The organism is Paraburkholderia sp. DD10, assembly GCF_049177125.1.
Classification (GTDB): domain Bacteria; phylum Pseudomonadota; class Gammaproteobacteria; order Burkholderiales; family Burkholderiaceae; genus Paraburkholderia; species Paraburkholderia terricola.
Genome location: NZ_CP185393.1, coordinates 1,432,455 through 1,547,797 on the forward strand (window position 1 = coordinate 1,432,455; position 115,343 = coordinate 1,547,797).

Annotated in this window: 97 protein-coding genes and 3 pseudogenes (2 of these 100 cut by a window edge); 39 read left to right on the forward strand and 61 right to left on the reverse strand. The window is 63.2% G+C overall.

Annotated elements, in window-relative coordinates:
• Positions 1-636: the 5' portion of an 8-oxoguanine deaminase gene (locus ACOCG7_RS21810; protein WP_244744011.1), read on the reverse strand. 753 nt of this gene lie to the left of the window's left edge; 636 of the gene's 1,389 nt are visible here — the first part of the coding sequence; the start codon lies at positions 634-636; its stop codon lies beyond the left edge, outside the window.
• A 537-nt stretch (positions 637-1,173) separates the two neighbouring features.
• On the opposite strand from ACOCG7_RS21810, the gene uraH reads away from it, so the two are divergent.
• The 4 genes from uraH to ACOCG7_RS21830 all read left to right on the forward strand — a co-directional run bounded on the left by uraH (position 1,174) and on the right by ACOCG7_RS21830 (position 4,783).
• Entirely contained in the window at positions 1,174-1,527 is a 354-nt protein-coding gene (uraH, locus tag ACOCG7_RS21815; RefSeq protein WP_114162574.1) for a hydroxyisourate hydrolase, read from the forward strand.
• Positions 1,528-1,725: 198 nt separating this feature from the next.
• Complete coding sequence (locus tag ACOCG7_RS21820; protein ID WP_244744009.1) at positions 1,726-2,919, forward strand: urate hydroxylase PuuD; 1,194 nt, start codon at positions 1,726-1,728, stop codon at positions 2,917-2,919.
• A 245-nt stretch (positions 2,920-3,164) separates the two neighbouring features.
• Positions 3,165-3,431, forward strand: a complete 267-nt coding sequence (locus ACOCG7_RS21825; RefSeq protein ID WP_073428123.1) for a helix-turn-helix domain-containing protein — start codon at positions 3,165-3,167, stop codon at positions 3,429-3,431.
• Positions 3,428-4,783, forward strand: a complete 1,356-nt coding sequence (locus tag ACOCG7_RS21830; RefSeq protein ID WP_421379946.1) for a type II toxin-antitoxin system HipA family toxin — start codon at positions 3,428-3,430, stop codon at positions 4,781-4,783. The genes ACOCG7_RS21825 and ACOCG7_RS21830 overlap by 4 nt, the downstream gene beginning before the upstream one ends.
• A gap of 112 nt (positions 4,784-4,895) precedes the next feature.
• Here ACOCG7_RS21830 and ACOCG7_RS21835 read toward each other — a convergent pair whose 3' ends face one another.
• From ACOCG7_RS21835 to ACOCG7_RS21880, 10 genes are all read right to left on the reverse strand, one after another.
• Positions 4,896-5,408: an ureidoglycolate lyase gene (locus ACOCG7_RS21835; RefSeq protein WP_244744998.1), complete on the reverse strand. Its 513-nt coding sequence runs from the start codon at positions 5,406-5,408 to the stop codon at positions 4,896-4,898.
• Complete coding sequence (gene alc, locus ACOCG7_RS21840) at positions 5,408-6,418, reverse strand: allantoicase (RefSeq protein ID WP_244744007.1); 1,011 nt, start codon at positions 6,416-6,418, stop codon at positions 5,408-5,410. Before alc ends, ACOCG7_RS21835 begins: the two co-directional genes overlap by 1 nt.
• A 73-nt stretch (positions 6,419-6,491) precedes the next feature.
• The gene (gene uraD, locus ACOCG7_RS21845; protein WP_244744005.1) at positions 6,492-7,013 is read right to left on the reverse strand and encodes a 2-oxo-4-hydroxy-4-carboxy-5-ureidoimidazoline decarboxylase; all 522 of its coding nucleotides are present in this window, start codon (positions 7,011-7,013) and stop codon (positions 6,492-6,494) included.
• Positions 7,010-7,960: an allantoinase PuuE gene (puuE, locus tag ACOCG7_RS21850; RefSeq protein WP_244744979.1), complete on the reverse strand. Its 951-nt coding sequence runs from the start codon at positions 7,958-7,960 to the stop codon at positions 7,010-7,012. Before puuE ends, uraD begins: the two co-directional genes overlap by 4 nt.
• 207 nt (positions 7,961-8,167) lie before the next feature.
• On the reverse strand, positions 8,168-9,034 hold the full coding sequence (locus tag ACOCG7_RS21855; RefSeq protein ID WP_244744978.1) for an aspartate/glutamate racemase family protein: 867 nt from the start codon (positions 9,032-9,034) through the stop codon (positions 8,168-8,170).
• Positions 9,035-9,061: 27 nt separating this feature from the next.
• Positions 9,062-10,552 carry an NCS1 family nucleobase:cation symporter-1 gene (locus ACOCG7_RS21860; RefSeq protein ID WP_073428076.1) on the reverse strand — a complete coding sequence of 497 codons (1,491 nt, stop codon included), beginning with the start codon at positions 10,550-10,552 and terminating at the stop codon, positions 9,062-9,064.
• Between the two features lie 314 nt (positions 10,553-10,866).
• Positions 10,867-11,607 (reverse strand): GntR family transcriptional regulator, encoded by a 741-nt coding sequence (locus ACOCG7_RS21865; protein ID WP_073428075.1) that lies wholly within the window; start codon positions 11,605-11,607, stop codon positions 10,867-10,869.
• A gap of 242 nt (positions 11,608-11,849) precedes the next feature.
• Positions 11,850-12,776 carry a muramoyltetrapeptide carboxypeptidase gene (gene ldcA / locus ACOCG7_RS21870; protein ID WP_154873803.1) on the reverse strand — a complete coding sequence of 309 codons (927 nt, stop codon included), beginning with the start codon at positions 12,774-12,776 and terminating at the stop codon, positions 11,850-11,852.
• Positions 12,777-12,812: 36 nt separating this feature from the next.
• A complete protein-coding gene (tadA, locus tag ACOCG7_RS21875; protein ID WP_244744997.1) occupies positions 12,813-13,364 on the reverse strand; it encodes a tRNA adenosine(34) deaminase TadA in 552 nt (183 codons plus the stop codon).
• A 185-nt stretch (positions 13,365-13,549) separates the two neighbouring features.
• Positions 13,550-13,951 carry a DUF1992 domain-containing protein gene (locus tag ACOCG7_RS21880; RefSeq protein WP_083083787.1) on the reverse strand — a complete coding sequence of 134 codons (402 nt, stop codon included), beginning with the start codon at positions 13,949-13,951 and terminating at the stop codon, positions 13,550-13,552.
• A 207-nt stretch (positions 13,952-14,158) separates the two neighbouring features.
• On the opposite strand from ACOCG7_RS21880, the gene ACOCG7_RS21885 reads away from it, so the two are divergent.
• A complete protein-coding gene (locus ACOCG7_RS21885) occupies positions 14,159-14,407 on the forward strand; it encodes a hypothetical protein (RefSeq protein WP_244744977.1) in 249 nt (82 codons plus the stop codon).
• Between the two features lie 233 nt (positions 14,408-14,640).
• On the opposite strand, the gene ACOCG7_RS21890 is transcribed toward ACOCG7_RS21885, so the two are convergent.
• Positions 14,641-15,243, reverse strand: coding sequence for a 2'-5' RNA ligase family protein (locus ACOCG7_RS21890; protein ID WP_244744976.1), 603 nt, complete (start codon positions 15,241-15,243; stop codon positions 14,641-14,643).
• Positions 15,244-15,761: 518 nt separating this feature from the next.
• On the opposite strand from ACOCG7_RS21890, the gene sapR reads away from it, so the two are divergent.
• The 7 genes from sapR (at position 15,762) to ACOCG7_RS21925 (ending at position 22,743) form a co-directional block, all read left to right on the forward strand.
• Positions 15,762-16,721 (forward strand): sap1 transcriptional regulator SapR, encoded by a 960-nt coding sequence (gene sapR / locus ACOCG7_RS21895; protein WP_244744975.1) that lies wholly within the window; start codon positions 15,762-15,764, stop codon positions 16,719-16,721.
• Between the two features lie 17 nt (positions 16,722-16,738).
• Positions 16,739-17,302, forward strand: coding sequence for a D-alanyl-D-alanine dipeptidase (gene ddpX / locus ACOCG7_RS21900; RefSeq protein ID WP_244744974.1), 564 nt, complete (start codon positions 16,739-16,741; stop codon positions 17,300-17,302).
• A 61-nt stretch (positions 17,303-17,363) separates the two neighbouring features.
• Entirely contained in the window at positions 17,364-18,968 is a 1,605-nt protein-coding gene (locus tag ACOCG7_RS21905; protein WP_083083788.1) for an ABC transporter substrate-binding protein, read from the forward strand.
• A 62-nt stretch (positions 18,969-19,030) separates the two neighbouring features.
• On the forward strand, positions 19,031-20,110 hold the full coding sequence (locus ACOCG7_RS21910) for an ABC transporter permease (protein WP_244744973.1): 1,080 nt from the start codon (positions 19,031-19,033) through the stop codon (positions 20,108-20,110).
• A gap of 58 nt (positions 20,111-20,168) precedes the next feature.
• Complete coding sequence (gene nikC / locus ACOCG7_RS21915) at positions 20,169-21,083, forward strand: nickel transporter permease (RefSeq protein ID WP_244744971.1); 915 nt, start codon at positions 20,169-20,171, stop codon at positions 21,081-21,083.
• A 2-nt stretch (positions 21,084-21,085) separates the two neighbouring features.
• Positions 21,086-21,964 (forward strand): ABC transporter ATP-binding protein, encoded by an 879-nt coding sequence (locus tag ACOCG7_RS21920; RefSeq protein WP_244744969.1) that lies wholly within the window; start codon positions 21,086-21,088, stop codon positions 21,962-21,964.
• On the forward strand, positions 21,961-22,743 hold the full coding sequence (locus ACOCG7_RS21925; protein ID WP_244744968.1) for an ABC transporter ATP-binding protein: 783 nt from the start codon (positions 21,961-21,963) through the stop codon (positions 22,741-22,743). The genes ACOCG7_RS21920 and ACOCG7_RS21925 overlap by 4 nt, the downstream gene beginning before the upstream one ends.
• A gap of 54 nt (positions 22,744-22,797) precedes the next feature.
• Here the strand turns inward: ACOCG7_RS21925 and ACOCG7_RS21930 are convergent, their stop codons facing one another.
• From ACOCG7_RS21930 to ACOCG7_RS21985, 12 genes are all read right to left on the reverse strand, one after another.
• Entirely contained in the window at positions 22,798-23,598 is an 801-nt protein-coding gene (locus ACOCG7_RS21930) for a DUF2182 domain-containing protein (RefSeq protein WP_244744967.1), read from the reverse strand.
• Positions 23,591-24,193 carry a DUF1326 domain-containing protein gene (locus ACOCG7_RS21935; protein ID WP_073428063.1) on the reverse strand — a complete coding sequence of 201 codons (603 nt, stop codon included), beginning with the start codon at positions 24,191-24,193 and terminating at the stop codon, positions 23,591-23,593. Before ACOCG7_RS21935 ends, ACOCG7_RS21930 begins: the two co-directional genes overlap by 8 nt.
• Before the next feature lie 308 nt (positions 24,194-24,501).
• Positions 24,502-24,813, reverse strand: a complete 312-nt coding sequence (locus ACOCG7_RS21940; protein WP_244744966.1) for a hypothetical protein — start codon at positions 24,811-24,813, stop codon at positions 24,502-24,504.
• The gene (locus ACOCG7_RS21945; RefSeq protein WP_244744965.1) at positions 24,810-25,178 is read right to left on the reverse strand and encodes a hypothetical protein; all 369 of its coding nucleotides are present in this window, start codon (positions 25,176-25,178) and stop codon (positions 24,810-24,812) included. Before ACOCG7_RS21945 ends, ACOCG7_RS21940 begins: the two co-directional genes overlap by 4 nt.
• A complete protein-coding gene (locus ACOCG7_RS21950) occupies positions 25,175-26,395 on the reverse strand; it encodes an NRAMP family divalent metal transporter (RefSeq protein WP_083083790.1) in 1,221 nt (406 codons plus the stop codon). Before ACOCG7_RS21950 ends, ACOCG7_RS21945 begins: the two co-directional genes overlap by 4 nt.
• Positions 26,396-26,494: 99 nt before the next feature.
• Positions 26,495-27,772 (reverse strand): NAD(P)/FAD-dependent oxidoreductase, encoded by a 1,278-nt coding sequence (locus ACOCG7_RS21955; protein ID WP_083083791.1) that lies wholly within the window; start codon positions 27,770-27,772, stop codon positions 26,495-26,497.
• Positions 27,773-27,870: 98 nt separating this feature from the next.
• Entirely contained in the window at positions 27,871-29,442 is a 1,572-nt protein-coding gene (locus tag ACOCG7_RS21960; RefSeq protein WP_083083792.1) for an ABC transporter substrate-binding protein, read from the reverse strand.
• 201 nt (positions 29,443-29,643) lie between these two features.
• Positions 29,644-31,659: a hydantoinase B/oxoprolinase family protein gene (locus tag ACOCG7_RS21965; RefSeq protein WP_083083793.1), complete on the reverse strand. Its 2,016-nt coding sequence runs from the start codon at positions 31,657-31,659 to the stop codon at positions 29,644-29,646.
• 23 nt (positions 31,660-31,682) lie between these two features.
• Complete coding sequence (locus ACOCG7_RS21970; RefSeq protein WP_083083794.1) at positions 31,683-33,722, reverse strand: hydantoinase/oxoprolinase family protein; 2,040 nt, start codon at positions 33,720-33,722, stop codon at positions 31,683-31,685.
• A 43-nt stretch (positions 33,723-33,765) separates the two neighbouring features.
• Positions 33,766-35,100 (reverse strand): NAD(P)/FAD-dependent oxidoreductase, encoded by a 1,335-nt coding sequence (locus ACOCG7_RS21975; protein WP_083083795.1) that lies wholly within the window; start codon positions 35,098-35,100, stop codon positions 33,766-33,768.
• Positions 35,101-35,207: 107 nt separating this feature from the next.
• Positions 35,208-36,611 (reverse strand): aminotransferase, encoded by a 1,404-nt coding sequence (locus tag ACOCG7_RS21980; RefSeq protein ID WP_193615263.1) that lies wholly within the window; start codon positions 36,609-36,611, stop codon positions 35,208-35,210.
• A gap of 29 nt (positions 36,612-36,640) precedes the next feature.
• Positions 36,641-37,525, reverse strand: coding sequence for an aldo/keto reductase (locus ACOCG7_RS21985; protein WP_083083797.1), 885 nt, complete (start codon positions 37,523-37,525; stop codon positions 36,641-36,643).
• A gap of 161 nt (positions 37,526-37,686) precedes the next feature.
• On the opposite strand from ACOCG7_RS21985, the gene ACOCG7_RS21990 reads away from it, so the two are divergent.
• Positions 37,687-38,418: an IclR family transcriptional regulator gene (locus ACOCG7_RS21990; RefSeq protein ID WP_083083798.1), complete on the forward strand. Its 732-nt coding sequence runs from the start codon at positions 37,687-37,689 to the stop codon at positions 38,416-38,418.
• Positions 38,419-38,487: 69 nt separating this feature from the next.
• Here the strand turns inward: ACOCG7_RS21990 and ACOCG7_RS21995 are convergent, their stop codons facing one another.
• The 11 genes and pseudogenes from ACOCG7_RS21995 to ACOCG7_RS22045 all read right to left on the reverse strand — a co-directional run bounded on the left by ACOCG7_RS21995 (position 38,488) and on the right by ACOCG7_RS22045 (position 48,472).
• Positions 38,488-39,045 carry a cobalamin-dependent protein gene (locus ACOCG7_RS21995; RefSeq protein ID WP_421380521.1) on the reverse strand — a complete coding sequence of 186 codons (558 nt, stop codon included), beginning with the start codon at positions 39,043-39,045 and terminating at the stop codon, positions 38,488-38,490.
• A 6-nt stretch (positions 39,046-39,051) separates the two neighbouring features.
• A pseudogene (locus tag ACOCG7_RS22000) lies at positions 39,052-40,583 on the reverse strand (methylmalonyl-CoA mutase family protein); the annotation flags it as partial.
• The gene (locus ACOCG7_RS22005) at positions 40,580-41,404 is read right to left on the reverse strand and encodes a Pnap_2097 family protein (protein WP_083083800.1); all 825 of its coding nucleotides are present in this window, start codon (positions 41,402-41,404) and stop codon (positions 40,580-40,582) included. The gene ACOCG7_RS22005 and the pseudogene ACOCG7_RS22000, both read right to left, overlap by 4 nt.
• Before the next feature lie 13 nt (positions 41,405-41,417).
• Complete coding sequence (locus tag ACOCG7_RS22010; protein ID WP_083083801.1) at positions 41,418-42,722, reverse strand: MSMEG_0569 family flavin-dependent oxidoreductase; 1,305 nt, start codon at positions 42,720-42,722, stop codon at positions 41,418-41,420.
• Between the two features lie 76 nt (positions 42,723-42,798).
• Positions 42,799-43,083 (reverse strand): MSMEG_0570 family nitrogen starvation response protein, encoded by a 285-nt coding sequence (locus tag ACOCG7_RS22015; RefSeq protein ID WP_073428049.1) that lies wholly within the window; start codon positions 43,081-43,083, stop codon positions 42,799-42,801.
• Between the two features lie 25 nt (positions 43,084-43,108).
• The gene (locus ACOCG7_RS22020; protein ID WP_244744964.1) at positions 43,109-44,278 is read right to left on the reverse strand and encodes an MSMEG_0565 family glycosyltransferase; all 1,170 of its coding nucleotides are present in this window, start codon (positions 44,276-44,278) and stop codon (positions 43,109-43,111) included.
• Positions 44,275-45,261 carry a sll0787 family AIR synthase-like protein gene (locus ACOCG7_RS22025; RefSeq protein ID WP_083083803.1) on the reverse strand — a complete coding sequence of 329 codons (987 nt, stop codon included), beginning with the start codon at positions 45,259-45,261 and terminating at the stop codon, positions 44,275-44,277. The genes ACOCG7_RS22020 and ACOCG7_RS22025 overlap by 4 nt, the downstream gene beginning before the upstream one ends.
• Positions 45,258-45,821, reverse strand: a complete 564-nt coding sequence (locus ACOCG7_RS22030; RefSeq protein WP_083083804.1) for an MSMEG_0567/Sll0786 family nitrogen starvation N-acetyltransferase — start codon at positions 45,819-45,821, stop codon at positions 45,258-45,260. Before ACOCG7_RS22030 ends, ACOCG7_RS22025 begins: the two co-directional genes overlap by 4 nt.
• A 2-nt stretch (positions 45,822-45,823) precedes the next feature.
• Positions 45,824-46,978 (reverse strand): MSMEG_0568 family radical SAM protein, encoded by a 1,155-nt coding sequence (locus tag ACOCG7_RS22035; protein ID WP_416448073.1) that lies wholly within the window; start codon positions 46,976-46,978, stop codon positions 45,824-45,826.
• Positions 46,932-47,969, reverse strand: coding sequence for a Nit6803 family nitrilase (locus tag ACOCG7_RS22040; protein WP_073428119.1), 1,038 nt, complete (start codon positions 47,967-47,969; stop codon positions 46,932-46,934). Before ACOCG7_RS22040 ends, ACOCG7_RS22035 begins: the two co-directional genes overlap by 47 nt.
• Positions 47,970-47,989: 20 nt before the next feature.
• Positions 47,990-48,472, reverse strand: coding sequence for an MSMEG_0572/Sll0783 family nitrogen starvation response protein (locus ACOCG7_RS22045; protein ID WP_083083805.1), 483 nt, complete (start codon positions 48,470-48,472; stop codon positions 47,990-47,992).
• A 385-nt stretch (positions 48,473-48,857) separates the two neighbouring features.
• Here ACOCG7_RS22045 and ACOCG7_RS22050 point away from each other — a divergent pair, with 385 nt between their 5' ends.
• Positions 48,858-50,249, forward strand: coding sequence for a PLP-dependent aminotransferase family protein (locus tag ACOCG7_RS22050; RefSeq protein WP_083083806.1), 1,392 nt, complete (start codon positions 48,858-48,860; stop codon positions 50,247-50,249).
• A 70-nt stretch (positions 50,250-50,319) separates the two neighbouring features.
• On the opposite strand, the gene benD is transcribed toward ACOCG7_RS22050, so the two are convergent.
• The 5 genes from benD to catA all read right to left on the reverse strand — a co-directional run bounded on the left by benD (position 50,320) and on the right by catA (position 55,051).
• Entirely contained in the window at positions 50,320-51,096 is a 777-nt protein-coding gene (gene benD, locus ACOCG7_RS22055) for a benzoate diol dehydrogenase BenD (protein ID WP_083083807.1), read from the reverse strand.
• Positions 51,093-52,115: a benzoate 1,2-dioxygenase electron transfer component BenC gene (benC, locus tag ACOCG7_RS22060; protein ID WP_083083808.1), complete on the reverse strand. Its 1,023-nt coding sequence runs from the start codon at positions 52,113-52,115 to the stop codon at positions 51,093-51,095. Before benC ends, benD begins: the two co-directional genes overlap by 4 nt.
• Before the next feature lie 43 nt (positions 52,116-52,158).
• Positions 52,159-52,647: a benzoate 1,2-dioxygenase small subunit gene (gene benB / locus ACOCG7_RS22065; protein WP_083083809.1), complete on the reverse strand. Its 489-nt coding sequence runs from the start codon at positions 52,645-52,647 to the stop codon at positions 52,159-52,161.
• Positions 52,644-54,002 carry a Rieske 2Fe-2S domain-containing protein gene (locus ACOCG7_RS22070; RefSeq protein WP_083083810.1) on the reverse strand — a complete coding sequence of 453 codons (1,359 nt, stop codon included), beginning with the start codon at positions 54,000-54,002 and terminating at the stop codon, positions 52,644-52,646. The genes benB and ACOCG7_RS22070 overlap by 4 nt, the downstream gene beginning before the upstream one ends.
• Before the next feature lie 113 nt (positions 54,003-54,115).
• Positions 54,116-55,051: a catechol 1,2-dioxygenase gene (gene catA, locus ACOCG7_RS22075; protein ID WP_244744962.1), complete on the reverse strand. Its 936-nt coding sequence runs from the start codon at positions 55,049-55,051 to the stop codon at positions 54,116-54,118.
• A 175-nt stretch (positions 55,052-55,226) separates the two neighbouring features.
• Here catA and ACOCG7_RS22080 point away from each other — a divergent pair, with 175 nt between their 5' ends.
• The 3 genes from ACOCG7_RS22080 (at position 55,227) to catC (ending at position 57,753) form a co-directional block, all read left to right on the forward strand.
• Entirely contained in the window at positions 55,227-56,150 is a 924-nt protein-coding gene (locus tag ACOCG7_RS22080; RefSeq protein ID WP_073428038.1) for a LysR family transcriptional regulator, read from the forward strand.
• 105 nt (positions 56,151-56,255) lie between these two features.
• The gene (locus ACOCG7_RS22085; RefSeq protein WP_083083812.1) at positions 56,256-57,383 is read left to right on the forward strand and encodes a muconate/chloromuconate family cycloisomerase; all 1,128 of its coding nucleotides are present in this window, start codon (positions 56,256-56,258) and stop codon (positions 57,381-57,383) included.
• A gap of 91 nt (positions 57,384-57,474) precedes the next feature.
• Positions 57,475-57,753 (forward strand): muconolactone Delta-isomerase, encoded by a 279-nt coding sequence (gene catC / locus ACOCG7_RS22090; protein ID WP_073428036.1) that lies wholly within the window; start codon positions 57,475-57,477, stop codon positions 57,751-57,753.
• Positions 57,754-58,074: 321 nt separating this feature from the next.
• On the opposite strand, the gene ACOCG7_RS22095 is transcribed toward catC, so the two are convergent.
• Together ACOCG7_RS22095 and ACOCG7_RS22100 are read right to left on the reverse strand one after the other, a co-directional pair.
• Positions 58,075-58,692, reverse strand: a complete 618-nt coding sequence (locus ACOCG7_RS22095) for a TetR/AcrR family transcriptional regulator (RefSeq protein WP_083083813.1) — start codon at positions 58,690-58,692, stop codon at positions 58,075-58,077.
• Positions 58,693-58,893: 201 nt separating this feature from the next.
• Entirely contained in the window at positions 58,894-60,354 is a 1,461-nt protein-coding gene (locus ACOCG7_RS22100) for an efflux transporter outer membrane subunit (RefSeq protein ID WP_244744961.1), read from the reverse strand.
• Between the two features lie 94 nt (positions 60,355-60,448).
• On the opposite strand from ACOCG7_RS22100, the gene ACOCG7_RS22105 reads away from it, so the two are divergent.
• The 3 genes and pseudogenes from ACOCG7_RS22105 to ACOCG7_RS22115 all read left to right on the forward strand — a co-directional run bounded on the left by ACOCG7_RS22105 (position 60,449) and on the right by ACOCG7_RS22115 (position 65,397).
• Positions 60,449-61,066, forward strand: a complete 618-nt coding sequence (locus tag ACOCG7_RS22105) for a TetR/AcrR family transcriptional regulator (protein WP_073428033.1) — start codon at positions 60,449-60,451, stop codon at positions 61,064-61,066.
• Between the two features lie 82 nt (positions 61,067-61,148).
• Positions 61,149-62,264, forward strand: coding sequence for an efflux RND transporter periplasmic adaptor subunit (locus ACOCG7_RS22110; protein WP_083083815.1), 1,116 nt, complete (start codon positions 61,149-61,151; stop codon positions 62,262-62,264).
• Positions 62,261-65,397: pseudogene (locus tag ACOCG7_RS22115) on the forward strand (efflux RND transporter permease subunit). Before ACOCG7_RS22110 ends, ACOCG7_RS22115 begins: the two are co-directional and overlap by 4 nt.
• Before the next feature lie 241 nt (positions 65,398-65,638).
• Here the strand turns inward: ACOCG7_RS22115 and ACOCG7_RS22120 are convergent.
• Positions 65,639-66,568 carry a LysR family transcriptional regulator gene (locus ACOCG7_RS22120; RefSeq protein ID WP_083083817.1) on the reverse strand — a complete coding sequence of 310 codons (930 nt, stop codon included), beginning with the start codon at positions 66,566-66,568 and terminating at the stop codon, positions 65,639-65,641.
• Positions 66,569-66,781: 213 nt separating this feature from the next.
• Here ACOCG7_RS22120 and ACOCG7_RS22125 point away from each other — a divergent pair, with 213 nt between their 5' ends.
• The 7 genes from ACOCG7_RS22125 to ACOCG7_RS22155 all read left to right on the forward strand — a co-directional run bounded on the left by ACOCG7_RS22125 (position 66,782) and on the right by ACOCG7_RS22155 (position 75,860).
• Positions 66,782-68,191 (forward strand): MFS transporter, encoded by a 1,410-nt coding sequence (locus ACOCG7_RS22125; protein WP_083083818.1) that lies wholly within the window; start codon positions 66,782-66,784, stop codon positions 68,189-68,191.
• The gene (locus ACOCG7_RS22130; protein WP_083083819.1) at positions 68,188-68,718 is read left to right on the forward strand and encodes a GAF domain-containing protein; all 531 of its coding nucleotides are present in this window, start codon (positions 68,188-68,190) and stop codon (positions 68,716-68,718) included. The genes ACOCG7_RS22125 and ACOCG7_RS22130 overlap by 4 nt, the downstream gene beginning before the upstream one ends.
• Positions 68,719-68,730: 12 nt before the next feature.
• Positions 68,731-70,551, forward strand: a complete 1,821-nt coding sequence (locus ACOCG7_RS22135; protein ID WP_083083820.1) for a CocE/NonD family hydrolase — start codon at positions 68,731-68,733, stop codon at positions 70,549-70,551.
• Positions 70,552-71,236: 685 nt separating this feature from the next.
• A complete protein-coding gene (locus tag ACOCG7_RS22140; protein WP_412534878.1) occupies positions 71,237-72,508 on the forward strand; it encodes an IS256 family transposase in 1,272 nt (423 codons plus the stop codon).
• A 187-nt stretch (positions 72,509-72,695) separates the two neighbouring features.
• The gene (locus tag ACOCG7_RS22145; RefSeq protein WP_227470744.1) at positions 72,696-73,643 is read left to right on the forward strand and encodes a hypothetical protein; all 948 of its coding nucleotides are present in this window, start codon (positions 72,696-72,698) and stop codon (positions 73,641-73,643) included.
• Positions 73,644-73,707: 64 nt separating this feature from the next.
• On the forward strand, positions 73,708-74,808 hold the full coding sequence (locus ACOCG7_RS22150) for an IS5 family transposase (RefSeq protein WP_073432307.1): 1,101 nt from the start codon (positions 73,708-73,710) through the stop codon (positions 74,806-74,808).
• 200 nt (positions 74,809-75,008) lie between these two features.
• Positions 75,009-75,860, forward strand: a complete 852-nt coding sequence (locus ACOCG7_RS22155) for a hypothetical protein (protein WP_083083823.1) — start codon at positions 75,009-75,011, stop codon at positions 75,858-75,860.
• Positions 75,861-76,274: 414 nt separating this feature from the next.
• Here ACOCG7_RS22155 and ACOCG7_RS22160 read toward each other — a convergent pair whose 3' ends face one another.
• From ACOCG7_RS22160 to ACOCG7_RS22185, 6 genes are all read right to left on the reverse strand, one after another.
• The gene (locus ACOCG7_RS22160) at positions 76,275-77,150 is read right to left on the reverse strand and encodes a LysR family transcriptional regulator (protein WP_083083824.1); all 876 of its coding nucleotides are present in this window, start codon (positions 77,148-77,150) and stop codon (positions 76,275-76,277) included.
• 511 nt (positions 77,151-77,661) lie between these two features.
• On the reverse strand, positions 77,662-78,741 hold the full coding sequence (locus tag ACOCG7_RS22165; RefSeq protein WP_083083826.1) for a substrate-binding domain-containing protein: 1,080 nt from the start codon (positions 78,739-78,741) through the stop codon (positions 77,662-77,664).
• Positions 78,742-78,787: 46 nt separating this feature from the next.
• Complete coding sequence (locus tag ACOCG7_RS22170; protein ID WP_227470746.1) at positions 78,788-80,230, reverse strand: LLM class flavin-dependent oxidoreductase; 1,443 nt, start codon at positions 80,228-80,230, stop codon at positions 78,788-78,790.
• A gap of 78 nt (positions 80,231-80,308) precedes the next feature.
• A complete protein-coding gene (locus ACOCG7_RS22175) occupies positions 80,309-81,547 on the reverse strand; it encodes an SfnB family sulfur acquisition oxidoreductase (RefSeq protein ID WP_083083827.1) in 1,239 nt (412 codons plus the stop codon).
• Between the two features lie 145 nt (positions 81,548-81,692).
• The gene (locus ACOCG7_RS22180) at positions 81,693-82,766 is read right to left on the reverse strand and encodes an ABC transporter permease (protein ID WP_083083828.1); all 1,074 of its coding nucleotides are present in this window, start codon (positions 82,764-82,766) and stop codon (positions 81,693-81,695) included.
• The gene (locus ACOCG7_RS22185; protein WP_143326612.1) at positions 82,763-84,286 is read right to left on the reverse strand and encodes a sugar ABC transporter ATP-binding protein; all 1,524 of its coding nucleotides are present in this window, start codon (positions 84,284-84,286) and stop codon (positions 82,763-82,765) included. The genes ACOCG7_RS22180 and ACOCG7_RS22185 overlap by 4 nt, the downstream gene beginning before the upstream one ends.
• Positions 84,287-84,635: 349 nt before the next feature.
• Here ACOCG7_RS22185 and ACOCG7_RS22190 point away from each other — a divergent pair, with 349 nt between their 5' ends.
• From ACOCG7_RS22190 to ACOCG7_RS22200, 3 genes are read left to right on the forward strand one after another with little or no spacing between them, the layout of a single operon-like run.
• Positions 84,636-85,685 carry an aliphatic sulfonate ABC transporter substrate-binding protein gene (locus ACOCG7_RS22190; protein WP_083083830.1) on the forward strand — a complete coding sequence of 350 codons (1,050 nt, stop codon included), beginning with the start codon at positions 84,636-84,638 and terminating at the stop codon, positions 85,683-85,685.
• A gap of 6 nt (positions 85,686-85,691) precedes the next feature.
• The gene (locus ACOCG7_RS22195; protein WP_073428020.1) at positions 85,692-86,582 is read left to right on the forward strand and encodes an ABC transporter permease; all 891 of its coding nucleotides are present in this window, start codon (positions 85,692-85,694) and stop codon (positions 86,580-86,582) included.
• Complete coding sequence (locus tag ACOCG7_RS22200) at positions 86,582-87,343, forward strand: ABC transporter ATP-binding protein (protein WP_083084302.1); 762 nt, start codon at positions 86,582-86,584, stop codon at positions 87,341-87,343. Before ACOCG7_RS22195 ends, ACOCG7_RS22200 begins: the two co-directional genes overlap by 1 nt.
• A 188-nt stretch (positions 87,344-87,531) precedes the next feature.
• Here ACOCG7_RS22200 and ACOCG7_RS22205 read toward each other — a convergent pair whose 3' ends face one another.
• The 8 genes from ACOCG7_RS22205 to ACOCG7_RS22240 all read right to left on the reverse strand — a co-directional run bounded on the left by ACOCG7_RS22205 (position 87,532) and on the right by ACOCG7_RS22240 (position 97,489).
• Positions 87,532-89,091 (reverse strand): ABC transporter substrate-binding protein, encoded by a 1,560-nt coding sequence (locus ACOCG7_RS22205; RefSeq protein ID WP_421380526.1) that lies wholly within the window; start codon positions 89,089-89,091, stop codon positions 87,532-87,534.
• Positions 89,092-89,200: 109 nt separating this feature from the next.
• Positions 89,201-90,133, reverse strand: coding sequence for an ABC transporter substrate-binding protein (locus tag ACOCG7_RS22210; RefSeq protein ID WP_083083831.1), 933 nt, complete (start codon positions 90,131-90,133; stop codon positions 89,201-89,203).
• Positions 90,134-90,153: 20 nt separating this feature from the next.
• Positions 90,154-91,977, reverse strand: coding sequence for an amino acid ABC transporter permease/ATP-binding protein (locus ACOCG7_RS22215; RefSeq protein ID WP_083083832.1), 1,824 nt, complete (start codon positions 91,975-91,977; stop codon positions 90,154-90,156).
• A gap of 51 nt (positions 91,978-92,028) precedes the next feature.
• Positions 92,029-93,348 carry an LLM class flavin-dependent oxidoreductase gene (locus ACOCG7_RS22220; protein ID WP_421379993.1) on the reverse strand — a complete coding sequence of 440 codons (1,320 nt, stop codon included), beginning with the start codon at positions 93,346-93,348 and terminating at the stop codon, positions 92,029-92,031.
• Positions 93,349-93,424: 76 nt separating this feature from the next.
• Complete coding sequence (locus ACOCG7_RS22225; protein WP_083084308.1) at positions 93,425-94,366, reverse strand: ABC transporter substrate-binding protein; 942 nt, start codon at positions 94,364-94,366, stop codon at positions 93,425-93,427.
• A gap of 32 nt (positions 94,367-94,398) precedes the next feature.
• Entirely contained in the window at positions 94,399-94,950 is a 552-nt protein-coding gene (locus ACOCG7_RS22230) for a GNAT family N-acetyltransferase (RefSeq protein ID WP_083083833.1), read from the reverse strand.
• A 183-nt stretch (positions 94,951-95,133) separates the two neighbouring features.
• Complete coding sequence (locus tag ACOCG7_RS22235; RefSeq protein ID WP_083083834.1) at positions 95,134-96,162, reverse strand: succinylglutamate desuccinylase/aspartoacylase family protein; 1,029 nt, start codon at positions 96,160-96,162, stop codon at positions 95,134-95,136.
• Positions 96,163-96,172: 10 nt separating this feature from the next.
• Positions 96,173-97,489, reverse strand: a complete 1,317-nt coding sequence (locus ACOCG7_RS22240) for an NtaA/DmoA family FMN-dependent monooxygenase (protein ID WP_421379998.1) — start codon at positions 97,487-97,489, stop codon at positions 96,173-96,175.
• A 315-nt stretch (positions 97,490-97,804) separates the two neighbouring features.
• Here ACOCG7_RS22240 and ACOCG7_RS22245 point away from each other — a divergent pair, with 315 nt between their 5' ends.
• Positions 97,805-98,869, forward strand: a complete 1,065-nt coding sequence (locus ACOCG7_RS22245; protein WP_083083836.1) for an LLM class flavin-dependent oxidoreductase — start codon at positions 97,805-97,807, stop codon at positions 98,867-98,869.
• A 363-nt stretch (positions 98,870-99,232) separates the two neighbouring features.
• On the opposite strand, the gene ACOCG7_RS22250 is transcribed toward ACOCG7_RS22245, so the two are convergent.
• Complete coding sequence (locus ACOCG7_RS22250; RefSeq protein ID WP_083083837.1) at positions 99,233-99,769, reverse strand: carboxymuconolactone decarboxylase family protein; 537 nt, start codon at positions 99,767-99,769, stop codon at positions 99,233-99,235.
• Between the two features lie 130 nt (positions 99,770-99,899).
• On the opposite strand from ACOCG7_RS22250, the gene ACOCG7_RS22255 reads away from it, so the two are divergent.
• The 5 genes from ACOCG7_RS22255 (at position 99,900) to ACOCG7_RS22275 (ending at position 108,715) form a co-directional block, all read left to right on the forward strand.
• Positions 99,900-100,880, forward strand: coding sequence for an AraC family transcriptional regulator (locus ACOCG7_RS22255; RefSeq protein ID WP_227470750.1), 981 nt, complete (start codon positions 99,900-99,902; stop codon positions 100,878-100,880).
• Positions 100,881-101,005: 125 nt separating this feature from the next.
• Positions 101,006-102,550, forward strand: a complete 1,545-nt coding sequence (locus ACOCG7_RS22260; RefSeq protein WP_227470752.1) for a hypothetical protein — start codon at positions 101,006-101,008, stop codon at positions 102,548-102,550.
• A complete protein-coding gene (locus ACOCG7_RS22265) occupies positions 102,547-103,278 on the forward strand; it encodes a hypothetical protein (protein ID WP_083083839.1) in 732 nt (243 codons plus the stop codon). The genes ACOCG7_RS22260 and ACOCG7_RS22265 overlap by 4 nt, the downstream gene beginning before the upstream one ends.
• Before the next feature lie 2 nt (positions 103,279-103,280).
• Positions 103,281-107,678, forward strand: coding sequence for a hypothetical protein (locus tag ACOCG7_RS22270; RefSeq protein ID WP_244744958.1), 4,398 nt, complete (start codon positions 103,281-103,283; stop codon positions 107,676-107,678).
• The gene (locus tag ACOCG7_RS22275; RefSeq protein WP_083083841.1) at positions 107,675-108,715 is read left to right on the forward strand and encodes a Wadjet anti-phage system protein JetD domain-containing protein; all 1,041 of its coding nucleotides are present in this window, start codon (positions 107,675-107,677) and stop codon (positions 108,713-108,715) included. The genes ACOCG7_RS22270 and ACOCG7_RS22275 overlap by 4 nt, the downstream gene beginning before the upstream one ends.
• Positions 108,716-109,212: 497 nt before the next feature.
• Here the strand turns inward: ACOCG7_RS22275 and ACOCG7_RS22280 are convergent, their stop codons facing one another.
• Entirely contained in the window at positions 109,213-110,388 is a 1,176-nt protein-coding gene (locus tag ACOCG7_RS22280) for an alpha/beta fold hydrolase (protein WP_280519513.1), read from the reverse strand.
• 240 nt (positions 110,389-110,628) lie between these two features.
• Between ACOCG7_RS22280 and ACOCG7_RS22285 the strand changes: the two genes are divergently transcribed.
• Entirely contained in the window at positions 110,629-110,919 is a 291-nt protein-coding gene (locus ACOCG7_RS22285) for a hypothetical protein (RefSeq protein WP_083083842.1), read from the forward strand.
• 513 nt (positions 110,920-111,432) lie between these two features.
• Here ACOCG7_RS22285 and ACOCG7_RS22290 read toward each other — a convergent pair.
• The gene (locus tag ACOCG7_RS22290) at positions 111,433-112,836 is read right to left on the reverse strand and encodes a GGDEF domain-containing protein (protein ID WP_083084313.1); all 1,404 of its coding nucleotides are present in this window, start codon (positions 112,834-112,836) and stop codon (positions 111,433-111,435) included.
• Between the two features lie 1,069 nt (positions 112,837-113,905).
• On the opposite strand from ACOCG7_RS22290, the gene ACOCG7_RS22295 reads away from it, so the two are divergent.
• Positions 113,906-114,790, forward strand: a complete 885-nt coding sequence (locus ACOCG7_RS22295; protein ID WP_143326632.1) for a helix-turn-helix domain-containing protein — start codon at positions 113,906-113,908, stop codon at positions 114,788-114,790.
• Positions 114,784-115,077 carry a hypothetical protein gene (locus tag ACOCG7_RS22300; RefSeq protein ID WP_223217540.1) on the forward strand — a complete coding sequence of 98 codons (294 nt, stop codon included), beginning with the start codon at positions 114,784-114,786 and terminating at the stop codon, positions 115,075-115,077. The genes ACOCG7_RS22295 and ACOCG7_RS22300 overlap by 7 nt, the downstream gene beginning before the upstream one ends.
• A 196-nt stretch (positions 115,078-115,273) precedes the next feature.
• Here ACOCG7_RS22300 and ACOCG7_RS22305 read toward each other — a convergent pair.
• Positions 115,274-115,343 (reverse strand): annotated as a pseudogene (locus ACOCG7_RS22305) (SDR family oxidoreductase); its annotated part runs 116 nt beyond the window's last position; the annotation flags it as partial.

Below are 115,343 nucleotides of genomic sequence, written 5' to 3' on the forward strand. Positions count from 1 at the left end.
GACCACGATACGCAGCATCGCGTAACGCCCTTCGTCGTGATACGTCTCGATCAGTCGCTGCGTGTCCCGCAAGATGTCCGCTTCACGTTCCACCACCGAATCCGGCGGCAAGCCGCCGTCTTTGCGGCCCACGCTCATGCTGCCGCGGGCCGCATGAAAACGCATGCCGATCCGGCGCGCGGCCGCGATGCTATCGTCGAGCCGGCTGCCGTTCGGGTAGATATACAAATGATCGCTCGAGGTCGTGCAGCCGGAGAGCAACAGCTCGGCCATCGCGGTCAACGTCGAGACTTCGATCATTTCCGGCGTGAGGTTTGCCCACACCTTGTAGAGACTCGTCAGCCAGCCGAACAGCTCGGCGTTCTGCGCGGCGGGCAGCGCGCGCGTCAGGCTCTGATACATGTGGTGATGCGTGTTGACGAGCCCCGGAATCACCAGTTGACCGCGCATGTCCAGCACCTCGTCGGCGCTTGGCGGCAACTCCGCCGTCGGGCCGACCGCGACGATGCGGTTGTCCTCGATATACAGGCCGCCGTCGCGCAGTTCGCGCCTCGCGCCGTCCATCGTGACCAGTACGTCCGCGTGCTTCACCAGCATCGTTCTTTTCGGCTCGTTGACCGCTTGCTCCATCGTCATTCGTTTCTCCGCTTCATGCTTGCCGTGCAAAGCCGTTCGAACGCGATGCGATGGCACGCTCGCCGTGCCGCCGCGTTCCGTCGAACGCCGTTGGCCCGGTTACCCAGCGTGTTTGCGCCGTCTTCGGGTGGCGCCGCGCGTGAGTCAGGTTAGGCTAAGGTTCGACTCGCGTTTGCTGCGGCGCACAGCCGTAACCTTCGACGGCCAAAATAACGCTGACAACTCGCGCCGGTGCCATACCCAACTTCACGCCGGCGATATAGTGGGTCTTTTTTGACCCCGCTACGATCGAATCCACTGCACGGGTCGAACGAAACGGCTCGTGGCGGCTTTCAGCGGAGTGTCCGTCATGCGCCAGCTATTATCTTTCCTATCTCGCGCGCACCGACACGAACAAGCTTTTTACAATGGATGCCACGGCGCTCGCTTCATTTCGCCGACGGGTATGTAGCCACTGACGTGGAGCCTCGATCCGCCGCAAACGTATCTGGATCGGGCCGCCGCCGAAACCTCGCATTCACATAAGGAAAATTGCGAATGGGAAAGCTCACCACCCATGTGCTCGACACCGCGAACGGCCGTCCCGGCGCGGGCATCAAGGTCGAACTCTTCGCGCTCTCGGGCGACACGCGCCGCGCGCTCAAATCCACCCTCACCAATAGCGACGGCCGCTGCGATCAGCCGCTGCTCGAAGGCGACGCACTGGTCGCGGGCGAATACGAACTCGTATTCGGCGCCGGCGATTACTTCGCGTCGATCGGCACGAAGGTGCCGGAGCCGCGTTTCGTCGACCGTGTGGTGCTGCGTTTCGGCGTGGCCGACCCCGCCGCGCACTATCACGTGCCGCTGCTAGTGTCGCCGTGGTCGTACAGCACGTATCGAGGCAGTTGAGGAAACACGCCATGGGGACGTGCGATCCGCGTGCCCAGAACAACGGCGCCGTGCGAACTGAGCGCACCGCGTCTTTCACCCCGCATTCCGCGCGATCACGCGTTGCATGCCGATTACCCGCGCTCGGCGGATCCCTGAAAAGGCAATCAAGGCACTCGCGGCGTCGCGCGTAAAACGAATCAGAAGTGGAGGAGTTTCATGGAAGGCTTTATCACCGACTGGCTGAATCTGGCGATTCGCTGGTTTCACGTCGTCGCCGCGATCGCATGGATCGGCGAGTCGTTCTATTTCGTCGCGCTCGACAACAGCCTCAAACCGCCGCGGGACCCGAACCAGCGCAAACGCGGCGTGTTCGGCGAACTGTGGCACGTGCACGGCGGCGGCTTCTACAACATGCAGAAGTACACCGTCGCACCGCCGGAAATGCCGGAAGATTTGCACTGGTCGAAGTGGCCCTCGTACACCACGTGGCTGTCGGGCTTTGCACTCTTTACCGTGCTGTATCTGTTCTCACCCACGACTTATCTGATCGACAAGAACGTGCTCGACATGGGTCCGGTGGTCGCGGTGGCCTCGGCGCTCGGCTTTCTCGCCGCGGGCTGGATCGTCTACGACTCGCTGTGCCGCATTCTCGGCAACCGGGATACGGTGCTCGGCATCTGCGTCGGCGCTTATGTGCTGATCGCGACGTGGCTCGCGTGCCATATCTTCGCGGGCCGCGCGGCTTACCTCATCATGGGCGCGATGCTGGCGACGATCATGTCGGCGAATGTGTTCTTCGTGATCATTCCGGGCCAGCGCAAGATGGTCGACGCAATGCTCAAGGGCGATACGCCGAATCCGGTCTACGGCAAGCGCGGCAAGCAGCGCTCGGTGCACAACACGTATTTCACGCTGCCGGTGGTGTTCGCGATGCTGTCGAATCACTACGCGATGACCTACACGCATCCGTACAACTGGGCGGTGCTCGTCATCATCATGCTGGCCGGCGCGCTGATCCGCCAGTTCTTCGTGATGCGTCACCGCGGCCAGGTGCTGTGGTATCTGCCGATAGTCGGCGTCGTGCTGATGTTCGGCGCGCTGTTCTGGACCATGCCCAAGCCGATGGTGCCGCAAGCGCAGGCCGCGAACGCGCCGGCGGTCAAGGTGGCCGACATCGCGCCGGTGCTGCAACAGCGCTGCGCCGCCTGCCACTCGGCGCATCCGACGATGATGGGCAGCGCGCCGGCCGGCGTGCTGCTCGATACGCCGGATGAAATCTCGCAGAACGCGCAGCGGATCTATCAGCAGGCGGTGACGTTGAAAGCGATGCCGCTCGGCAACGTCACGCACATGACCGACGACGAGCGCATGAAGATCGCCGCGTGGTTCGAAGGCGGTGCGGTGAAGTAGTCGAATGGCCGGGCGGGAGGCCCGGTTTCGGTGAGGTATGAGGCGGGTTTTTCGCGCGAGCGGGGAACCCGTTTTTATTTTGGGATTTGCGCAGCGACATTGCGTATAAATGTAGCCTTTGGGACACAAAAATCGAATTTCTCCGCTGGTTTGTAGCCCTTGAGATACAAATCCTCGACCACGATTTGTCGCTCACGGGCTACAATAAAGATGAAATGATGAAAATTGAGGCCTTGGGGCTACAAATGACCAATCTCGCTGACGTCTCCGATATGCTGCGCGCCATACGGCGCGAAACCAGGCTCTCGCAAGAAGAACTGGCGCGCCGGGCCGGTGTTGCTCGCACTACGGTCGCACGCATGGAAACGCTCGCTAAAAACGACATGAGCGTGTCCGTCCTCGTACGCCTGCTCGAAGCGGCGGGCTACGATCTCAAGGTCGTGGCGCATGGGCACGCACGCACGCTCGAAGACATCCTCGCCGAGCAACGCATGCCGGATCAGAATTCATGAGGCTCGACGTCCAGGTGCTGGGCAAGAACGTCGCCACGCTGTTTCGCGAGCGTGACGACTATGTCCTCAAATACAACCGCGACGCGACGGCCGCCGACTTCGTCAGCCTGACCATGCCGGTGCGTGAAGAAGCGTGGCGCTGGCCGCGCGACCTGCATCCGTTTTTCCGGCAGAACCTGCCGGAAGGTTATCTGCTGAACCTGATTCGCGAACAATTCGGGCCCTTGCTCGACGGCACCGATCTCTCGCTGCTGGCCGTGGTGGGCGCGATGGGGATCGGACGCGTCACCGTCACACCCGAGGGCATGCCGCCAGGCACCGACCTGCAAGCGCTGGACGTGCGGGATATTCTGCACGGCGACAACACGGCCGAGCATTTCGCCGCATTGGTGCGCGACTACGCGCGCGCCGCCATTTCCGGCGCGGTGCCGAAGTTCATCGCGCCGCAAGCCCAGGCCCCCGGCACCTCCACGCCAATGCCGGTGACACTGGGCAAACCGACGATTCGCACGAGCCGCCATATCGTCAAAGGCTCCGACGACAACACGCCGTTTCTCGGCTTCAACGAGTTCCATTCGATGCGCGTACTCGAACGGCTCGGTGTGGCGCCGGTCGCGCGTACGCAGATGTCGGACGATGGCCGGGCGCTGATCGTCGAACGTTTCGACGTGGATGCGCACGGATTGCCGGCGTATGGTGTCGAGGACCTGTGCGGCCTGTTGGGCTTACCGCCGCATGAGAAATACAACTCCACCAGCGAAAAGATGCTCAATGCCGCGAAGGCCTATCTGCTCGATCGCGACAGCATGCGGCAGCAACTCGAACGGCTCGGCTGGCATCTGCTGACCAACTATGTCGTGCGCAACGCCGACTGTCATACGAAGAACATCGCGCTGCTCTACACGTCGGTGGACGACGTCACGTTCACGCCCGTCTACGACATCGTCACGACTCAGGCTTATCCGCGTTTCGCCGCCAACCCGCCGGGGCTTCCGATCGACGGCCGCAAAAGCTGGGCGGCCGGCAAAACACTGGAGCGTTTTTTCAACACCCGCATGGGGATTCCGCCGCGGCAATATGCGCAGATGGTCGAAGCATTGTGCGATTCGGCCGTCGCAGTCGGTCACGAGTTGATCGAAGCGGCACGCAACGAGCCGCCATGGCGCAACGTCGCCAAGCAGATGCTGCACGCATGGGACGACGGGATGACCTCATTGCGATCACCGAAAAAAAGCCTTCAGTTCAAGGGACTCAAACCGGCGATCGAAGCCGCCGGCTTTTCCGCACCTGAGCCGGCGGAACGCGCGCGTGAAGTAATCGGGCGGTCACCGCTACTCGCCAAGCGTAGCTGAACACGCCGATCCCGTCCACCACCCCCGCTCACAAAAGCGAAAGCCCACGGCCTGCGCCGTGGGCTTTCGCATCAGCATTGACAACCCGCTCATTGCGCCGAAGCAATGCGCTTCAAACAGTCACCGCGCTCAACGCATCCTCGGTGAGCCACAGCGATTCAGCCAGATCCTGCTCATTCAGATTGAGCCCCTCGCCGCCGCGATCCACGACGATGAAGTCGCTCACCTCGCCCAGCGCGATCAGCGGATGATGCCAAACGCCCTTCGCATAATTGACGCCCTGCCAGCCGCTCGTCACGAATGCGCGAATCCGCTGCGCGTCGAGTTCACCCGCCGGCGCCACCACCACGAGATACGGCTTGTCGTTCAGCGGCACGAACGCCTGGCTGCCTAGCGGATGACGCTCCAGCATCGTCACCTCGAACGGCAACGTGCGCGGCTGTCCGCGAAACAGGTTCACCAGCGTGCGGCCGTTCTCGTCGGTGACGTCCACTTTCGCGAGATCGTGATAGCGGATCGTCGTGCCGAGATTGATCGGAATCTGCTTCGCGCCTTCGAGTTCGATGACGTCGCCGAATGCGGCGAACGCTTTCTTGGTCAACGGTTCGATCGCCAGCGTTTTCATCATGCGAGCGTGCCCCACAGACGCAGACGCGACACGCCGCCATCCGGAATGATGTTAAAGCGCACATGCGTGACAGGACCGAGCGCGGCGATTTCGCTTTCGAAGTCATGCTGTTTGTCCATCTCCAGCTTCTGTTCGCCGAGCAGCACCGGCCAGAACATCGCTTGCGTGACGAGCGAGCTGTCCGTGCCGCCCGTCACGTACGCGGCCTGAATCGAGCAGCGGTCGGGATAGTTACCCTTGAAGTGGGCCGTATCCACTTCGATTTTCCTGATCACGCCCGGCTGCGCCAGCGCGACGATCGCCCAGTCGTTGCCCGGTTCGCGGCGGCGGCGCGTTTCCCAGCCGTCGCCCATGTTCACGCCACGGCCCGGCATCAGAATCGTCGAGGCCGCGCCGAAATGCTGGTTGTTCGCCGCGACCAGATACGCGCCGTTTTCCATCGCGGCCAGATCGAACTGCTCGGTGCGGCTCGCGCCCGCCCAGTCGACTTGCGGCTGACCGTACACGCGCAGACGCGCGATGCCGCCGTCCGGATAGATGTTCACGCGCAAATGCGTGTACGCATTCGGGTCGCTGACTTCGTGATAGTGGTGGTTGTTGCCTTGCAAGGTGGTGGACGGAACGATTTCGGTCCATTGCGTCGACTGGTTCGGCACGCCGTCCGTCACGCGCGCGGCTTCCACGGAAGCCGCAGGCGGAAAGTTGCCCGTGAAGTGGCTGGTATCGAGGTCGAGCCCCTTGATCACGCCAGCGCGCGCGAGCTTCACGATGCACCAGTCGTAGCCGGTGGCGCGCTTGCGGCGCGTTTCCCAACCGTCCATCCACTTGCCGTTGTCGTCGTACTTGCCCGGAATGAAGACGGCCGGCTCGGGATTCAGCATGCGTTCCTTCGGTGCGAAGAATTCGTCGCTGGCCTCGAGCGCCTGCGCGCCCAGACGCGGGTCCGCCAGGTTCACATAGCGGCGCGTGAATTCCGGTGCGTTGGGGTCGAGAATCGGGAGTGCCATCTTTATCTTCCTTGGTGTTGGTTGATGCCGGGAAAACGTTTCGGTTCGAGGATCGCGACGCGCGCTTAACGATCTACGCGTCGATCAGATCGTCGAGCCGCAAACGTGCGATGCGGTAGATCTGATCGAGGCTCGCGCGCAGTTCGTCGGCGCGGCTGTTGTTCACGCGCGCCTCGAAGTTCGCGATGATGCCGTGGCGGTCATAGCCGCGCACCGCGAGAATGAACGGAAAACCGAACTTCTCGCGATACGCGCGATTGAGCGCGACCAGCTTGTCGAATTCCTCCTGGGTGCATTGAGCGAGACCCGCGCCGCTTTGTTCGCGCGTGGACTCGGCCGTCAGTTCGCCGCGCACCGCCGCTTTCCCCGCGAGTTCCGGGTGAGCGTTGATCAACGCGAGCTGCTTCTCCTCGCCGGCCGTTTCGACGATCTGCGACATCTTCCGATGCAATTCGTCGATGCTGCTGAACGGCCGCTGCCGCGCGGCGATTTCCGCGACCCACGGCGAGTGCTCGAAAATGCCCGACAGCGCCGCAACGAACGCGTCGGCCGGAATGCGGTTGAGTTGCGCCAGGGTGTAGTGCATCGCCTTCATGCCGCCGCTCCGCGGCCGCCCGGTTGATAAGGATGATGGTCGCGCCAGTGCCGCGCGATATCGACGCGCCGCGTCACCCAGACGCGATCGTGCTGTTCGAGATGATCGAGAAAACGTTGCAGCGCGCGAAAGCGCCCAGGGCGGCCGAGCAGGCGGCAGTGCATGCCGATCGACAGCATCTTCGGCGCTTCGTCGCCTTCTTCGTACAGCACGTCGAATGCGTCACGCAGATACGTGAAGAAATGGTCCGCGGTGTTGAAGCCTTGCGGGCTGGCGAAGCGCATGTCGTTGGTGTCGAGCGTATACGGCACGATCAGTTGCGGCACCTTCGCGCCGCCCGTTACGTCGACCTCCATCCAGAACGGCAGATCGTCGCCGTAGTAATCGGAGTCGTACAGGAAGCCGCCATATTCCGCCACCAGACGATGCGTGTTGGGACTGTCGCGCCCGGTGTACCAGCCGAGCGGCCGCTCGCCGGTCGCGCGCTCGATCGCTTGCATGCCGAGACGCATATGCTCGGCCTCCTTCTCCGGCGACATGTCCTGATAGTGAATCCAGCGATAACCGTGGCAGGCGATCTCGTGACCGAGTTCGACGAAGGCGCGCGCCACGTCGGGATTGCGTTCGATCGCCATGCCGACGCCGAACACCGTGAGCGGCAAGCCACGCTTTTCGAATTCGCGCAGGATGCGCCACACGCCGGCGCGCGAGCCGTATTCGTAGATCGACTCCATGCTCATGTGACGAGCCGGAAAAGACGCCGCGCCGACGATCTCCGACAGGAACTGCTCCGAGCCCGGATCGCCGTGCAGCACGCAGTTTTCACCGCCCTCTTCGTAGTTCAGGACGAATTGCACCGCGACGCGTGCTTGCCCCGGCCAGTTCGCCTGCACCGGGTGGCGGCCGTAGCCGATCAGATCGCGTGGGTAGTTCGGGTCGAGTGGCATGGTTTGACGAATGCGTGGTGACGGTACATGAAAGTCGCGCTGGATTATCGCGTGAGCTAGCGTGCGGCGAGCAGGCGGCTGACGCTGGCGCGGCGCGCAAATACCGCTGGAAAACAGCGGCAAAAGTATTTCGCGCACCCGCGACGAGTGGAACCAGTGTAGCGAAAACGCTCCGACGCGCCCATACAGCCCGGCAGATAGTGCGTGTCAGACTGAATGTATGTGCTCGCCCGGTTCGCCCGTGTTTACCCGCAGCAAACCGGCGGTCTCCGCACTGTCTTGCGCATCGACCAGAGAGACTCCGGCAGGACCACCCGCCGGTTGCGCGTTCACGTCGTCCCCGCTGGGGCTGAACGACGCCAGCGCGCCGTCGTAGCGCTTGGCCAGCGGCCGCGCATAGTCGCCGCGCTTGGCCGTCGACAGACGCAGCGCGATCAGCGCTTCGGTCCATTTGACCGCGGCCGTCACGCCCTCGATCACCGGCGCGCCCAACGCATCCTCGATTTCCGCGCACAGTTCGGCCATGCCCGCGCAACCGAGCACGATCGCGTCGGACCCGTCTTCGGCAAGCGCGCGCCGGCATTCGTCGAGGATGATGCGGCGCGCCGCCGAGCCGGGCTTGTCGAGATCGAGCACGGCCACGTCGGTCGCGCGCACGTTGCGGCAAAAACGCTTCATGCCGTAGCGTTCGGCGAGATGCCACGCCATGCCGCAGGTGCGCGCAAGGGTGGTCACGACGGAAAAACCCGGCGCCAGCACGCTTGCCGCGTGCATCGCCGCCTCGGCGATGCCGATCACCGGACCGCGCGCCAACTCGCGCGCCGCGTACAAGCCGGGGTCGCCGAAGCACGCGATCACGTAACCGTCGCAGCCCTCGCGCTCGCCGGCCATGACCTCGGCGAGCAAGCCGGGCGTGGCGAGCGCTTCGTCGTAATAGCCTTCGATCGACGGCGGCCCCATCGTCGGATTCACGGCGATCACTTCGGTGCCGGGCGCCGCGACGTCACGCGCGCAGCGGCCCATTGCATCCGTCATGCGTTGGGTCGTGTTCGGGTTGATCAGTTTGATGCGCATAGCGACTCCTGTTGCGTCTGCACGCACTCAGCGTGCGAGCAAGCGATAGAACAGCGCGCCCAACCCCGCGCCGATGAACCACGAAAAATTCGCCATGCCGTCGAGCGCCGGCACCATCACGCAGATCACGGCGATGAGCGCGGCGGGCAGCAACGCGGCCACCGCCCGGTAGTTGACGCCGTTGCGATACCAGTACGAGCCCGTGGGCGCCACGGTGTACAGATCGTCGAGCACGATCTTCTGACGCTTCACGAGATAGTAGTCGACGATCAAGACGCCGTATAACGGGCCGATGAAGCTGCCGAGCACGTCGAGCGTGTAATGAATCACGGCCGGGTTGTTGAAGAGATTCCACGGCGTGATGAAGATCGACGCCACCGCCGCGAGCATGCCGCCCGCGCGCCAGCTAATCAGACGCGGCGCGACATTCGAGAAGTCGAAAGCCGGCGAGACGAAATTGGCGACGATGTTGATGCCGATGGTTGCAATCGTGAACGTCAAGGCGCCGAGAATCACCGCGGTCGGATAGTCGATGCGGCCCACCGTTTCGACGGGGTCCGTGATCAGTTCGCCGAACACCGGCAGCGTGGCCGCGGTCGTGATCACCGTCACCAGCGAGAAGGCGAGAAAGTTGACCGGCAGTCCCCAGAAGTTGCCGCGCTGCACGCTGCGAAAGCTCTTGCCGTAGCGGGAAAAGTCGCCGAAATTGAGCATCGGTCCGGAGAAGTACGAGACCACCAGCGAGGTCGCCGTGATCATCACCGGCACCACTTGCAGGCCGTGATATTTGACGCCGCCGAGATTGATGCCGATGTTGCGCCAACCCGCGCGATACACCATGTAGCCCGCGAGAATGAACATCACCACGTAGACGGCGGGACCGGCGAAGTCGATGAACTTCTTGATGGTCTCCATGCCATGCCAGAACACCAGCGCCTGCAAGACCCACAGCAGCATGAAGCCGGCCCAGCCGAGCGTCGAAAGACCCATGAAGCCATGATGATGAACGTCGGCGTAAGGCAGCAATTGCGGCACGAACTTGAGCACCACGATCACCAGCGCGCTCGAAGCCAGATAGGTCTGAATGCCGTACCACGCTACCGCGATCAGGCCGCGAATCACCGCCGGAATATTCGCGCCGAGCACGCCGAAGGTCGCGCGGCACGCCACCGGATAAGGCACGCCGTTCGCCTGGCTCGGCCTGGCGATCAGGTTGCACAGCACGTTGACGATCGTGATGCCGATCAGCAATGCGATCAGCACCTGCCAGCTCGTCAGGCCGAGCGCGAACAGACTGCCCGCGAACACATAACCGCCGACGCTGTGCACGTCCGACATCCAGAACGCGAAGATGTTGTACGCGCCCCAGGTTTGATGACGCAACGGCGCGAGGTCTTCGTTATACAGCCGCTCGCTGTAGCCGGCCGGCATCGACGAATCGTCGGGCGCGCCGGCGTCTTCGTAAGCGGGGATTGGGGGAATTGCGGGACTTCCGGGCGCTGCGCTGAACTGAGCCATGACTCCTCCTTGAGATAGGGACCATCGATAGCGAATCGAAGGACATTGCATCGGCCATGCCAGTCGCACCCTGCTCGGGCGCTATCCAGGCAGCCGTGCCGCGGGGGTCTCCGTACTTGATGTACTTGTGCTTATCGCAGCGCTCGGACCGCGGATTCCCGGCGATGCTTCGTTGCTCGAAAGCCGCTACCCACGCGCGGCGCACGCGTGCGCAAGCCGGCAGCACGCGCATCGAGCCGCCTTGCAACACTGGTGTGGTTCAGTTCAATTCAGTGCGGCGCGCACCAGCAAAGCGCGCACGCCGGCCGCTCGCCTCAGTCTCGCTCCGACTTCACTTTGGCTTCGTTCCTGGACGCGCCGTCGAGCGCGCCGAACACTTCATGCAGATCCGCCGCGCCGCGCGCGGGGCGCTCCAGCATCTTCAACTCGACGCTTTGCAGATGGTGCGCCATCAGCGCCGCCGCCTCCTTGGCATCGCCGGCGTCGAGCGCGGCGAGAATCGCTGCGTGGTCCTCGAACGAGCATGGGCTGCGTCCGAGCGACTCGTACAGCGCGGAAATCAGCGTGGAGCGCGCCACCAGTCCGTTCAGGCAGTCGCACAGCACGGTATTGCCGGTGAGCCCGGCCAACTCGGTGTGAAATTCGCCCGACAGACGAATCCACGCCGGAAAATCACGCGTTTCGAACGCCTTGCGTTCGCGGCCGATCATGCCGCCGATGTTCTTCAAGCGCCGCACGCCGTGGCCGCTGCAAATCTTTTCCACCACGGCCAGTTCGATGATGCGGCGCATTTCGAACACCTCATGCACTTCCTGCAACGACGGACTCGCGACGAACGCACCGCGGTTCGGTTCGAGATCGACGAGACGATCGGCGGCCAGTTGCGCGAGCGCTTGCCGGATCGGACCGCGCTTCACGCCGAAGACTTCGCATAACTGGGCTTCGGTCAGCTTGGCGCCGGGCGCGAGCCGATGCTCGAGGATCGCGGCGCGAATGCGTTCGGCGATGACTTCGGGCTTCGAATGACTCGCGGCAGCGGAATCTGTGTCGGACATGATGTGCGTCTCGGTATGTTGGTCATCATAGGATGGACATAAAGATTGTCAACAATTTTTATCTTGAATAGGGACAATCCGGAAGGTCGGGACGAGCTGATAGGCCGGCGGCGCGCCACGCTTGGCCCGCGCTGCTTGAGTAGGCGTTTAATTGAGCGAGGGAATGGCCGTCTATTGACGGCCGGTTTTGTCAACAATGTCGCGGGCTTTCGCAAACACGCGCCGCCCGGCTCCGCCGACTGTCACGCGAGGTGCGGATAACCCGACAGCGTCAGCTTGAATCCGTGCGCGTTTGCGACGAGATGCGCGTCCGCGCCGACCGGCAGCGTCAGCATGTTGGGAACATGCCCGAATTGCAGGCCGGTCACGACCGGCACCCCGGTCACCGACCTCACCTGCTCGATCATGGCGTGCAGATCGTAGCCGTTGTCGTACTCGTAGGATTTGCCGCCGGAGAAGTCGCCCAGCACGAGCGCCTGCTGCCGCGCGAGGATGCCGGACAAATGCAGCTGATAAATCATCCGCTCGACGCGGAACGGCTGCTCGTTGATGTCCTCGAGAAACAGGATGCCGCCCTGCACGGGCGGCATATAGGGCGTGCCGATCAGCGAGGCGAGCACGGCGAGATTGCCGCCCCACAGCGTGCCCGACACGTCGACCGCCTGCGCTTGCGGCGCGTTGCTCGTCACCGTCATGGTCGGCCTGGTCAACGCCGACCAGAAGTGCCGCATGGTGAATTCGCTGGGATCTTCGGCGCCGAAATCGCTCATCAGCATCGGCCCGGCGAAAGTCTTCACGCCGGCGCGCGCCAGCAACGCGAGCTGGATCGCGGTGAAGTCGCTATGCCCGACCAGCGCGACCGGTCGGCCGCTCAGCCGCCGTTGCAAGCCGTCGTAGTCGAGGCCGTGCAGGATGCGCACCGCGCCGTAGCCGCCACGCACGGCAAGCACGATGTCGGGCAGTTTGCGCGCGGGATCGGCGAGGCGGTTCAGCTCGGCCGCGCGTTCGCCGTCGGTGCCGGCAAAGCGCTGGTAGCAGCGCTGTGTCGCCTCCACGCCTAGAACGCGATGCCCCTGCGCATGGAAGCGCTGCAACGCGCGATGCACCACTTCAGGATCGTTCGGATAACCGGACGGGGCGATCAATTCGATGGTGCGATGAACGGTCATTGGCAAGACCTGTTGGACGTTGATGTTTAGAGCGGTTTAGAGCGGCTCGGCCGGATCGGAGCCGCCGCTGGCTTCGGCGCCGCCTTCGCGACGTGCCGCGGCGCGGGCTGCCCGGCTCGCGCGGCGCCGCTCGGCAAAGAATGATTTGAGCGCCGCGCCGCATTCGTCCTCGAGCACGCCGCCGATCACCGTGGTGTGATGGTTCAGTTGCGGATTCGCGAATGCATCGACGACGCTGCCGCACGCTCCCGTTTTCGGATCGCGCGCCCCGAATACGACGCGCGCGATGCGCGCGTGCATGATCGCGCCGGCGCACATCAGACACGGTTCGAGCGTGACGTAAAGTTCGCAGCCCGGCAGGCGGTAGTTTTCGACGGTTTGCGCGGCTGCGCGCAGCGCGGCCATTTCGGCATGCGCCGACGGGTCGTGCCCGCTGATCGGATGGTTGAAGCCTTTGCCGATGACTTCGTCGCCTCGCACGAGCACCGCGCCGACCGGCACCTCACCGGCTGCGCGCGCTTCTTCGGCGGCGGCTTGGGCGAGCGCCATGAAGCGGCGGTCGCGCTCTGAGACTGGTGCGGGTGTCACGTCGAGCGCGGCGACCGGGTTCGACGTGACGGCTGCGGCGGCCGGCTCGGGATTGGGGTTGGCGGGATTCGCGGGTTCGCCCGGTCCGACGAACGCGGACTCAGCCTGGGGAGCCGACGAATTCGGCGCGCCGTCGGATTCGGCGGAAGCGGAACCCGGCGCGGCCGAGCGGACAAACGGCTCGTTCACTGCGAACCCGCGTCAGCGGTATCGGGCTCGCCGGCGCGCTGCGACAGTCGTTCGGCAATGCGGCGGCAATATTCGCGCGGCAGAACCAGCGGGCCGCCGCGCAGCGATTCGAGCGCCATGTCGAGCGCCAGCATGCGCGCCTGGAGACGGCAACGGGTGACCCGGTCGCTCACGGCGTTCAGTTCCGCTTGCAGATCGCGCAACGCGCGCAGCTGTTCGACAGCCGGTGGCACGAAGCCCGCGTTCTTCAAGATCCGGTTGGCGACGCGCACTTCCTCTGGCACCAATGCATCGTCTTCGAGAGGCAGCGGCGCGCCCGCGCCCGGCAAATCGTCGAACTCGCCGCGCGCGGCTGCGGCGGCAATACGCTGTTCGACTAACGCATCAAGCAATTTCATCGGCAATCCACTACGTTGCGGCCCACGCATTCTATCAGGGAGCGCACCGGCGGTTTCGCCTGTTCGACCGGAGAAATCCGCTGGACTTTCGGACTTCGCGTAGATGAGTGGCGGCACGCGTGAACTAGGCTGCGGGGTTCGCCGCCGCGCCGCTTTTCTTGCGTCAACCGGCGCGGTTCTCACTACCGCTTACCCCTGATAAGAGTCATGTACGCCATGCAATCTGGAACGTTCGAGCTACCCGCCAGCAATACCCTTAGCGCTTCCGCTGAAAGCCCGCGCCCCGCCGCATTCACTGGCCGCCTCGGCAAGCCGGCTTTCCGGTCATGCCTGCGCGTGATGCTCGCAGCGGCGACGATGTCGGTCGCGCTGTCCGGCTGTGGCGTGTTCTGCGGCGGCGCGGGCGGAAGCGGCGGCGGCTTTGCCGGCGGTTGTGCAACCGGCGTGCGGTTCTAGGCGGGTGCGGTTCTAGGCGGGTGCGGTTCTAGGCGGGTCCGGTTCTAGGCGGGTCCGGTTCTAGGCGGGTCCGGTTCTAGCCGGGTCCGATTCTAGCCGGATGCGGTTCTAGCCGGATGCGGTTCTAGCCGGGTCCGATTCTAGGCGGATGCGCCGCCGGCCAACCTCGTCAGACGGACAGGCCGGCGCGCCGCGAAGTGGGAGTGAAGTGGGCGCGAAGTCGCCGCGCGCCGTTACTCCGCGCCTTTCAACGACCAGCGCGCCAGCGCGATATGCCGCGTGCGTCCAAGCAAACTGTGTATCAACGCGAACTCGCGCACGTTCCAGCAGACCGGCTCGATCGGGCGCGCCGCGCCCCAGGGCATGCCGTAAGCCAGCGTGACATGCGGCGTATAAGGCGCGGCCGGTGAATGCGCGCGGCCGCCGAAACCGACGTTTTGCAATGCCTCCGCGAGCGAGTCGTGAAGCGCATGAAGCCCGACGACGCCCTCGCTTCCTACCAGCACCAACGGTCCCGGCCGCGGCTTCGACGCAAAGCTCGTTACCGCGTCGAATTCGACCGTGAACGGCTCCATGCTGATCGACGCGGCTGCCCGCATCGCCGCGTCGACGAGTGCTGGCGGCAAACCACCCGCGAAATTCCCCAAGTGCTGCAAGGTGACGTGCAAGCGGCCAGCCCCGAGCGGTTTGCTTCTCGCGCGCGTCTGTCCGCAGAGCTGCCGCGCGAGTTCGGAAATGCCGCCCGCCGTGCGCGTGTCGGGAAAGACGGCGAAGAAAAGCCCGTCCGTCGGCGGAGGCGGTGCCTCGAGCCCGGGCAGCCAGAGTTGTTCAGGCATGGTGCTCCTGACTGGATGAAGCGGGCATGAGGATGGATCTCCATTGAGTGCGCGAGCATGGCCGCGCGTGGTTGATTCGGCTGAGCCGATTGCGCGAGGTTCGACCAACACTGTACATACAGACAGTAGTAGCGGCAATGGGACAGTGGAAAGCTGTCGTGTCGGCGGTTCGCGAGGATGAACATGAACCGCGGTCGGTCGACAAAGCAGGCCTGGGCATGCGGCGGCATGCGGCCTCGAATCGCCCCGAGCCGACAATGACGATCTATCCCGCCCCGACGCGCGCGCAGTGCGCGTCGACGGTCCGCCCCGACGCGGACCAAGCGAGGCACCGTTCCCGTTAAGCCACTCATACCGCGAAGGCGGCGAGCACGACTACGCCGCGCATTCCGTCGCCAAAACCTATCGATCCCCGCACTCCGATTATTTTTCCAGACTGGCGCTCGGTTTATTGGCTTTGTTAGATGCATGTCGTCACTCCAAAAAATGACAGCCAACTAACAAGAAGCAAGCGCCCTATGCCGCCCACTTTCGCGCAAACCGTCGAAGCACGCTTCGCCGAACTCACGCCGACCGCAAAGCGCATCGCCAGCTATCTGCTCGCGAATCTCGACCGGCTCGGCCTCGAGACCGCCGATCAGATCGCGCAGCAAGCCGGCACGAGCGGCATTTCAGTGGGCCGCTTCCTGCGCAGCGTCGGCTACCGCAATCTCGACGATTTGAAACGCGAACTGCGCGGCACGCACCGGGACCGTCCGTGGATGATCACCGACCGGCTCGACGCGTTTCGCCGCGCATCGGGTGAACACGGCGAAGCCGCGCACGCGCGGCAGGCGCCGCAAACCGGCAGCGCCTTCACGGCCAGCCCCACGGCCAGCCCGACCGCCAGCCCGACTGCCAGCCCCACACCCCGCCCCGCCCTCGCCCACTCGCTCGACCTCGAGATCGGCGCGATCCAGCACGTCTACCAGCTCGCGCAATCGCCGACCTTCGCGCGCGTCGCCGAGCGCATTTCCAGCGCGGATGCCGTCTACATTCTCGGCATTCAATCGACCCGCGGCATCAGCAACGCGTTTTACAGCTACCTCGAATATATTCGCCCGCGGGTCTTCTATTCCGACGGCATGTCCGGCTCGTACGTCGATTCGCTGAACTCGGAATTCGCGTCGCCGTATCTGATCGTCACCGACACGCGCGCCTACTCGATGATCGCGCGCCGCTATTGCGAGGCCGCCACGCGCCGCGGCCTGCCCTTCGCGCTCGTCACCGACATCTATTGTCCGTGGGCCAGGGATTTCGCCGCCGATCTGCTGCAGGTGAAAACCGACGTGGGCCAGTTCTGGGACTCGCTCGCGCCGCTCACGTGCCTGTTCAATCTGCTCATCACCGCCATCGTCGAGCGGCTCGGGCCGACGCTGGACGAACGCGTCGCGCGCAATCGCGAACTGCAAGGCGAACTCAACCAGTTCGATCTTTGAACCTTCATTCACCGCTCATGACCGACCACCGACTCATCGAGATCACGCCCGCGACGCATGGGGTCGACATCGACCTCGTGTACGCGACGCACCGCAATCTCACCGGCAAGCCGATCTACCGAGCCGCGCACTGCCTGCTGCTGGAACCGGCCGAAGCCGCGCTGCGCCGCGCGGTGCAACTCGCGCGCCACGTCGGGACGACGCTGCGCATTTTCGACGCCTACCGTCCGCCGCAAGCGCAACAGGTGCTGTGGGACTTCCTGCCGGACCCGACCTATATCGCCGACCTCGGCCGCGGCTCGAACCATAGCCGCGGCACGGCGCTCGATCTGACGCTGGTCGATGCGAACGGCGAGGCGCTCGACATGGGCACCGGCTTCGACGCGATGACCGTCGAATCCGAGCACTTCCACGCCGGCTTGCCGGAGCCCATCCAGCGCAATCGCATGCTGTTGCTCGGCGTGATGCATGCCGCGGGCTTCATGCACATCAAGAGCGAATGGTGGCACTACGAGTTGCCGGGCTCGCTGGCCTTGCCGCTGATCGACAACAGCGAAAGCGGCCCATTGCGCCTGATGTAGTCACATCGTATTTGCAGGTCCGCATCTTTCTTGCCGTTTAACCATTCCTCACGGAGCGAGTATGAAACTGGTTTTGCGCAATGCGCTGGCGGTGGCCGCCGTCGCGTCGGCTTTGGCGCTGTCGGTGGCGGGCGGTGCCGCCCAGGCGGCGACGCCGAAGGACATGTTCGTCATGGCGACGCTGCTCGACGAATTCACCACGCTCGATCCGGGCGAAATCTACGAACTCGTGCCGGAAGAATACGTGGCGAATACCTATGACCGGCTGGTGCGAGTCGATTTGCGCGACCCGTCGAAGTTCAACGGCGACGTCGCGCAATCGTGGACGGTCAGCCCCGACGGCCTCACCGTCACCTTCAAGATTCGCCCGGGCCTCAAGTTCCACTCGGGCAATCCGCTCACCGCCGACGACGTCGCGTGGTCGATCCAGCGCGCGGTGCTGCTCGACAAGGGACCGGCGGCGGTGCTGCAAGGCATCGGCCTCGCGAAGGACAACGTGCTGCAACGCGTGAAAAAGGTGGACGACAGCACCGTCAGCGTGACGACCGATCAGAAATACGCGCCAACTTTCGTGCTCAACGTGCTGGGCTCCTGGCCCGCCTCGGTGCTCGACCAGAAGCTCCTGATGTCGCATCAGAAAGGCAACGACTTCGGCAACGACTGGCTGCGCACCAACGAGGCGGGTTCCGGCGCGTACAAGCTGGTCAAATGGACCGCGAACGACAGCATCGTGCTGCAACGCTTCGACGGCTACCGGGTGCCGCTCGCGATGAAACGCATCGTGTTGCGCCATGTGTCCGAAGCGGCGAGCCAGCGTCTGCTGCTCGAAAACGGCGACGTCGACGTGGCGCGCGACCTGAGCCCCGACGACCTCGCGACGCTCGCCAAAAGCGGCAAGGCGCGCGTGACGGCGGTGCCGCAAGCGACGCTGATGTACCTCGGCCTGAACGTGAAGAACCCGAGCCTCGCGAAGCCCGAGGTACAGGAAGCCATGAAATGGCTGATCGACTACAACGGCATCCAGAATCACGTGGTCAGATCCACTTACAAGGTGCACGAAACCTTCTTGCCGGAAGGCTTCCTCGGCGCGCTGACTGCGAACCCGTACCAGCAGAACGTCGCGAAGGCGCGGGCCCTGCTCGCGAAAGCCGGGCTCGCCAACGGCTTCACCGTGAAGATGGACGTGCGTAACGACTATCCCTACAACGAGATCGCGCAGGCCGTGCAGGCGAATCTCGCGCAGGGCAACATCAAGGTCGAGATCATTCCGGGCGACAACAAGCAGACCCTCGCGAAATATCGCGCCCGTCAGCACGATATCTACATCGGCGAATGGTCCGCGGACTATATCGACCCGCACAGCAACGCCCAGGGCTTCACGTGGAATCCCGACAATGGCGACGGCTCCAGCTACAAGATGCTCGCGTGGCGCAACGCCTGGGACATTCCGCAACTGACGAAAGAGACCAACGCCGCACTGGCCGAACCGTCGAGCGCGAAACGCCCGCAACTGTACCAGGCGATGCAGAAGGAAGTGCTGGCGCAATCGCCCTTTGTCATCATGTTCGAGAAGGTCGCGCAGGTGGCGTACCGTCCGGGCGTGAGCGGTCTCGAAGTCGGCCCGATCAACGACCTCGTGTCGTATCGCGATCTGAAGAAGCAGTAAGCGTGACAGCCTGAAGCGCGGCTTCGCGGCATTCGCCGCCGCGCTTCGGGCAAGGAAAAATCATGTCCACTCCGATTACACCCGTTGGCGCATTCGACCGCGTGCGCGCGCTCGCCGCCGATCGCGGCAGCGTGCGCTGGACCTTGCGCCTGCTGCGCTGGGCGCTCACGCTGCTGATCACGTTTGCCGGCCTGCTCGCGGTGACCTTCGTGATCGGCCGCAAGGTGCCGATCGATCCGGTGCTGGCGGTGCTGGGCGACCGCGCCTCCGCGCAAGCGTATGCCGCGATGCGCGTCGAGCTCGGCCTCGACAAGCCGCTCGCCGTGCAATTCATGATCTACGTGCGCGACGTGCTGCACGGCAATCTCGGCATGTCGCTGCTGACGGCGAATCCGGTGATCGACGACATCAAGCGCGTCTTTCCCGCCACCCTCGAACTCGCCACGCTCTCGACGCTGCTCGGCGTGCTGGTCGGCGTGCCGCTCGGCGTGATCGCCGCGGTTCGCCATAACCGCTGGATCGATCACGTCGCGCGTTTCGTCGGCCTGATCGGCAGTTCGGTGCCGGTGTTCTGGCTCGGTCTGATGGGCCTGTTGCTGTTTTACGCGAAGCTGCATTGGGTGTCCGGGCCCGGCCGCATCGACCCGGTTTTCGACGGCATGGTCGACACGCACACCGGCAGCCTGCTGCTCGACGCGCTGATCGCCGGCGAATGGGACGTGTTCTTCAACGCCGTGTCGCATATCGCGCTGCCCGCCGCGATTCTCGGTTATTACTCGGTCGCCTACCTGAGCCGCATGACGCGCTCGTTCATGCTCGATCAGCTAAGCCAGGAATACATCACGACGGCGCGCGCGAAAGGTTTGCCGGAGCGCCGCGTGATCTGGCGTCATGCGTTCGGCAATATCGCCGTGCCGCTCCTCACCGTGATCGCGCTCGCCTACAGCTATCTGCTCGAAGGCTCGGTGCTCACCGAAATCGTATTCGCGTGGCCGGGCATCGGTTCCTATCTGACGGGCGCCTTGCTCAACGCCGACATGAACGCCGTGCTCGGCAGCACGCTCGTGATCGGCATCACCTTCATCGCCCTCAACCTGCTGACCGACGCGCTCTATCGCGTGTTCGATCCGCGTGCCCGCTGAGATTCAGGAGAGTCACGCCGTGCTTCCTTCCACCGACGATTCAACGCAGGACTGGCCGATGAACGCCCCGCCCCGACGCTGGAAAGCCTGGCTGCTGAGCGACACGCCAGGCTCGCGCAAACAGGCCGCGCTCGGGCTCGCGTACCGGCGCTGGCGGCGTTTCGCCAGCAATCCGCTGTCGGTGTTCGGCCTCGCGATCCTGACGCTGCTGATCGTCGTCGCGGCGCTGGGACCGCTGCTCGCGCCGCACGATCCGCTGCAACAGGTGCTGGCCGACCGTCTGCTGCCGCCGGGTTCCGCATCGCATTGGCTCGGCACCGATCAACTCGGCCGCGATATTCTTTCGCGCCTGATCGACGGCTCGCGTCTCACGCTGTCGATCGCCATTCTCGTGGTCGTGATCGTCGTGCCGGTCGGCCTGGCGGTGGGCACCACGGCGGGCTTCTTCGGCGGCTGGATCGATAACGTGCTGATGCGCGTCACCGACATCGCCCTCGCCTTTCCGAAGATCGTGCTGGCGCTCGCCTTCGCCGCCGCGCTCGGCCCCGGCGTCATCAATGCGGTGATCGCGATTTCGATTACCGCGTGGCCCGCCTATGCGCGGCTCGCGCGCGCCGAAACGCTGCGCATCGTGCAGGCGGATTTCATGCACGTCGCGCGTTTGCAGGGCGCCTCGCGCCCGCGCCTGCTGCTGCGCTACGTGGTGCCGCTGTGCTCGTCGTCGGTGATCGTGCGCGCGACGCTCGACATGGCCGGCATCATCCTGACGGTCGCCGGCCTCGGCTTTCTCGGCCTGGGCGCGCAGCCGCCCAGCCCGGAATGGGGCTTCATGGTGGCGTCGGGGCGCAACGTGCTGCTCGACGCCTGGTGGGTCGCGACGATTCCCGGCTTCGCCATTCTGCTCGTGAGCCTGTCGTTCAATCTGCTCGGCGACGGCTTGCGCGACGTGTTCGACCCGCGCCACGGAGGATGAAAATGAACGCCGATTCCAAGCGGGCTCTGTGCGAAATCGACGATCTGCGCGTGGGTTTTCGCGGCCACGACGGCAGCCTGACCGAAGCCGTGCGCGGCCTTTCGCTCACCGTCAATAAAGGCGAACGGCTCGGTATCGTCGGCGAATCGGGTTCGGGCAAATCGCTGACCGGGCGCGCGTTGCTCGGCTTGCTGCCGGCCGCCGCGCATTGCACGGCGAAAACGCTGCGCTTCGACGGCCGGGATCTGCTCGCCATGCCGCCGCGCAAACGTCGCCGCCTGTGCGGCCAGCAGATGGGCATGATCCTGCAGGACCCGAAATATTCGCTCAATCCGGTCATGACCGTGGCGCAGCAGATGCGCGAGGCGTTCGCGCTGCACGATCCCAAACTGGGCCGCAAGGCGATGCGCGAGAAGATCGTCGCCGCGCTCGCCGCCGTGCATATCCGCAACCCCGAACGGGTCGCGGATGCGTACCCGCACGAACTGTCCGGCGGCATGGGCCAACGCGTGATGATCGCGATGATGGTTTCCTCGGGACCGCGATTGCTCGTCGCCGACGAACCCACGAGTGCGCTCGACGTGCTGGTCTCCGTGCAGGTGCTCGGCATTCTCGATGAAATGATCGCGAAGCACGACACCGGCCTGATCCTGATCAGCCACGACTTGCCGCTGGTGATGTCGTTCTGCGACCGCGTCGTGGTGATGTATGCGGGACGCGTGGTCGAAACCTGCGCGGCGCGCGATCTGGCGCAGGCGCAACATCCGTATACGCGCGGCCTGCTGGCCGCCAACCCGCCCCTTATCGACCCGCCGGACGAATTGCCCGTGCTCGTGCGCGATCCGGCATGGCTCACGCAATCCACCGGAGCGCCGGCATGATCGACGTTCAGCAGGCGCAAATCCGCTTCAAGACGAAAACCGGTTATTTCGACGCCGTGAAGGACGCCAGCTTTCAGGTCGGCGAGGGCGAGGTATTCGGCCTTGTCGGTGAATCCGGCTCCGGCAAGTCGACCGTCTTGCGGGCGCTGTCGGGACTCACGCCGCTGGCCGGCGGCGGCATGCGGGTCGGCCGGCATGTCTTGGGCGAGAAGATCGACCGCTCGTTCCGGCGCGACGTGCAAATGGTGTTTCAGGACCCGTACGCGTCGCTGCACCCGCGCTTCACCGTTGATCAGACGCTGCGCGAGCCGCTGGCGATCAACGGCATCGACCGTCAGGAAGAACGGATCGTGCAAGCCTTGCTCGAAGTCGGACTCGGGCCCGCGTTCCGCTTTCGTTATCCGCATCAGCTTTCGGGCGGCCAGCGTCAGCGCGTGGCAACCGCGCGTGCGCTGATCGTCGAACCGCGCGTGCTGCTGCTCGACGAACCGACCTCCGCGCTCGACGTTTCCGTGCAGGCGGAAATCCTCAATCTGCTGCGGCGCTTGCATCGTGAACGCAGGCCGACCATGGTGCTGGTCAGCCACAACCTCGCGGTGGTCGGCTTTCTCTGTCAACGCGTCGCGGTGATGCGCAACGGCGAGATCGTCGAGGAGCGCGCGATCGAGCAGATTCGCGCGCAGCAGGTCGAGCACGACTACACGCGCAGCTTGTTGCTCGCCACTGATGGATATCGTCGCCAGGCGGTTGAAGTCATCGGCGTGGATGCGGCGTTGTAGGTTCGCGGTTTGGGGGGCATGAGCAGACCGTTCATCCGGCCTAGTGTCGCGACCTCACCCCGTCGTTGCAACCGCGACGCCCCAGCCAACCAGCAGCAAGCCCTCCGCAACAGGAAGCCATCGCGCTTGCGGCAGCATTTTTTCGAGCATCACGTAGATCGACAAAGCGGCAACCCAGAGCACGTTCATGACGCCGAACACGAAGAGCAACGCCATCAGTGCGCCGCAACAGCCGACGCAATACGCCCCATGACGGAACCCCATGATCCAGGCGCCGACGCTGCCGTCGCGCCATTCGTTCAGAAGAAAACCGAGCGGCGAAGCACACTTGCTAAGGCACGCGTGCTTTAAGGGTGTGAGTTGGAATACACCGGCAACGATCAGCAACGCGCCCGCAAGCAGCGGGGTTGCGCTCACCATCATCGGCGTAACGAGACGGGCCTCCAGCAGGCCCCACTGCGCGAGCGTCGCCAACAGGCTGAAGCCGGACCACACGGCCAGGTAGCCGAGAACAAATACGCTCGTGTGCGCATACGGCAGTCGTTGCGCACGCCGCTGACGGCTCAGGAACGCGAAACTCAAAACCATCGGCACGATCGACGGAAGCATCATGGCCGCCATCATGATGGCCCACATCGCCAGCACCAGCAGCAGATCGATGACGCCCCAGTCCGTCATGCGCGGCATGATGAGCATGACGGCGCCCGCGTCCATGTGCTCCATGCCCCAGCTCATGTTGAGCAGGTAAATCCACGCGAGCGTCGCGGCGGCCGCGAGTCCCGACAGCACGATCACGCGGTCGCGCACCGGGAGCCGTCGCGTCGCGAAGCCACTGTCGAAACCTCGCTCAGCCATGGTAGGCGAACGGAGAATAGAAGCCGTTCCGGTCGGAGATCTCTCTGGAAAAACCGTGGTCGGTGAAGCGAAAGCGCGTCGATTTCCCGATCACCGCCGCAAATCCGGGGACTGGGGTCAGCGGGTGATTGCTGATGGTGACGTCGCCTCCGTCCTGCCCGGACAGCGCTTCGATTTCCATGTCCGCGATATCGGGTATGCGAAGGCTGCGACGTTTTCCGTCCAGTTGGTAGTCGATCGCGACCGGTTTGACGCCCATGACTTCGCCGATCATCGGGCCCAGCGCGGAAAGCGGCCCGCCCGCTTGACCGGAGAAGATCTGACCCAACGCCTCTTGCTGCTTCGGCGTCCCGCGTTCGTCGAGATAAAGCGCCACTCGCCACTTGTTTTGCAGCATGTGACCCGGCGCATACGCAAAGAGCGCGATGTTGAGTCCGTCCAGTGTCACGCCGGCGAACTCGCCTTGATCGACGTGCCAACCGATCAGCGCCGCGCAGTCTCCATCCGACGGCGGGCCGAGACAAACGCAACTGCACGGGGCGTAGCAGTTGCAGCTCTCGAAATACGTACCGGCAACCTTCCAGCTCTCGGCCATGGCGTCAACCTCCGTCGTTGGATACGGGTACAGGGCGTTCGCGTTTACGGAATTCGGGCATGGCGCGTTTGCGCCCGTCAGTGGCGATTGCGGACGCCGAACCCGGCGAGCGAATCCATTCAAGTCTAGGTCAAAATGGCCGGGGGGCGTTCGCTTTCGCGATGGGTAGCTCGTTCTTTCGCGATGGGTGACGAAGCAACAACCGGGCGCAGTCATGCGTTCGGATCGCTCGGACCGCTCACGCTGCTGTTCGGCGTCCGGGCCGACGCCCGCCGCCTCACGACAGAGCCGGCACACGCCGTCTCGCTTCACGAAAAGCGGTCCAACTCGGTTTCGTCACACAACAGCCGCGGATGCCGCGGGTCCGCGATGTCGATCTGGTGCCACGCGATCCGATGACTGCGCGAGCGGCGCCTGTGCCGCATCGCTTCACGCAGCAGCCGCGGCAGCAGCCCCACGGCGAGGCGCTCGAGCAGCGCATCCGAACCCATGTGAAATTCGCTGATCACCCATGCGTCCGCGTCACGTATGACGTGAATCGCTTCGACATGTCCGAGCCGCCTGCCGTCTCGCGACAGCACGCGCCGGCCGAGCAGAAGATCGACGTTGACCTGCGTCATTGCAGCCACCTGGGAAGGCGCTCGATGACGTGCTCGCGCAGCCAGCGCTGCCAATCGTCGATGGGCGTGTCGTTCATGTCGATGTCGACCTCGATGTCGACATCCATGAGGCGGATACGGCTCCACGCAATCCGGTACGGCTCGGCACGGCGTGCGCCGCCGATCCTCGCGGCGAGCCGCGCGACCCAGCGCGCGGTGCGCTCTCCGACGCGCCGCGCGATCGCCATCGAGCCGATCTCGATCGCAATCACTTCCGGCGGCCGGCCGGGGCGCAGTTCCGCGACGATGCCGTCGACCCGGCCCATCCTGACGGAGTGGCGGTCCACCACCTGCTTGTCGAGCACGTCCCGCACGATGTCCATCATGCGCCTCCCAATACCTGTAACGGCAGCGCGACGATCGCCAGCACGAAGGCCAGCACGATGATCGCGACGACCACCGTATTGGAAATCACGCCGTTGCCGTGGCGTCCCACGTAGCGCTCGTCGTTCATCAGCACCAGAAACGGCACGACGGTGAGCGGCAGGCTTACCGCTGTGAGCGCCATCGAGAACACGGTCAGTTTGAGCGGGTCGACACCCGCGGCGATCGGGATCGCACTGATCGCGAGCGCGCACGTGTAGACGAGGCAGAACCCTGGATCGTCGCGGGGCTTGCGGTTTTCGCCCCAGTTCCAGCCGAAGCCCTGGGCAACTAAATACGCCTGCTCCAGCGCGATCTGCAAGATGGCGCCGAAGCACGCGAACGCGAGCGACGCGACGAACAGCACGAAGCCCCAGAAGCCGAAGACCGCGACCAGCAGCAGCGGCAGTTGGTGGTAGTCGTCGACGTGCGTGATGCCGTGGGCGGGAAACACATACGCCGCGGCAACCAGCACGGCCACCGAAATACAGCCGCCGAATGCCATGCCCAACGTGGCGATTGCGCGGTTCGCGCCGAGATAGCCTGCGTCCCAGTGATCTTCGACCGCGCCGGACGAATAGAACAGGAACAGCGACGGCGTGATCGACGCGCCGAGGATGCTGACGACGATGAACCAGTAGTTCGCCGGATCATGATGCGGCACGCTGGGCAGCACGCCTGCCGCCACCTGATGCCAGTCCGGTTTGAGCGTGACCGCCGCGGCGACGAAGCTCAACGTGACGAGGCCGAGCAGCGACACGCCTTTTTCGATCAGCCCGAAGGTGCCTCGCCACAGCGTGAACCACGCCAGCAGCGCGACGGGCAGCGCCCACCACGGGTGCTTCAGCCCGGTGGCCATCTCGAGCGCAACACTGACGCCGCCGATTTCCGCCGATAGCACCAGCGTGTTCACGATCAGCACCGCGACGAACGGCAACAGGAAGAACTTGATGCCGAAGCGGTCGCGAATGCCCGCGGCGATCGTATGCTGGCTCACCGCAGCAAAGCGGCCCGCCATCTCGGTCAGAAAGATGATGCACAGCGTGCCGACGACAATCGGCCAGACCAGTTGCAAGCGGAACGCGGCCCCGCCCTGCGCCGCGGTCGACAGCGATCCCATCTCCAGAAAGCCGCCCACGCTGGTGACGACGCCGAGGCAGATTTCGAATATTTTTTTCATCCCGTCCGGCTCCGTCTGAAGACACCCGTGCCTTAGCATCGTTCGTTCCTGCTCGTCGCGAGCGTCGATGCAAGGTGGTATCTTCCCGCGCATTTCACGTCAATGCAGCAAGTCCTGGATCCGGTAGTACGCACCGACGAGCGGCAGCATCCAGCGGCGTGCGGCATGGGCCGGCACCGGCGGCCAGGGCAGCGCGCGCCACGGGTTCGCAGCGGGCGAACCGGACATCACGTCCGCCATCACCCGCCCCATATGCGTGGACATCTGCACGCCGTGCCCGCTGTAGCCCATCGAGTAGTAGAGCCCGTCGTGCTGTCCGGCGCGCGGCAGCCGGTCGACGGTCATGTCGACGAGACCGCCCCAGCAATAGTCGACCCGCGTTGCGGCCAGTTCCGGAAAGTACTTCGCCAGGTTGGCCTGCAGCACGCGGCCGCTCTTCGCATCCGAGCGCGGGTCCGACATCGCGAATCGGGCCCGCCCGCCCCACAGCAGCCGGTTATCCGGCGTCACACGAAAGTAGTTGCCGATGTTCAGCGAGGTCACATAGTTGCGCCGCCGAGGAAAGAGCGCGTCCAGTTGCCCCGTGGAAAGCGGCTCTGTCACCACGATGAAACTGCCGACGGGCGCCATCCGTTGCTGGAACCATTGCAGCGGCCCTTGCCGCGACGGTCCTGTCGCCACCAGCACCTTGTCGGCCAGAATCACGCCGCGCGCGGACGTGACCTCGAAGCGGCCGCCGTCGATGCGCTTCATTTGCGTCACGGCGGCATGCTGGAAGATGCGGGCCCCATGACGCGCCGCGGCCTGGGCGAGCCCCACGCCGAACTTGCCCATGTGCATCTGCGCGCCATTGCGTTGCAGCAGTCCGCCATGGAAACTTTCTGAACCGATTTCGCTGCGCACGCGTGCCGGCTCAATTAGTTCGATATCTTGGTCGACTTCACGATGCAACACTTCATAGCTCCGCGCGAGCTTCTCGAAGTGCTTCGGCTTCGCCGCGAGTTTGAGCTTGCCGCAACGCACGAAATCGCAATCGATCCGATGCTGCGTCACGATCGATTCCACCGTTCCCACCGCGCTTTCGTACGCGCGATAAAACGCGCGAGCCTGTTCGAGCCCGACGCTCCCCGCGAGCGAAGCAAAGTCCTGCGCCACGCCGGTGTTGCACTGCCCGCCGTTTCGCCCCGATGCCTGGCCCGCGATCCCCCCCGCCTCGAGCACGGTGACCGACACGCCGCGCGTGGCAAGTTCGAGCGCGGCCGACAGGCCCGTCAAGCCGCCTCCGATCACGACCACATCACTGCGCCCTTCCACGGGACCGTCGGCGCCGTCCTTGAATTCGGGAGCCGTATCCAGCCAGTACGAATCTAGCTTCATTGAATTTTCGATTGAATGCCACGACGCGGACCGCCTCGCCAGCGAGGCCTTCGCAGCGAGCCGGTCACCGGAACGAACAGCAACCTGAACGGCCTACTTCAAGCCGACCACCACGCATATTCGGCGAACGAAAAGCCCATCATCGCGCCGGTCGGAATCGAGCCAAGCCCCTTGAGGCGCTTGTCGTTCGCATCGAGCAGACTGATGAACGACGGAATGCCGATACCGCCCTCGTCCGTCACGAGCGCCTGCATTTCGCCGTACATCTGCTTGCGCTTCGCGTCGTCGGTCTCGGCGCGCGCGCTCACGAGCAGTTGATCGAATTTCGGGTCCTTCCACGCCGACTCGTTCCACGGCGCGTCGGATTTGAAGAACTGCGTGAACAGCACGTCCGCGCTCGGCCGCGGATTGATGCTGCCGAAGCCGAGCGGGTGCTTCATCCAGTGATTCGACCAGTAGCCGTCCGCGGGAACGCGGTTCACGCTCAGGTTCACGCCGATCTTCGCGGCCGTTTGCTGGATCAGTTGCGCCATTTCGACGGAGCCGTTCGCGTCCGTGGTCGCGTAGATCGGCGGCAACGTGGTTCCGACCGCGCCGGCCTTCTGCATGTAGAACTTCGCCTTGTCGAGGTCGAACTTGCGTTGCGGCAACGAAGCATTGAAGTACCGATGACCCGGCGGAATCGGCTGGTCGTTGCCGATCACCGCATAGCCGAGAAAGACCGCCGAGCGGATCTGCTCGCGATCGAACAGGTACTTCATGCCCTTCACGAAATCAGGGTTGCCGGTGAACGTGTTGTCGCGGCGCATGATGAGGTCGGTGTAAAGCCCCGACCGCGTCTCCTTCATTTCGTATCCCGGCGTCGCGGCGATACGGCGTGTCGAGCGCGGGTCGACCGAGTTGATCAGATGAACGTCGCCGGCGAGCAGCGCGCTCACACGCGCCGCGTTGTCGCTGATGCTGATCAGCTCGATCTGATCCAGATACGGCTGCCCCGGCTTCCAGTAGTTGTCGTTGCGCACGCCGATCGTGCCCGCGCCCGGCTTGAAGCTCTTCAGCTTGTAGGGACCGGTGCCGATCGCCTGGTTGAAGTTGCTCGTGCCGTCCTTGACGATCACCAGTTGCGGGGTCGCGAGAATCACCGGCAAGTCGGCGTTCGGCACCTGTAGCGTCAACGTTACTTCGTTCGGTCCACTAGCCGTCACGCTCGTGAACTGATCGGCGAGTGTCTTCACGCGCGAGGCCGTTTGCGGGTCCTTGTGACGCGTCAGCGAATAGACCACGTCGGCCGGCGCGAGCGGCTTGCCGTCGTGAAAGGTCACGCCCTGGCGCAGCTTGATGATCCACGTTTTCGCATCGGTGCTGGAGACCGATTCAGCGAGATTCATGCGCGGCGTCAGGCTTTCGTCAAGCTGCGTGAGGCCGCTGTAAAACATGAAGAAGCGGATGTAGTCGCCGCCGGTCGAGCCCGCTGCCGGATCGAGCGTATCCGATACGGAACCCGCGTCATAGGCGACGCGAATGCTGCCGCCCTTCTTCGGAACCTCGGCGGCGAGCGCGCCGGGCGCGGCCGTGAGGAGTCCGCCGCCGGCGGCCATCATGCCGGTTCCAGCCAACATGCGCATCATGTCGCGGCGGCTGATGCCGCGGCTATTCGTTTCGTCGTTCATGTTCAGGGCTCCGCGGATGTAAATGAATCAGGCAACGTTCTCTTGTGAAGTCTCGTCAGCAGCATCGTATGCCGGCACAAAACGCGTAAAGCGCCGACAAAAAAAGGCAGACGGCATAAACAAACTGTTTCGGCGCCGCCAACGCGGCACTTTGCATGGTCGCCGGTTTCGCGCCGACGACCTGCCATGGACCGGGTGCTGTCAGGCGCTCGTCGGCGCCTTGGTGTCGAGCAACTGCGGGTAGCGTCGCAGCACTTCGTCATACAGTTGCGCGATCACTTGCGGCCCCGGCGCCAGGGTGCCGGCCGTCTCTCTCGCGTCGAGCGCATCGAAGATCTTGTGCTTGAGGAAGTGCCGCCATACGACCGGCGCGCGCGCGAGGATGCCGGTCAGAACGTCGTAGCGTTCGCGGGTCCATTTCGCTTCATACGCGTCGCGCTGCGCGCCATGGTCGAAGTGACAAGCCGGCCGCTGCCGCGCCGCGCTTCGCGCCGCCTCGCGCAGACGCGCGGTCGCCTCCGCATCGACAGCGCCCTCGACCAGCGCCACGCCATACAGATCGCGCGCCTGAGCGACGGACAGATAGCCGCGCCGCACGTCCTCGAGCACCTTCCCTGTATCCCGTTCGTAAGGATGACCATAGCCGCCGCCGCCGCACCCTTCGAGACGGATCACGTCGCCGGGACCGCACATCACGAGGTCGGTCACGCCGAGGTCTTCCTCGCTGTCAGTCCCTGGGTTACGGGTGAAGCGCGACACGGCGCCGGCCTTGCCGCCCAACACACCCCACGAGGCAAAGCGCGAACGGTCGCGATTGCGCGCCGTCACGAGCGTGCCCGGCGAGAAGACCCGAAACTCCATGACGGTCCCGAGGCCGCCGCGATACTTGCCCGCGCCGGCGCTGCCCGGCACCACGCCATAGCGTGTGATGCGGATCGGCACTTCCGCTTCGTTGATCTCGACCGGCGTATTGCGCAGGAACGCGACATTCGCGCCGGACGCGTCGGAGCCGTCAGCGCACGCCATGCCGCCCGCGCCGCCGCCCACCGGTCCAATCGACGCGATCACCGTGCGGCCGTTGCGGTCAACCGTCTTCACGTTCAGGATCGACATGCCGCCGGCCGGACAGGCCGGCAAGCGGTCCGGGCACACCATCGAGAATGCGCCGAACGTGACGTATTGCGCGACCTTCGCGGTCAAACTGCGCATGCCGACCGCGGCCGGCGGCACGCAGTTCATGATCGTGCCTTCGGGCATGATGCAGCGCGCCACTTTCAGCATGCCGGCGTTGAGCAGCAGATCGGGATTCAGCGAATACAGCACATAGTTCAGGCCGACGAGCGCGAGCACATGGCGCTCCTTGCCGCCCGTCGGCATGTTCAGCGACGAATTCAACTGCGGATCGCTGCCCGTGAAGTCGAACACGAGCGAACCGTCCTGCACCGTCAGTGTCAGCGCGACGCGCAGCGGCTTGCCGTTGACGGAATCCTCGTCGGCGTATTCGGCGAAGAAGTACTCGCCGTCCGGCATGCCGCGCACGATCGTGCGCGCCTGCTCCTCCGAATAGTCGAGCAGCGCGTCCATGCCGGCGCGAAACTGCTCGATGCCGAAGCGCTCGATGATTTCCAGCACACGCCGCTCGCCGGTCATGAGCATGGCGATCTGCGCCTTCAGGTCGCCGCGATTCTGCTCGGGCGCGCGCACATTGATCGCCATGTGTTCGAGCAATGCTTCATCGAGCACGCCCGCGCGGACGATCTTGGTCGGCGCGAAACGAATGCCTTCCTGATAAATCTCGGTGAGCGTGCGCGACAGCGACGCCGGCACCGCGCCGCCCATATCGGTGTTGTGAATGTGTCCGCCGACATGGCAGACGATCTCGCCGCCGAAGAACACCGGTTTCCACATCATCACGTCGGGCGTGTGGGTGGCGACGTAGCCGCTATACGCGTCGTTCGTCATGCAGATGTCGCCCGGCTCGTAGTGATCGATCATGTCGATCACCGCGCCGAAATCGAGCCCCGGATACCAGGTCGCGCCGAGCGTTTTCGGCGACGCGAAAGTCAGGCCGCGCGTGTTCATCAGCGTGCAGGAGAAGTCTTCGGTTTCCTTCACGAACGCCGAATGCGCGGTGCGCACGAGCGTGTACGCCATGCTTTCGGCGGCCGCGACGCAATAGTTCGCGAAGATCTGAAGAACGGATTTATCGAATGTCATCGTGCGTTTCCAGGGTCGGCCCATCAGACCGCTTCGAGAAAAAGGTTGCCGTATTCGTCCACGCGTGCGTCGAAACCGGGCAGCACGCAGGTCGTGGTGTCGTCCTGCGCGACGATCGCCGGCCCGGTGAACCGGTGTCCCGCGAGCAGCGCGGCGCGCCGGTAAAGCGGCACGCGGCGCCAGGCACCGTCCAGATAGACGTCGATCTCCGATTCCACGCGCGGCGCGCCCTCGCCCATCGCGATCCGCGGCAGTTCAGGTTTCGGCGTGGGCGCGGTGATGACGAGCCGCAGCGCCACCACCTGAATCGGCGACTTCTCGTCGCTGTGCCCGAAAAGGCGCGCATGTTCGCGATGAAATGCCTGCGCGATCGCTTCGAGATCGCCGCCGGTGAGCGCTTCCATCGCGAGCGGCGTGTCGATTTCGAACGATTGCCCGCGATAGCGCATATCGGCCGATACGACGATCTCGGCGGCGGCGGCGGTGCCCGCCTCGCGAATCACCCATGCGCGGGCGTCGGCTTCGAGGTGGGCGAGGTCCTCTCTCAGCAAGGCGAGCGATGCACGGTCGAGCGGATAGTAGGTGGCTCGAACAAAATCGTTCTTCGTATCGGCGATCAGGCCGCCGAGCGCGCTCAACACGCCGGGCGTGGTCGGCACCAGCAGGTTGCGCACATTCAAGGCGCGCGCGAGAAAGCAGCCGAGCATCGGCCCCGCGCCGCCGAACGGCATCAGCGCGAAAGTGCGCGGGTCGATCCCGAAGCGCGAGCTGAGCCGGCTCACGCCCGCGTACATGCCCGAGATCGAAACCTCGATGATGGCCGCTGCGGTCTGATGGATATCGAGCCCCAGACGCCGCGCGAGCGGTTCGATTGCGCGCCGCGACGCGTGCGCATCCACCTTCACCGCGTTGTAGCCGAGCGCGGCGTTGCCGAGCACGCCGATCACGGCGAATGCGTCGGTGATGGTGGGGCGCGTGCCGCCGCGTCCATAGCAAACCGGTCCTGGGCTCGACCCCGCGCTTTCGGGGCCGACCTTCAACACGCCGAATTCGTCGACCCAGGCAATCGAGCCGCCGCCGTCGCCGACCGACGACACGGACACCGACGGAATATGAATCTGGAATTCGCCGATGTATTCGCCGGTTGCGTACTGCGGTTTGCCGTCCACGATCAGCGCGATATCGGCGGTCGTTCCGCCGATGTCGAGACTCATGCAATCCTTCACGTTGCAGAGCCTGGCGAGATACGCCGCGCCGATCACACCCGACGCGGTGCCGGACAGGATCATCTGCACGCAGTTCTGTTTGCCGTGCTCGGCGCTCATCACGCCGCCATTCGATTTCGTGACCTTGAGGTCCGCCGCGACGCCGCTTTCCGTCAGCGCCGCCTGCAACTGCGTCAAGTAGTTCGACACGCGCGGCTGCACATAGCCGCCGATGGTCGCCGTCACCGTTCGCTCGTATTCGCGGATGATCGGCCACACCTCGTGCGAGCACGACACGAAGAAGCCCGGCAGCGCAGCCCCGATAATCGCCTTGACCTGCTGTTCGTGCGCCGGGTTGCGGTATGAGTGAAGCAGCGACACGATCACGCCCTCGCAGCCCGCCGCCTGCATGCCGCGCACGGCGGCGAGCACGCTGGGTTCGTCGACGGGCGTTTCCTCCACGCCGTCCGCGCCGAGACGTCCTATCACGCCGAATACACGGTCGCGCGGAATGAGCGGCGCCGGACGGCTCGACATCAGATGGTACATATCGGGGATCTTCAAACGCGCGATGTCGAGCACGTCCTCGAAGTGGCGCGTGGTGATGAGCCCCAGCTTCAGCCCGCGGCGCTGCACCACCGCGTTGACGCCGACCGTCGTGCCATGCGTGAAATACGTCACCTCGTGCGGCTCGATGCCGTAGCGCTCGCGCAGTCCCTCGACGCCCGCGAGCACTTCGCTGCCTGGGCTGTCAGGACGTGAAAACACCTTTAGCGTGCGAATGGTTCGCGTGGCTTCGTCCAGCACCGCGAAATCGGTGAACGACCCACCGATATCGACTCCGATTCTCAAACCCATTGTCGTGTTCCTGCCTGTGTGAAGTGATGTGCGCCGCTGCCGCTCAAGCGCGTTGCCTGCGTTTGTCGATGACGTCGCGAATCTGGTAGTAGCTGCCGAGCGCGGGCATGAACCACGGCTTGCCGCCATAGAGCGGATGCGTGAGCATCGGCGTGCCGTAGGCGCTGGTTTCGGGCGCTTGTCCTTCGACGATCAGGCGCGCGACCTTGTAGCCGAGATACGTCATCATCACCACGCCGCTGCCGTTGCAGCCGAGTGCGTAGTAGACGCCATCGGCGGTGCGGCCCAGATGCGGGAGGAAGTCGAGCGTGAGCGCCACCGTGCCGCCCCAGCTATACGCCACCTTCACGCCGGCCATCTGCGGAAAGCGCTCGACCATCTGCGCATGCAGGATCGCAGCCGACTGGCGGCGATCGAGGTTGTAAAAGCGCGCCCGGCCACCGAACAGCAGGCGCGTGCCGTCCGGCGAATAGCGGTAGTAGTTGACGACGCGGCGCGTCTCCGAGATGCCGCGACGCTTCGGTATCAGCGAGGCGCGCAAGTCGGCCGGCAATGCCTCGGTGGCGATCTGGTGCGATACGACCGGCACCACGCGACGTTGCAGATCGGGCGTCGACGAACCTGTGTAGCCGTTCGTGCAGATCACGACGTGCCGGCTGGCGAGCGCGCCGCGCGGCGTCTCGACCCGGTATTGCGCGCCGACTCGCGCAATGCTGCCGACCGGGGCGCGGCTGCATACGGTGACGCCCGCGCCGCGCGCCGCGGCGAGCAGACCGGCGAACATCATCGACGGATGAAGCTGGCCCGCCCGTTCGAGCAGAACGCCGCCGGCATAGATGTCGCTCGCCAGTTCGCCGCGCAGTTCGTCGCGTGAAAGCAGCCGCGCCCCGGCGCGCGCATACGTGTTCAGATTGACGATGCGCTTGCGCCACGCGGCCAGATGCGCGTCGGTCCACATCGCGTTGATGCGCCCGGCCTTCACGTAGCTGCATTCGATCGCGTTGTCGCGCAGGATGCTTTCGAACACCTCGTAAGACGCCGACGCTTCGCTCAACAGGGTGCGCTGACGCTCCTCCGATACCGAACCATCCAGCTTTTTTCCCGACGGCGCCTTGCCGACATTCACGCCTCCCGACACCTGTCCGCCGCTGAGCGTGCTCGCGCCGATGCCCGGCACATCCGCTTCGAGCACGGCCACGCGCAAGCCCTGCTTCGCCAGTTCGAGCGCGCACGACAAGCCCGCATAGCCGGCGCCGACAATCGCGACGTCCACCTCGCGGGGCACCTCCGACATCAGTTCATCATGCGGACGCCAGTCTTGCCACCAGTACGGCGTGTCGGTGAAATCAAGGGAAAAAACGTCGTTGCGCGTGGACACGGTCGAGTCCCTGGTTGGATTGAATAGCCCCGCTCGCCGGACTCAGCGAGGGCGTGAAAAAACCAGCGGCTTCCGCGAGCCTTCGGTCGCGGTCTCGGGCCGCGCTGTCATGGCGCCGATAACGCGTCGCTCACGTCGTGCAGCGCATGGCGTGCGATAGCAACGATCTCGTCGATGTCGGCGCGCGTGGCGATGAGCGGCGGCGCAAAGCCGACAATGTCGTTCGTGCCCAGCGCGCGCACGATCAAACCGCGCGCGAGCGCCGCCTGCGCCACCCGTTGGCTCGCCTTCGCCGCGGCCGGAAAGGGTCGTCGTTCAGTCTTGCCGGCCATCAGTTCGAGCGCGGCGAGCATGCCCACGCCCCTCACGTTGCCGACGAGCGGATGCGCGTCGAACGCCTCATGCAGACGTGCCTGGAAATAGGCGCCGACCTCCGCCGCATTGCTCACCAACTGCTCGCGCTCGATGATGTCGAGGTTCGTCAATGCCGCCGCCGCGCACACCGGGTGGCCGGAGTAGGTCCAGCCGTGATTCATCGCGCCCTGCTCGCGCGAGCCGCGCTCGATCACATCCCACACGCGCTCGCTGACGATCACGCCGGACAGCGGCAGATACCCGCTCGTCAGCCCTTTCGCCACCGACATGAGATCCGGCGCGAGGCCGTAGTGCTCGCTGCCCATGCGCGAACCGAGGCGGCCGAAACCGCACACCACTTCATCGACCGCGAAGAGAATGTCGTGACGCTCGAGCACCGCCTGAATCGCGGGCCAATAACCCGACGGCGGCGGCACGATGCCGCCCGAGCCCATCACCGGCTCGCCGAAAAACGCGGCGATCGTGTCGGCGCCCTCCCGCGCGATCAGTTGCTCCAGGTGCTCGACGCAATCCGCGACGAACTCCGCCTCGCTCGCGCCGGGGCGTGCGTCGCGATAGAAGTCGGGGCTCGCCGTGTGCAGCACCTGCGGCATGGGCAGATCGAAACCGGCGTGAAACTTCGGCTGCCCTGTCAGGCTGCCGGTCGCGATGCCCGAGCCGTGATAACTGCGCTGCCGCGCGATGATCTTTTTCTTGCGCGGCCTTCCGAGCACGTTGTTGTAGTACCAGGCGAGCTTCACCTGCGTCTCGTTGGCGTCCGAGCCCGACATGCCGTAGAACACCTTCTTCATGCCGGGCGGCGCCCACTCTTCGATCAGACGCCGCGACAGTTCGACAGCGGGGTCGTTCGAGAAGCCCGCATACGTGTGATAGAACGACAGCCGGCGCGTCTGGGCGGCGATCGCGTCGGCCATTTCCTCGCGTCCATAGCCGATGTTCACGCAGTAAAGCCCCGCGAACGCGTCGATGTACGAGCGCCCCGCGTGATCTTCTATGCGGATGCCCTGTGCGCGCGTCATCAGCCGCGCATCCAGTTCGCCCGACGCATGGTCGGACGCGTGCGTGCCGGGATGCATCAGATGCCGCCGGTCGGTTTCGAGCGTGAGCTCGCCGCGCGTGTGCATGGTTGCATTCATGTCGATGGGGATGTCGGTGTCGACGAAGTTCATGTTTTGTCCGCCGCTGAGGAATTGGCCGCAGCGTCCCACCGCGGATGCCACGCCGGCTGGCTCACGCGACCGTCGGCGCGAGCCAGCGCGCCGATGCGCGCCATCGAACTCGCATCGAGTTCGAAATCGGATACCGCAAGGTTTTCGCCGATGCGCACCGGGTTCGACGACTTGGGAATCGCCGCCACGCCGGGCTGCTGCACGAGCCAGCGCAAGATGATCTGGGCCGGCTTGCGTCCGTGTTCGCGTGCGATCTCCGCGATGACCGGATCGGCAAGCAGCTTGCCGCTGCCGAGCGGCGTGTGCGCGATCAGCGCCATGCCATGCCGGCGACACGCATCGAGCACCAGGGTCTGGTCGAGATACGGGTGGTATTCGCACTGATTGGCGGCCAACGGCACCGAGGCGAGCGCGACTGCGCGATCGAGCAAGGCCACCGGAAAATTCGATACGCCGATATGCCGCGTCAAGCCGCTGCGCTGCGCTTCGCACAGCGCGCCGATGGTCTCTTCCAGCGGCACTTCAGGGTTGGGCCAATGCACCAGCAGCAGATCGACGTGATCGAGCCCGAGCCGCGCGACGCTTGCCTCGGCGGCACGCCTGAAATCCGCGGCGCGCAATTCGGTGTGCCACACCTTGGTCGTGACGAACACCTCGTCGCGCGGCAGACCGCTCGCGGCGAGCGCCTGCCCGACCGCCTGCTCGTTCTCGTAGCGCGCCGCCGTGTCGATATGCCGATAGCCCGCTTCGAGCGCCGCGCGCACCGCTTGCACGCCTTCCTCATGCGTGGACCGCCAAGTGCCGAGGCCGATTGCGGGGATGCGCGCGCCATGAGCCCGGATAACCGGCGAGGCGTCGAGCGGCTGAAAAGAGAGTCCCATTGCCGTAATCGTTCTCCAATGCTTTCCAACTCGATGAGGGTGTGCCACAATACGGCACAGCGTTCCACAAACAGTGAACGAAAAGTAACACGCGCTTTTTTGCGTTGCAAGCGCAGCGTGGGCGAGCGCTCGCCCGTCGCCGTCCTTCATCGGAGACCTGCATGAAAAGTTTGTTGAAGAGCCTCGAGATCCTCGAGGCTGTGTCGAAGAACCAGCCGGTCAGCGTGGGCGTGCTGGCACGCTTGCTCGATATGCCGAAGTCGAGCGTGCAGCGCGTGCTGCTGACGTTTCACGAGGCGGGCTGGCTTCGTCAGTCGAGCGGCGATCTGACGCGCTGGGAAGTGGGACCGCGAATTCTCGGCGTGCGGCCTGCCGCGCTGCGCGGCGGCGCGCTGTATGCGGCCGCGCGTGAGCCGATGCGCGAGTTGCGCGACCTGACCAACGAAACGGTTCATCTGTCGGTGCCGGACAGCACCAACTCGATGGTCCTGATCGACCGTGCGGACTGTACGCAAACGGTGCGCACGTTCAGCCCGATCGGCGATCCGAGCCCGTTCCACGCCACCGCCACGGGGTTGGCGGTACTGGCGTACATGAAGGAAGCCGAGGTCGACGAAATCCTGAGCCGCGACCTGCCGAAGTTCAGTGAAACAACGCCATGCGATCCCGCCGAAATACGGCTGGAACTCGAGCGCATCCGGCAACGCGGCTATTCGGTGAATCTCTCGCAGTACCGTCCCGCGGTGTGCGCGATCGGCGCGCCGATCATCGATTCAGACGGCGCGCCAGCGGCGAGCATCTGCATCTCGATGCCGGAATCGCGCTATGACCCGGCACGTCTTGAAGAATGGGGCAAGGCGGTCGCGAAGGCCGCGGCTGCGATTGGCGTGTAGCAATCCGGTAGGGGTGGGGCGACGCGCGATTCACGGCGCGCCATGCCGTCGCCGCTTCCCGTCAGAACTTCAGCACGCCACGAGCCTCACCAGGCGCAGCACGATTTCGTGCATGCGCGTGCCGGGCAGGAAAAATTCGGCGACACCCAGCGCTTTCAGCACCCCCGCGCTTTCGGCCTGAACATTCCCGCCGAGCACGACGGGTATCGCGGCATGCCGCGCGCGCAATTCACGCATCAATTGCGACGTCAACTCGACATGTGCGCCCGCGAGCGATGACACGCCGATCATGTCGACCTCGTTCGCCAGCGCGCGCCGCGCAACTTCCGCGGGCGAGATGAAGAATTCGTTGGACACGACCTCGAAGCCCGCATCGATCAACGCGGCAGCCACCGCTTGCGCGCCGCGATCGTGGCCGTCCTGTCCGAGCTTCGTGATCATCACGCGGGGCTTGCGCCCCAGCGTCGATGTCAATTCATCGACCTGTTCGCAGGCAGCTTTCCACCTTGCATCCGACGAAAGCGTTTCCTCGTAGATGCCGGCGCTCGCATGCAAACCGATCGCATGACGCGGCCACACGGCTTCGAGCGCGCGCGTGCATTCGCCGACTGTCGCGCGCGCACGCATGCAGCGGATCGTCAACGCGAGCAGGTTGCCCGTGCCCTCGCGCGCGGCCGTTTCGAGCGCGTCCAACGCACGCGCCACATGCTGCGCATCGCGCCGCAGCTTGACCTCCGCGATGCGACGGAGCTGGTGGCCGCGCACTTTTTTTCCGTCCAGTTCGAAACATGCGGGCGCTTCGTCAGCGTCGCCATGAACGAACGCGTTGACGCCCACCACGACGCGTTGCCCGCTATTTCGGCCTGCAGCGTCACGGCCGATTCGTGAATGCGTTGGCGAATCCATCCCGAGCGAATCGCTTGCACGACGCCGCCGCGCGCGTCGATCTCGCCGATCAGCGAACGCACGCGCGCCGCGATGTCGGCCGTCAGCGCTTCCATCATGTACGAACCGGCCCACGGATCGACGACGTCGCACAGTCCCATTTCGTGCTGAAGCATGAGTTGCGTGTCGCGAGCGAGACGCGACGACGATGCCGAGGGCAAGGCCAGCGCCTCGTCAAAGGCGTTCGTATGCAGCGACTGCGTGCCGCCGAAGACGGCCGCCAGCGCTTCGACGGTGGTGCGCACGATGTTGTTCGACGGCTTCTGCGCGGTCAGCGACCAGCCGGACGTCTGGCAATGCATCCGCAGAGCGCGCGCCTTGTCGGAAGCCGCGCCGCACTGCATCGCGAGTTCCGACCAGACGAGACGCGCCGCGCGCAGCTTCGCCACCTCGACATAGAAGTCCGTGCCGACGCCGAAGAAGAAGCTCATGCGCTCGCAGGCGTCGTCGGCATTCATGCCTCGCGCGCCAAGCGTTTCGATGTAGGTGCGCGCATGGGCCATCGTCAGCGCCAGTTCGAGCACGGGATCGGCGCCGGCCTCCTGAAAGTGATAGCCGGACACCGATAGCGCGTTGAAGCGCGGAGCATGTCGCGCGAGATAATCGACCACGTCGGCGGCGATTCGCAACGACGGTTCAGGCGCGAAGATGCAGGTGTTGCGCACGATGAACTCTTTGAGAATGTCGTTCTGAATCGTGCCGGTCAGTTGCGCTGCGGCCACGCCGCGCTCCTCGGCCGCGACGATGAAGGCGGCCAGCACCGGCAGCACCGCGCCGTTCATCGTCATCGATACCGAGGTTCGGTCGAGTGGAATGCCCGCGAAAAGACGCGCCATGTCTTCGACCGTATCGATCGCGACCCCGGCCAGCCCGACCTCGGCGCTCCCGCGCGGATCGTCCGAATCATAGCCGCGCTGGGTCGGCAGATCGAACGCGACGGACAAACCCTGCGCCCCTTCCGCCAGCGCGGTGCGAAACGCGAGGTTCGAATCGGCCGCTTCGGCGTATCCCGCGTATTGCCGGATCGTCCACGGCTTCGCCGTGTACATCGACGCGTATGGACCGCGCACGAACGGCGCGGCGCCAGGCATGCTGTTCAGATGCGCGACGCCAGCGAGGTCGGAGGCGGTATAAAGCGTCTTCAGCGGCACGGCGCGGCGCCGGGGCCTGGGCCGGGACTGCAAGCGCAGCGGCGCCTCGCGTTTGACGGCGGACCTCATCGCTGTCTCCAGCGTTTTTCCGTGACGACGTCGGCAATCTTCAGGTTGTCGCTGCCGCGTCGCACTTCGCTCCAATGCACGATGCCCTGCCCGCTTTCGCGTTCGCCGACCACATGCACGTTCAACGCATCACCGATGTTGACGTTGCCATAAAAGTGCAGCGACCGGCTCGCGATCACGGGCGGCTCCGCAAACCGGTGCCGTTGCCATTCGGCGCGATCGACAAACGACTGGAAGCTCGCGAAGTAGAGAAAGTCCGCGCCATTGAAGTCGTTGTTCGGACAGGGAAGAAAGCGGGCGGCCTCGTGCACGCCAGGCTCGAGCCCTTCGCATGAGGCCCAGTCTCCCGCCCTCAGGCGCTTGCCCGTTTGCGTCATGGCCAGCGCTTCGTCGGGCGCCGGACTGATCGCCCCCGCCAGCGCGGCAAGCGTTGCACGCGCGACCGAACGATTGTTGCGCGCTTCGGCGCGCGTGACGAACGTCGACGACATCGACACCTCCGCGATCGACGCATCGTCACGCACGATGCGGTGTGTGCTGAAGTGCCGGACCGGACCGGTCCTGCATAACGCGGTGTGAATGTCGAACTCGTCGTTCTCGCGCACGGCATCGAAACCGTGCGCCCGCAGGCGGATCGCGGTGAAGGCGGCATACGAGCGGCCGCCGTTGTCGTCGCTGAAATCCGGCGTGGCTCGCCCTGCGTGCGCGGCCAGCGCCTCCCAATGACGATGCCCGCATTCCTTCAGCAGCCAGTTCTCCGACAGGCCGGTGAAGCTCAATTGCGGCATGCCCGCGCGATAGCGTCCCGTCGTGTTCTGCATGGGCTTCGGTCGCTCAGGCCGCGAGACTATCGGTTGCCGGATCGGACGCATCGAGCGACGCGCGAATGGCGTCGACGACATAAGCCGCGTCGCGCGCGACGCCCGAGAAGCGCCCCGACCCCCACGTATGCAGCCACGGCAAGCCGATGAAATACAGCCCCGCTTGCGGCGTGATGCCCCGCGTGTGCGCCGGATAGCCGCGTCCATTGAACACGGGCGCATCGATCCAGCTGAAGTCCGGCGTGAAGCCGATGCACCAGATGATCGACGTGATGCCGCTCGCCGCCAGATCGAGCGAGGTGCGCTCGCCGTCCGGCCGCCATACCGGCTCATAGGCCGCTTCGCGCGGCGCGTCGATGCCGTGCCGGTCGATGAACGTATCGATGCTCGCGTTGATGCGGTTGTAGGTATCGTCCGCGCTGTCCAGGTTCTCGATCAGGTTCGGTGCGAACTGCAGGCGGCCGTCGCGCAGATCCTCGAGCCGGCCGTACAGCTCCATGCCTTCCAGCGCGAAACGCCGCAGATCGATGTCGCGTCCGCCGTCGCGGCCGGTCACGTAGTGGTTCGTGTTGTCCCGCACGCCTTCACGCAGCGGATGCTGCTCGACGGGCATGTCGTAGTAGTGCATGTCGGCGAGCCAGTCGACCACGTCGCGTCCGCGATAGAAACGCGCGCAGCGCGGCGCCTCGCCGACCGCGAGGTAGACCTTGCGCCCGGCCAGATGCAGATCCTCGGCGATCTGCGCACCCGATTGTCCCGAGCCGACGACGAGCACCGCGCCGTCCGGCAAGACCTCGGGATTGCGATAGTGCGAAGACTGCATCTGCACGATCCCGGCGGGCAGGCGCTCGGCCATGCGCGGCACGATCGGCGTGTGATAGCCGCCCGACGCCACGACGACGTGATCCGCGGTGAACTCGCCATTCGAGGTCGACACGTTGTAGCATCCATCGGCGTCGCGCTTCACGCGTTTGACCTCGGTGTGCTCGAGCACCGGCGCGTCGACCATCGCGATGAAGCCGTCCAGATACGCGATGATCTGATCCTTCTTCATGAAGCCATGCGGATCGTCGCCGCGATACGGGTAGCCGGGCAGCGCGCATTGCCAGTTCGGCGTGACGAGACAGAATGCGTCCCAGCGTTGCGAACGCCAGGTGTGCGTGACCGAATGCTTTTCGAGCACGAGATGATCGATGCCGGCTTCTTTCAGGTAGTAGCTGATGGACAGGCCCGCCTGGCCGCCACCCGCGACGATGACCGGGTAGTGACGATTCGCATGGGCCGCCTGAGGGCCAGGGCTAACGGTTGTGTTCGACATGGTTCTTTCCTGCTTTTCGTATGAATGTTCCGGCGCGCGGCCATTGCTTCGTCAATGGGCGCGCCGCATTCAGGTTTCACAAAAGTTCGACGACCTTCACGACCGCCAGCGGGTCCGACGAAAAAGCCTCGGCCTGCTGCTCGATCTGCGCGAGCTGATCCATCGCGGCCGAACAGGCGAAGCCGTATTTCTCGCGCACGCGCTCGGAGCCGATCTGCAAAGCCTCGCGCGAGCGTTCGACAAACTCGCTCAATGCATAGCTCTCGCCCGCGGCAAGGAACTCGCCGACCACCGTCGACGGCGAATAGCAGTTGGCCTCGGTGCCATCGGGCCACTGGACCCTGAAGTGCATGACTGGCATGACATATCCTCGATGAGTGAAGGGTTCAGACGGGAGCGGGTTGCAGTTGCCGCCGGTACAACGCGATGTGACGGCGGGCGCTCGCGGTCCAGCTGAAGCGCTGCAACAACTCAGGCACCGCGTGGGCGAAATCGATGCCGCCGCGCGCATCGAGCGAACGGCGCAACGCGCCGGCGATGCTATGCGCGTCGTCAGGCTGCGCCCAGCAGCAGACGCGTTCATCGAGGTACTCGATGAACGGCGCGATGCGCGAGACGACAACCGGCGCGCCCGACGCGAGCGCTTCCAGCACGACCAGCCCGAAACCCTCGCGCAACGACACCATCGAGACGACATCCGCGCGGCGCAGGAGCGCGGGCATGACCTCGTCGTCGAGCGGGCCGGTGACGACGATCGGACAGCCCGCGCCAAGCGCAAGATTCAGCGCCGCCGCGCGTTCGAAAAACCGCCGGCCATAGGCGTCGTGATCCAGAAGACTCGCGCCGCCCGCCACGACGAGTTGCGCATCGGCATGCGTCTGCCTGAGCAACGCGAACGCTTCGAGCAGTTGCAGTGTGTTCTTGCGTTCCTCGATGCCGCCGACCGCCAGCACGACGGGCGCGCCGACCATGCCGAATCTTGCGAGCAAGGCCGTGTCGGTGGCGTCGCGTTTTGCCGTGAAGCGCGTTAACTCGACGCCGTTCGTCACGGTCACCGCGTTCACGCCGAAGTCGCGCTGCATCCGGCGCGTCCACGCATCGCTGACGCAATAAACGGCGTCAGCATCGGCATACGCGCGCCGCTGCCATTCGGCGAGGCGCGGCACGGCGAAGTCGTCGAGATGGTGGACCGTTCGCACGAACCCGCGTATCGCGCCGTCATGCCGAAGCTCGGCGAGCGCGTTGCCGCTGATGCTGTCCTGCGCGTGGAGAACGTCGAAGCTCGTCGGATCGCTGGCCAGCAACGCGGCCTTCAACGCATCGATACGCGTCCGCACCATCGATACCGTGTCGCTCGCGTTGCCAGCGACCCGAGCGAGCACGATCCGGCACGGCGACGCCCGGAACATCGCGGCCCCGCCCACCGACGGCGCGAAGATCGTCACGCGATGCCCCGCGTCATGCAATGCGCGCGCAAGTTCGAGCGTGTGCACGACGCCGCCGCGCGGGTTCACCGAGTGCGTGAAGAGCGCGATTCGAAGGGGACGTGTCTTCATGCGCGCGCTCCCGAAGGCGCGCCGATGAACGGCCCGTCGCCGAAATTCCAGAGCAGCGCCGCGTCGCCGCGCTGAGTGAGCACCACTTCGCGCGACGCATCGACTTCGCCGATCACCGCGCACGCCAGATCGCGTGCAACGAAGCGCGCGAGCAGTTCGTCGACGTGTTCCGCGCGCACCGACAGCACGAAGCCGAAGCTCGGAAACGCGCTGAGCCAGCGCTCGAAGTCGACGCCCGGCGGTCGTGGAATCGCGTCGAGATCGATTCGCGCGCCCATCGCCGAACATTCGAGCAGCATCAACGACGTGCCCAGCACGCCGGCCATGCTGATGTCCTTCGCGGCATCGCACAGGCCGCTTTCCGCGAGCGCGGGCAGCAGCTCGAGATCGTCGCGCAAGCGCTGCGACGGCGCGCCGACCGAGGCGTTCCAGAACGGGTACGGGTCTTCGAAGCGGCCTCGCAGATCGACGGCCATCACGAGCCGATCGCCTGCGCGCGCCTTGAAGCTCGACAGCAACGCGCGCGCCCGGCCCACGATCGACACCGCGAGTTGCGGCTGCGCGCTGCGCGTATTGCTATGCCCGCCCACCACCGGCACGCCGTAGGCAAGCGACGCCGCCGCCATGCCGGCCAGCACTTCTTCGGCCGCGCCGAGGCCGTCGCTCCACAGCGCATCGACGACGGCAAGCGGCCGGCCGCCCATCGCATACACGTCGCTGATGTTGACCATCACGCTGCTGTAGCCCGCGAACCACGGCATGGCTTCGACGAAATCGCTCACCAGCCCTTCGATCGCGAAGAGCAGGTAGCCGTCGCCGTCACGGATCGCCGCGCAGTCGTCGCCGAGCGCGACCGCCTGCGCGAGATCGCGCACGCCGTGCGGCAGGCGCTGCGCCAACGACGCGACGACGCCCGCAATATCGGTTTTATGCCGGAAGCCGCGGCTTGCCCTTAGCCGTTCAACGAGCGAAGCGATGCTCATGAGCGGCCCCGCGACGACGTGACGAGCCCGCTCTCCGGCGTAAAGCACGGCGGATAGTGCGCGAGGTCCGCTTCCATCAGATGATGCGCACGGCCGAACAGCATCTCCTCGCCCACCGATTGCCAGTGCAGACGCCGGAACAACGGCACATTCTGGCTTTGCACATGCGCAAGAAACGTCTCGCAACCGAGCGCGTGCGCGCTGCTCACGGCGAGCCGGATCAGCGTCGAGCCGAGCTTGCCGTGCGAGCGGAACGCCGCATGCACCGCGAGCCGCGAGCCCAGCCACACATGCGGCTCGGTCTCGTGAATCCGTACGGTGCCGACGACCTGCTCCGGCACGCCCGCGATGCAACTCAGCGCGACCAGCAGCTTCGCGCGAGCGTCGATTTCATCGCGGTCGTCGCCGGCGAAGATGCCCTGCTCCACGCAAAACACCGCGCGCCGCAGCGCATAAGCCTCGTTGCTTTCCCACGGCAGCGTCGCCCATTTCACGCGGTACTCCGCAGGCGTGAACGCAAGCGGTAAGGCGTCCAGTTCATCGACGGCTTCGCAGAACATGGCTACTCCTCGTACGATGCCAGCGACGAACATGCGCCGCATTTGCCGCAGCCCGCCTTGATGTCGGCGGAACGCATCCGCGCGTCGCGCAGCATCGCACCGAGCGGAACCAGCACCGACTTCATGAACGCCGGCGTCGGCGCGGGATGGTCTTCGAGCGGCGTGCCGCTGATCGGCACGAACGGCACGACGAACGGATAGACGCCGAGCGCAATCAGTTCACGCGAGATCGACAGGATCGCGTCGGCGGTGTCGCCCAGTCCGGCGAGAATGTACGTGCTCACCTGCCCGCTGCCGAACACCGCGACGGCCGCCTTGAACGCCTCCCTATAACGCGACACGGACACGCTCGCCTTGCCGGGCATCACGCGTTCGCGCACGGCGGGCGTCACCACTTCCAGATGCATGCCGAGCGTATCGATGCCGCTCGCCTTCATCCGCTCGAACCAGCGGTCGTCGTCGGGCGGCTCGCATTGCGCCTGGATCGGCAGATCGACAGCGGCCTTGATCGCGAACGCGCTTTCGCAGAGGATCCGCGCGCCGCGATCGCTCGTCGGCGGCGTGCCCGTCGTCAGCACCATGTGCTTGACGCCGTCGAGCAGCACGGCCGCGCGCGCGACCTCGGCGAGCTGTTCTGGCGTCTTGCGCGCAATCGTGCGGCCCGCCGCGAGCGACTGGCCGATTGCGCAGAACTTGCAGGTCTTGCGGCGGCTTTCGTAACGGATGCAGGTTTGCAGCACGGTCGTCGCGAGCACGTCGGTGCCGTGCAGCGTGGCGATGTGCGAATACGGCACGCCGTCCAGCGTTTGCAAGCGCGTGAAGCGCGGCGCCTTCGGAAAGCTGATGTCCGCGATCGGTATCGTGCCGCGCAGCAGCGCGCTCGCGCCCGCTTCATCCGGCGCACTGGCGACGAACGGCGAGTTCCACGCCGAACTCGTATGCACCGGCACCATGATCGTCACGCCGTCGACGGTGACCGCCTTGTGATCCGACGGCCCCGCGCCGCCGCGCCGGCTCGCGACGCCCGCGTTCGGATCGACCAGACGCAAACCCGCGGACTGCAACTCGGTGCGCAGTTGCGTCATCTGCCGGTGCCGTTCGGTTCCCACTTCACTCGACTGCCGGCTCATGGCCGGCGGGTTCGCGCTGGTATTCATCCTGACCTCCACCCGTGGTATCGAAAGCGGCGTCGGCGCTGAATCGCTCGAACGCCGTGTTCATCGGCGCGACCGGGGTCGCGGGACGATCGTTGATCGCAAGGCTCAACAACTCGGGCCGCGCGTAATGGCCGACCGAGTCCATCATCCGTTTGCGCTTCGTGATGAGCGACATGTCGAGATCGGCAACCACCATCCCTTCGCCTTCGCGCAAGGGCTCGGCGAGATGCTGTCCTTCCGGCGACACGATCGCGGTATGACAGCCGCCGCGCAGCGCCTTTTGCAGCTTTGGATCGCTCGTCACCGAATCGATCTGCGCCTCGCTCAGCCAGCCCGTCGAGTTGACGACGAAGCAGCCCGATTCGAGCGCGTGATGACGAATCGTGACTTCGATCTGCTCGGCGAAGATCGGCCCGACGAGCGAACCGGGGAACTGGCTGCAATGGATCTCTTCGTGCTGCGTCATCAACGCATAGCGCGCGAGCGGGTTGTAGTGCTCCCAGCAGGCGAGCGCGCCGACGCGCGCTATACCCGTCTGCGCGACCTTCAGTCCCGCCGCGTCCCCTTGGCCCCAGATCATCCGCTCGTGAAAAGTCGGCGTGAGCTTGCGGCGTTTGAGCACGAGGCGACCGTCGACGTCGAACACGAGTTGCGTGTTGTACAGGCTGCCGTGATCGCGCTCGTTCACGCCGAGCACCACCACCATCGCGTGACGGCGCGCCCGTTCGGCTACCGCCTGCGTGACGGGCCCCGGCACGACAACGGCCTGTTCATACAGCCGCATGTGATCGGCGCCCGACGCGACGGGCGGAAGCACGAACGAAAAGTACGGGTAGTACGGCACGAACGTCTCGGGAAAGACGATCAGCTGTACGCCTTTGGACGCGGCTTCGTCGATCGCGGCGCACACCTTGTCGAGCGTGCCGCCGGGACGATCGAACTCCGGTGCGATCTGCACCGCGGCCGCTCGGATGATTCGCTGGTCGGACATGATCGGCACCCGGCCCGCGCTCAAACGGTCCACGTGTGGATGATCAGCGCGTTCTCCTTGCGATGGAGAAGCTGGATATCGAGCACGTCGAGCGGACTGACCGGACGAATGCCTTCGATCAGCGACGCTTCGCCATGACCGTACAGCGCCTGCAATGCGAAGCGGCAGGCGTACACCTTGCCGCCCTCTTCCATGAACTTCGCGAGCTGCTTGTTGAAGTTCAGATGACCCGGAAAGGCTTCGTCGCCGAGCGTCGGAAAGCCGCGTTGCAGACCGAGCGTGACGCCCGGCCCGTACAGCAGCACCGATGTATCGAAGCCCTTGCGTTGCAGGCGCGTGGCCTGCAACAGATTGACGAAACCGATCGAGCCTTCGAACGCGACGGTGTGAAACGTCACCAGCGCCTTTTCGCCGGGTTCGGCTTTGACGTCGGGGAACACCTTCTCTTCGTAATCGACCAGAAAATCGCCTTTCTGATGCAGAGGTTTATTGACGGCGGGCATATCACTCTCCAATAAGTCGCGTAATTGATCGTATTTGCCCGCCGGAAAATGGCCGGCTGGCGAATTCAATAACGCAATGGATATGCCAATATCCGGCGCGAAACATGCAATCAACTTCCAATCATTCAAAGAGCGATTGTTCGAGCGACCCGAAAAAAATTTCGCATGCCTTGTTCGACGGGACTTTGCGCCGAATCGCGCAAGGCGGCCGCGCACCCTGTCAGCGCAGCGCAAGACCTGTTCATGCGTGCGCATGGTGCGGCAAACCCCGAAAGCGTGCATTCATCCAATCAATGCGATCAACTCTCAGGTCGAATGAAAAATGATTTATTTCTATTGCGAACCGCGTGCTACTTTCGAGCGACGCCAATAAGGAATGTTTAGCATGGACAGCCTCACGCATCACTGGCTCAAGCGATTAACCGAAAGCCGCAAACCGGCTTATCTGGTGATTCCTGATCTGATCGAGGAAGATCTCGCGAGCGGGCGTCTGCGTCCGCGTGACCGTCTGCCGGGTCTGCGCGATCTGGCGACCGCGCTGCAACTGAACTACACGACCGTCGCGCGCGCCTATGCCGAAGCGCGCAAGCGCGGCCTGCTCGACGCGCGCGCCGGCAGCGGCACCTTCGTGCGCGGCCGAACCCAGACGTTGCCGCTCGCGGGCGGCAGCAGTGTCGAGATGTCGATGAACATGCCGCCCGAACCGCCCGAGCTCGCGGCGCGCCTGCGCGAGTCGGCAGCGAGTCTGTTCGCGCACGCCGATCCGTACCGCCTGCTGCGCTATCAGGATTTCGGCGGCACGCCCGACGATCGCGCGGCGGGCCGCGCCTGGCTGAAAGAGCGTCTGCCCGACTGCACGGACGATACCGTGCTCGTCTGCCCCGGCATTCATAGCGCGCTCGTTGCGCTCGTTTCGCAACTCGCGCGCCGCGGCGAGACGATCTGCCTCGACACGCTCGCGTATCCCGGCATCAAGGCGATCGCGTCGCAACTCAGCGTGCGCCTGCAACCGCTGCCGCGCGACGACGAAGGACCGCTGCCTCATGCATTCGAAGCGCTGTGCAAGAGCGAAAAACCCGGCGCGTTCTATTGCAATCCGACGCTGCAGAATCCGAGCACGCTCACGTTGCCGGGTCAGCGCCGCGAAGCGCTCGCCGACGTCGCGTTGCGCTATAGCGTGCCGATCATCGAAGACGACGCTTACGGCTGGCTGCCGGCGAAAAAGCCCATCGCGCTTGCCGCGCTCGCGCCCGAGTTGACCTATCACGTCACCGGCTTTTCGAAGACGCTCGGCGCCGGTTTGCGCGTCGCCTATCTGCGCGCGCCGACCGCGCGGCAAACGCAACGCATTGCCGGCGCGTTACGCGCGACGACGGTCATGCCCAGTCCATTCACGGCGATGCTGGCGACGCAATGGGTCAACGACGGCACCGCGCACGAGATGCTCGATGCGATTCGCGTGGAGGCCAATGCGCGCCAGGCGATCGCCGCGCAGGAACTCGCTGAATTGCGCTACGACGCGCACGTCGACGGCTTTCACCTGTGGCTGCCCATTCCGGCGCAATGCAACTGGAGCGCGCCCGAGCTGGCGTTGCAACTGCGTAATCAGGGCGTCGGCGTGGTGGCGGGCGCCGCGTTCTCGACGGACGGCAATCCGCCCAACGCCGTCCGCGTGTGCCTCGGCGGGCCGCAAGATCGCGACGATTGCCGCGACGCGTTGCAACGCGTCGCCGAGACGCTGAACGACCCGCATCATCTGCATATGCCGATGATGTAGGCGGTCATGTCGATCTTCGGCGCATACGGCACTACCGTGGGATGTTGAGCGTAGCAAGTGTCCGCAAGCGCTAGCCGTTGTCGCCTCCGGCGACTGGCAACACGGTCCCGGTGATGTAGCCCGCCTCGTCCGAAGCGAGGAACAGAATCGGCGCGGCCTGTTCCTCGATGCTCCCATAGCGTTTGAAGAAGGTCGATTCGATGACCTGCCTGACCGCTTCGCTCATCCAGATCCTCTCCCGCTCGCTATCGCCGGCCGTATTGCGCGGGACGCGTCGCGGAGGCGCATCGGTCCCGCCCGGCGCGGTCGCAACCACGCGGATGTTGTGCTCCGCGTATTCCATCGCGAGCGACTGCGTAATCGCGTTGACGCCGCCCTTGGCCGCCGAATACGGTACGCGGCGGATACCCCGCGTCGCATTCGATGAGACGTTGACGATGGTCCCGCCGCCACGCGCGAGCAGATGCGGCAACACGGCATGGCAGGCGTACAGCGTCGGCATCAGGGAGCGGCGGATTTCCGCGTCGATCTGTGCCGGTTCGAACTCGGCGAACGGACGCATGCGAATCGCGCCGCCCACACCGTTGACCAGAATATCGATGCCGCCAAACTTGCGCACTGCAAAGGCCATCGCCGATGCCGCGCCGTCGTACGTCTCGAGGTCGGCGACGAAGCCGGCCGTGTCCGCGCCGCTCGCTTCGGCGGCGACCTCGGAGACGAAGTCGGCGCGGTCGACGAACAGCACCTTGCCGCCTTCGGCCGCGGCGCGAAGCGCGACCGCGCGACCGATGCCCTGTGCGGCGCCGGTGACCACCATCACCTTGCCGGCAAACCGTTGCGTGCTCATGCCGCCCTCGGTGCCGCGTTAGGCGTGAACTTCTCGTAGTGGAAGCTGTTGGGCTTCACGCCGTTGGCGTCGAAATGCTGACGCACCGCATCGACCATCGGCGGCGGCCCGCACAGGTACACGTCCACGTTGCCATCGTTGACGGCCTCCGCCGGCATGTGCTGCATGACCCAACCCCTGCGGGGATGGGTCGAATCCGTGTCGGCCACGACGGTGCTGTAAGTGAAATTCGGCAGCTTCGCCACGTACCCGTCGATTGCCTCGACCTGCACGAGATCGAGGTCTCGCGTCACGCCGTAAATCAGATGGACTTTTTGCTGCGACTTCGCACGGGCCAGCACTTCGAGCATCGACAGGAACGGCGCCAGCCCGGTGCCGCCCGCGAGGAACAGCAACGGCCGCTCCACGGCGCGCAGATAGAAGCTGCCGAGCGGTCCGGTCAGTTCCACCTTGTTGCCGGCCTGCGCGGAGTCGAGCCAGGTGCTCATCACGCCACCCGAAATTTTCTTGATCAGAAAACTGACTTTCGATTCGCCCGGCGCCGACGAAAAAGAATATGAACGGTGCTGACCGCTGCCAGGAACGTCGATGTTGACGTACTGGCCCGGCAGGAACACCGGCGCGGTCGCCTCCACATCGAGTTCGAGCACGATGGCCGCGTCGTTGTGCGCTTCGATCTTCGATACGGTCGCGGCGAACCTGCCTTGCCCAGTCTTGCATGCGATGGAAGACGCCGGCACCGCGATGACACAATCGCTTTCCGGCACCATCTGGCACGTGAGTACGAGACCGCCTTCCTTCTCGTCTTCGGTCAGCGCATCTTCGATGTAATCGTCGCCCAGGTCGTAGCGTCCGCTCTCGGCTCGGCACTTGCAGGTGCCGCACACGCCATCGGAGCAATCCATCGGCAGGTTGATCTTTGCGCGAAAGGCGGCATCGAGTACCTTTTCGCCCGCCTTGCATGTCACGAAGCGGGTCACGCCGTCTTCGAAATTCAGTGCAATGTTGTAGCTGGACATCTTGCCTCCTGGTCTTCTCTTCTCATTTCCGCAGGGTTTGCGCTCAAACGTGATAGACGTCGAGTACCTGGCGGATGTAGTCGTCCTTAAGCACAATTCGCTTGCGGGAAATCAACAGTTCATCGCCGACCTTTCGCAGCGTGACGAACATCGTGCCGAAAAACTGGTCGGTGGTTTTGTAACGGTGGCTGAGCGTGTTGAAGTTGTAGCGCACGTCCACTTCGTTCTCGCGCTCGGCCAGCACTTCCACGTTGGTGACGTTGTGACTGGTTCGCGGTTCAGGCATCGAGGCGCCGCTGCGTTCGGTCTTGATACGGAACACCCGGTCTTCCAGGCCGCCACGGTTCGGGTAATACATCAGCGAAATCTGACTCTCGTGGTCGTCGGTAAGCTGGTCGTCGTCGTCCCACGCCGGCATCCAGTAGGTGACGTCCCCGGTATAGCAGGCAAGCCAGTCGTCCCATCGACGGTCGTCGAGCAGGCGCGCTTCGCGGAACAGCGCGGCGCAAATCGTCTGGTAATCGAAGCTCATGCCAGGGCCTCCCCGTGTTCCTTTTTGAGTGCGTCGCTCATCACGCGCACCCAGTATTCGTGCTGACACACGAACAGGCCTTCGTCCTCACTCCGCTCGCCCGAGATCAGCGGCTTCATGCCCATGCTTTTCGCGTTGGCGTCGGGACCTTCGATCCACAACGGCGCCCCGCGCGAAAGGTCGTTCCACAACGCAGTGGTGCCGGCATAGCCAGCCTGGCAGGCGCGAAACTCTTCGAGGTCGTCCGCGGTGCCCATGCCCGAGACGTTGAAGAAGTCTTCGTACTGGCGGATGCGGGTCGCCCGCTCGGCTGCGCTCTCGCCCTTCGGCGCGAAACAGAAGATGCTGACTTCGGTCTTGTCCACGCTGATCGGACGTACCACGCGAATCTGGGTGCTGAACTGGTCCATCAAAAACACGTTCGGATACAGGCAAAGATTCCGTGTCTGATTGACGATGAAGTCCGCCTTCACGTCGCCAACGCGTGCCTTGATTTCGTCGCGGTATCGATGGACCGGTCGCACTTCCGGGTTCATCGTCCTGGTCCACAGCAGGATGTGGCCGTGGTCGAACCCGTACACGCCGGCTATCGACTTGCTCCAGCCATTCGCGTCCACGGCCTTGGTGCCGTCGGCCTTGCGCCGGTCCATCGTCGCAGCGTAGTTCCAGTGCACGGTGCTGACGTGGTAGCCGTCGCAGCCGTTCTCCATCTGCATCTTCCAGTTGCCGTCGTAGATGTAGGATGAATTGCCGCGCAACACTTCCAGACCGTCCGGGGCCTGGTCAACGATCTGGTCGATGACGACCCTGGTCTCGCCGAGGTAGTCCTCCAGTGGAATCGCGTCTGCATCGAGGCTGCCGAACAGAAAGCCGCGATAGCTCTGGAAGCGTGCGACTTTCTTCAGGTCGTGCGAGCCGTGGGTATTGAATTGAACCGGGTACTCGGTGGTCTTCACGTCTTTCACTTTCAGCAGCTTGCCGGTGTTGGCGAAGCTCCAGCCGTGGAACGGACACGTGAAGGTGCCTTTGTTGCCGTGCTTTTTACGGCACAGCATCGCGCCCTTGTGCGCGCACGCGTTGATGACCGCGTGCAGTTCGCCGTTTTTGTCGCGCGTGATCACGACAGGCTGGCGGCCAATCCAGGTGGTGTAGTAGTCGTTGTTGTCGGGAATCTGGCTTTCATGGGCGAGATAGACCCAATTGCTCTCGAAGATGTGCTTCATCTCAAGCTCGAACAAATCGGCGTTCGTGAAGATGTCGCGGCGGCAACGGAATACACCGTTTTGCCTGTCGTCCTGAACGGCGGTGTGCAGCAGTTCATCCAGTTGCCTGGCTTTGTCGATAATGGCGGACATGTGTGCTCTCCCTACGCGTGCTCCAGGTCGTGGAGCACGCGCATCGGTGTCGAAAGATTCTTGCGGAGCATTGAGCGGCAGCAGCGGTACGACGTAGCCGCCGCGTTGAGCGCTTACGCCGTGGCGGACGCACGCAGGCGATTGACAAGCTGGTTATCCTTGCCCTGCACCCGCGGAGTCAACGCGATGTTGAACTCGATTTCCCCGTACGCGTCGGCCTTCATGCCTAGCGCCGTGCCGCCGGTCTTTTCCACCACATGCGGAATCAGATCCTCGCGGGTGGCGTAGGCGAAGTCGTCCCAAATCAGCGGGTCGCCCTCGATGTTGATTTGAGTCGTCAGCTTGCGGTACTTGTCCGTGGTGACGAAGAAGTGCACGTGCGCCGGACGGTTGCCATGACGAGCCAGCGCATTCAACAGTTGCTGGGTCGCGCCATGCGGCGGGCAACCATAGCCGACCGGCATGAGCGTACGGAATTCGTACTTGCCGTCGACACCCGTGCTGACCGCACCGCGCAGATTGAACTCGCTCTGCGCGCCGGTCGGGTCGAAGTGCGAATAGAAGCCTTTTGAATTGGCGTGCCAGCATTCGACCACCGCTCCCGCGACGGGCTTGCCGTCCGCGCCGGTGACAGTGCCGCGGATAACCAGCGGGCCCGCATCCTGATCCGGGTCGATGTCGATCTTCGAGATGCCGTCGCGCACGGGCGCACCGGCGACATACAGTGGACCTTCGATGGTACGCGGCGTGCCGCCGATGATTTCAGCCGCCTTATCCGCTGCGTCCATGCGAATGTCGAGATATTTTTCCAGACCGAGGCCAGCAGCAAGCAGCGCCGCTTCGCCGTCCTGGCCGAGTTTGTTGAAGTAGTGGACGCCGGCCCAGATTTCATCGGGCGTCATGTCGAGGTCGTCAATGGCCCTGAACAGGTCGCCCAGCAGGCGCTCGACAATCTGCTTTGCACGCGCATTGCCGTCCTGACTTCCGAGGTTGGCGGCGGCCTTCAGCAGGTCCTGCACTTCCTTCGTATCGAATACCTTGACGCTCATGTCTGCTCCTGAATCCCTATTTTCTGGTCGGGGTAAACCCCTTGTTCGGCGCCTGCTCGAATATGCCTGAGAGGTATAATCGGCGCTGAAACCGGGTGTAAATGCAGAATAGTGGACGTTGGAATACCCAGTCCAACACTGATTTAGTATCGGTCTATATCCGTGGGGTATTGAAATGGAACTGCGGCATCTTCGCTATTTCGTCGCCGTGGCCGAGGAACGCAATTTCACGCGCGCGGCACAGCGGCTGAACATGGCCCAACCGCCTTTGAGCCGTCAGATCCAGCAGCTCGAAGAGATTCTCGAAGTGCAGCTATTCCAGCGCGACTCGCGTCCGCTGAAGCTCACCGAGACGGGCAAGTTCTTCTACGCTCATGCCGTGCAGTTGCTGGCCCAAACGTCCGAACTCGAATCGATGACGCGGCGCGTGGGCAACATCGAGCGCAGTCTCTCCGTCGGTTTCGTGGGTTCGACGTTGTACGGGATGCTGCCAAAAATCATCCGGCGTTTCCGCGATGAGAACACGACCGTCGAACTCAGCCTCCATGAGATGTCGACGATGGATCAGATCCGAGCGCTGAAGGACGGTCGGATCGACGTCGGGTTCGGCCGTATCCGGCACGAGGACGCACACATCCGCCGGGTGATTCTGCGCGAGGAGAAGATGATCGTTGCCCTACCCGAGGGGCACTCGCTGTCGCTAGCCAAGCCCGTCCTTGCGCTCGGCGACCTGGTCAACGAGACCTTGATTATTTTCCCCAAGGCGCCGCGCCCCAGTTATGCGGACCAGGTGCTCTCGGCATTCGAGGACCGCGGCCTCAAGCCTCGCCGGATATATGAAGTACGAGAGTTGCAGATCGCGCTGGGCCTCGTGGCAGCGGGGGAAGGAATTTCTGTCGTTCCGAGCAGCGTGTACGGTTTGAAGCGGGACGATGTGAGCTACAAGGAACTCGACGACCCGACGCTGGTTTCGCCGATCATCATGAGCATGCGTGCGCTCGACGAGTCGCGGGACATTCGGGAAATGCTTGAACTCATCTATCGGCTGTACGAGGAGGAGCAGATCGACCACGCACCTCGCAACGATCCTGAGCGGTGATATTCGCCATACCCACTGGGTATGGCACTAGACGTCAACGGTGTTGGACATCGGGTAATTGGGCACGCAATACTTCAGCAAGCCCTCCACTCCAACATTCCAGGTATGAACGCTCAAATCACCTCCGTCGAAGCGATTGTGGTTGATCTTCCAACCATTCGCGCGCATCAGCTAGCCATGGCGACGATGCAGCAACAAACCCTGGTGATCGTCCGTCTGCGCTCGAGCGATGGCATCGAGGGTCTTGGCGAAGCCACGACGATCGGCGGTCTGTCGTACGGCGACGAGAGTCCCGAAGGCATCAAGCTGACCATCGATACTTATCTCGCACCTGCAATCGTTGGGCAAGACGCGACCAACATCAACGGCGCGATGCTCAAGCTGAACAAGATTGCGCGCGGAAACCGGTTTGCCAAGTGCGCCATTGAAACGGCTTTGCTGGACGCTCAGGGCAAGCGCCTGGGCGTGCCGGTTTCAACGCTTCTTGGCGGCGCGGTCCGCAAGACGCTTCCGGTCCTGTGGACGCTCGCAAGCGGCGATACCCAACGCGACATCGATGAAGCGGAAACGCTGCTTGCGGAACGTCGCCACCATACTTTCAAGCTGAAGATCGGCCGGCGCAGCGTTCGTGATGACGTCGCGCACGTGTCGAGAATCAAGGCCGCGCTCGGCGACCGTGCCAAGGTCACCGTCGACGTGAATCAGGCCTGGAACGAGGTTGACGCGGCGCTGGGAATCGAAGCGCTCGAGGCCGCCGGCATCGACCTCATCGAGCAACCCACGCCGCGAGAGCAACGCGCAGCGCTCGCGAGACTCGCATCGCGTTTCATCGTGCCCATCATGGCCGACGAAGCAGTAACCGGCCCGGAGGACGCCCTCGAACTCGTGCGCGGTGGATGTGCGGACGTGTTTGCATTGAAGATCGCGAAGTCCGGCGGAATTTACGGAATGATGCGTACCGCCGCCATTGCGGATGCCGCTGGCGTGTCGCTGTACGGCGGCACGATGCTCGAGGGCAGCATTGGCTCGATAGCTTCGGCGCATGGATTCAGCGCTCTTGCGCAGCTTGCGTGGGGTACCGAGTTGTTCGGACCGCTGCTGTTGAAAGACGATATCGTTACTGCGCGACCGCAATATCGGGACTTCGATCTTCACATGCCAGAGGGTCCCGGGCTCGGCCTCCACATCGATGAAGACAAGCTCGCCTTCTACCGTCGCGACAAAGGAATCTGAGCACGCGCCGTTCAACCTAGAAGCCATTACTCCGACCGTCTCTTGTCAGTCCGGCTGGCTGGCTGGAACGTCGCATTTCGGGAAGGGAATCATGCTTTACCTCGTCAGGATGGACGTACATCTGCCGCACGACATGCCCGCTGCTCAGGCCGATGAAATCAAGGCTCGTGAGAAGGCTTACTCGCAAGAACTGCAACGGCAAGGAAAGTGGCGGCAACTGCATCGCGTGGTGGGTGAGTATGCGAACTACAGCGTCTTCGATGTTGAATCACATGACGAACTTCACGCTATTCTTTCGGGTCTGCCGCTGTTTCCGTTTATGACGATGAAGGTGACTGCGCTTGCTCATCATCCGTCGTCTATTTGTTGATACGCTACGGTGCTGGAACTCATGTCGATGCAACATGATTTCGAACTCCGGGCCTACTAAGTCCGGCATGTTCAAAAGCGCTTCATGGGTGAATCCACCTTCATTTCTCGAAAGCACGGCATCAAGCGTTTCAAAAAAACTCTCCTCCCCTCGTACCACTCTGCACGAAGGCATTCTGGTTCTAAAAGAACGTGCAGAAGCTTCTCCAGGCCACTAACTTCTTCGCGATACGCGCTGGAACCGCTTTGCTACGCCTGCGGGTCAAGGCGGGTCTCGATATAAGCAATTCCCGCACACCCAAAAAGTCCGCGATGATTATTTCTATTGCGGTTTCAAACCGAAGATTTCTGCAAAGACATTGCACAGCACCGCTTCGGCCGAAGCGGTCGGCAGTTCGTTGGGCATGGTCATGTTGAAGTAGAGGATGCCGTCCATCAACGCGATGGCGGCGAGCGCGTAGTCGGTGCAAGGACCTGGCGATTGCATATTGACGCGTTTGCGCACATGTTCGATGAAGGACGCGACCATATCGCGCTTTTCCAGGCACAGGGCGTTCATGCGTTGCCGGAATTTCGCGTCACGCATGGCGTGCAGACGCGCCTCTGCCCAGATGATGTAGTTGCCCTCGTCACGATAACGCTGTGCGTATAACAAGGTGAGCTGCTTTTGCAGCCCGTCGCTGCGCGGGTCTGCATCCAGCAGCTTGCGCAAGTTTTCCTGCACGTTCTGATGATCGCGCCGGAGCAGTTCGAGGAACAGGTCGTTCTTGCTGTCGAAGTTCGAATAGAACGCGCCGCGGGTGTAGCCGGCGTGGGCGGCGATGTCCTCCACGCTGGTCGCAGCGAGCCCTTTTCCCGCAATGCGCAGGGCCGCTGCGTCGAGCAGGCGCGAGCGAGTCTGTTCGCGGGCTTCATCCCGGCTTAATCGTTGACGTGGCATGCGGCAAGGTATCGAGTCATTGCGTTATCAGCCCGGTGCGGCGCCTGGCGCGGACGGAACGATGCGTTCCGTCGCGCGACGGCAAGCAACAGCGGGCACCTTTCGACAGACGGGCGAAACAGAGCCCCCGGCAACGGCCATCGAACCACGGAGACGGCGAAATTTCATGCCCTCTCCTGGCGCTACAGGCGCGTACGGTTGCTACCTGATTGCGACTGCTTCCAGGTCGCCGGCTTGCCAACCTCCCCCGAGTGCCTTGAAGGCAGCGACCGCTGCACGTGCTGATTCGGTTTGCGCCTGCGCGCGCTCATCCGACGCACGGAGCAGGTTTTCGTCGGCCTGCAGGACTTCGATCAGACTGACGACACCTTTTTGATAGGCCGCAAACGAGGCCGCTCGCGCGCGGCCGAGCGAGTCCACTCCCTGGGTGAGCACGGCAGCCTGTTCCTCGCGCTTGACCAGGGCCGAGAAGGCGTTCTCCACGTCCTCGGTTGCATGTAGTGCAGCAAGCCGATACGCAGCCAGCATCTCGGCCTCCTGGCCCTTGGCCTGATCGATCTGCGCATTGATCCGGCCGAAGTCGAACAGACGCCAGCGCAGCCCCAGCACGCCGGCCGCCTGGTTGGCGCCGCTTGAAAACAGATTGCCGCTGGCCACTGATGTCGCGCTGCCGATCAGGCCACTGAGCGAGAGCTTGGGGTAGTACTCGGCGATGGCGACGCCAATGCGCGCATTCGATGCGGCGAGGCGCCGCTCAGCCACGATCAGGTCGGGCCGGCGCCTGAGCAGTTCACCCGGCGATCCGGTGGCCGCCATCCGCGGGGCGGCCGGGATGTCGCCAGCTTCGACCAGCTCTGCGCGATGCGTGCCGGGCTGCGCACCCAGCATCACGTCCAGTGCGTTCATCGCCGCGTCCAGGCCCGTCTCGAGAACGGGGACGGAGGCCCGGACCTGGGCAAGCGCTCCCTCGGCTTGCCTCACCTGAAGCTCGGCCGCCAGGCCCTTGCCATACAGAAGGTTGATCGTCGAGAGCAGATCCTGCTGGGTCTGCACCTGCCGCCGGGCAACGTCCAGACGGGCTTGCAAGCCACGGATGCTGATGTAGGTGTCGGCGGTCTGTGCCGCCACAGCCAGGCGCGTGGCCGCCGCGCCCGCTTCCGAAGCCTGGTACTCGCCGAGCGCCGCTTCCCGTCCACGACGCAGCCCTCCGAACACATCCAGTTCCCAGCTCGCGCCAAGATTGGCTTCGTAAGCGTTGCCGTAGCGGTCGAAGCCCGGCGTCGAGTTCAAGACCCGCCCCAGCGGCGTTTCAACGGATTGGTAGGCTCGGGCGGCCTGGCCGCTGAGATTGCCGGAAGGCAGCAACGCGGCATTCGCCGCCCCAAGTCCCGCCCGCGCTTGCGCGACGCGAGCGGATGCCTGCACGAGATCGAGATTCTGCTCCAGCGCCAGCGCGACGAATCGTGTCAGTTGCGGATCGCTGAACCCCGTCCACCATGTCACGAGGTCGGCGCTGGCCGTCGCCTGCCGCTGCTCGAGCGCGGCCTGGCCCAGGAACCGCTCGGGCATGGGTACGTTTGGCCGGGTGTAATCCGGACCGACGGCGCAGCCTGCCGAGAGGCTGGCGACGATGAGCATGGCAAGGGTGCGTTTTGGCAGCATGGGTTTCTTCCGGCGAAGAGAACAAGTGATTGTGACTATAATACACATTAGTCACTTGTTGTCGATTCCTGAGAGCGGCGGTAAGCTGCGAACCATGAAAAGTGCAATCACCTATCCCGTTTCCGCCCGCGGCCCCGCCGACCACGACGTGCGCGATCAGATCGTGGCGGCGGCCACCGAGCACTTCAGCCGCTTTGGCTACGAGAAGACAACCGTCTCCGACCTTGCCAAGGCCATCGGCTTTTCGAAGGCCTACATCTACAAGTTCTTCGAGTCCAAGCAGGCGATTGGCGAAATGATCTGCGCGAACTGTCTGCGCGAGATCGAAAGCGAGGTCAAAGCGGCCGTTGACGAGGCCGATCGGCCACCGGAGAAGCTGCGGCGCATGTTCAAGTCGATCGTCGAGGCCAGCCTTCGCCTGTTCTCGCAGGACCGCAAGCTTTACGAGATTGCCGCGTCGGCAGCCACGGAGCACTGGCAGGCGACGCTCGCCTATGAAGAGCGCATCCAGAAGCTGCTGCAGGACATCCTGAAGGAAGGCCGGCAGAGCGGGGACTTCGAGCGCAAGACGCCGCTCGACGAGACCGCGATGGCGATCTACCTGGTCATGCGCCCCTACCTCAACCCGCTCATCCTGCAACACAGCTTCGATTACACGGTGGAGGCGCCGGCGCAGTTGGCAAGCCTGGTGCTCCGCAGCCTGTCACCCTGAAGCAAAGCTTTGAGTGACTGTTGACTATATTAGTCACTAGAACCATAATGAAAGCCGTCATCACTTCGTCGATGGGACTTTCATGCTCTCGCGTCGCCTCGCCACCTGCACCGTCGTGTGTTCCTTGCCATTTGCGCTAGTCGCTTGCGGCGCAAAAGCACCCTCCGATCCGCGCACCGAGGCGCCGATGGTGCGTGTCGCCATTGTCCAGAGCGCGACGCCAGCGTCGCGTTCGTTCACGGGAACCGTAGCTGCCCGGGTGCAGAGCGACCTCGGGTTTCGCGTCGCTGGCAAGGTGCTCGAGCGGCTTGTGGATACGGGACAAGCCGTCAAGCGCGGCCAGCCGCTCATGCGCATCGACCCCGCCGATCTGAAGCTCGCTGCGCTGGCGCAGCAGGAGGCGGTTGCGGCCGCGCGAGCGCGGGCCCAGCAGACGGCGGAGGATGAAGCCCGCTACCGCGACCTGCGCGGCACCGGCGCGATCTCGGCTTCGGCCTACGCCCAGGTCAAGGCGGCGGCGGACGCGGCCAAAGCCCAGCTCAGCGCAGCCGCGGCCCAGGCCGACGTCGCCCGGAATGCGAGCCGCTATGCGGAGCTCGTAGCCGATGGCGATGGCGTCGTCATGGAAACGCTGGTCGAGCCCGGCCAGGTCGTCAACGCGGGGCAGATCGTGGTGCGCCTCGCCCACGCCGGGCGACGTGAGGCCGTTATCCAGTTGCCCGAAACCCTGCGCCCCGCGGCCGGTTCGATCGCGCAAGCCACGCTGTTCGGCAAGGAAGGCGTCAGCGTTCCGGCCACGCTGCGGCAGCTCTCGGATGTGGCGGATCGCCTGACCCGCACGTTCGAGGCGCGGTATGTGCTGGACGGAGAACTCGCCAATGCACCGTTGGGCACTACGGTCACGATCCGGATTCCGGATGGACATGCCTCCGCGCAAGGCGGCTTGCAGGTGCCGATCGGCGCCCTGTCCGACGCGGGCAAGGGACCGGGGGTGTGGGTCATCAACGGCGAGCCGGCAAAGGTTGCCTGGCGGCCGGTTGCGATCCAGCATCTGGACGACGATGGCGCACGCGTCGCCGGCCAGCTCAGCCAGGGCGACCGGGTCGTCGCGCTCGGCGCGCATCTGCTGCGCGACGGCGAGCAGGTCCGGGTGGCAGGCCAAGCCGCCGCCGCTACGACCGAGGGAGCCCGTCCGTGAGCGAAGGCCGTTTCAACCTGTCGGCGCTCGCCGTACGCGAGCGCTCCATCACCCTGTTCCTCATCTGCCTGATCTCGCTCGCGGGGCTCGTCTCGTTCTTCAAACTGGGCCGGGCGGAAGATCCCGCCTTCACGGTCAAGGTGATGACCATCGTCACCGCCTGGCCTGGGGCCACCGCGCAGGAAATGCAGGATCAGGTCGCCGAAAAGATCGAAAAGCGCATGCAGGAGCTGCGCTGGTATGAACGCACGGAAACCTACACGAGACCTGGCCTCGCCTTCACGACCTTGACGTTGCTCGACAGTACACCGCCTTCGGAAGTGCAGGAGCAGTTCTATCAGGCCCGCAAGAAGGTCGGCGACGAGGCGGCCAATCTTCCGCCAGGCGTCATCGGACCGATGGTCAATGACGAATACGCGGACGTCACTTTTGCGCTGTTTGCGCTCAAGGCCAAGGGCGAACCGCAGCGCCTGCTGGTACGCGACGCCGAGACGCTGCGCCAGCGGTTGCTGCACGTGCCCGGCGTGAAGAAGGTGAACATCATTGGCGAGCAGGCGGAGCGGATCTATGTCGAGTTTTCGCATGACCGTCTCGCAACGCTGGGCGTCAGCCCGCAGGACGTGTTTGCCGCGCTCAACGGTCAGAATGTGCTGACGCCGGCCGGCTCCGTGGAGACCAGGGCCCTGAGGTACTGGTTCGCGTGGACGGTGCCTTCGACGAAATGCAGAAGATCCGCGACACGCCGGTGGTGGCGCAGGGTCGCACGCTGAAGCTGTCGGACATTGCCACCGTCGAGCGGGGCTATGAAGATCCGGCGACGTTCATGATCCGTAACGGCGGCGAACCTGCGCTGCTGCTGGGCATTGTCATGCGCGACGGCTGGAACGGGCTTGATCTCGGCAAGGCGCTCGACAGCGAGGTCGGGGCGATCAACGCCGAACTGCCGCTGGGCATGGGCCTGACCAAGGTCACGGACCAGGCGGTCAACATCAGCTCGGCGGTCGATGAGTTCATGGTCAAGTTCTTCGCCGCCCTGCTGGTGGTCATGCTGGTCAGCTTCGTGAGCATGGGCTGGCGCGTGGGCCTCGTGGTCGCCGCGGCCGTGCCGCTGACACTGGCGGTGGTCTTCGTGGTGATGGCCGCGACCGGAAAGAACTTCGACCGCATCACCCTGGGGTCGTTGATCCTGGCGCTGGGCCTGCTGGTGGACGACGCCATCATCGCCATCGAAATGATGGTGATAAAGATGGAAGAGGGTTACAGCCGACTCGCTGCCTCCGCCTACGCCTGGAGCCATACCGCTGCACCCATGCTGTCGGGCACGCTGGTCACGGCGGTCGGCTTCATGCCCAATGGCTTCGCCCGATCCACCGCCGGCGAATACACCAGCAACATGTTCTGGATCGTCGGCATCGCACTGATCGCGTCGTGGGTGGTCGCGGTGGTTTTCACGCCGTACCTGGGCGTCAAGATGCTGCCCGACTTCAAGAAGGTCAAAGGCGGGCACGGCGCGATCTACGACACGCCGCGCTATAACCGCTTCCGTCGACTGCTGAGGGGCGTCATCGGGCGCAAATGGCTGGTCGCCGGTTCGGTGGTGGCCCTCTTTGTCGCCGCCATACTCGGTATGTCGGTGGTCAAGAAGCAGTTCTTCCCGATCTCCGACCGTCCCGAAGTACTGGTCGAGGTGCAGATGCCCTATGGCACCTCCATCGCCCAGACCAGCGCCGCCACGGCGAAGGTGGAAGCCTGGCTGGCCGGACAGAAGGAAGCCCGGATCGTCACCGCCTACGTCGGCCAGGGCGCGCCGCGCTTCTATCTGGCGATGGGACCGGAACTGCCCGATCCGTCGTTTGCCAAGATCGTGGTACGCACGGACAGCCAGGATGAGCGCGACGCATTGAAGCAGCGACTACGCCAGGCGATCGCCGACGGTCTCGCGTCCGAGGCGCGCGTACGCGTCACACAACTCGTATTCGGCCCGTATTCGCCGTTCCCGGTCGCCTATCGGGTCACGGGTCCGGACCCGGACAAGCTACGCGGTATCGCAGCCAGGGTTCAACAGGTGATGGAGTCCAGTCCGATGATGCGGACGGTCAACGCCGACTGGGGCACGCGCACGCCCACGCTGCACTTCACCTTGCAGCAGGACCGATTGCAGGCGGTGGGACTGAGCTCCAGCGCGGTCGCGCAACAACTGCAATTCCTTCTGACCGGCGCCCCCGTCACGACCGTGCGCGAGGACATCCGAACGGTGCAGGTCATGGCGCGTTCCGCCGGCGACGTCCGTCTCGATCCGGCCAGGATCGGCGACTTTACGCTGGCTGGCGCCAACGGCCAGCGCATCCCGCTGTCACAGGTCGGCAAGGTCGAGGTCCGCATGGAGGAGCCGATCATGCGCCGGCGCGACCGGATGCCGACGATCACCGTGCGGGGCGATATCGCCGATGGCTTGCAGCCGCCGGATGTATCGACGGCGCTCACGAAGCAGCTTCAGCCGATCATGGACAAGCTGCCGGGCGGCTACCGCATCGAGGAGGCGGGTTCCATCGAGGAATCGGGCAAGGCGACGGTCGCCATGCTGCCGCTCTTCCCCATCATGCTGGCGATCACTCTGCTTATCATCATCTTCCAGGTGCGCTCGATTTCCGCGATGGTCATGGTGTTCCTGACCAGTCCATTGGGACTGATCGGCGTGGTGCCCACCCTGATTCTTTTCCGGCAACCCTTCGGCATCAATGCGCTGGTCGGCCTCATTGCGCTATCGGGAATCCTGATGCGCAACACGTTGATACTGATCGGTCAGATCCACCAGAACGAACAGGCGGGCCTGGGTCCGTTCGACGCACTCGTTGAAGCAACCGTGCAGCGTGCCAGGCCGGTGATCCTGACCGCGCTGGCGGCGATCCTGGCATTCATCCCGCTGACCCATTCCGTGTTCTGGGGAACCCTCGCTTACACGCTGATCGGCGGCACTTTCGCCGGGACGATCCTGACCCTCGTGTTCCTGCCGGCCATGTATTCCATCTGGTTCAAGATCAGGCCCGGCAATACGGCCGGTCGGAAAGAACGGCAGGATCAGGCACAGCCTGCGGAACAGATGCTGGAGGATCCGGCTGCCGCTTCGAGATAAGAACCGCTCATGCCATGCATGCTGTGTCGCGAAAATCGGTGGTCTGGGGCATCTGCGTGACATCCGCCTTCCGACTCCGAAACGTCATGACGTGAGGACAATCGCGCTCTCAAAAGGGTCAAGTGATGCGAGCGTTCCGAGTCATCCTTCACGGACGAAGCGGGCAAAAGGACGGACCGACCTCAATGCACCGCGTTTTCAGGCTGCGCACGGCGACAGGCACGAGTCGATAGATTGTCTGCTAGATGAACTCGAAGTCGGACGCCGGCACTCCAATTTCGGGCAGACGGTCCCTTGCTGTCCGCACTACCGCTTCGGCCAGCCGACGGACGGCGAACGAGCGACTTTTCCCGACCGGATAAAGAAATCCATAATCAAGCGGAATCTTCACCGAAAGTCGCTTCATCGCGAGGCCGCTCGCTCCACTCGAAAGCGCGACGAACGGGTCGGCCAGAGCGACGCCGAGACCTTGCGCCGCTAGTTCGCAGGCAATGAGTCCGTTGGTCGCCTCGAAGCGGATGTCGGGCTTCCTCTTTTCCTCGCGAAACATCCGGTCCAGACTCTGGCGCAACAACGACCTGGAATGCGTCGCCACCAGTGCCGTGTCGTACAGATGCTTTGGCTGAATGACCTTCAGCCTGGTCAGGGGATGCGTCGCGGCCATGACCACGACCACGGATGTCCGCAAAAATGGTTCGGACTCGACCGCCGGGCTGTCCAGGGGAAGTATCCCAACGCCAATGTCGAACTGCTCCTGCGTAATCCACGTTTCGATATCGAGCCGCACGCGAGACGCAACCTCGGCTGTCAGGTTCGGTATCTCCCGCGCCACCGACGACAACGCTGGCGCGACCAACGCTTTTGTCACGTGCGGGGCCGTGAGGATGCGCACGTGGTCAGAAGAACCGGAGCGAATCTGCTCCGCCGAGCGACTGAGCGACTGCAGTTCGCCCATGACCCGGTCCACTTCCTTGTAGAACCGCCATCCCTCCGGTGTTGCGCGCAGCCTTTTTCCGGAGCGGCTGAAAAGCGCGAAGCCGAGCGATTCCTCGAGCGACGTCAGCAGCCTGCCCACCTGGGGCTGCGTTCGACCCAGCCGGTCTGCAGCCAGCGTCACCGACCCGCACTCGATGAACGCCCTGAAGGCTTCCAGTTCCTTCACGTTGAGCACGCGGCTCTCCTTAAACTATTTTCGCATGACCACAATTGTTTTTCGCATTTGACGCATATTAGCCGACCTCGTTTAATGACATCAAGCGCGCAGAGACCAGTGCCGTGCGACACGTCGGAAGCTCTTTCTTCCTGGAGAAGGCCGGGTTTCCGCTTTGGAATTTCTTTCGGACCCGGCGCACCCGGAGATTCGAGCAGTACCTGGAGATGAGGCATGTCCAACGTCGCAGCGCGACTCGAGCGTTTACCATTCTGCGGCTTTCACAAAAAGCTGCTTTTCATGGGAGGACTCGGCTATACCTTTGATGCGATGGACTCGTCATCAATGGCGTTCGTTCTTCCTGCCATTAGCAAGGCATGGTCGCTATCGTCCTTCCAGACCGGGCTGATTGCCAGCAGTACGTACACGGGCTTCTTCTTCGGCGCGCTGCTGGCGGGGCTGTGTGGTGACCTGCTCGGCAGACGGTTTGTGATGATGACCGCGCTCGTCATCTTCTGCGTTGCGTCGCTAATAAGTTCGCAGGTGGATCACTGGCAGGCGTTCTACGCGATCCGGATTTTTGCGGGCTTCGGTGCTGGCGCCGAAAGCGCTATCGTTGCGCCGTTTCTTTCCGAATTCGTCGCCCGCAAGTATCGCGGCGCGTTCACCGGGGCGCTCGCCGGATTTTTTGCCATTGGATATGTCATTTCGGCAATTCTGGGCAACCTGATAATCCCTCACATGGAGAATGGCTGGCGCGTGGTCGTTGTCATTACCTCGCTGCCTATCTTCATTCTGCTGTGGTGGCGCCGCGCGCTTCCCGAATCGCCCCGGTGGCTCGAGAGCCGCGGTCGGCTCCAGGAAGCGAACGCCACTCTCGACAGGATTGAGGCGCAGGTGCTGAAAGAGGGGCGCTCGTTCGAGCCGGTGCCCGAATCCATCCTCAAGCCGGCAGCCCCCACGGTCCAGGCATCGTTCTTTGGCAACCTCGCAGCAATCTGGTCCAGGAAGCTTCGGCGCACGACCGCAATGTCGTGGACGATGTGGTTTGCCATCGCCTTCAGTTACTACGCTTTCTTCACCTGGATTCCCAGCCTGCTGGTCCAGCACGGCATGACGATTACCAGAAGCTTCGGATTCTCGCTGCTGATGTATATCGCCCAGATTCCGGGCTACCTGTCGGCCGCATATCTCAACGAACGCTTTGGCAGACAGGCCACGATTGCGGGGTACATGGTCCTCGGCGGCGTCTCTGCCGTTGGGATGGCATTTGCCAACGCCCCCTGGCAGATTGCCTGCGCGGGTATCTGTCTATCGTTCTTTATGAACGGCACGTTCGGCGGTATCTATGCCTACACGCCGGAGATTTTCCCGACCTATCTTCGGGCAACCGGCGTGGGTACGTCATCGTCTTTCGGGCGCATTGGCGCCATCATCTCACCCATCATGGTCGGGATGATGTATCCGGTACTCGGATTCGCCGGCGTGTTCGGTGTCACGACCTGCGTACTGCTCGTTGGAGCGCTAACCGTGCTGGTGTTCGGTGTTCCAACGCGAGGCCTGGCACTTGAAGAAATCTCCCACGGGGATGGCACTCCGGCACCGGGCGGGTCGCTCGCAGACGTGCGCCGAGGCGACGCATGACGCCGGAAAAACTACTCGCGGAACTGGCGGGTATTGCGTCGGCTCACGCATGCGTCGAACAACCGCGCGCCACCCTGCAAGCGCTTGACAGCGCGGTGAACAGCCTCGTTGGCCGGAAGCTTCTGACAGTCCTGACAGTCAACGAACGACGCGGCACGGTCACGCGGGCATTCAGCAATATGGGCGACAGATATCCGGTCGGAGGGCACAAGTCCATCGCGCAGGCGCCTCGACTGCGTGCTGTCCTTGGCACCGGTGAGCCGTTCGTTGGCAGGTCGAGGGACGACATTCTCGCGAACTATCCCGACGCGGACACCATCTTCGCCGCAGGGTGCGGAAGCATCCTGAATTTCCCGGTACGTTGGCGGCAACAGGTCGTAGCGACCGTGAACCTTCTCCATGACGAAGGATTCTACGACGACCATCACGTCGACCTGGTCCGTTGCCTGGCTCATGCCGCTCTTCCGGCGTTGCTGCTTGACACACCCAACTGTCCGGACAACATCAATAACACTCGCACCTTCTAACAGGGAACCGATATGTCTGACCGCGACGACAAGGGCACCGCATGGGTTGTGCCGCCGAGCCAGTATCTGGCGTCACGCCCTGAGATATTCGACCTTCCGGCTGCGCCGCTGTCGCAATACATCACGATGCGTGACGGCTGCCGGCTGGCAGCGGACATCTATGTGCCACAAGGCGAACACGCTGCAGAACGATTCCCCGCCCTCCTTATCTTTACGCCTTACTACCGGCGATTCGCGACTCATGGCGATGTCGCGGAAGCTGCGCCCGCCGCAGCCCGATACCGTGACTTCTTTGTTCCGCGAGGCTATGTCGTGGTCGTGGTCGACGTCCGTGGCACAGGCGCCAGTTTTGGTACGCGCGATGCCCTGCGCTCCCCAACTGAGCGGGATGACTACAGAGAGGTCGCGGAATGGGCGATTGGGCAGCAGTGGTCCGATGGGGTGCTCGGCTCGACTGGCATCTCGTACGTCGGCGCTGCTGCCTGTTTCCTGGCAAGTACCGGTCATCCGGCCGTGAAGGCGATTGCGCCGCTATTCGCTGTGTCCGACATTTATAGTGAGCAGCTCTATCCAGGTGGTCTGCTCTCGAAGGTCTGGACCGGCGCCTATGACCGCCTGATGCTTGCCATGGACCACGACCGGCGCGACCTGCTTGGCGCATTTTCGTACTACGCAGACCCCGGCCTGCGAGGGCCACATCCCGTGGACGTGGATATTGACCGGTCCCTGCTCGCTGCGGCGATTGGCGAGCATTCGAACAATTTCAGTCTGCACGATGCGGCGGCTGAATTTACGTTCCGCGACGAGGGAATGCTGCACGACCCATTATTCAATCTTGCCGTCTGCAGCCCGTATCACTACCTCGACCAGGTGCCGCAGGATGTTCCCATCTACTCGGTATCGGGATGGTTCGATGGCGCCGGATACAGCAATGGAGCGATTACCCGGTTTCTGACCAGACACAACACGCGTGACAGGCTTCTGCTTGGAGCGTGGGACCACGGAGCCCGGACGAACGTCTCCCCGTGGCGTGAGGAGGCCGCGCCTCAATACAACCTGCTGGCCGAATTGCTTCGCTTCTTCGATGAACATCTCGCCGGCAGGGATACGGGTCTCAGCCGGGAAGCGCCTGTGCACTACTTCAACATCCACGCAGAGAAGTGGGAAAGCGCTCCAACCTGGCCGCCAACTGAACACACAATCACGCTTTTCCCGACCGCGGGCAGACTTCTCACCAGCGCGCCGGCCGAAGAGAGCGTCGACACCTATCAGGTCGACTTCTCGACAACCACGGGCACAAATACCCGCTACGAGCGCCTGGGCGCGGCGGGCATTGTCGACTACTACCCGGACTGGGGTGAGCACTGCTCGCGGATGTTGAACTACGATACCGCCGTGCTCGACGAGCCTCTGTCCATGATTGGGCACGTCGTAGCGAAGCTGAGAATGGCTATCAATGAAGGCGATGCTTCCATATTCGTGTATCTCTCCGAGGTCGCCGGGGACGGTTCGGTTTACTACATCACCGAAGGCATGCTGAGAGCGATTCACAGAAAGGTCGCTCCCGCGCCAGCGAATTACCTCACGACGTGGCCGTTCCGGACATATCACCGTCGGGACTCCACGCCGGTCGAAAAGAACGTGGTCGACGACTACGTCGTGCCGTTACTGCCTGTTGCGTGGACACTGGCGAAAGGTAGTCGTTTGCGCGTCTCCGTGGCGGGAGCTGACGCCGGCCATTTCGTGCAGACGCCGTACGGCCGGCCACCTCGATTCAGACTCATCACAGGCTCGGGCGGAACGTCAATCGAGGTTTCGACAAAAGCAGAGTGACTGTCCAAGATTTCGTCCGCCCCCCGCAATTCATTGCGGTAGTTGACCCTTACATCCGCGGGTATAACACCAAGAGGATCAAGGTCTCGCCTGACTCACTCGGCCAGCTCGAATACCGGGAGAGTCTCGGAATTGCGGCACAAAATCAGTTCAGGATTTTTGCCGCACCCCATCAATCGCCGCGCCCGGTGTCGGGATACGCTGCAAGACTCCATATCGATAGGACAAGGATGGCGATTGGCGAAATATTCGAGAAACACAGCCGTTTGACAGGCTTGTTCACGATCTCGCCGGTTTCTGGAGCGACCCGGTGCACCCGCATTACGTTTGTTGCGATGTCCACTCACCCACGATCGTATGCGTCATGATGGATCCTCCGGCTGAGTAGGCCAATGGTCACCGATTTCTATTCGGTAGCCATCGCTGGCCACCGATGTACCGCTGACGCTGCATGTAGCGATGGTGGGGGCGTTCATATCATTCACTTTGCTCTTGGGATGTGGCCTTTAAGCGCGGCCGGCGATGGTGGTCAAGGAATATTGCGGGCGATGTGTGCCGACGGCATCGGGTGGCACGCGGTCAGGAGCGGACCTCTCGAATGTGCTCTTCGGTCGCCATCCAAACGTCAGGGACCTATCCGTAATTTCGTGGGCGAGGCATATCATGAAGGATCAAAGTCATGGATATGCCGATGAAGAAGAAACGCACCGTCGCTTCGCAGGCAGCGGCCCGAGGGCCGCTGCCTGCCCTGCCTGAAGCGCTGCTCGATGAACTGGTCAAGGGGCCGATGACGCCCGCCGAGGTCCAGGACCTGATGCTCGCGTTCAACAAGGCGCTCATCGAGCGCGCGATGGGCGCCGAGATGAACATGCATCTGGGCTACCGGCCCGGTCAGCCCAAACCCTCCGAGCAGACCAACGAACGCAATGGCGCCAGCGGCAAGACGGTGATCACCGAGCGCGGCCCGCTCAGGGTCGATCTGCCGCGCGATCGCGAGGGGAGTTTCGAGCCGCTGCTGATTCCCAAACACGAGCGCCGTTTCACGGGCTTCGACGAACGCATCATCGCGATGTACGCGCGGGGCATGAGCGTGCGCGAAATCCAGGCGTTCCTGGCCGAGAGCTATGGCACCGGGGTCTCCCCCGACTTCATCAGTTCGGTCACTGACGAGGTGATGGCCGAGACGCTCGCCTGGCAGAGCCGCCCGCTCGAGGCGATGTATCCGGTGGTGTTCTTCGACGCGCTGCGCGTGAAGATCCGCGACGACGGCGTGGTGAGCAACAAGGCCGTCTATCTGGCGCTGGGCATCCAGGCCGATGGCCAGCGCGACGTGCTCGGCCTGTGGATCGAACAGACCGAGGGCGCGAAGTTCTGGCTCAAGGTGTTCAATGAACTGAAGACGCGCGGCTGCCAGGACATCCTGATCGCGGTGGTCGACGGCCTGAAGGGCCTGGCCGGGGCGATCGGCACGGCGTACCCGCGCACGACCGTGCAGACCTGCATCGTGCACCTGATCCGCAACAGTCTGGAGTACGCGAGCTACAAGGACCGCAAGAGCGTCGCCGCGGCGCTGCGTCCGATCTATGCAGCCGCGAGCGAACCGGCCGCCCTGCAGGCCCTGGAGGCCTTCGCCGAAGGCCCATGGGGAGCGAAGTACCCGACGATCGTGCAGTCGTGGCGACGAGCGTGGGAGAACGTCACGCCGTTCTTCGTGTTTCCCCCCGAGATACGCCGGGTCGTGTACACCACAAACGCCATTGAGAGTCTGAACATGCAGCTGCGCAAGATCATCAAGACCCGCGGCCACTTCCCCAACGACGAGGCCGCCATCAAGCTGCTCTGGCTGGCGCTGCGCAACGTGCTGGCAAAATCAGTACGGGCGGCATTCGACTGGTCATCCGCCATGAACCAGTTTGCTATCCTGTTTGGTGAGCGATTCACCAACGCACGCGGGTAACTCCGCCCATCGCCTCGCACACAAAAATGCGGACAGGTTCAACGTCAGATTTACAACTCTCTTTGGACGGTCCTGCCTTCGCTACTCGTAAACACCATCGGTAGCCTCCAAAACTTCCCAGGTGCCAGACAGTGAGATACGCTTTCGCCTGCGACAGCATGCCCATCTATAGATATCGGGGATTACTATGAAAACAGTCCGCGTGAGCAGCGCCCACAACAAAGACTTACGTGAAGGCCTCATATTCTTCTCTGAGCGGATGCGCGAGCTCCTAGCTCACTCCACTGACGATTCTTTCAAGATATCGGCGTTAAACACGCTGGGCCGCGCGCGAGAATTGGAGCGACTGCTCCGGCACACTTACGCAACGACTCAGAAACCACAAGCTCTTAATCCACTCCTAGAGGAGCTTGCTGACAGCATCAGAAACGACTACGTTATCCAGGCGATGCACAACAAAAACGTATTGCTTCGCATGATCGAGGAAGTCAAGGAGGCTATTTCTGAAAATAAACCACGTTTGATACTTGAAGCCGCCGACTCTTTGGCTGGTGCAATTGGCTTGTTATCCGACTATATAACGTCTGCTCAAGAACTTTTGCTGAATTCAATTCTTTCACACAAAGAAAAGAAAAAAATCTCGGCTGTGAGCGATAGTCTTGTTGTCCAACTCCAGACGCTTGGCTATAGTCGAGAATACATACGACATATATCAAAGAACTGCCTTGCGGCAAAACTTTCGATGCAAGATGCCATCGATGCCAAGACGGTTGTATTGGAGTTTTTTTCAAAATTTACTGGCGATCAGAAAAAATATATAGGTATAACTCGATGCAAATTGAATCTACCAAAAGAGACGGAGCGATCTGGTCGGCTGGAGTTCATTAAAGAGCCGACTGGCTTTAACAAACTTTCTTTGCTCGAGCTCGCTGATAGCGTATCTCAGCAGCTAGGTGGCTTTGATATGTATGCGCTGCGCACCAACATCGAGGCCCGCGATGCTTTTAGTGCTCGCGAAAGATTTTTTGTGTCGATTAATGCAAACAACTCTATCTACCAATTTTTAAATCACTCTCCCGTAGCGCATTTCGGGCAAGATTGCCTCATTAACAGGCCGGTGAAATACCTCATGTAGCGGTCATCCGGGACGCAGGCGTAAACGTTGAACTGATGTCATCAATGAGAGCGAGATGGAACGGATGCGTGGGCCAGATGGTTTTACCGAGTCAATGTTCACGGTGTTGAAGCTGGACGATTTTGTGCCGAAGGACCATCCCTTGCGTCCGATTCGCATCTGGCTCAATGGCGCGCTTAAACGCATGGACGATGTGTTCGCGCGGATGTACGAGGCTGACGCGAAAGGAGGTCGGCCGAGCATCGCGCCGGAGAAGCTGGTGCGAGCTCTTTTGCTGCAGGTTCTGTATTCGATTCGTAGCGAGCGCATGCTGGTGGAACAGATTTCCTACAACATGCTGTTCCGCTGGTTCGTCGGCCTGCCGATGGACGGGACCGTGTGGGACCACTCGACGTTCAGCAAGAACCGCGACCGGTTGCTCGAACACGATGTGCTGGTGTTGCTGTTCAACGAGACAGTCGAGACCGCGCGCGAGCGCGGATATCTTTCTGGGGAGCACTTTAGCGTCGACGGCACGTTGATTCAGGCATGGGCCGGGCATAAGAGCTTCGTGCCGAAGGCAAGTCCAGACGAAGACGACACGCCTCCTGACGAACCGCCAGCGCCGAATGACAACTGGCACGGACAGAAACGCAGTAACGAGACGCACCAATCCACGACGGACGAGCAGGCACGCCTGTTTCGCAAGAGCAAAGGAACCGGAGCGATGCTCTGTTATATGGGCCACGTGCTGACAGACAACCGGCATGGCCTGGTGGTCAACGCGCAGGTGACGCTGGCGACGGGCACCGCCGAGCGCGACGCGGCCGAGCTGATGCTTGCCGATGCCGCAAGTGTTGCGCCGCTCGGCATCACAGTCGGCGCGGACAAGAACTACGACACCGCCGGTTTCGTGGCCAGTTGTCGAGCGAACCGTGTGACGCCGCATGTGGCGCAAAACGATGGGCGTCCAGGAGGTTCAGCAATTGACGAGCGAACTACGCGCTGGCCGGGCTACGCGGTCAGCCAGCAAAAACGTAAACGCATTGAACAGGTGTTCGGATGGGGCAAGACAGTCGGGCGAATTCGACAAGCGATGTATCGGGGACTTGAACGCGTAGACCAGCTCTTCGTGCTGACGCAGGTCGGCTACAACCTGACGCGTATGCGCACACTTGCCGGTTGAGGGGCTGGAAGCAATGGATAACACCGATATGGTGAACCCCCGAGTAACGCCGAATGCCCGCAATCGTGTTCCGCGTTTCAAAAGTGCAAACCCAGCATCCGTCGTAATGCATCTGAGCGCATCAACGACGGATATTTCAACGGCCTGTTAAAGATTTAGATTCTGGAAAAGAGTTACGGATTAAACGCCCGACCAATGTTATGCTACGCGGCCAGACTCTCCAAACTCTTACGATTACCGACGAAATTAAAACTAAGGATCTGATTTCTGCCATCGGAAATTTATCAGAGTCCTCAAGAAAATCATTGATTTCCGCGCTTCGGTTTCATAAGGAGGCGTTAGATTCAAGTTCTCTGGAGAACCAGCTGATCGATTTATGGGCAGCATTGGAGGGCTTCGTACCTCAGCCTATTGACGAAAGCCCCAGAATTGGCTCGGTGCTCGATCATATTTTGCCGCCCCAGATATTGGTATATGTGGAAAAAAAATTCAGGTATGTTGCGATGGGCGTCAAAAATGCCGGCGCGCAAGCCATTGCCATTGTAAATAGCCTCCCGTGCGGCGACGTCTTTGAGAAAAATGTCGTGGCGCTTATCGTATGCCCTGAGTTTTCAGATAAGCTCGATGAGCTTTTAAAGCTGCCATCCGTTTCTCCATTGCTGCGATATAGAATGTTTTCTCTGTTCGAAAATTTTTCAACACGCGGAAAGGTGAAGGACGAGCTTCTTAGACACCGAAAAAGGTTGGAGTGGCAAATACGGCGGATATATATCACCCGGAACACGCTAATGCATAGTGCAACGGCGCATGGCGATCTCGATGTTTTGGTTGAGAATTTGCATTCTTACTTAGATATACTTCTAAATTCCGTTACGCGCATGACAAGCGCAATGGGAAGGAAAACAACGATTAACGCCACATTAAAAGCATTGTCCGCATCCGAAAAGACATATCTAAAATCTCTCGATTACGAAAAGGACGAGGCGTTAACACCAAATAATTTCGCCTGTGTTTTCTTTGCAGACGCAAATCCGCTTTTGAATGTCGTTTGATCGTGAATTTTATCGACTTATTTTCAAACACAACTTCTCGGTGTTGAGACCCGCGGCATCGTTCTAGGCGCAGCCGCGGTTGGGGTCGCGACTGGTTACGTAACGTGGGGCATCACTTTTCGCTGGCGCAGGTCTCTCGCTTTTTGGTGGAGATCTAGTTGGCTCCCCTTGGGAATAGGGAGACTGGGATCAAATTAACTCACGGTGCCGGCTGTATTCGGTCGGCACCGAACTTGCCATAGGGTCATTACTCGTCTCGTCGTCCGTTGCCCAGCGAGAGCCGCCCTTCGACTCTCGCGGCTCCCAAAGGCCGGAGAGGGTCGGCTACAGGCTGTCACGTCATACCGTCACCAGCGGCCGCGCCATGACAATCCTCGCGAATTCAGAAACAACCGTGGACGCCACAAAGAAGAATCAAACGCCTTTCAGCGCGGCGCGCACAAACGGGACGAACCGTGACGTAACAGGATTCTTTTGCGCATCCGCCCACACAAGCCCTACGCGCCATTTCGCGTGTCTTCCGCGAAGCTGTAGGACTGTAGCGTCCCGAAGCAGATGTTGCGCACGCGAGGGAACGAACGCGACGCCAACGCCAGCAGCGACAGATGCCAGGACAGACTGCACATCATCAGCCTGTTGCGTCACGTTCGGTACAAAGCCCTGTTCGCGGCACCAGGCGTCGACTTGAGCCGCGAGTCCGGGCCCACGCGCACGCCGCAAGGCCAGGAAACCCATTTCATTCAGCTTGCCAAAGTCGGACGGAAGACGCACGCGCTCAAGGCCTGGGGGTAACGCCAGCGCCAATGTCTCGTCGATCACGCGAAGAGACGAGAGCCCTTCGACCGAGGGCATCCGCATAAAGCCCACATCCAGCTTCCCCGCCAAAAGGCGTCGGGTTTGCTCAGCGGAAGACAGGTCGCTCAACGCGACGGCAATGCCCGGATACTGCTGGCGGAAGTCGGCAATGATCTGCGGCGCGATCATCAGCACGGACAGGCAAATGCCGATCCGCAAATGCCCACGTCTGCCGCTGCCCGCCTCTCGCGCACGCGCGAGAATCTCGTCCGCGTCGCAGACGAGCGCTTGCGCATCGGGCAGGAAAATTTCCCCGAACCGCGTTAGCTCCGCGCCATGCCGCCCCCTTTCGAACAGCTTCGCGCCCAGGCTCGCCTCCAGCGCGCCAACCTGTTTGCTCAACGCCGGCTGACTCAAATGAAGAGCCTCCGCCGCGCGTCCGAAATGACGCAACTCGACGACCGACAAAAACGTTCGCAGCAGTTTGAGTTCCATTCCGTACTGTTATCGCATCGATCAAATCATTCATTTTACTAATCGATGATCGAGTCGTTCAATACGGGATTAAATCTTTCCACATGCGATGACTCATGGCCCCGACAAACCGTAAGCGTCATCTACATCGGCTGCCGCGCACAGATGTCCCAGTTGACGACCGCGCCTGCAATCCCGATCCTACGCAGGATCTCCTGGCGGGTCGGGAGCGCCGCCCTCATCGCCCTCGTTTCGCCGGCGTACTCTCGGCAGACGATGGCCACGTTCAGGCGGGCGCCATCGCCGTGAGCTTCGCCGTCGTCTCCCGCAAACGATGGCCGCGCTGAACCAGGCCGTTCCCCGAGGCCGCGATTCATGATGGCCTTCTTCCGGACACGGTGTTCATCGTGAAGGCGCTGAGGACGATCGGTTTCTTCTTCGACACGTTGCCTTTGCGGCCACGCGAGCATTGCGTGAAGGAGGTGTTGATTCCGTGCTCGATGCGATGTGCCAACGCCGAGGTCCGCGATGCTCAGTCGGCCGCCGGAATCCATGCAGCGGTGGCCGCGTCGCTGGCGCGGAATGCCGGAAACTTCTGGCCGAGTTCGGCGATCGTCCTGATGTTGTTCTTCAGCAGATCGTCGCGCGTGATCAACGCCGGCTTGACGACGATCCGGTGCTCGGGCTCCTGCCCCGCCAGCAACAGCGCGGCGGCGCGCACCGACACCGCGCCGACCACCACCGGGTTGGTCGCCGCGGTCGCGACCCATGCGCTGTTCGGCGCGCGAATCGCCTCGATGTCGGACGTCGAAATGTCGGCGCTGTAGATGCGCAGCTTCGACGCGAGGTTCGCCTCGTCCGCGGCGAGCTTCGCGCCGCGCGCGAATTCGTCGTAAGGCGCGAACACCACGCGAATCTCGGGATGCGCGCGATAAGCGGCCGCGGCCTGATTGGCGACGGACTGCGCGATCGGATTGTCGACCGTGCCCCAGCGCGCCTTTTCCTGAACCTTCGGATGCGCGGCCTTGAAGTCGCGCCACACCGCATCGCGCCGGTCGAGCGGCGCAAAACCGGCGACATAGACGTAGCCGGCCGAGAACGCGTCGCCGTTGTCTTTCACCGCCTGGTCGAGCAGCAGCGCCGCGAGGTCGTGATCGCTCTGCTCGATCTGGGGCACCTTCGGATTGCCGAGGTCGACATCGAACGCGACGACCTTGATGCCCTTGTCGAGCGCGCGTTGCACGACGTCCTTCAGCGATTCGGGCAAGCCGTGATTGACGATGATCGCCGACACGCCGAGGCTGATCGCCTGCTGGATCTGCTCGCGTTGCTCCGCCGCGTCCTGGCGGCCTTCGTAGATGCGCAGATCGATGCCGAGCGCCTTCGCCTGCTTCTGCGCGCCGGCCTCGTAGGCCTGGAAGAAATCGCCGGTGGACAGATAGTTGACGAGCGCGACTTTCACGCCGCCCTTGTCGAACGGCGCCGGCGCGCCCTTGAGCGGCGCGGCGTGCGCGGCGGCGCCTGCCAGCATCGTGGCGGCCGTGGCGACGACGACGGCAAGCGCGCGCGCCTTCAGGCTCGTCTCGAACTTGCGACGCGGAAATGATTTCATCAGCGATCTCCAGACCGGAAAAGGACAGCGTAGTGATGGATAGGTTTTATCCGGCATGTGCCGGTGTGTGGGCCGGCGCATCGGCCTGCCCATTGGCACTCGCCTGATTCAGCGCTTGATTCAGCGCCTGACTCCGATAAGCCGTGCCCGGATGCGGCTCGGCGAGCCGCGGGCCGCGCCCGTGCAGCTTCTCGCGCAACGAGCCCGCCGCGTAGTCGGTTTTATAAACGCCGCGCCGTTGCAGTTCGGGCACGACGAGGTCGACGAAATCACTGAAGCTCTCGTGCGTCAGCGCATACGCGAGGTTGAAGCCGTCGACGTCGGTTTCCTCGACCCACGACTGCAACTCGTCGGCGATCTCCTGCGGGCTGCCGACCGACAGCGGCCCCAGGCCGCCAATGCCGCCCCACTTCGCGATCTCGCGCACGGTCCACACGCGCGTCGGATCGGCGCTCGACAGCGCCTCCACCGCCGATTGCACCGCATTGCTCTCGACATAGCGCAGCGGCTCGTCGAGGTCGTATTTCGACAGGTCGATGCCGGTCCATCCCGACATCAGCGCGAGCGCGCCCTCGTCGCTCGTATAGCGGCGATAGTCGGCGTGCTTCGCGTGCGCCTCGGCCGACGTGTTGCCGGTGATCACCGTGTGCAGATTGAAGATCAGCACGTCGTGCGGATCGCGTCCGAACGACTTCACACGCGCGCGGATGTCGGCGACGAAATGCTTCAGGATCGTGCGCGACGGCGCGGCGATAAAAATGCACTCGGCGTGCTGCGCGGCAAAATCCTTGCCGCGCTTCGAGGCGCCCGCCTGGTACAACACCGGCGTGCGCTGCGGCGACGGCTCGCAGAGGTGAATGCCCGGCACGTCGAAATAGGGGCCGCGGTGGTTGATCGGGTGGACCCTGGACGGCTCGGTGAACACGCGCCGCCCGGCGTCGCGCACCACCGCATCGTCTTCCCACGACGCTTCCCAGAGCTTGTAGCAAACCTCGAGATATTCCTCGGCGAGCGAATAGCGCTCGTCGTGATTCACCTGGGCGGGCAAGCCGACATTGCGCGCCGCGCTATCCAGATACGACGTGACGATGTTCCAGCCAACCCGGCCGTTGGTCAGATGATCGAGCGTCGACATGCGCCGCGCGAACGGATACGGATGTTCGTACGACAGCGAGCAGGTCAGGCCGAAGCCGAGATGCTCGGTCACGTTCGCCATCGCCGACACCAGCAGAATCGGATCGTTGACGGGCACCTGCGCGGCCTGGCGGATCGCGGCCTCGCCGTTGCCGTTGAAGACGTCGTAAATACCCAGCACGTCGGCGATGAACAGGCCGTCGAACTTGCCGCGCTCGAGCAGCTTCGCGAGGTCGGTCCAGTAGTCGATCTGCTTGTAACGCCACGATGCATCGCGTGGATGCGCCCATAAGCCCGGCGACTGATGCCCCACGCAGTTCATGTCGAAAGCGTTGAGGCGGATTTCTCTAGCCATGTTCGGATTCAGTGGAAGATGACGACGGCGCGCCGGCACAGCCGGCCGCGAGCGATAGCGCGAAGCACGGTCATCCCGTCAATTCCACGGATGCCGCACCGGTTTGACGCCGTTCAGATAGTAGTTGCCAACCAGGTGATATTTCCAGCGCACCGGATCGTGCAGCGTATGCACGCGCGCGTTGCGCCAGTGGCGATCGAGGTTGTGCTCGGCGAGCGTCGACTGCGTGCCGGCAAGCTCGAACAGCTTTTCGCCCGCGAGCAGCGCGACTTCCGTGGTCAGCACCTTCGCCTCGCCGACCGCGACCGACGCGCGCGCGACGTCGTCTTCGGTCGTTTCAGGCTTTGCCGCGCTCGCGTCGAGCACGCGCGCCGCCCGTTCGAGCAGCGCTTCGGCCGCATGCAACTGAATATGCAGATGACCAATTTCGCGCACTGTCAACGGATCGTCGCTCGCGCGTTCGACCCCGCTGTCGATCCACGGCCGCGAGCGCGCGCGCACGAACGTGAGCGTGTCGGCGAGCGCGGCCTGGGCGATGCCCGCATCGATCGCGGCCTGGATGATCTGCGAGATCGGCCCGTTGAGCGTCGGAAAATCGGTCACGCGATGCGCGGGCAACACGTGCGATGCCGGCACGCGCACGTGGTCGAGCGTCACCGTGCCGCTGGCGGTCGTGCGTTGGCCGAAGCCCGACCAGTCGTCGATCACGCTCAGCCCCGACGTGCCCTTCGGAATATAGGCGAGCCAGCCCTTGCGCTCGGCGTCGAGTCCGAGCACCGGTACGAAGTCGGCGAACAGCGCGCCGGTCGAATAGAACTTCGTGCCGTGCACCACGTAGTTTTCGCCGTCGCGCGTCACGCTCGTCTTCAGATCCAGCACGTTCTTCGTGCCCTTCTCCGAAAAGCCGTTGCCGAAGCGTTTGCCGCCCAGCACCTGCGCGAAGAAATACTGCTTCTGGGCTTCGCTGCCGGTCAGCGCGACCACGTCGACGAGACCGAAGTGGTTTTGCGGCAACTGTCCGAGCGACGAATCCGCCGCTGCAATGATCCTGATCACCTCGGTCAGCGTGACGAAGGACACGCCCGCGCCGCCGTATGCCTTCGGCACGGTGATCGCCCATAGGCCCGACTGCGAGAACCATTCGATTTCCTCGTGCGGCAGACGGCGCTCCGCATCGCGCCCGGCGGCGCCTTTCGCGAGACGGGCCGCCAGTTCGTGGGCCACGGCGAGCGCTTCGGCGTCGTCGGCAATCACATGCGCCGCGGACCGGTTTGCATCGAACGTTTTCGAGGAAACCGCTTCGTCAACTTCTGCCATGGGAGTCTCCGTTTGCATGACCGTTCGCTCAATCTATCAGCGGCCATCACGCGCGCAAACTGAACGATTCCGCAATCGATATTCCTTGGCGAATGCAAAGGATTTGCGCGCAGCGCGTCCGCGGCCGTGGCCGCTCCCGCGCGGCTTACGCGTGCGAGTCCGCGCGCCGCCCGACACTGAACGTGAATGCCAGCGCGAGCACCAGCAGCACACCCTTGATGAAATCCTGCATGTAGTAAGGCGCGTTGAGCATCGTCAGCCCGTTGAGCAACACGCCGACGAACACCGCGCCCACCACCGTGCCGAACACGTTGGGCCGCTTCGCGCCCCATACCGCGTAACCCATCAGCGCCGCCGCCACCGCATCGAGCAGCAGCGAGTGACCGGCGCTGACATCGCCACGCCCGACCCGCGCGGCGATCAGCACGCCACCCAGCGACGCGATCGCGCCCGACGCCACGTAGGCCGCGATCCGGTAACGCGCGCTCGGCGCGCCCGCGAGTCGCGCGGCCGTCTCGTTGCCGCCGATCGCATAGATCACGCGCCCCCAGCGGGTCGTTTCCATCACGATGCACGCGAGCACGGTCAGCACCGCGAGCACCAGCACGGGCAACGGCACCACGTCGAACAGACGCAGGCGGCCGAGCGCCAGAAACGCGTCGGGGAACATCCCGCTCGCCTCGGAGCCGTCGGGCAAGATCGTGCCGGTGGCAAGAGAGCGACCGCCGGTCGGAATCAATTGCAACCCGGCGAGCAGGAACAGCGTGCCGAGCGTCGCCAGTTGATCCGGCACGCGCAGCCGCGTGATCAGGAGGCCGTTGAACAGGCCGGCCGCCACGCCGAGCACGAGACACGCGGCGACCGCTTCCAGCATCCCGCCATGCCAGACGATCAGCACGTAGCTCGCCGCCATCTGCGCCGACGCGGCCACGCTGCCGACCGAAAGATCGAAGCCGCCCGCGGCCAGCGTGATCGTCACGCCGATCCCGAGCAGCGCAACGATCGATACCGCCTGGAGGATGCTGAACAGGTTGTCGATGTTCAGGAACGCGGGTTCTTTCGTCGCGAACACGGCGATCAGGATCGCAAGCACCAGCAGGATGCCGGTGCGCTCCAGATGATCGCGCAAGCCACGCAAGCCACGTAGGCCGCGCAGCGCGGGACGCGCACGGCGGTTGCCGGCCGCATCGCGCACAACGGAAGGGGTGACGGATTTCATCGATCGGAAAGAGCACTCAGGTCGTGGGTGGGATGATGATCGAGCGTCGCGCGATCGAAGCGGACCACGCGATCGGCGATCTCGAAGGCCTCTTCGAGATCGCTGACGAACACGATCGTCGCGCGCCGTGGCGCATGGCGCCGCAACGTATCGGCGATGTCGGCGCGCGCGCCCGCGTCGACGCCCTGAAACGGTTCGTCGAGCAACAGCAGCCGCGCGGGTTCGACGTGCCAGCGGGCCAGCACGACCTTCTGCTGATTGCCGCCCGATAACCGCGTCAGGCGATCGTCGGGGCCGGTGCAGCGAATCTCGAAACTGGCGATCGCCTGCGTGGCGACTTCGCGTTCCGTCGCCCGTTTCACCGTGCCGCGTCGGAACCAGCGCGACAGGAACGGAAAGCTGAGCGTGCCCGCGATCGACGCGAACGGCACGCTGTCGGGAAACAGCGAGGACCGCCAACGGTCTTCGCCGGCGAGGAACACGCCCGCGCGAATCGCCGCGGCTGGCGAACGGGGACGCCACGGCTGTCCGTCGAGCAGCATGCGGCCGCCGCTCGCGCGCGTCGCACCGAAGATCGCGCTCGCGAGCCGCGACTTGCCGCCGCCGACCGGACCCGCGATCGCGACGATCTCGCCGCGTCGCACGTCGAGGTCGAACGGCACGCTGTGCGGCGTCAACTGGAAATCGCGCAGGCTGAACGACGGTTCGAGCGGCAGCGTGCCGGCCGTCCGCCGATTGCGCGCATCCGGCAACGGGCGCCCGATCATCGTTTCGACGGCGGCGTCGAAATCGATCGGCGGATGAAGGTCGGCAACCAGGCGTCCATCGCGCACCACCGCGATCCGGTCTGCAATGCGCCGCAAATCGCCGATGCGATGCGAGACCAGCAGAATCGCGACGCCCTCCTCCCGCAACGGTTCGAGCTGCGCGAACAGCCGCTCGGCTTCGGCGGCGGACAGGCTCGCGGTGGGTTCGTCGAGAATCAGCAGCCTGGGGCGCGAGGCGAGCGCCCGGGCCAGCGTCACGCGTTGCTGATTCGCGAGCGACAGCGAACTCAGCGGCGCCGCGAGGTCGACCCGCAGACCGACGCGTTCCGCGAGCGGTCGGGCCGCCGCGCGCCGCGCGGCAGGCGGCACGCGCCACGGCGAACCCGGATCGCACAGGCGCTCGAGCAGCAGGTTGTCGGCGATCGACAGCGCGGGCACGACCGCATCGGCGATCGACTGGTGCACCGTCGCGACGCCGAGTTGCTTCGCGGCCTGCGCGGACGCGGGGCGGTACGGTTTGCCGTCGAGCGTCAACGCGCCGCTGTCGGGTGAATAAATGCCGCTCAAGATCTTCACGAGCGTCGACTTGCCCGCTCCGTTCGCGCCCATCAACGCGACGACCTCGCCCGGATGAATCGACAGATCGAGGTTCGACAGCGCGAGCGTCGCGCCGAAGCGTTTCGTCACGGCCGTGGCGCTTAACAGCGGTGCGCGCGAAGCGCTGCCTGCCGGCTGCGCCGCGACGCCGGCAATCCGTTGGTGCGTTGCGTTTTCCGTGGCGCTCTCCTGAACGATGCGATCGACTAGCCTGTAATCACAGCAGCCTTCAATCGAACCATGCTAGCGGCGATTCGAGCGCGGCAGAAACGATCATTTGTGATTTGAATATGGCGCCGGGCTTAGTCTCCGCCGACATATCGATACCAGAATTGATTGATGGTCCAGGATCGCCGGGCGATCGACAAAGGAAAGATTCACCAGACGCAGATGATTGCCGCTATTGCGGACGCCGTGCTTTGGTTGTGAGCTTTTATTGGTTCGCTTGCGCCTGTGCATTGATTACATTGACCGGTCACAACGATACGGTTTCAAGGACCATTCAATGACAGTCTCCCGGGGTGCATTCGTTCAGAAGCCGCGCCGTCTGCTGGCCGGACTGGCCGCTTCTCTCGCGTCTGCCGCGGTCGCTATAGCCGCTATCACCGGTATTGCCGCCCTCACGCCTCTTGCAGCGCAAGCTGCGCCGCCGGCCGAACTCAAACTCGACTATGCGTACTATTCGCCCGAGAGCCTCGTCATCAAGCGCAATGGCTGGCTCGAACAGGAACTCGCGCCCGATCATACGCAAGTCAAATGGGTGTTGAGTCTCGGCAGCAATCGCGCGCTCGAATATCTGAACAGCGGCGCCATCGACATCGGTTCGACCGCGGGCCTCGCCGCGGTGCTCGCCAAGGCGAACGGCAATCCGATTCGCGCCGTGTATATCTTTTCGCGGCCCGAATGGACGGCGCTCGTCGTGCGCAAGGATTCATCGATCACGACGCTTGCCGATCTGAAAGGCAAAAAGATCGCCGCAACCAAGGGCACCGATCCCTTCCTCTTCACGTTGCGTGCGCTGCACACTGCGGGCCTGTCGCGCGACGATGTCGAGATCGTCAACCTGCAACACCCGGACGGACGCGTCGCGCTGGCGAACGGTCAGGTGGACGCATGGGCGGGTCTCGATCCGCATATGGCGGCCGCGCAGATCGACGACGGCGCCCGCCTGCTTTACCGCAACGTGGACTTCAACACGTGGGGGTTTCTGAATGCGCGGCAAGACTTTATCGCCGCGCATCCGGATACGCTGGCTCACGTGCTGAAGGCATACGAGAAAGCACGCCTGTGGATCGCCGCCCATCCGGACGAAGCGGCAAAAATCGTCGCGGAGGATTCGAAGCTGTCGCTGCCGGTTGCGAGACTGCAACTGAGCCGCAACGATTTCAGTCAACCTCAGCCCGGCGAACGGCAACTGGCTGCGCTGAAAGCCGCCGCGCCGCTCCTCGTGCGCGAGCAATTGGTCAAACCCGGCACCGATCTGAATGCCGTGATCGATGCGTTGATCGACGTAAAGGCAGCACAGCCGGTCATCGCGACGAGCAGCGGCAAGTAACGATACATGAGCCGCACAGTCCGTCAGATCAGCATAGCCGCCGACGATTCGCTCGCGCTCCCCAACCGCGGCTCAGCCGAACCCGTTCGCCGCGCGCTCGCGCGCCCGCGCGACCCGCTCAGGCATTGGCGCATCGCCGGCCTCGCCTTGCCATTCGGCTTCCTTGCCGTTGTCGAAGTGCTGGTTCGCCTGTCGGTCCTGCCGGAGCATCTGGTGCCGGCGCCGAGCGCTATCGCGCAGACACTGTGGGAGCTCGGCGGCGTCCGCCTCGGTCGTCATATCGGGGCAAGCTGCGTTCGCGTCCTGGCAGGCTTCGGCCTCGGCGCCGCACTCGCGTTGCTGCTCGGCGCGGCGATGGGTTTGAGCCGACGTCTCGACGCGTTGCTCGATCCGGCGTTTCAGGCACTGCGCGCGATTCCGTCGCTGGCGTGGGTGCCCATTCTCCTGCTGTGGATGGGTATCGACGAGGCGCCGAAAATCACGCTGATCGCGATCGGCGCGTTTTTTCCGGTGCAATTGAGCGTCGTGGCGGGGATTCGCGACGTCGACAGAAAACTGATCGAACTCGGTGAAGTCAATCGATTGGATCAGCGTGCGCTTTTCACACGCATCCTGTTGCCCGCCTCGCTCCCCCAGATCTTCACCGGACTGCGCACGGGCTTGAGTCTTGCCTGGATGTTCATGGTGGCGGCGGAACTGATCGCGGCCACCCGCGGACTCGGCTATCTGCTCAGCGATGGGCGCGAGACCGGGCGCCCCGACCTCGTGTTCGGCGCGATCCTGCTGCTCGCGTTGCTGGGCAAGCTCAGCGACAGTGTTCTTAAGGCGATCGAGGCGCATACGCTGTCGTGGCGCGACACGGCAACCGATCAACGTTCTTCGCGGAGCGCGCGCTGATGCAGCCGAACGCACCAACTCTGCTCGAAGTCCGCGCAGTCAGCAAGGGCTACGACGGACGCACCGTGCTCGAACGCGTGACGTTCGCAATCGGACGCGGCGAAATCGTGAGCCTCGTGGGGCCGAGCGGCTGCGGCAAGAGCACCCTGCTGCGCGCGATTGCGGGTCTCGACCGCGACTTCGATGGCGAAATCCTGCTCGACGGCGTGCCGCAACGCGGACCATCGGCGCGGGTTGGCGTGATTTTCCAGGAGCCTCGCCTGTTGCCATGGCTGAACGTCGGCCACAATGTCGCGTTTTCCACCCGGCCGCAACGAGGCACCGATCCGCGCGTGGCGGAACTGCTCGGCGAGGTAGGTCTCGCCGGTCTCGAGAAGACGTTGCCCAAGCAGCTCTCCGGCGGCATGGCGCAGCGCGTCGCACTGGCACGCGGCCTGTTCCCACGGCCCGATCTGCTGCTGCTCGACGAACCGTTCAGCGCCGTCGATGCGATCACCCGGACACGGCTGCAGGATCTATTGTTATCGCTCACGCGGGCGCACGGCACCGCGGCGCTGCTCGTCACGCACGATCTCGACGAAGCGCTGTATTTGTCGGATCGCGTGCTGTTGCTCGCGCCATCCGGCAGGAACGGCGCGGGCTGTCTCGCGCGAGACGTCGGGATTGCCGCGCCCCGGCCGCGCGACCGGCGCGACGCATCGCTAGCCCGCGTGCGAGACGAATTGCTGAGCGGTATCGGCGCGGCGCTGCCCGCTGCTTGAGCCGCCAGTCATCGCTGCGCGAAGGTCAAGACCTGCTACCCGGTATCGCAGGAAGACTCCAACGTGATGAACTGCGCCGACGTCCAAACCTTGCTGTCATCCGCTGCCACCGCCCGCAAGCCAAACGAGGCCGGCCCACGTCGAATCACTGTTCGGATCGCGAATCGGGCATGCCGGTCTGTCCACCCTCACTCCAACCACACGCCTTCGAAGCGATGACTGCCGAGCGGCGAAAACGCGAGCCCCTTGACACGCTTCGACACCGGCAGAGAGACGATGGAATGCGCGATCGGCGTATACGGCACCTGCTGCTCGAAGATGACCTGCGCCTGCTGATAGAGCGCCGTCCGCTCGTCGACGTTCGCCGCCGCGCGCGCCTTGTCGATCAACGCGTTGAACGCCGGATCGCACCATTTCGACACGTTGCTGCCGTGTACCGCATCGCACCCGAGCAAGGTGCCAAGCCAGTTGTCGGGGTCGCCGTTGTCGCCCGACCAGCCGTACAGCATTGCGTCGTGTTCGCCGCCCTGCTTCGCGCGGCGGTTATATTCGCCCCACTCGTAGCTCACGATCTTCGCGCGCACGCCGATCTTCGCCCAGTCCTGCTGGATCAGTTGCGCCATCAATTGCGCATTGGGATTGTATGGACGCTGCACCGGCATCGCCCACAGCGAAATCTCGAAACCGTTGGGAAAGCCCGCCTGCGCAAGCAGCGCCTTGGCTTTTGCGGGATCGTACGGCGCGTCCTTCAACTGCTTGTTGTACGACCATTGGGCAGGCGGCATCGGATTCGACGCAATGGTCGCATTGCCCGAAAAAACCGACTGAATGATCGCGGGTTTGTCGATGGCCATATCGAGTGCGCGGCGCACTTCCACATGGTTGAGCGGCGCATGTTGCGTGTTATAGGCGACGAAGCCCACATTGAAGCCGACGCCCGAAACGGCGGTAAGCGCGGCGTTTCGCTTCAGAACCTCCAGATCGGCGGGACGTGGAAATACCGACACCTGGCATTCGCCGCTCGCGAGCTTCTGGATACGTACCGCCGGATCAGGCGTGATCGCAAAGATCAGATGCGCGAGCTTGACGTCGTCCGGACGCCAGTAGCCGGGATTGGCGTCGTAGCGGATCAGCGCGTCCTTCTGGTACGAGCGGAATACGAAGGGGCCCGTTCCCACCGGCAATTGATTGATGTCCGCCTCGCGATGCGCCGCGCTCGACTTCTCCGCATATTCGGCTGACAGAATCGACGCGAAGCTCATCGCAAGATTGCGCACGAAGATCACGTCCGGCTCCTTGAGCCGGAAGCGCACCGTGAGAGCATCGACCTTCTCGATGCTCTCGATGTTCCTGTCGAAGCCCAGATCGCTGAAATACGGAAAACTGGCCGGGTAGGCCTTGCGGAACGGATCGTCGGCATGCAGCATGCGGTTGAACGTAAACAGCACGTCGTCGGCGTTGAAGTCGCGGGTCGGGCGAAACCATGCGGTCGTATGGAACTTCACGCCGCCGCGCAGATGAAACGTGTACGTGCGCTGATCCGCGGAAATGTCCCAACTCGTCGCCAGGGCGGGTTCGAGATCGAGCGTGCCGCGCCGGAACTGCACCAGTTCGTTATAGACCGTATTGGTGCTCGCGTCGAAATCGGTGCTGGTCGTGTGCTGGCCCGGATCGAACCCGGCGGGGCTGCCTTCGGAGCAGAACACGAGCGTGCCTGTCGGCGCCGCGTGGACGGGCGCGCCGTTCATCAGCAGCGCGCCGACCAGCACCACCGGGACGACGAGACGCGAGACACGCAACATGGCGCGCCGCAACGGCGCGCCGGAAAGAATGGAACGGAAGGTCATTGGCGTTGAGTCAGAATGTTGGCAGGCCCGGCGGGTTGCTTTCGGAACGGTTCAGCGCCTCGGCCTGAATCCCCCAGCGCGCGAGCGAGCGCGCGTAAGTCCCGTTGGCGATCACACCGTTGGTCGCGAGTGTCAGCCCGTCGACGAGTCCGCTGCCCTTGCGTGTTGCAATCGCAACGTCCGCTCTCGCGGGCCAGCCCGCATTCACGGTTCCCACCTGGCGAATCGCGCCGCTTCGCGCGGCGTCGTACGCAAGCGGCGCATTGGGATTGAACTCGACGTCCGCTCGACCGGAAAGCAGCGCAACGCGGCTCGCCGCGTCGTCGTCGAAATACTGAAGCTCGACGGGCTTGAGACCTTTCGCGACGTTCTGCCGGTTCCATTCGAGGATGATCTTTTCCTGAATCGTCCCCGAGCCGGTGATCACGCGCAGGCCCGCAATGTCTTTCGGCTCCGCGATGCCGCGTATCGGGCTGGCGGTTCGCACATAGAAACCGTGCAAGCCCTGACGGTACGTGGTGAAGTCGAACTTCTCCTTGCGCTGCTCCGTTACACCGACGTTCGAGATGACCGCGTCGTATTTCCCCGACGTCAAACCCAATGGCCAGTCGACCCATGCAATCGGCACGATGTCGAGCTTGAGCCCCAGCGCATCGGCGATCAGTTGCGCGTAGTCCGCATCCGACCCGACGACGGTTCGCGCATCCGTCGCATAGGTCGCGGTGGGCGGGCCGTGCGGCGAGATGGCGACCGTAAAGAACCCTTCCCTCACAAACCGGTAGCGATTCGCGAGCGCCGCAATCGCCTGCTCGTTTTTGCCGGTACGTAAACGTCCCGGTTGTTGCGGACTGAGGTCGATGCCGGTCGGCGCGGCCTGAGCGCCGCCGATCGCCGCCAGCCCCGCCGCGATGCCCGTCATAACGAATGTTCGCCTGTTGATCATCTGTCGCGAAGAAGGAATGGTCAGAGCACACGCGACAAAAATTCGCGCGTGCGGGAATGTTGCGGTTCGTTCAGCACGCTTGCCGGCGGACCGACTTCGATCACCCGCCCGCGATCCATGAACACGATGGTGTCGGCCACCTCCCGCGCAAAGCCGATCTCATGCGTGACGATCACCATCGTGGTCCCGGAGCGCGCCAGTTCCTCGATGACGTCGAGCACTTCGTTCACCAGTTCGGGATCGATAGCGGATGTCGGCTCGTCGAACAGCAGCACCCTTGGCCTCAACGCCAATGCGCGAGCAATCGCGACCCGTTGCTGCTGGCCACCCGACAATTGCCGCGGCCACGCGTGCGCCTTATCCGCCAGCCCGACGCGCGCAAGCAGACCCTGGGCGAGCCGCTCCGCGTCCTTGCGCGGCAGGCGGCCAAGCGCGACAGGCGCCTCGACGAGGTTGTCCAGCACGCTCAGATGCGGGAAGAGATTGAAGTTCTGAAAAACCATGCCGACGTCCCCCCGACGCCGCAGCACGTCCCTCTCCTTCAGTTCGTGGAGCGTCATGCCTTCACGGCGGTATCCGATCAGTTCGCCGTCGATATCGATAAAACCGTCGTCGACGCGTTCGAGATGATTGATCGTGCGCAGCAACGTCGACTTGCCGGAGCCCGATTGACCGAGGATCACCGTCACGCTGCCGGGACGCATGGTGAGCGAAACGTTGTCGAGCACTTTCAGTGCACCGAAGCTCTTGGAGACGTTGTGGATGACGATCTCGCCGCCTGCGCGCTGATCGATCCAAGGATTCGCATCGCCGGCGATCTTCGAATCAATCGGCGCGACGGCAGGCCGCGACTCGCCGGACAACGCGGTTTCGCGCCGGCGCGGCCGCCGACGCAAAACAAACCCTGCAAGCGCCTTGATTAAATCGTCGAATGGGGACGACGTTGTGCCGCGCGTGGCCCCGCGCGAGAAATAGCGTTCGACATACACCTGAATCGCCGAGAGCACCGTGAGGATGATCAGATACCACACGGTCGCCACCATCAGCAGCGGGATGACTTCGAGATTGCGCCGATAGATGATCTGCACCGTGTAAAACAGTTCGGGCATGGCCAGCACATAGACCATTGCCGATCCCTTCGTCAGTGAGATGAGATCGTTGAACGCGGTCGGTACGATGGCCCGCATGGCCTGCGGCAGCACGATGCGTCTCGCCTGGCGAAGCCGCGGCAACCCCAGCGCCGCAGCCGCTTCTAGCTGCCCCTGATCGACGGACAGAATCCCGCCGCGAATCACTTCCGCCGAAAAAGCGGCGTGATTGAGCGTCAGGCCGAGAACGGCCGCGCAGAAAGGACTGATGACCTCGATGGTCGGCCAATGTGCGAACGCGATGCCGGTAAAGGGAATACCGAAGCTGATGGTCTCGTACAGATAGCCGAGGTTGTTCAGAATAAGCAGCAGCACGATGAGCGGAATCGAGCGGAACAACCACACGAAGACCCACGCGCTGCCTGCCAGAAGCGAAGAACGCGAGACTCTTGCCAGCGCGATGAGCATGCCGAGCGCGAAGCCGATCGACGCACCCAGCGCCGTGAGCAGCAGTGTTCGCCCAAGTCCCGAGAGCACCGGTTCGGACAGAAACCATTCGGCAAAAACGCCCCAGCCCCAGCGCGGATTACCCAGCACGGAGTCGAGCACGAGCGCGATCAGGATCGCCGCGACGGCCGCGCCGGCAGTGCGCGCGCGATGCTTCGCGGGCACGACGTGATATCGGTTGCGGTCCCGTTGCAATTCTCCTTGCACGGAACCCGGCGCCTGTACGGCGACTTTAGCGGCTTCGTTCATCGTTCGTACCGTGTTCGTTCTGGTGCCCGTCTGGTGCCCGTTCGTGTCTGTTTATGCAGTCTCGGTCAGCGCGTAGCGGCTTTCCTTGCGCGGCAAGCCAAGATGGTCGCGCAGCGTCGCGCCCGTGAGCGTCGTTTCGTAACGGCCGCGCCGCTGCAGTTCGGGAATCACGTAACGGACGAAATCGTCGAGGCCCTGCGCCTGCACCGCGAAGCCGAGAATGAATCCGTCCGCGGCGCCTGCTTCTATCCAGCGAATGAGCTCATCGGCCACGTGTTCGGCCGTTCCCAGGAAATGCGTCTTCGGCGTCGCCACTTCGAGCGCGACTTCGCGCAAGGTTTGCCCCTGGTTGCGCGCATTGGCCTTGATGCGGTCGGTCGTCGAGCGGAAGCTGTTTCTGCCGATATCGCCGAGTTCGGGGAACGGGGCATCGAGCGGGTACTGCGTAAAGTCGTGATGGTCGAAAAAGCGGCCCAGATAGGCGAGCGCTTCATCGATATTGAGCAGATCGCGAATCGCCCGGTACTTCGCTTCGGCTTCTTCATGCGTCGCGCCGACGATCGGGCCGATGCCGGGGAAGATCTTCACGTGGTCGCGGCTGCGCCCCTGCGCCGCGGCGCTGTCCTTGACGCGCTGCGCGAAGAGCCGCGTCTCCTCGACCGAGACCGAATGCGTGAACACCGCATCGGCATACTTGCCCGCCAAGGCGATGCCCGCATCCGACGAGCCGGCCTGGAAGATCACCGGCTGCCCTTGCGGTGAACGCTGGATATTGAGCGGCCCCGCTACCTGAAAAAATTTTCCCTTATGATTCAGCGCGTGCAACTTGTCGCGATCGAAAAACACGCCGCGCTCGCGATCACGCACGAATGCATCGTCATCCCAACTGTCCCACAGCCCTTGTGTCACGCTCAGGTATTCGTCCGCGATTTCATAGCGCAACGCGTGTTCCGGATGCGATCCGCCGTAGTTCCTGGCGGTGCCTTCGAGCGGCGTCGTGACGACGTTCCAGCCGGCGCGGCCGCCGCTGATCAGATCGAGCGAGGCGAACTGCCGTGCGACCGTGAACGGATCGCTATACGACGTTGAAACCGTACCCGCGAGACCGATCTTCGACGTGACCGTGGCGAGTGCCGACAGGATCGAAACAGGCTCGAAGCGGTTCAGGAAGTGCGGGATCGATTTCTCGTTGATGTAGAGACCGTCCGCGACGAATGCGAACGCAATGCCGTTAGCTTCGGCTTTCTGCGCCGTCCCGATCATGAAATCCAGGTTGACGCTGGCATCCGCGGGACCGGCGGGATGCTTCCACGCGTTCATGTGGCTGCCGGCGCCTTGCAGCATGATGCCGAATGGGATGTGCTTGCTCATGATGTCGTTCGCCACACAGAAGAAAAAGATCGAAGCGGGTGATGCGTTCGCGCTCGCAAGAGGATCGCCCCGCGCGTCACGACTTCGGCAAACCCGGCGGATTGGTCGCCGCCTTCCCGATCGCCTCGGACTCGAGATGCCAGCGCGCGAGCACCGAACGATACTGTCCGTTCTGGATGAGATCGTTCAGCGCGATGGTGAGCGGATCGGCGAGACCGCTGCCCTTGCGCGACGTCACCGCGACCTCCGCCGTGCGCGGCCAGCCGCCGCTCAACGTGCCGACCTGGCGAGTCTTGCCTTGCCTCGCCGCATCGTAGGCAAGCACCGCGTTGACGCTGAAAATCGCGTCCGCCCGTCCCGACTGCAGCGCGACGGACTTCACCGCATCGTCGTCGTAGTACTGCACGGAAACCGGCTTGAGTCCGTGCGCGACGTTCTGCCGGTCCCACTCCAGCAGGATCGTTTCCTGATTGGTCCCGGCGTCGGTGATGATCCGCAGACCGGCAACGTCCTTCGGCTCCGCGATTTGCCTGATCGGACTGTCGGTTTTCACATAGAAGCCGATCTGATCCTGCCGGTAGGTCGAGAAGTCGAACTTCGCCTTGCGCTCTTCCGTCACCGTGACGTTGGAAATCACCACGTCGACCTTGCCCGACACAAGGGCCAGCGGCCAGTCCGGCCACGAGAGAATCACGACGTCGAGATGCTTGCCGAGACTGTCCGCAATCAGTTGCGCGAGGTCCGGGTCGAATCCGACTACCGTCCTCGCGTCGCTCGCGTAGGTGCTGATCGGCGGATGACCAACGACGATGCCCACCGTCAACGCATTCTTCGCGACGAAGCCGAAGTTCGAAGGTATGGCCTTGATGGCGGCCGGGTCTTGCGTGCCGCGAATCCGGTTCTGTTGCGCCGGGCTCAGATCGAAGCCCGGCGCGGCGGCGAGGGCTGGAGCGATGCCGGCCGTCATGCCGGCCATGCTCGCCAATAGAAGCGTTGCAAGATGCGCGCGCAATCTCATCGTCATTTTCTCTAGGGGAATTGCAGGTCGGTTTATCGGGTTGCGAGGTGGACTTCTTTCGCGCGAAGATCGTCGAGGGTATCGATGCGGCCCGGAGCGAGCAGATCCTTGCCGTAGCGCAAATGAACATGCACCTCGGGCGGCAAGGACATGTCGAACAGGCTGGCGTAGCCGGTATTCGTGTACAACGCCCACGCTTCGGGCTGCCGGAAGCCGGTGGTCAGATAAACGCGGGTGTAACCCTGAGCGAGCGCACGTTGTTCGAGCTCTTGCACGACGCGGCGCGCGAGACCCTGGCGGCGCACATCGTCGCGCGTCCAGACACGCTTGAGTTCCGCGGTGCGCGCGTCGTAGCGCTTGAACGCGCCACCGCCGATCGCCGCGCCGTCCCGCAGCAGCAGAATGAATGCACCCTCCGGCGGCGCAAACGCCTCGGCCGGATAACGCGCGATTTCCTGCGCGGCCGACTCGCCGTTGTCCTTGTGAAACGACGCGTAGCGCGTGGCGTACTCGCGCTGTAAAGCGCTCAGCAAAGGCGCGGCGAGCGGATCGAGCGGAGTGGTATCGACAACGCTAAGGCTCATGACGATCGACCGGACGTGCCGGCTTGTCTTCGGGAGCTCACACGATAGCGCGCCGTCGTTCGACGGCTAAACAAGCAATTGGTATATGAATATGGTGCCGCTGCGGCGAATGTTTTTTGATGTCCGTTCGATTGCCCGCGCAGCGCTTTCGGTTATCGGCGCATCGTATCCGTCAATAGAACATCATCGCCGCGCGGGCGCCGCGGAGAACGACGCGTCGTCCTCGGCAAGATGAAACAGACAATCGCCTCGTCGGACCATCGCGGGCACGCGCTTGCAGACCACTTCTCCGTCGCTGTCGAAATGGCGAATCACAGGCTCGCGCCATGGCGTATCGGGGAAATGGATTCGCGCAGCGGGTTGCCCATGACTCACTCGTTCGCCGAGTTCGACAAGCGGCTCGTAAACGCCGCTGTCGTAGGCATAAACGTAGTGCCGCGCACCGGCGACGCGTCTGAAACGCGTACTCGCAGGCGGCGATTCCGGCACGAGCGGTCCATGCAGCAGACCCACATGGCCGAGGAAATGCAGCAGCCCCTGGCGCGCCTCGCGAATCAGCGTGGGGTCGACCGTTCCCGCACCGCCCAGTTCGGTCGTGATCGATACCGCGCCTCGACGGCGCGCCGCTGCCGCCGCATGCACAGAATTCTCGCGATGAATGAATGCGTTCGGCAAGCCGAATGCATTCAGTAAATCGATCAGCCGCGCTTTCTCGGCTTCGTCGCGCGGCTCGATCGCGAGCAGGTTGCCGCCGTGATAGAGCAGTGAACTTCCGCCCGAATGGAGATCGATCAGATAGTCGGCACGCGCGAGCAGTTCGTGCTCGATGTAATGCGCGATGATTTGCGTGGGAGAACCTCGCGGGTCGCCGGGAAACGCGCGGTTGAGGTTGCCGTCGTCTATCGGGGAGGTCCGTAGACCCTGTTCCACCGCGGGCGCATTGGCTGCCGGCAACACGATGATTTGACCTGTTACATGCGCGGGATCGATTTCGCGCGTGAGTTGCGCGGCGAGAATCTGCCCTTCGAATTCGTCGCCATGATTGCCGGCCATCACGAGCACGACAGGCCCGCTTCCATTTCGGATCGAAACAACCGGTATGGGCAGCCAGCCGTATGCGGAACGATGCACCGAGTGCGGGAGACGGAGATAACCGGTGTGCCGGCCCGGCACGTCGAAATCGATTTCGCTGACGATCGGATTCAGGTGCATATGAAACCTCCTATGGCAGTGCGGGCAACTCGAGGTTGGAGCGAAAGTCGCCACCTGGGTAATCCGCGTCGAGCAGATCGCGCTTACGCAGTTCCGGCAACAGGCCGTTCAGAAGCAGATCTTCCTGGTCCCGTTGCCCGAGTCCGTGCAGCGAAACGACGTCCACGAGGCCGGCGCGGTAACGTTCCTCTATGGCATCCGCGAGGCGCTCCGGTGTGCCGGCCACGAACCAGTGTCCCGTTTCCTGTGCCTCTATGATCAGTTCTCGCAGCGTCATGCCTTGCAGCGCATATCGGCGGAAGATCTCCACGCGGCCGCGCCGGCGATTGACGTTCCCCACATCTGGAAGTACCTCGGCCGGCAGCGGCCGATCGAGAGAAAAATCGCTCAGATCGAGTCCACCTCCGAGCATGTCGGAGAGTTTCAGGCGCCCCTGGTGGAAGTCGATGCGCTCATGCTTCTCGCGCAAGCGCCGTGCGACGTCCGCATCCGATTCACCGATCACCGAGTGAAACGAGTTCATGATCAACGGTCCGCCGTCCACGCGTCCCAGTTCGATTGCCTCGCGACGCAATGCGGTGACGAACGCCTCCGCGTCGGTCAGCGTGGGTTGCGATGTATAGACGACCTCGGCATAACGCGCGCCGAGCGTGACGCCCTGCTTCGACTGGCCGGCCTGAAACAGCACAGGACGGCGCTGCGGCGGTGACGGAACATTGAGCGGCCCTTGCACCTGGAAATGCTGGCCGCGATAGTCGATACGCTTTAGCTTGCGAGGATCGACGGCAACTGCGCCGCTCGCGGTGCGCCGCGCCGCCGTCGTATCGTTGGCATCGAACAGCGCGTTCACGACCTCGATGAATTCGGCGGCGCGCGCATAACGCCTTGCGGGATCGGGTAATCCGGAATCGCCGAAGTTCTCTTCGCCGACAGAAGACGTCACCGCATTCCACGCGGCACGCCCGCCACTCAGATGATCCAATGTACCGATCATGCGCGCGATGTTGTAGGGATGATGGTACGTGGTCGAGACGGTCGCGACCAGCCCGATGTCCGAGGTCACCTGACTCAAACCCGCCAGCGCCACGATCGGCTCCTGACTGCCCGTTCCACCCGATAATCCTTCGGCATCGGCCTGGAGAAGATCGGCGGTGAAGAGGCCCGTGATCTTCGCGGCCTCTGCCTTGCGAGCCAGATCGGCCGCACGTTTCGCGCCGCGCCGCCGCTCGGCGTCTTCGTTCGCGAACAACACGCTGCCCGCGCCGACGAGCGTCTTCAGTTTTCTCCGTTTCGCAGCGCACATCAGCCGCACCTCACTGCGTGACAAGGCATCGTCCCGTTGCCTGCGCCGCTCATTGTTTCGCACTGTCCGCGAACAAGCGAGTTCATTCGATCATGCATGCGATTGTCTTCCAAAGCCGATGAGAGTGACCCGCGTTATCAGGCGCGGCTTTCGAGTGTATCGATGTTGGCTTCACCAAACATCGGTCGGCGTGGCCACATTGAACCAATCTTTTTGCCTTTACTTATTCTTCTTGATTGTTTGACCGTGCCGTTCACGGAGAAATACCATCGCCATACTAATCAGATCGGCTCACCAGGCCGCGCGAGCCCGACCCATGTCGTACTTCCAGAACTTCCAATGACCGCCTACGCTTTGAGCCTGCTGGACAAGAGCCCTATCGCACGAGGCGAGACAGCGACCCAGGCACTGACGCGCACGATCGACCTCGCGCGCCATGCGGAGGCGTGGGGATACCGGCGCTATTGGCTGGCCGAGCATCACAACACGAGTCAACTCGCCTGCCCTTCGCCTGAAATCCTGATCGCTCATATCCTTGCACGCACAAATCGCATACGTGTCGGTTCGGGCGGCGTGATGCTGCAGCATTACAGTCCGTACAAGGTCGCGGAGAATTTCAATCTGCTGGCCTCGCTCGCTCCCGGCCGCGTCGATCTCGGCATCGGCAAGGCGCCCGGCGGGTTGCCGCTCTCGACGCGCGCGCTGCAATCCGCGCACGACCCGGCGCACAAACCGGATTTCGCGGCGCTCGCATTCGAGCTGAACGGCCATCTCGTCGATCACCCCGCCGGGAATCCTGAACACAGTGCCGTGGACGGCGAAGAGCAGTTCGGTTCCGTTCTGCGAGCCACGCCGCTGCCGCCGTCGCCTGCGCGCCCTTTCCTGCTCGGAGCGAGCATCGAAAGCGCGGCGCTCGCGGCCCGGCTTGGCTGGGACTTCGTGTACGCGGCGCACATCAACGGCGCACCGGACGAGATCGAGCGCGCTTTCGGGCGCTATCGCGCGGCATCGAACGGACGCAAGCCATTGCTGGCCATCTCCGTCATCGCAGCGCAAAGCGCTGACGAAGCAGCGCGGCTCGCATCGGACACACGGCGCTTTCGCGTGCAAGTCGGCGATCAACAGCCGGTAACGGTGGGCAGCATCGCCCAGGCCGAAGAGTTCGTTCGCCAGGCAGGCGGCGGCCCCCATCGCATCGACGAACGCGAGACGCACATCGTGCATGGCACGCCCGACGCCGTCCATGACACGCTCGGCGAACTGCAAGACCGCTATGGCGTGGAGGAATTCATCGTCGACAACCCGGTGACGGACGCCACGCAACGTATCGCCTCGGTGCGTTTGCTGGCGCGCGGACTCCTGCACGGCGAAACGCCGCACGCCGCCGAAGCGGCGCGCGGCTGAAACGATTCATCGATTGAAAGGGGTCCACTTTTAGGTTGACGAAAGACGGGGTAGAAACATCGAAATCGGGTTTGCTACGGATTGCTCCGCGCATTTGAAATTCGGCGAAAGCTGCAATTGCATTTCCCCGGCGGCGGTATTTCAACCTGTATGTGAGTGCGGAGCAGCCGAGGACACGTGCCGTATAAGGCGGAATTTCCCCGCCGCATACTCGCAAAAGATGGCCGACTCGATACCAGTGTCCGGCCGGCTGTATCCGTAGTCGCGCCACGAGGCGTCCGACGGGCGCCGATAACGGCGACGTCTGTACGAATGGTGCGCATGGCGATCTCTCCTGTCGAGGCTGTGTGCGGGAGCTACGGGTTAGTTGACCGCCGGGAAGTCGAGCGTCGTGTCGTTCACGCGATTCACGAGATTCGTGAACGTAATCGACGCGATGGCGAGGTTGATTTCGATGATCTGGCGGTCGGTGTAACCCGCCGCGCGCACCGCATCGACGACCGCTTCGGGCACCGTGCCGCGCGTACCGACCAGCGTATGCACATACGTCACCAGCGCGTCCCGCTTCGCGTCGCCCGTTGCAACGCCGGCACGCACCTGCTTCATGTCATCGCCCGACAGCCCGGCAAGCTTGCCCATCAACGTATGCGCGGCGACACAGTAGTCACAGCCCACGTGTTCGCTGACGGCCAGCTTGATCACTTCGATGTCCGCCTTGCCAAGCGTGCTGGCAGCCACCGCTGCGTCGAACGCGAGCGCGGCGCCGAGCGCTTCGGGGCTGTGCGTGCCGACGGTCGCGTAAGCATTGGGTACCTTGCCGACGGCCTTCTTGATCTTCGCGAACACTTCAGCGGCCGCGCCGGTTGCTTCTTCAGGGCGAATGGTGGTCAGACGGGACATGATCGACTCCTTCCTTCAGGGTTGAGGGCTGAACTGCTTAGCCATGTCGTATGGCATGGGAGTCAGTGTAGGGATGTGCGGCGAGTTCTTTAATGCCATACTTCCGCAACTTCATGCTCAAACGTCTCATATGGAACTGCTGGACCGACTGCTCTCGTTGATGCCGGTCACCGGACGGCTGGATGTGCGGTGCCACTTCGGCTCGCCGTGGCGCATCGACCATCCCGAGTCGAACGAGTGGGAATTCCCCTATCACGTGCTGTTGCGCGGCAAGGCTGTCGTCGAAAGCGACACAGGAGGGAACAGCGAACCGGCGCTTCGCATGAAAGCCGGCGATATCGTGCTGTTTCCCTCCGGCAGCGCTCACAGCTTGCACGACGGCAGCGGCAAGCCCCCCCGGGCGGCACGCGAGCGGCACAAGGACGGATTGACCATTGCCACGAACGGCAACGCACGCGGAGGCGCCGATGTGTTGTGCGGGCGCTTCGTGCTGCCGGCCGTGCCGCAGCAACTGCTGCGCGATCATCTGCCGGGACGTTTGCTGGTGAGCAGCGTGAGCGAGGGCGACGGACAGGCGCGCGACGCCGCGTTTGCAGCAACCCGGCTTGCCCGACTCATTGAATTGATGCGCGAGGAAGCGTTCGAGCAACGCCCGGGCAGCGCGACGGTCGTGAATCAGCTTTCGGGCGCGCTGTTTGCGCTGACCCTGCGCTGCGCCTCCGATACCGATCAAGCGCCGCGCGGCCTGCTTGCGCTTGCGCAGCGTCAGCGCCTGCAACCGGCTCTCGCCGCCATGTTCGACGAACCCGGGAAGCCGTGGACTTTGCCGAAGCTGGCTGAACTCTGTCACATGTCGCGCGCCACGTTCGCACGCCACTTCGAAGAAGCCATCAACCGCTCGGCGAGCGACGTGCTCACCGAAATTCGCATGGCGCTGGCTGGGCGCAAACTGGCGCAAACGGGGATGTCTGTCGCCGAGATTGGCGAAGCGGTGGGATATCAATCGGAAGCCGCGTTTCAGCGGGTGTTCAAACGGCAGGTAGGCATGACGCCAGCGAAGTGGCGCGCCCGTTCCTCGAAAACCGGGGCATCCGACGATGGTTTCGTTTGAGGAGCCGCCATTGCGATGGGCGAAGGCGCCTCAGCCCGCCGTGTCGCCCGCGGCATCGAAAGTAGTCGTGTCTTCTTTTTGTTCGGTACACTTATTAGACTATTAGATGTTCTCAGGAGGAAAATGTGCCGCACGAGGAGGCGCCATCGTTGCACTCGGAACAGGACTTTGCCTCGCGCAAGATAGTCCCGGCGGAGCCTCGGCCGCAGGCATCCTCCGAGGGCAGCGTGCCATTGGACGGCGGCTGCGCAGACCTGCTTGACCTATCGCGTCAGCAGCGCAACCTGCTACTCCTGCGCCCCATCTTCCAACTCGAGCGCTACAAGACGATGCTTGGTGACGAAGGCGGGACGGACAGGACACTGTTCGACGGCATCGACACCCACTACCTTGCGTTGTCCGCCCTTGACCTGATGATGGAAGCGACGACAGTCTCCAGCGGTAGCACCTCGATCGAGGTTGTGATTCACCTAGGGTACGTCGCCGGTCGCATGAAGCCTGGCCTCACGTCGTCTCAAGCGCGCCGCATCGCGGAAGTGGTCCTCGATACGCTCGACAACAAGGCCAACAACCATAGGGAGTTCACAGCGGAGTTCTTCGACGCATCTACAGGCACGACCAGGTCGGCCCGATACAGACTGGTCCGCTTCGAACCAGATGCTGACGACGTCTACCGCTACCGTCCCACCGCCGAAGGCTACCTCGTCTACCTGGGGATGCTCGACCTCGCGCCGGAGGACTCGCAAGAACTGATGGAGAAGATGCTCGACCTGCTCGTGCGCCGCGGCCGGTTCGAAGCAGCGGTCGAGATTGCCCGGCGAGCCCGGAAGTACTCCATCGAGTACCGCCAGCTGATTCGTGACCGGCTTTATCAAGCCTATCGAGCGCCAGGCAGCGTCAACTGGAGCCGCGACATGGCCGGGCGGCTCGACGAGGCGCGGACGCATGTTCGTCAGCGCCAGGCAGAAGACGCCCGAATGGAGGAAGCCGTTGGCGAGGCCCTGCTTGGCGCCGATGAGCCGAGGACGCGCGAGAGCCTCGTACAGCTGAAGGAGACGATTCGTAGCGCCAGCCTCATCCGACTACAGCTTGTCACTGATATCAACGTAGCGCCCGAGCGTTTCATCGAGGCGCAGCGCGCGGTCTTCCGTGCACGCAAGCCCACCGGTCTCCCAGACCTTGAGCCGCAACTCCTTCCCCAGCTCGTCAACCTTCCGACCCGAGTACTTTCGGCAGAGGCGGACGTCTTCATCAGTGCGCTATACCCGCCGGTGTGGCCGAGGGTGTACGACCTGAACGCGGTGTTCGCCCTGCTATTAGAGCGGCGTGGGGAAGATGCGGAGGTCGAGACCGACCCAGGCTCGATTGAGAAGCTCGAACCCCTGCCCGACCAGTTTTCGAAGGAACTCGTACAGCGCGCCAACGACTGGCTGGCCGGCAAGTTCTCCACCGGCCAACGGCTGCGCATCGACCAGTTGCTGGATGCCGCCGAGGACGAAGGCCTGGACCGGACGATGCGGCGGTGCCTCGTTCTCATCCTGTTCCGCTCGTTCGCTCGGTCTGACAGCGAGTTCCGGAACGTGAGCGCCGAACTCACGGGAGACACCTTCCATCTCGACATCGCTCAGGGCAGCGCGCTCGATTTCGTTCCCCAAGGAGAGTCAGAATGAATGCAGAACCTACCGTGCGCAACGCCGCGCGACTGACCTACAAGGCGCTGCACACGACGTTGTCACCCATCAATGACTCGGAGTACCGCGAACTGCTTGCCCTGTGCAGGGCCGACCCGGCATTCAGACGATACGTCGAGGATGTCGCGGCCGGCATGGAACTGCAGATTCTCGACTTGAGCGAGCAGCGAGGGCTCATCGTAGTTCCGGCCTCCAAGGACAGCCGCTTCGCAGTGCGTCTCACGGATATCCGCAGCGGCATGACTCCGGACCAGAAGGCCGCGCTCGTACTTGCGCACATCGCCATCTCCGCGGTCTTCTTCCCAACGACCGATGGGCTGGACGACGACAACTACTCCCCGCCTCCGGCGTCGGTGGCCACCTGCCGCGACACGCTCTACGCACTGGCGTGGCGTCTGAAGGAGACATCTGACATCCCGCCGGACGTGCCACCTGAGCTCGCTCCTGGCTGGGAGGCGATTTCAGCACTGCCAGTAGCCATCCCGTCCGGTCAGCGAGCGTCGCACGCCTCGGTCGTCGGCGTCGTCAAGATTGCGCTGAACCAGATGGCGCAGAGCGGCCTTGTTCGGCTTGACCGCGACGCGGAAGACGAGACGGCTGCGACCTACACGCCCACCTTCCGGCTGCGTGTGCAGCTGCGAGAACTCGCGTTGCGGCGGCTCTACGAGATGGCGCAGCTGGCTACGACCGAGCGCAAGGCAGCGTGACCATGCAGAAGATTTCCCGCATCCATCTAGGCAACTGTGGCTACCGCACCGCATGGTACGAAGGGATGACCTTTGAGCTAACCGACCCCGACAGCGGCCAACCCATCGACACGCTCATCAACCTGGAGAATGGCGGCGGCAAGACCACGCTCATCGGGCTTGTGTTCTCGTGCTTCGAGACAGCTCAAGAAAGGTTTCTCAAGCACATTCAGAGCAAGCACAACACGTTCTCCCAGTACTTCACTCACGATGGCGCGCCTGGTTTCGTCATCGTCGAATGGCTCATGCCCTCCAGAACGGCAGGAGGCAAGCCCTACCGTCTGGTGACCGGTCAGGCGGTCGCGGTAAGGTCGCACACCGAGCCGCCGGAAGTCGACCGCATGTTCTTCTCATTCGAGGAGCACGCCGACCTTGGCCTGGTGGACATCCCCGCCCCTGGTCTGGCGCAACCCACGCCGTCGTCCATGCAGGAGTTTTCTCGCTGGCTACACGCGCAGCAGAAAAAGTACCCGGGTGACGTTTTCATCTGCCACAACCGCCAAGCGGAATGGCAGCGGCATCTGAAAGACGAGCGTCTCATTGACCTGGACATGCTGCGTATGCAGGTCAACTTCTCGGCCCAGGAAGGCGGTTTCGACACGGGCTTCCTCGACTTCAAGACGGAAGGCGAGTTTCTGCGCAAGTTCCTGCACCTGACCAGCGACACAACGAAGGCCGACGAGGCGCGCAAGCTGGTAGTTGCGGTATGCGAGAAGCATCGCCGCAAGCCTCAGTTCCAGAAGCGTCGTGACGAGCTGACCAAGTTCCGAGCGTCGCTGAACGCTTTCGCCGAGGCTGCGCATCTGTACCTTGAGACGCTTGCCGCGCAGCGCTCGATGCTGATTCGGGGCGCGCAGATGGTCCTGGCTCTGCAGGCCCGGGCCGTCTCCTTGTGCCTTGACCACGACCGCGAAGTGGAGTTTGAGCGGACCCAGCGAGGACTGGCCTCGGTTGCACTCGGGGACTCAACGTCGTGCATAAGGGAGCAGGCGACGCTCGCCTGGGCCTGGCACCAGAAGCGCAGCGCACTGGCGAAGGCGCGCAAGGAGGCGGCCGATGGCCAGGTGAAGCACCTGGAGCGGGACGAACGGTTCATTCGAGCCGCGCGGCTGCAAAAGGATATCGTCGGCGTCGACGAAGAGCTTAAGGAACTTGACGCGCTGGCCGAAGCCGAGCGCTCGAATCTCGAACCGACGAAGGATCACGTCGAGATTCAAGGGGCGCTGCTGCGCCGAGCGCTGTTCAACGAAGAGCAGCGACTGAAGGTAGCGCTCCAGGTGCTCGATGAGCGAGCTACCGCGCGGGAGGAAGAACGAACGGCCCTTCGCAAGCAACGAACTCAAGCCGAAGCTGACGAGCTCTGCCAGGTAGGGGAGCGTTCGAAGCTTCAAGCGGCCGAGGAGTCCTACACGCGACGTAGGCAAGCGCTCGAAGTGGATAGGACCTTTCTCGAACCCGACGAGACAACCGCGAAGGCGCTTGAACGACTGAATATCGAAGCTGCAACCGCGGCTTCCGAGCGCGACCTGCATCGAGCATCGCAGCAACGCTGCGCCAGGGAGGCGCGAGAGCATCGACAGGCCGCCGCGGCGGAGAACGTCCGCGCAGCCGGGTTGGCCAGCAAGGCACGGGCACTCGGCGAGTTCATCGCACGGGGGGAAGCCGAGATCGAGCGCCTGGCACAGTTACCTGCTCTTCTGAATGCCGTCGAATCCGACCGCGTCGACCCGTTGTCCGCAGCCTTGCCCGCCCGGCTGCGCGAGGTCGTCTCGGAGTCGGCAAGACAAACGTCTCTGGGAGACGTTCGCCTAGCGGAGCTGCGCGCCACCAAGCAGGCTATTGATGAGACCGGGGTTGCAGGCTACAGCATCGACGTTGCACTCGTCGTCGAGACACTTTTACAGGCAGGCGTACGCTCCGCCAAAGCCTATAACGAGTACATCTCACGCGCCCTGCCGGATGCGTCCGAGGCGCGGGCGCTCGTCGCCGGCGACCCCGCCCGCTTCCTCGGCGTCTCCGTGGCGTCCACGGAACTTGATAAGGCCAAGGCCGTCTCCTGGGAGGCGCGCCGGCCTACGCGTCCTGTGGTGGTATCAGCGGCGACCCTTGAGCCCGCAGAGCAACTGGCGCAGCGTGTGGTGGTCCCGGCTGCGGATGATTCGGCCTTTAACGTCGAGGCTGCCGCCAAGCTGGGCCTGAACCTCGAACTCCGCGTCGCCGACGAAGATAAACGGCGGTCCGCGTATCGGGAGCGCCACGACCAAACGCTGAAGGCAGTTCACGAACTGGATACCTATGTGAAGGAATTCGGTGACGGAAAACTCGGACAGGCGCGAGCCGACAAGGTAGCGCTCGAGGAAGACGTTGCCACGGCGACAGCACGCGCGGAGTCCCTCGAATCGCTGGGGCTGGAGCTGGATGAGGCGGCTCAAGGGTTGGATCTGCGAGTCCAGGCAGCCGAAGCGAGACGCCAGGCTGCACTGCTGTCTTCCGCAGCGGTCGGCACGTTTCATAGCGAACACGAAGCCGGCCACGCGGAGCGCGTCCGTCGACTGGCGGACTTAGCGCAAGGTATCACCACGGCACAGGAGAGAAAGTCCGCAGCCGACGAGGGCCTTGAGAGGCTGCAGGGCGAGCACGACCACGGCCAGGGCTTGCGTGTGAGCACTGACCATGAACTCAAGCTCGCGGGCGAAGAGCGAGCGAGCGTTGCCCACTACGACAGGGACTATCCAGCTCACGAACAGCTGCTGCAGAACCCACGGCCGTTGGACACGCTGCGTCGCATCTACCGCGATGCAGAAGCGGCCTACCTGGCCGAGGAAAAGGAACGATTGGGACTCCTGGCGCACAAGCTGGACGATGCGCGCAAACGCCGGGGGGACAAAGCCAGGGAGTTCACCCGTGAGTTCAAGGGTGTTCAAATGGCGGACCTCCGGCCTTTCCTGGACGTGGACCATGAAGAAGCGCTGGCGAGCATCGCAACTGCGCTAGAGGAGGCCAAACCAGAGCAGGTGAACGCCGCTTCGAATCTGCAGGTCGTGAACGGCGAATCGAAGAAGTGGTTCGATTTGAACAAAACGAACCTCGGCCCCGCTATACCCGCTCACGAGGCTTTGGACCTGGATGCCCTAGCCGCGCTCATGGCGGAAGCGGAGAACCGCGTGACCGCGGCGCTGGAACGGATGCGTGCGGCCAACGAAGCCGCGAACCAGGCGGCGGAACGCGCCAGTCGGAAGCACGCGGCAGCGGAGGCCGACGGAAAGCTTGAGGCGCTCCTGCGCAGCAGCATGGGATTCGAAGACAAGCCCGACCCAATTCTCATCGCAGCGGAAATCGGCGCCCAGGTGGGAATGGCCCTTGAGGTGCCGGACCCCAACAGCCTGGTTCTCGAAGCCGACGCTAGCAACCGGGTCAACGCGCTGTTAAAGGACTATACGGGGAAGAACCAAAGCGTCGGCAAACTGCAGAGCAAGGCCCGCACTGCCTTCGACCTCGTCAAGGCAACGGCGTCGGAGCCGTCGTTCAGCGAGGTCGACCCCGATGTCGCGCAGCAGATGGTCGCCAACGAGTTCGGTGCCGCGTGTACGGACGCAAAGCGGCTCCTCGAACATCTGGACGACCGCATCGCGACGACCGAGGCAACGCTGCGGTCGATGCAAGCTGACTTCGATACCTGCGTCGAGGAGGTGCTCGCCGTCGTCCGCTCAGCCATTACGACGCTCAATCGCGCGACGAGCAAGGACAAGTCAGTGCCGGTGGGCGCCCCATACGTCGGCGGCAAGCAAGTTCTGAAGATGCGAGCAAACTTCGGCTCGGTGCCAGTCGAGACGCGACGCCAGACTCTTAGCGTCTACCTCGACACGTTGGTTGATACAAACGTGTTTCCTCCACGCGGCACAGACCTCATCGCCGACGCTGTGGCGCGCGTTTATGGGCGTCCGCTGGGACTGCAAGTCCTGAAAATGTCCATCGAAGAGACAGAACAGTACGTACCGGTTGAGCGGGTCTCGAACTCCGGCGGCGAAGGCGTCGTCATGGCGATGTTCCTGTACCTGGTCATCAATCAGTTGCGCGCCGAGAACCATGCGCAGGTACATCGCATCGCCGGTGGGCCGCTGATCCTCGACAACCCGTTCGCGAAGGCCACCAGCCCCAGCATGTGGCGCGCCCAACGGTTGCTGGCCGAGGCCATGAACGTCCAGTTGATATTCGCCACGGCGCTTCAGGACTTCAACGCGCTCGGCGAGTTCCAGCGGTTCATCCGCCTGCGCCGCGCCGGACAGAACAGCAAAACGAGACGCTGGCACCTCGAGTTCGCGAACCTGAAGCTCAACAACGTACCCGAGGAGTTGGTTTGAGCGAGTTCCTTGAAGCGCTGCTGTCATCGCCGCGCAAGCGTGTCCCACTCGACGAGCTGCGCCGGCACTACTTCTCGCTGTACCCAGACGTCCAGAACAGCCCGGAGCGTGGTGTGCTGCTGCTGAGGGCGCTGAAGGAGCTGGAAGCTGACGGCGCCATCTCGCTGCCGGCTACCGGAAGTTGGGAACAGACCGGCTCGCCCGCTCTTCCACTTTGGGTCACGTTGAAGAGCTCACCTCACTCCAAGGCTTCTGTGAACCATGCCGACGTGACCTGGGCGCCGCAGCTGGGGTTCTGGCCGGAGTTAAGGCCATCGCAGTTGTCAGCGCTACGGCCCATCAATGACTTCCTGCTCCGACGCCGAGGGCATTTCTCCCCGGTTCCAATCAAGGAGCGCTCCTTGGAAATCTTCGGCGACGAGAAGCGGCTCGACAACATGTGCGCCGGGGACTTCCTTTTTAGCGGGCGGCTTCCACTCTCCGTCATCGGTTGCTTCCGGGTGCCCCAGCCGCTACCGTATCGCAAGATTGACACGCCGGGCAAGCCCGTACTCGTTGTCGAAAACCACAACACGTATTGGAGCTTCGCGGAATGGAACGAGACCACGCGACGATACACGGCGGTCATCTATGGCGGGGGCGAAAATTTCAGGCTTACCGGGCGAGCGTTGCGCCAAGCGATGCATGAAACAGAAGCTTCTTCAGCGGAGTACTTCGGCGACCTGGACCCGAAGGGCTTGGCAATTCCCTTGGATTTCAACCGTTCCATCGAGCCAGGCGATCCGACCGTTTCTGCGGCGCTCCCGTTGTACCGCTGGTTGCTTGCGAACGGGGTGCGGCGTGAAAAGCCCGAATGTGCAACCTATGTAGCAGGACTGGCGGCTGCCTGGCTCGGCGCCGAACTGGCTGCAGAACTAGAAGCAGTGTGGTCTGCGGGGATGTGGCTGCCTCAGGAGGCGCTGGGCACCGAGCAACTCCATGCTGGGGCCATTGGCGTCAAGGTTTCATCCACCGGCGGCTTGGACGGCCAGGAGTAAAAGCGCATGGCTTTAACACATGCAGGACGGCACGAGCGACGTTGTCGCTCGCCTGCGATCGGATCGATGCTTGCCTCAAACTCATCATGGCGATCACGCAAACCTGTCCGCATTTTTGTGGGCGAGTCGGTTCAATAAACAACCGCTGTATATCGTCTAACCTGGTCGAACTTCAACGTCGAGGGCTTTGGTCTCTGCAGGCCGGCGTTCGCCCTACGAAGCAGCCGGCGCCGCGCTGTATAAGCTGATTTTTCCAGCTGATCTCCGTCGCTGCCACAGCTCCGCCACGCCTCACCGCGCAACCGCTACGAGGAGCCGGCAACGTCGACCAACACCTGGTCCTGCGATGAACCAGGCAGCGCAATCATTGCGGAGCCTCGCGTGGGTCTTTTCACTGTCTTCACGGGTCCGAATGGAGTGCTTCGACTACAGCCAGAAAACGCGGTGGTGTCGAAACTCCATTGTCTCGGTCCTGCTTTGCCTAGGCGGATAGCCGTTCAAGGCGCGTTCAGGAAATTCACTACAGCCTGGTTCAACGGGCCTGCGCATTCCTCCGGCAACCAATGGCCGCAATCGGGAAGCACTTTGCCGGTGACATGGTCCGCATAGCGGCTGACCGTCTGGTTCTCGTATTCGCCCATTCCACCGTTTCCGCCGCCGCCAATCGCCAGCATCGGAATCTCTATTTTCTGCCTGGAGAGCTGCTTGTTATCGAGTACGTCCTGATTCAGCACGCGGAAGTACTCGAACGCGGCATGCAAACTCTGCGGTTTCGCATATGACTTGCCGTACAGGTCCAGAAGCTGCGGCGTGAACACCGCCTTGTTGGCGGCATGCACCTTGACGAAGTACTCCAGGAAAAAGCGTTCCTTGCCGGTGATCAGCGTTTCCGCAAGCTGGCCATCGGCATCAAAGAAACTGAAGTGCCAGACCGGCGATTCACCTTTGGACGTAAAGGCGGGGAAACGATAGATGCTGTCATCGGGAATTGGAGCCTCCATGTAGACGGCACGCCGAATGTTGTCCTGATGCCGAACCAGCATGGGATACGTATTCCAGATGCCGATGTCGTGCGCCACCAGATCGAACTTCCGGCCACCGCTGAATTTCTCCGCCAATTGATAAAGCAACGGAGCAACGTCGGTGGCGCGATACGAGGCCGGAACGCCGGACTGCCCCAAGCCCGGCAAATCGACCGCCACCACGGTATGGTCCTTCGCAAGCACCGGCATCAACTGATGCCACTCGTACCACGACTGGCCGAAACCATGCACCAGATACACCAGTGGCCCGCTGCCGCCTTTGACGTAGTGCAGGCGAACGCCATCGACCGTCTGATAGTCGCTGGCAAATCCCGCCGGAACGGGGAATTCGTCCGCAGCGAACGTCGGCGCCGAGAGCAAAGCCGCCGCCGAGAAGACAACGGTTGAAAATAATTTCTTTAACACGAGATGTTTCTCCAGTTGCGTGATGAAAACGGGTTCGGGACCTACAAAACAGCAACGATCTTCGCGAACGATGACTTCCGGCATACCGATGCCTTTGCGCAAGCGCATCGGGGAACGACTTGTCGAAGAATGGACGGCATCCCCCGCCGGCCGTCGCCTGGCGATGGTTGGCGAGGGAAAATCTTCGATGGGTAATTGCGGACTGCCGCCATGTTTGCTGGACACGTAGCAAACGGACACGCCAGGCGCAGATCGCCGTCTACACGTCGAAGCGTTCGATCTCGCGCCCCCCCCCGGCAATCCGGGGCAGCACTGGAATCGCGGGCGCATCGTTTGACGGACTGGATCAGACAGCATGTGCCGTCACCGTGGAACGAAGCGTAAGAGCGGTCGTCTTGCGGCGGTAGCCCTGCGAGGGAACCCACGGTGTTGTCCCTGCGACAACAGTCAATGGCAGAAGGACGGATGCTCTTCGTGGTCGACAAGAGCCTGTGGGAAGGGACCGCACCCGAATCGCGCCGTCGTGGAACTGCGCGACCCGCCGGACGGATCGGTTTCAACGCGAAGCTGCTGTGCGTCGAACACCGATGTGTCAAGGACGATGGCTTCGAAGCCGCCTTGCCGGATCTCATCAAGGACGAGTATTGCCCGAAGTCAGTCGGACCGGAATCTGGGATGCTCAAAGGCTCGATCACGACCGCTGTTTCGGGTCACGGCTCGGTGGGAGCAGGCGCTGGCGTCGGTTACCGCTGGTAAGTAATTGGCTGTGTCCCGCTGCTGGGAAAGAAGTGCGACAGCAGCGGGAGAAGCGGCGGGAGAATGACATCACCGCCGGAAGGAACCCGTCACAAGCTATGCTGTGCAGCCGCCGCAGGCGTTCTGCAGGTGACGCCAACCTGGTCCGTACTGAGCCGTTCAACGTCACTTTGCCAGGTCTTTGCGAAGCGGTAGCAGCTCGTATCTGACGGGCCTTGCGCCTACCATTCGTTCCTGAGCTATCGCCGGTGCTGTAGCACACAAAAACCCGTCATGGCATCTCAGCCGACTGTTCGCAGTCCCCGGCCCGCGGGACCATCCGGCGATAACCGGCCAGGAGCGGTCGTCGACTCCCGCTTTCATCCGGACGGTCGAACGTCGGCTGCGCGCGGACACCGGCCCTTCAGGCGCGAACTATCTCAGCTGCAACTATTCTGAGCCGATAACTGCGCTGATTACGGGCATGGCCGCCGTCGATTGCAAGCTGCTACAGCGATGGATAGCCAACCGCTGCTATCGTGCCACCACGCGGTTGCGGCCAGCGTGCTTGGCCTGATAGAGTCGCTCGTCGGCGACTCGCAAAAGAGTGTCGATGGTGTCGCCGTCGCGGCCGAACTCGGAGATGCCAACACTGACGGTAACGGCGACGGCCCGCCCCGTTCCAGTATGGAACTCCTCGGTAGCCACGGCACCCCGGACGCGCTCCGCGATCGAACGTGCCACGTCTAGCGCGGCTCTGGGCAGCAGCACCATAAACTCTTCGCCACCGACACGCGCCACGCCGTCATAGGGGCGAATGGCCTTCAGGCATTTCTGCACGAATCGCTGCAACACCTCGTCCCCCACCTGATGGCCGTAGTTGTCGTTGATCAATTTGAAGTGGTCGAGATCCAGCGCCAGCAGTGAGAACGGCGCACCGCCTCGCCTGGCTCGTGCGATTTCCGCCTCTACCTGTTGAATAAACTCGCGCCGGTTCGCGGCACCCGTCAGCGGATCGGTCGCGGCGAGTTGCTCGAGCTTGTGATTGGTGCGTTGGAGCTCCTGCAGCGCGTTTTCCGTGCGTGCCATCGCCTCGGCGAGGCGAGCCATCAGTTCTTCCTGGGTGTAGATCGTCGAAAAGGCCCGCGTTGTGCGAAACGCCTGAACGACGCCGTAACTCAGCAGGAAAAATCCGGCGGCGAAGATCGCGTGCGCGAGCCACCACATGTGATTCCAGGGCTTGCCGAGAATGAACGCGAGCGACGCAAGCGCGAAGGAGGTGATCGAGATGCCATAGATCACCATTAGCGGCGAGCGAATGCGACGCAGCATCAGCGCCATGACGTTCAGTGTAGAGAAGACGAGCGCCCCGCCCTCCATCGAGAGCCGCACGGCGAGGCTGCCCGCAATGGGCGAGGTCGCAATGAGTCCGACGAGCAGGTCGATCAGGACGAACACGGCGACCCACGCCAGCCACGGGCGCGGCTTTGAACGCCGCTCGACCGCGTCCGGCGGGCGGTGGTACGAGAGAAGCCCGATCAGCAGCAGCACCGACATCACCAGGCGCGATGCCGGTCCGTAGAGCAGGAATAGCCAGATATGATGGTGAGCCATGCCGGTGAACGCGCCGTGTAGCGCATAGACCAGCACGAAGCCCAGAAAGCCTAACGTCAGCCACCGCAACAGTGGTTCACCCGACGACAGATAACAACGCCATGTCACATAGGTGACAAACAGCCCCTCGAGGGTCGCCGCTGCGATCGCGATTTCGTGGAACGCGTGGCTTTCGAACTTCAGGCCCGGGTCTTGAAAGAACGCCAGATAAGCGATCAGGAAGGCCGGAACGAGCGCAAAACCAATGACGAGCAAACCCGAGTAGACCTTGGTCACGGTCCCGATGATGCGGGGCGGCTCTTCGAATGAGAAAGTCGTACTCATGTGCCCGTCTCCGGCAATATTGCTGTGGTTTTTCGCGTCGCCGAGCGATTGACGCGTGAACGGCCGCGCCGGACACGGCACCATGCGGTCGTACAGAGACACGCACACCGCGCAGCGGATTACCCTCAGGCAATTGCAAGTATATGCGTCAGGTTACATCTGACAAGACGTCCAATGATGCAACCCGATAATCCGGATTTTGATGGCTCGCCTATAGCAAGACGACAAGGAGTATGGCGGCAGTTGCCAGCGAGGAGCCGTTCGAAGCGCATCGCTGACCGTCTCTTTATGGCCGGCGCCCGGGTGATGGTCGCCAGCCGCCATGGCTTGCGCGACCTGCTTTCAACGCATCGCGTCCTGAGCAACTCTCCATGCGCCGTGCATGGAGGTCTCTGTTGTTGCGATGCGGTGAGCGATGACGACCCAGTTGGTGCGATGGGTGTGTCGACGCGGGCTCACCGCTGCGCATGGCGATAGTCCTCGAAGGACGTCAATTCACTCCCACTCGATTGTCAACCTAATGGCCGGACCCTTGTGCGGACGGAATTCGCACCGGCTCTGGTGACGTCGATACCGTCAGCGATACCGGAAATTGTGCCCGGCAGTTGACGGTTGTGGTCGGAACGCACCGGAGGATCAACGCCCGCTTTGTTTGAAAATCGCGGACACTCACCGTCTCTTCACGATTTGTAGGCGCGATACCGTCGCTGATACCGTCAGTCTCTTTCGAACGCGCTCCTCGATACCATCACACTACAGCAGACGAGGGGATGAAGTCAGGAAAGTGGCTGGACAGACAACCGATCGCATACGCCTACACAAGCGAAGCGCGCAGACCCGGATCGGGAAGTCGGGCAGTACGCATCAGGGATGAACCCGAAGGACCGCGACTTGGCACGAGGCGCAGGATGCAGTCCACAAGCACGACGGCGGTACGCCGGGACGCTCGAGTTCAGAATTTTCGGGAAAGACGACTTTCGACGTGTAGTGACCGTTGTCGGCTGGCTGTTGGGCTACTGTGGTGTTGCCCTTTTCTCTCGCCGCTCATACTCGCCACATCAACCAACCGATGGAGGCACGCACGAACACTACCGAACAGTCTCAGCAAGCTCGCCTGTTGACTCCCAACGAACTGGCGCTCCTGATCGAGGTATTTCGGGAGATGCGTCAGTGGTCACAAGAGCAATTGGCCGCCATCTCGGGGCTCAATGTCCGCACGATCCAGCGAGCCGAAAAAGGTGAGCCCGCCAGTCTCGATACGCGCCGTGCGCTCGCCCGTGCCTTTGAATTTGAGGACATCGACGCCCTGAGTGAACCGTTCATGATTCCAACGGAAGATGACCTCAAGGCAGCCAAGGAAAAGTTCGATCGAGATCACATCACACTGACGGCGACCCCAATGACCACAGGAAAACAACTGGCCAAACTCGCCGAGTCCTGCACGATGGATTTGTCCGAGCCAGCTTTCGCGCTGACACGCGAAGCGGATGAAGCCTTCGCAACGCTCGTCGATTATTTTCGTGACTATCGGGATTGTGCCGACGCCTACATGGAAATGCAGAAGTTCGAGATGTACGTTGGTAAAGCATCAGGACTGGTTTGGAGTCGCAGGGCTGGCACTGCAGGCGATGGTGTCGCCAGCCACCGCCTCACAGGTGCTGACCGAGCTGGAGCGCCTCGACTGGCTGGTGGCACGCGGGCAAGGCCCGAGCAAAGAACGCCATCTTCGCGAGCCGGCGGCCTTGCTGAACGCGTGGGCCAAGCAGCTCGCAACCATCCGTCCGCCGGCCCCGCGTCGTTGCTACGTGCCGGGCACGAAAGCAGGCACGCTGGCGGCCCGGATCGGTCAGATCTTCGACGCGCACGACGTCCAGTACGAGGTCAGCTACGAAGCCGCCGCGCAGCGCTACGCGCCATTCCTTTCCAACATCTCCCAGGTGCGCGCGCGTGCTGATCGACGCGAACGCCGATGCCGCTATCGGCGACCTGGACGCACGTGTCGTCAACGAAGGCGCTAACTTAGGTATCGTAGAAGCCAAGTCTCCGGGTGAACTGTTGTTTCGCGAGCAGATGGATGGCCTATGTCTGGCTAGCCCCATTCAGATCTATCTCGATCTGCTGCGCGGCGAAGGCCGCTCCAAGAAATGGCCGAGCACTTCCGCAAAGAAAGGATCGGCTTCTGATGGCCAAGCCCACGGCCGGAGCAAACCCAAACGGAGAGCTTTCCCGTCCGGTTCATGACACTTCGCGCATCCGGAACCTGATGATAAGACTCCGCGGGAGTCCCATCGTCAATGAACCGTCTGGCAACTGCCGGACATTCGGCTGGATATACAGCCGCCAGATCTATTGGCGGATACGATTCCGCGCTGTCCCGACGATAGAGCCGTTCGTGCAGCGCCCTCTGTATCTCGCTGAGGCATCGCACAACGATTTGCGGCCAACAAGACGTCGCAACCGTCCGACTTACCATCTCAGCAACCTGCGCTTCATCTGTCACGTCGCAA

Coding starts and splice junctions, on each gene's coding strand:
- uraH (WP_114162574.1), top strand. CDS start 1,174: ATGGGAAAGCTCACCACCCATGTGCTCGACACCGCGAACGGCCGTCCC.
- ACOCG7_RS21820 (WP_244744009.1), top strand. CDS start 1,726: ATGGAAGGCTTTATCACCGACTGGCTGAATCTGGCGATTCGCTGGTTT.
- ACOCG7_RS21825 (WP_073428123.1), top strand. CDS start 3,165: ATGACCAATCTCGCTGACGTCTCCGATATGCTGCGCGCCATACGGCGC.
- ACOCG7_RS21830 (WP_421379946.1), top strand. CDS start 3,428: ATGAGGCTCGACGTCCAGGTGCTGGGCAAGAACGTCGCCACGCTGTTT.
- ACOCG7_RS21835 (WP_244744998.1), bottom strand. CDS start 5,408: ATGAAAACGCTGGCGATCGAACCGTTGACCAAGAAAGCGTTCGCCGCA.
- alc (WP_244744007.1), bottom strand. CDS start 6,418: ATGGCACTCCCGATTCTCGACCCCAACGCACCGGAATTCACGCGCCGC.
- uraD (WP_244744005.1), bottom strand. CDS start 7,013: ATGAAGGCGATGCACTACACCCTGGCGCAACTCAACCGCATTCCGGCC.
- puuE (WP_244744979.1), bottom strand. CDS start 7,960: ATGCCACTCGACCCGAACTACCCACGCGATCTGATCGGCTACGGCCGC.
- ACOCG7_RS21855 (WP_244744978.1), bottom strand. CDS start 9,034: ATGCGCATCAAACTGATCAACCCGAACACGACCCAACGCATGACGGAT.
- ACOCG7_RS21860 (WP_073428076.1), bottom strand. CDS start 10,552: ATGGCTCAGTTCAGCGCAGCGCCCGGAAGTCCCGCAATTCCCCCAATC.
- ACOCG7_RS21865 (WP_073428075.1), bottom strand. CDS start 11,607: ATGTCCGACACAGATTCCGCTGCCGCGAGTCATTCGAAGCCCGAAGTC.
- ldcA (WP_154873803.1), bottom strand. CDS start 12,776: ATGACCGTTCATCGCACCATCGAATTGATCGCCCCGTCCGGTTATCCG.
- ACOCG7_RS21880 (WP_083083787.1), bottom strand. CDS start 13,951: ATGAAATTGCTTGATGCGTTAGTCGAACAGCGTATTGCCGCCGCAGCC.
- ACOCG7_RS21885 (WP_244744977.1), top strand. CDS start 14,159: ATGTACGCCATGCAATCTGGAACGTTCGAGCTACCCGCCAGCAATACC.
- ACOCG7_RS21890 (WP_244744976.1), bottom strand. CDS start 15,243: ATGCCTGAACAACTCTGGCTGCCCGGGCTCGAGGCACCGCCTCCGCCG.
- sapR (WP_244744975.1), top strand. CDS start 15,762: ATGCCGCCCACTTTCGCGCAAACCGTCGAAGCACGCTTCGCCGAACTC.
- ddpX (WP_244744974.1), top strand. CDS start 16,739: ATGACCGACCACCGACTCATCGAGATCACGCCCGCGACGCATGGGGTC.
- ACOCG7_RS21905 (WP_083083788.1), top strand. CDS start 17,364: ATGAAACTGGTTTTGCGCAATGCGCTGGCGGTGGCCGCCGTCGCGTCG.
- ACOCG7_RS21910 (WP_244744973.1), top strand. CDS start 19,031: ATGTCCACTCCGATTACACCCGTTGGCGCATTCGACCGCGTGCGCGCG.
- nikC (WP_244744971.1), top strand. CDS start 20,169: ATGAACGCCCCGCCCCGACGCTGGAAAGCCTGGCTGCTGAGCGACACG.
- ACOCG7_RS21920 (WP_244744969.1), top strand. CDS start 21,086: ATGAACGCCGATTCCAAGCGGGCTCTGTGCGAAATCGACGATCTGCGC.
- ACOCG7_RS21925 (WP_244744968.1), top strand. CDS start 21,961: ATGATCGACGTTCAGCAGGCGCAAATCCGCTTCAAGACGAAAACCGGT.
- ACOCG7_RS21930 (WP_244744967.1), bottom strand. CDS start 23,598: ATGGCTGAGCGAGGTTTCGACAGTGGCTTCGCGACGCGACGGCTCCCG.
- ACOCG7_RS21935 (WP_073428063.1), bottom strand. CDS start 24,193: ATGGCCGAGAGCTGGAAGGTTGCCGGTACGTATTTCGAGAGCTGCAAC.
- ACOCG7_RS21940 (WP_244744966.1), bottom strand. CDS start 24,813: ATGACGCAGGTCAACGTCGATCTTCTGCTCGGCCGGCGCGTGCTGTCG.
- ACOCG7_RS21945 (WP_244744965.1), bottom strand. CDS start 25,178: ATGATGGACATCGTGCGGGACGTGCTCGACAAGCAGGTGGTGGACCGC.
- ACOCG7_RS21950 (WP_083083790.1), bottom strand. CDS start 26,395: ATGAAAAAAATATTCGAAATCTGCCTCGGCGTCGTCACCAGCGTGGGC.
- ACOCG7_RS21955 (WP_083083791.1), bottom strand. CDS start 27,772: ATGAAGCTAGATTCGTACTGGCTGGATACGGCTCCCGAATTCAAGGAC.
- ACOCG7_RS21960 (WP_083083792.1), bottom strand. CDS start 29,442: ATGAACGACGAAACGAATAGCCGCGGCATCAGCCGCCGCGACATGATG.
- ACOCG7_RS21965 (WP_083083793.1), bottom strand. CDS start 31,659: ATGACATTCGATAAATCCGTTCTTCAGATCTTCGCGAACTATTGCGTC.
- ACOCG7_RS21970 (WP_083083794.1), bottom strand. CDS start 33,722: ATGGGTTTGAGAATCGGAGTCGATATCGGTGGGTCGTTCACCGATTTC.
- ACOCG7_RS21980 (WP_193615263.1), bottom strand. CDS start 36,611: ATGAATGCAACCATGCACACGCGCGGCGAGCTCACGCTCGAAACCGAC.
- ACOCG7_RS21985 (WP_083083797.1), bottom strand. CDS start 37,525: ATGGGACTCTCTTTTCAGCCGCTCGACGCCTCGCCGGTTATCCGGGCT.
- ACOCG7_RS21990 (WP_083083798.1), top strand. CDS start 37,687: ATGAAAAGTTTGTTGAAGAGCCTCGAGATCCTCGAGGCTGTGTCGAAG.
- ACOCG7_RS21995 (WP_421380521.1), bottom strand. CDS start 39,045: ATGCGTGCGCGCGCGACAGTCGGCGAATGCACGCGCGCGCTCGAAGCC.
- ACOCG7_RS22005 (WP_083083800.1), bottom strand. CDS start 41,404: ATGCAGAACACGACGGGACGCTATCGCGCGGGCATGCCGCAATTGAGC.
- ACOCG7_RS22010 (WP_083083801.1), bottom strand. CDS start 42,722: ATGTCGAACACAACCGTTAGCCCTGGCCCTCAGGCGGCCCATGCGAAT.
- ACOCG7_RS22015 (WP_073428049.1), bottom strand. CDS start 43,083: ATGCCAGTCATGCACTTCAGGGTCCAGTGGCCCGATGGCACCGAGGCC.
- ACOCG7_RS22020 (WP_244744964.1), bottom strand. CDS start 44,278: ATGAAGACACGTCCCCTTCGAATCGCGCTCTTCACGCACTCGGTGAAC.
- ACOCG7_RS22025 (WP_083083803.1), bottom strand. CDS start 45,261: ATGAGCATCGCTTCGCTCGTTGAACGGCTAAGGGCAAGCCGCGGCTTC.
- ACOCG7_RS22030 (WP_083083804.1), bottom strand. CDS start 45,821: ATGTTCTGCGAAGCCGTCGATGAACTGGACGCCTTACCGCTTGCGTTC.
- ACOCG7_RS22035 (WP_416448073.1), bottom strand. CDS start 46,978: ATGAATACCAGCGCGAACCCGCCGGCCATGAGCCGGCAGTCGAGTGAA.
- ACOCG7_RS22040 (WP_073428119.1), bottom strand. CDS start 47,969: ATGTCCGACCAGCGAATCATCCGAGCGGCCGCGGTGCAGATCGCACCG.
- ACOCG7_RS22045 (WP_083083805.1), bottom strand. CDS start 48,472: ATGCCCGCCGTCAATAAACCTCTGCATCAGAAAGGCGATTTTCTGGTC.
- ACOCG7_RS22050 (WP_083083806.1), top strand. CDS start 48,858: ATGGACAGCCTCACGCATCACTGGCTCAAGCGATTAACCGAAAGCCGC.
- benD (WP_083083807.1), bottom strand. CDS start 51,096: ATGAGCACGCAACGGTTTGCCGGCAAGGTGATGGTGGTCACCGGCGCC.
- benC (WP_083083808.1), bottom strand. CDS start 52,115: ATGTCCAGCTACAACATTGCACTGAATTTCGAAGACGGCGTGACCCGC.
- benB (WP_083083809.1), bottom strand. CDS start 52,647: ATGAGCTTCGATTACCAGACGATTTGCGCCGCGCTGTTCCGCGAAGCG.
- ACOCG7_RS22070 (WP_083083810.1), bottom strand. CDS start 54,002: ATGTCCGCCATTATCGACAAAGCCAGGCAACTGGATGAACTGCTGCAC.
- catA (WP_244744962.1), bottom strand. CDS start 55,051: ATGAGCGTCAAGGTATTCGATACGAAGGAAGTGCAGGACCTGCTGAAG.
- ACOCG7_RS22080 (WP_073428038.1), top strand. CDS start 55,227: ATGGAACTGCGGCATCTTCGCTATTTCGTCGCCGTGGCCGAGGAACGC.
- ACOCG7_RS22085 (WP_083083812.1), top strand. CDS start 56,256: ATGAACGCTCAAATCACCTCCGTCGAAGCGATTGTGGTTGATCTTCCA.
- catC (WP_073428036.1), top strand. CDS start 57,475: ATGCTTTACCTCGTCAGGATGGACGTACATCTGCCGCACGACATGCCC.
- ACOCG7_RS22095 (WP_083083813.1), bottom strand. CDS start 58,692: ATGCCACGTCAACGATTAAGCCGGGATGAAGCCCGCGAACAGACTCGC.
- ACOCG7_RS22100 (WP_244744961.1), bottom strand. CDS start 60,354: ATGCTGCCAAAACGCACCCTTGCCATGCTCATCGTCGCCAGCCTCTCG.
- ACOCG7_RS22105 (WP_073428033.1), top strand. CDS start 60,449: ATGAAAAGTGCAATCACCTATCCCGTTTCCGCCCGCGGCCCCGCCGAC.
- ACOCG7_RS22110 (WP_083083815.1), top strand. CDS start 61,149: ATGCTCTCGCGTCGCCTCGCCACCTGCACCGTCGTGTGTTCCTTGCCA.
- ACOCG7_RS22125 (WP_083083818.1), top strand. CDS start 66,782: ATGTCCAACGTCGCAGCGCGACTCGAGCGTTTACCATTCTGCGGCTTT.
- ACOCG7_RS22130 (WP_083083819.1), top strand. CDS start 68,188: ATGACGCCGGAAAAACTACTCGCGGAACTGGCGGGTATTGCGTCGGCT.
- ACOCG7_RS22135 (WP_083083820.1), top strand. CDS start 68,731: ATGTCTGACCGCGACGACAAGGGCACCGCATGGGTTGTGCCGCCGAGC.
- ACOCG7_RS22140 (WP_412534878.1), top strand. CDS start 71,237: ATGCCGATGAAGAAGAAACGCACCGTCGCTTCGCAGGCAGCGGCCCGA.
- ACOCG7_RS22145 (WP_227470744.1), top strand. CDS start 72,696: ATGAAAACAGTCCGCGTGAGCAGCGCCCACAACAAAGACTTACGTGAA.
- ACOCG7_RS22150 (WP_073432307.1), top strand. CDS start 73,708: ATGCGTGGGCCAGATGGTTTTACCGAGTCAATGTTCACGGTGTTGAAG.
- ACOCG7_RS22155 (WP_083083823.1), top strand. CDS start 75,009: ATGCTACGCGGCCAGACTCTCCAAACTCTTACGATTACCGACGAAATT.
- ACOCG7_RS22160 (WP_083083824.1), bottom strand. CDS start 77,150: ATGGAACTCAAACTGCTGCGAACGTTTTTGTCGGTCGTCGAGTTGCGT.
- ACOCG7_RS22165 (WP_083083826.1), bottom strand. CDS start 78,741: ATGAAATCATTTCCGCGTCGCAAGTTCGAGACGAGCCTGAAGGCGCGC.
- ACOCG7_RS22170 (WP_227470746.1), bottom strand. CDS start 80,230: ATGGCTAGAGAAATCCGCCTCAACGCTTTCGACATGAACTGCGTGGGG.
- ACOCG7_RS22175 (WP_083083827.1), bottom strand. CDS start 81,547: ATGGCAGAAGTTGACGAAGCGGTTTCCTCGAAAACGTTCGATGCAAAC.
- ACOCG7_RS22180 (WP_083083828.1), bottom strand. CDS start 82,766: ATGAAATCCGTCACCCCTTCCGTTGTGCGCGATGCGGCCGGCAACCGC.
- ACOCG7_RS22190 (WP_083083830.1), top strand. CDS start 84,636: ATGACAGTCTCCCGGGGTGCATTCGTTCAGAAGCCGCGCCGTCTGCTG.
- ACOCG7_RS22195 (WP_073428020.1), top strand. CDS start 85,692: ATGAGCCGCACAGTCCGTCAGATCAGCATAGCCGCCGACGATTCGCTC.
- ACOCG7_RS22200 (WP_083084302.1), top strand. CDS start 86,582: ATGCAGCCGAACGCACCAACTCTGCTCGAAGTCCGCGCAGTCAGCAAG.
- ACOCG7_RS22205 (WP_421380526.1), bottom strand. CDS start 89,091: ATGAACGGCGCGCCCGTCCACGCGGCGCCGACAGGCACGCTCGTGTTC.
- ACOCG7_RS22210 (WP_083083831.1), bottom strand. CDS start 90,133: ATGATCAACAGGCGAACATTCGTTATGACGGGCATCGCGGCGGGGCTG.
- ACOCG7_RS22215 (WP_083083832.1), bottom strand. CDS start 91,977: ATGAACGAAGCCGCTAAAGTCGCCGTACAGGCGCCGGGTTCCGTGCAA.
- ACOCG7_RS22220 (WP_421379993.1), bottom strand. CDS start 93,348: ATGAGCAAGCACATCCCATTCGGCATCATGCTGCAAGGCGCCGGCAGC.
- ACOCG7_RS22225 (WP_083084308.1), bottom strand. CDS start 94,366: ATGAGATTGCGCGCGCATCTTGCAACGCTTCTATTGGCGAGCATGGCC.
- ACOCG7_RS22230 (WP_083083833.1), bottom strand. CDS start 94,950: ATGAGCCTTAGCGTTGTCGATACCACTCCGCTCGATCCGCTCGCCGCG.
- ACOCG7_RS22235 (WP_083083834.1), bottom strand. CDS start 96,162: ATGCACCTGAATCCGATCGTCAGCGAAATCGATTTCGACGTGCCGGGC.
- ACOCG7_RS22245 (WP_083083836.1), top strand. CDS start 97,805: ATGACCGCCTACGCTTTGAGCCTGCTGGACAAGAGCCCTATCGCACGA.
- ACOCG7_RS22250 (WP_083083837.1), bottom strand. CDS start 99,769: ATGTCCCGTCTGACCACCATTCGCCCTGAAGAAGCAACCGGCGCGGCC.
- ACOCG7_RS22255 (WP_227470750.1), top strand. CDS start 99,900: ATGGAACTGCTGGACCGACTGCTCTCGTTGATGCCGGTCACCGGACGG.
- ACOCG7_RS22265 (WP_083083839.1), top strand. CDS start 102,547: ATGAATGCAGAACCTACCGTGCGCAACGCCGCGCGACTGACCTACAAG.
- ACOCG7_RS22270 (WP_244744958.1), top strand. CDS start 103,281: ATGCAGAAGATTTCCCGCATCCATCTAGGCAACTGTGGCTACCGCACC.
- ACOCG7_RS22285 (WP_083083842.1), top strand. CDS start 110,629: ATGCTCTTCGTGGTCGACAAGAGCCTGTGGGAAGGGACCGCACCCGAA.
- ACOCG7_RS22290 (WP_083084313.1), bottom strand. CDS start 112,836: ATGAGTACGACTTTCTCATTCGAAGAGCCGCCCCGCATCATCGGGACC.
- ACOCG7_RS22295 (WP_143326632.1), top strand. CDS start 113,906: ATGGAGGCACGCACGAACACTACCGAACAGTCTCAGCAAGCTCGCCTG.